79 protein-coding genes (2 of these 79 running past the window's edge) are annotated in these 115,343 nt (G+C 61.4%); 24 read left to right on the forward strand and 55 right to left on the reverse strand.

Going from position 1 to position 115,343, the window contains the following annotated elements; translation table 11 throughout:
- The 4 genes in view from ACS0VV_RS09025 to ACS0VV_RS09040 are tightly spaced (each overlapping or abutting the next) and all read left to right on the forward strand, a layout consistent with a single transcriptional unit that may run on beyond the window.
- A protein-coding gene (locus ACS0VV_RS09025; RefSeq protein WP_483532379.1) for an MBL fold metallo-hydrolase crosses the window boundary here: on the forward strand, positions 1–584 show its 3' portion. Its footprint begins 265 nt before the window's first position; only the last 584 of its 849 coding nucleotides appear in the window; its start codon lies off the left edge, out of view; it ends in the stop codon at positions 582–584.
- The gene (locus ACS0VV_RS09030) at positions 574–1,818 is read left to right on the forward strand and encodes a hypothetical protein (protein WP_483532380.1); all 1,245 of its coding nucleotides are present in this window, start codon (positions 574–576) and stop codon (positions 1,816–1,818) included. Before ACS0VV_RS09025 ends, ACS0VV_RS09030 begins: the two co-directional genes overlap by 11 nt.
- Complete coding sequence (locus ACS0VV_RS09035; RefSeq protein WP_483532381.1) at positions 1,811–2,971, forward strand: ATP-grasp domain-containing protein; 1,161 nt, start codon at positions 1,811–1,813, stop codon at positions 2,969–2,971. Before ACS0VV_RS09030 ends, ACS0VV_RS09035 begins: the two co-directional genes overlap by 8 nt.
- Entirely contained in the window at positions 2,968–3,981 is a 1,014-nt protein-coding gene (locus tag ACS0VV_RS09040) for a Rieske 2Fe-2S domain-containing protein (RefSeq protein WP_483532382.1), read from the forward strand. Before ACS0VV_RS09035 ends, ACS0VV_RS09040 begins: the two co-directional genes overlap by 4 nt.
- Before the next feature lie 129 nt (positions 3,982–4,110).
- Here ACS0VV_RS09040 and ACS0VV_RS09045 read toward each other — a convergent pair whose 3' ends face one another.
- The 7 genes from ACS0VV_RS09045 to ACS0VV_RS09075 form a co-directional block, all read right to left on the reverse strand.
- Positions 4,111–5,604 (reverse strand): tryptophan halogenase family protein, encoded by a 1,494-nt coding sequence (locus ACS0VV_RS09045; protein WP_483532383.1) that lies wholly within the window; start codon positions 5,602–5,604, stop codon positions 4,111–4,113.
- A complete protein-coding gene (locus tag ACS0VV_RS09050; RefSeq protein WP_483532384.1) occupies positions 5,601–6,515 on the reverse strand; it encodes an alpha/beta hydrolase in 915 nt (304 codons plus the stop codon). Before ACS0VV_RS09050 ends, ACS0VV_RS09045 begins: the two co-directional genes overlap by 4 nt.
- Positions 6,512–8,545, reverse strand: coding sequence for a glycoside hydrolase family 97 protein (locus ACS0VV_RS09055; protein ID WP_483532385.1), 2,034 nt, complete (start codon positions 8,543–8,545; stop codon positions 6,512–6,514). Before ACS0VV_RS09055 ends, ACS0VV_RS09050 begins: the two co-directional genes overlap by 4 nt.
- On the reverse strand, positions 8,542–10,164 hold the full coding sequence (locus ACS0VV_RS09060; protein WP_483532386.1) for an alpha-amylase family glycosyl hydrolase: 1,623 nt from the start codon (positions 10,162–10,164) through the stop codon (positions 8,542–8,544). Before ACS0VV_RS09060 ends, ACS0VV_RS09055 begins: the two co-directional genes overlap by 4 nt.
- The gene (locus ACS0VV_RS09065) at positions 10,161–12,050 is read right to left on the reverse strand and encodes an alpha-amylase family glycosyl hydrolase (protein WP_483532387.1); all 1,890 of its coding nucleotides are present in this window, start codon (positions 12,048–12,050) and stop codon (positions 10,161–10,163) included. Before ACS0VV_RS09065 ends, ACS0VV_RS09060 begins: the two co-directional genes overlap by 4 nt.
- A complete protein-coding gene (locus ACS0VV_RS09070) occupies positions 12,047–13,555 on the reverse strand; it encodes a tryptophan halogenase family protein (protein ID WP_483532388.1) in 1,509 nt (502 codons plus the stop codon). Before ACS0VV_RS09070 ends, ACS0VV_RS09065 begins: the two co-directional genes overlap by 4 nt.
- A 113-nt stretch (positions 13,556–13,668) precedes the next feature.
- The gene (locus ACS0VV_RS09075; protein WP_483532389.1) at positions 13,669–16,407 is read right to left on the reverse strand and encodes a TonB-dependent receptor; all 2,739 of its coding nucleotides are present in this window, start codon (positions 16,405–16,407) and stop codon (positions 13,669–13,671) included.
- 345 nt (positions 16,408–16,752) lie between these two features.
- Here ACS0VV_RS09075 and ACS0VV_RS09080 point away from each other — a divergent pair, with 345 nt between their 5' ends.
- From ACS0VV_RS09080 to ACS0VV_RS09090, 3 genes are all read left to right on the forward strand, one after another.
- Positions 16,753–17,841 (forward strand): LacI family DNA-binding transcriptional regulator, encoded by a 1,089-nt coding sequence (locus ACS0VV_RS09080; protein ID WP_483532390.1) that lies wholly within the window; start codon positions 16,753–16,755, stop codon positions 17,839–17,841.
- 125 nt (positions 17,842–17,966) lie between these two features.
- Positions 17,967–19,511: an MFS transporter gene (locus tag ACS0VV_RS09085; RefSeq protein WP_483532391.1), complete on the forward strand. Its 1,545-nt coding sequence runs from the start codon at positions 17,967–17,969 to the stop codon at positions 19,509–19,511.
- Positions 19,512–19,522: 11 nt separating this feature from the next.
- Positions 19,523–20,959, forward strand: coding sequence for an alpha-amylase family glycosyl hydrolase (locus ACS0VV_RS09090; RefSeq protein ID WP_483532392.1), 1,437 nt, complete (start codon positions 19,523–19,525; stop codon positions 20,957–20,959).
- On the opposite strand, the gene ACS0VV_RS09095 is transcribed toward ACS0VV_RS09090, so the two are convergent.
- The 5 genes from ACS0VV_RS09095 to ACS0VV_RS09115 all read right to left on the reverse strand — a co-directional run bounded on the left by ACS0VV_RS09095 (position 20,953) and on the right by ACS0VV_RS09115 (position 29,214).
- Entirely contained in the window at positions 20,953–24,216 is a 3,264-nt protein-coding gene (locus ACS0VV_RS09095) for an efflux RND transporter permease subunit (protein WP_483532393.1), read from the reverse strand. The two genes, ACS0VV_RS09090 and ACS0VV_RS09095, sit on opposite strands and share 7 nt — an antisense overlap.
- A complete protein-coding gene (locus ACS0VV_RS09100) occupies positions 24,216–25,505 on the reverse strand; it encodes an efflux RND transporter periplasmic adaptor subunit (RefSeq protein ID WP_483532394.1) in 1,290 nt (429 codons plus the stop codon). The genes ACS0VV_RS09095 and ACS0VV_RS09100 overlap by 1 nt, the downstream gene beginning before the upstream one ends.
- Positions 25,502–26,995 (reverse strand): TolC family protein, encoded by a 1,494-nt coding sequence (locus tag ACS0VV_RS09105; RefSeq protein ID WP_483532395.1) that lies wholly within the window; start codon positions 26,993–26,995, stop codon positions 25,502–25,504. The genes ACS0VV_RS09100 and ACS0VV_RS09105 overlap by 4 nt, the downstream gene beginning before the upstream one ends.
- The gene (locus tag ACS0VV_RS09110) at positions 26,992–27,588 is read right to left on the reverse strand and encodes a TetR family transcriptional regulator (protein ID WP_483532396.1); all 597 of its coding nucleotides are present in this window, start codon (positions 27,586–27,588) and stop codon (positions 26,992–26,994) included. Before ACS0VV_RS09110 ends, ACS0VV_RS09105 begins: the two co-directional genes overlap by 4 nt.
- Positions 27,589–27,822: 234 nt before the next feature.
- Positions 27,823–29,214 carry a DcaP family trimeric outer membrane transporter gene (locus ACS0VV_RS09115; RefSeq protein WP_483532397.1) on the reverse strand — a complete coding sequence of 464 codons (1,392 nt, stop codon included), beginning with the start codon at positions 29,212–29,214 and terminating at the stop codon, positions 27,823–27,825.
- A 148-nt stretch (positions 29,215–29,362) separates the two neighbouring features.
- Between ACS0VV_RS09115 and acs the strand changes: the two genes are divergently transcribed.
- Positions 29,363–31,288: an acetate--CoA ligase gene (acs, locus tag ACS0VV_RS09120; RefSeq protein WP_483532398.1), complete on the forward strand. Its 1,926-nt coding sequence runs from the start codon at positions 29,363–29,365 to the stop codon at positions 31,286–31,288.
- A gap of 4 nt (positions 31,289–31,292) precedes the next feature.
- Complete coding sequence (locus ACS0VV_RS09125; RefSeq protein ID WP_483532399.1) at positions 31,293–31,928, forward strand: response regulator; 636 nt, start codon at positions 31,293–31,295, stop codon at positions 31,926–31,928.
- Here ACS0VV_RS09125 and ACS0VV_RS09130 read toward each other — a convergent pair.
- The 3 genes from ACS0VV_RS09130 to ACS0VV_RS09140 all read right to left on the reverse strand — a co-directional run bounded on the left by ACS0VV_RS09130 (position 31,898) and on the right by ACS0VV_RS09140 (position 37,460).
- The gene (locus ACS0VV_RS09130) at positions 31,898–35,272 is read right to left on the reverse strand and encodes a hybrid sensor histidine kinase/response regulator (RefSeq protein ID WP_483532400.1); all 3,375 of its coding nucleotides are present in this window, start codon (positions 35,270–35,272) and stop codon (positions 31,898–31,900) included. The two genes, ACS0VV_RS09125 and ACS0VV_RS09130, sit on opposite strands and share 31 nt — an antisense overlap.
- A gap of 113 nt (positions 35,273–35,385) precedes the next feature.
- Positions 35,386–37,161: a sodium:solute symporter family protein gene (locus ACS0VV_RS09135; protein WP_483532401.1), complete on the reverse strand. Its 1,776-nt coding sequence runs from the start codon at positions 37,159–37,161 to the stop codon at positions 35,386–35,388.
- Between the two features lie 11 nt (positions 37,162–37,172).
- Entirely contained in the window at positions 37,173–37,460 is a 288-nt protein-coding gene (locus ACS0VV_RS09140) for a DUF4212 domain-containing protein (protein WP_483532402.1), read from the reverse strand.
- A gap of 149 nt (positions 37,461–37,609) precedes the next feature.
- Between ACS0VV_RS09140 and ACS0VV_RS09145 the strand changes: the two genes are divergently transcribed.
- Complete coding sequence (locus tag ACS0VV_RS09145) at positions 37,610–38,071, forward strand: lasso peptide biosynthesis B2 protein (RefSeq protein ID WP_483532403.1); 462 nt, start codon at positions 37,610–37,612, stop codon at positions 38,069–38,071.
- Here the strand turns inward: ACS0VV_RS09145 and hemN are convergent.
- The 11 genes from hemN to ACS0VV_RS09200 all read right to left on the reverse strand — a co-directional run bounded on the left by hemN (position 38,055) and on the right by ACS0VV_RS09200 (position 48,180).
- The gene (gene hemN, locus ACS0VV_RS09150) at positions 38,055–39,365 is read right to left on the reverse strand and encodes an oxygen-independent coproporphyrinogen III oxidase (RefSeq protein ID WP_483532404.1); all 1,311 of its coding nucleotides are present in this window, start codon (positions 39,363–39,365) and stop codon (positions 38,055–38,057) included. The two genes, ACS0VV_RS09145 and hemN, sit on opposite strands and share 17 nt — an antisense overlap.
- Positions 39,366–39,372: 7 nt before the next feature.
- Positions 39,373–39,600, reverse strand: coding sequence for a hypothetical protein (locus ACS0VV_RS09155; protein ID WP_483532405.1), 228 nt, complete (start codon positions 39,598–39,600; stop codon positions 39,373–39,375).
- Positions 39,597–39,752 (reverse strand): cbb3-type cytochrome oxidase assembly protein CcoS, encoded by a 156-nt coding sequence (gene ccoS / locus ACS0VV_RS09160; protein WP_483532406.1) that lies wholly within the window; start codon positions 39,750–39,752, stop codon positions 39,597–39,599. Before ccoS ends, ACS0VV_RS09155 begins: the two co-directional genes overlap by 4 nt.
- The gene (locus ACS0VV_RS09165) at positions 39,749–41,866 is read right to left on the reverse strand and encodes a heavy metal translocating P-type ATPase (RefSeq protein WP_483532407.1); all 2,118 of its coding nucleotides are present in this window, start codon (positions 41,864–41,866) and stop codon (positions 39,749–39,751) included. Before ACS0VV_RS09165 ends, ccoS begins: the two co-directional genes overlap by 4 nt.
- The gene (locus ACS0VV_RS09170) at positions 41,863–42,324 is read right to left on the reverse strand and encodes a FixH family protein (RefSeq protein ID WP_483532408.1); all 462 of its coding nucleotides are present in this window, start codon (positions 42,322–42,324) and stop codon (positions 41,863–41,865) included. Before ACS0VV_RS09170 ends, ACS0VV_RS09165 begins: the two co-directional genes overlap by 4 nt.
- The gene (gene ccoG / locus ACS0VV_RS09175; protein ID WP_483532409.1) at positions 42,324–43,808 is read right to left on the reverse strand and encodes a cytochrome c oxidase accessory protein CcoG; all 1,485 of its coding nucleotides are present in this window, start codon (positions 43,806–43,808) and stop codon (positions 42,324–42,326) included. The genes ACS0VV_RS09170 and ccoG overlap by 1 nt, the downstream gene beginning before the upstream one ends.
- Positions 43,801–44,745 carry a cytochrome-c oxidase, cbb3-type subunit III gene (gene ccoP / locus ACS0VV_RS09180; protein ID WP_483532410.1) on the reverse strand — a complete coding sequence of 315 codons (945 nt, stop codon included), beginning with the start codon at positions 44,743–44,745 and terminating at the stop codon, positions 43,801–43,803. Before ccoP ends, ccoG begins: the two co-directional genes overlap by 8 nt.
- Positions 44,729–44,899, reverse strand: coding sequence for a cbb3-type cytochrome oxidase subunit 3 (locus tag ACS0VV_RS09185; RefSeq protein ID WP_483532411.1), 171 nt, complete (start codon positions 44,897–44,899; stop codon positions 44,729–44,731). The genes ccoP and ACS0VV_RS09185 overlap by 17 nt, the downstream gene beginning before the upstream one ends.
- Positions 44,896–45,678, reverse strand: coding sequence for a cytochrome-c oxidase, cbb3-type subunit II (gene ccoO / locus ACS0VV_RS09190; protein WP_483532412.1), 783 nt, complete (start codon positions 45,676–45,678; stop codon positions 44,896–44,898). Before ccoO ends, ACS0VV_RS09185 begins: the two co-directional genes overlap by 4 nt.
- Before the next feature lie 12 nt (positions 45,679–45,690).
- The gene (gene ccoN, locus ACS0VV_RS09195) at positions 45,691–47,352 is read right to left on the reverse strand and encodes a cytochrome-c oxidase, cbb3-type subunit I (RefSeq protein WP_483532413.1); all 1,662 of its coding nucleotides are present in this window, start codon (positions 47,350–47,352) and stop codon (positions 45,691–45,693) included.
- A 114-nt stretch (positions 47,353–47,466) separates the two neighbouring features.
- Positions 47,467–48,180, reverse strand: coding sequence for a Crp/Fnr family transcriptional regulator (locus ACS0VV_RS09200; protein ID WP_483532414.1), 714 nt, complete (start codon positions 48,178–48,180; stop codon positions 47,467–47,469).
- Positions 48,181–48,350: 170 nt separating this feature from the next.
- On the opposite strand from ACS0VV_RS09200, the gene ACS0VV_RS09205 reads away from it, so the two are divergent.
- Genes ACS0VV_RS09205 through ACS0VV_RS09220 form a run of 4 tightly spaced genes read left to right on the forward strand, consistent with a single transcriptional unit; the run spans position 48,351 to position 52,400 of the window.
- Complete coding sequence (locus ACS0VV_RS09205; protein ID WP_483532415.1) at positions 48,351–49,022, forward strand: OmpW/AlkL family protein; 672 nt, start codon at positions 48,351–48,353, stop codon at positions 49,020–49,022.
- Between the two features lie 9 nt (positions 49,023–49,031).
- Positions 49,032–49,832, forward strand: a complete 801-nt coding sequence (locus ACS0VV_RS09210) for a DUF2189 domain-containing protein (protein ID WP_483532416.1) — start codon at positions 49,032–49,034, stop codon at positions 49,830–49,832.
- 35 nt (positions 49,833–49,867) lie between these two features.
- Positions 49,868–51,730, forward strand: coding sequence for a DUF294 nucleotidyltransferase-like domain-containing protein (locus ACS0VV_RS09215; RefSeq protein WP_483532417.1), 1,863 nt, complete (start codon positions 49,868–49,870; stop codon positions 51,728–51,730).
- Between the two features lies 1 nt (position 51,731).
- Positions 51,732–52,400: an exonuclease domain-containing protein gene (locus ACS0VV_RS09220; RefSeq protein WP_483532418.1), complete on the forward strand. Its 669-nt coding sequence runs from the start codon at positions 51,732–51,734 to the stop codon at positions 52,398–52,400.
- Between the two features lie 9 nt (positions 52,401–52,409).
- On the opposite strand, the gene ACS0VV_RS09225 is transcribed toward ACS0VV_RS09220, so the two are convergent.
- The 15 genes from ACS0VV_RS09225 to ACS0VV_RS09295 form a co-directional block, all read right to left on the reverse strand.
- Positions 52,410–53,630 carry a saccharopine dehydrogenase family protein gene (locus ACS0VV_RS09225; protein ID WP_483532419.1) on the reverse strand — a complete coding sequence of 407 codons (1,221 nt, stop codon included), beginning with the start codon at positions 53,628–53,630 and terminating at the stop codon, positions 52,410–52,412.
- An 85-nt stretch (positions 53,631–53,715) separates the two neighbouring features.
- Positions 53,716–54,747 (reverse strand): PfkB family carbohydrate kinase, encoded by a 1,032-nt coding sequence (locus tag ACS0VV_RS09230; RefSeq protein WP_483532420.1) that lies wholly within the window; start codon positions 54,745–54,747, stop codon positions 53,716–53,718.
- A 34-nt stretch (positions 54,748–54,781) separates the two neighbouring features.
- Positions 54,782–55,537: an SDR family NAD(P)-dependent oxidoreductase gene (locus ACS0VV_RS09235; protein ID WP_483532421.1), complete on the reverse strand. Its 756-nt coding sequence runs from the start codon at positions 55,535–55,537 to the stop codon at positions 54,782–54,784.
- A gap of 39 nt (positions 55,538–55,576) precedes the next feature.
- Positions 55,577–57,742, reverse strand: coding sequence for a heparinase II/III domain-containing protein (locus ACS0VV_RS09240; protein WP_483532422.1), 2,166 nt, complete (start codon positions 57,740–57,742; stop codon positions 55,577–55,579).
- The gene (locus tag ACS0VV_RS09245; protein WP_483532423.1) at positions 57,739–59,985 is read right to left on the reverse strand and encodes a chondroitinase-B domain-containing protein; all 2,247 of its coding nucleotides are present in this window, start codon (positions 59,983–59,985) and stop codon (positions 57,739–57,741) included. Before ACS0VV_RS09245 ends, ACS0VV_RS09240 begins: the two co-directional genes overlap by 4 nt.
- A 113-nt stretch (positions 59,986–60,098) precedes the next feature.
- On the reverse strand, positions 60,099–60,839 hold the full coding sequence (locus ACS0VV_RS09250) for a FadR/GntR family transcriptional regulator (protein ID WP_483532424.1): 741 nt from the start codon (positions 60,837–60,839) through the stop codon (positions 60,099–60,101).
- A 129-nt stretch (positions 60,840–60,968) separates the two neighbouring features.
- Complete coding sequence (locus ACS0VV_RS09255) at positions 60,969–64,097, reverse strand: TonB-dependent receptor (protein WP_483532425.1); 3,129 nt, start codon at positions 64,095–64,097, stop codon at positions 60,969–60,971.
- Positions 64,098–64,252: 155 nt separating this feature from the next.
- On the reverse strand, positions 64,253–67,294 hold the full coding sequence (locus tag ACS0VV_RS09260) for a TonB-dependent receptor (protein WP_483532426.1): 3,042 nt from the start codon (positions 67,292–67,294) through the stop codon (positions 64,253–64,255).
- Between the two features lie 207 nt (positions 67,295–67,501).
- On the reverse strand, positions 67,502–68,269 hold the full coding sequence (gene kduD / locus ACS0VV_RS09265) for a 2-dehydro-3-deoxy-D-gluconate 5-dehydrogenase KduD (protein ID WP_483532427.1): 768 nt from the start codon (positions 68,267–68,269) through the stop codon (positions 67,502–67,504).
- A 19-nt stretch (positions 68,270–68,288) separates the two neighbouring features.
- A complete protein-coding gene (locus tag ACS0VV_RS09270) occupies positions 68,289–68,921 on the reverse strand; it encodes an RpiB/LacA/LacB family sugar-phosphate isomerase (protein ID WP_483532428.1) in 633 nt (210 codons plus the stop codon).
- Positions 68,922–69,042: 121 nt separating this feature from the next.
- Positions 69,043–70,059: a LacI family DNA-binding transcriptional regulator gene (locus ACS0VV_RS09275; RefSeq protein ID WP_483532429.1), complete on the reverse strand. Its 1,017-nt coding sequence runs from the start codon at positions 70,057–70,059 to the stop codon at positions 69,043–69,045.
- Between the two features lie 44 nt (positions 70,060–70,103).
- Positions 70,104–71,381, reverse strand: coding sequence for a TRAP transporter large permease (locus ACS0VV_RS09280; protein WP_483532430.1), 1,278 nt, complete (start codon positions 71,379–71,381; stop codon positions 70,104–70,106).
- Entirely contained in the window at positions 71,381–71,857 is a 477-nt protein-coding gene (locus ACS0VV_RS09285; protein WP_483532431.1) for a TRAP transporter small permease, read from the reverse strand. The genes ACS0VV_RS09280 and ACS0VV_RS09285 overlap by 1 nt, the downstream gene beginning before the upstream one ends.
- Positions 71,854–72,777, reverse strand: coding sequence for a TRAP transporter substrate-binding protein (locus ACS0VV_RS09290; RefSeq protein WP_483532432.1), 924 nt, complete (start codon positions 72,775–72,777; stop codon positions 71,854–71,856). Before ACS0VV_RS09290 ends, ACS0VV_RS09285 begins: the two co-directional genes overlap by 4 nt.
- Before the next feature lie 74 nt (positions 72,778–72,851).
- Entirely contained in the window at positions 72,852–73,622 is a 771-nt protein-coding gene (locus ACS0VV_RS09295; RefSeq protein WP_483532433.1) for a 2-keto-4-pentenoate hydratase, read from the reverse strand.
- A 203-nt stretch (positions 73,623–73,825) separates the two neighbouring features.
- On the opposite strand from ACS0VV_RS09295, the gene ACS0VV_RS09300 reads away from it, so the two are divergent.
- On the forward strand, positions 73,826–75,508 hold the full coding sequence (locus tag ACS0VV_RS09300; RefSeq protein WP_483532434.1) for a hypothetical protein: 1,683 nt from the start codon (positions 73,826–73,828) through the stop codon (positions 75,506–75,508).
- A gap of 15 nt (positions 75,509–75,523) precedes the next feature.
- On the opposite strand, the gene ACS0VV_RS09305 is transcribed toward ACS0VV_RS09300, so the two are convergent.
- The 8 genes from ACS0VV_RS09305 to ACS0VV_RS09340 all read right to left on the reverse strand — a co-directional run bounded on the left by ACS0VV_RS09305 (position 75,524) and on the right by ACS0VV_RS09340 (position 87,896).
- Positions 75,524–79,354: a GMC family oxidoreductase N-terminal domain-containing protein gene (locus ACS0VV_RS09305; RefSeq protein ID WP_483532435.1), complete on the reverse strand. Its 3,831-nt coding sequence runs from the start codon at positions 79,352–79,354 to the stop codon at positions 75,524–75,526.
- The gene (locus ACS0VV_RS09310) at positions 79,351–80,784 is read right to left on the reverse strand and encodes a metallophosphoesterase (protein WP_483532436.1); all 1,434 of its coding nucleotides are present in this window, start codon (positions 80,782–80,784) and stop codon (positions 79,351–79,353) included. The genes ACS0VV_RS09305 and ACS0VV_RS09310 overlap by 4 nt, the downstream gene beginning before the upstream one ends.
- 205 nt (positions 80,785–80,989) lie before the next feature.
- Positions 80,990–82,120 (reverse strand): cobalamin-independent methionine synthase II family protein, encoded by a 1,131-nt coding sequence (locus ACS0VV_RS09315; RefSeq protein WP_483532437.1) that lies wholly within the window; start codon positions 82,118–82,120, stop codon positions 80,990–80,992.
- A gap of 25 nt (positions 82,121–82,145) precedes the next feature.
- The gene (locus ACS0VV_RS09320) at positions 82,146–82,958 is read right to left on the reverse strand and encodes an alpha/beta fold hydrolase (protein WP_483532438.1); all 813 of its coding nucleotides are present in this window, start codon (positions 82,956–82,958) and stop codon (positions 82,146–82,148) included.
- Positions 82,959–82,976: 18 nt separating this feature from the next.
- Positions 82,977–83,525 (reverse strand): VOC family protein, encoded by a 549-nt coding sequence (locus ACS0VV_RS09325; RefSeq protein ID WP_483532439.1) that lies wholly within the window; start codon positions 83,523–83,525, stop codon positions 82,977–82,979.
- A gap of 95 nt (positions 83,526–83,620) precedes the next feature.
- On the reverse strand, positions 83,621–85,807 hold the full coding sequence (locus tag ACS0VV_RS09330; protein WP_483532440.1) for a TonB-dependent receptor: 2,187 nt from the start codon (positions 85,805–85,807) through the stop codon (positions 83,621–83,623).
- A 134-nt stretch (positions 85,808–85,941) separates the two neighbouring features.
- The gene (locus ACS0VV_RS09335) at positions 85,942–86,757 is read right to left on the reverse strand and encodes an IclR family transcriptional regulator domain-containing protein (RefSeq protein ID WP_483532441.1); all 816 of its coding nucleotides are present in this window, start codon (positions 86,755–86,757) and stop codon (positions 85,942–85,944) included.
- Positions 86,758–86,759: 2 nt separating this feature from the next.
- Positions 86,760–87,896: a CaiB/BaiF CoA transferase family protein gene (locus ACS0VV_RS09340; RefSeq protein ID WP_483532442.1), complete on the reverse strand. Its 1,137-nt coding sequence runs from the start codon at positions 87,894–87,896 to the stop codon at positions 86,760–86,762.
- A gap of 91 nt (positions 87,897–87,987) precedes the next feature.
- Between ACS0VV_RS09340 and ACS0VV_RS09345 the strand changes: the two genes are divergently transcribed.
- The 5 genes from ACS0VV_RS09345 to ACS0VV_RS09365 all read left to right on the forward strand — a co-directional run bounded on the left by ACS0VV_RS09345 (position 87,988) and on the right by ACS0VV_RS09365 (position 94,188).
- A complete protein-coding gene (locus tag ACS0VV_RS09345; protein WP_483532443.1) occupies positions 87,988–88,770 on the forward strand; it encodes a citryl-CoA lyase in 783 nt (260 codons plus the stop codon).
- 290 nt (positions 88,771–89,060) lie between these two features.
- Positions 89,061–90,317, forward strand: coding sequence for a sugar MFS transporter (locus tag ACS0VV_RS09350; RefSeq protein WP_483532444.1), 1,257 nt, complete (start codon positions 89,061–89,063; stop codon positions 90,315–90,317).
- On the forward strand, positions 90,317–91,150 hold the full coding sequence (locus ACS0VV_RS09355; protein ID WP_483532445.1) for a class I mannose-6-phosphate isomerase: 834 nt from the start codon (positions 90,317–90,319) through the stop codon (positions 91,148–91,150). The genes ACS0VV_RS09350 and ACS0VV_RS09355 overlap by 1 nt, the downstream gene beginning before the upstream one ends.
- A 32-nt stretch (positions 91,151–91,182) precedes the next feature.
- Entirely contained in the window at positions 91,183–92,790 is a 1,608-nt protein-coding gene (locus tag ACS0VV_RS09360) for a sulfatase family protein (protein ID WP_483532446.1), read from the forward strand.
- Between the two features lie 72 nt (positions 92,791–92,862).
- Positions 92,863–94,188, forward strand: coding sequence for an ROK family transcriptional regulator (locus ACS0VV_RS09365; protein WP_483532447.1), 1,326 nt, complete (start codon positions 92,863–92,865; stop codon positions 94,186–94,188).
- A 36-nt stretch (positions 94,189–94,224) separates the two neighbouring features.
- Here the strand turns inward: ACS0VV_RS09365 and ACS0VV_RS09370 are convergent, their stop codons facing one another.
- Positions 94,225–95,160 (reverse strand): ROK family protein, encoded by a 936-nt coding sequence (locus ACS0VV_RS09370; RefSeq protein WP_483532448.1) that lies wholly within the window; start codon positions 95,158–95,160, stop codon positions 94,225–94,227.
- A 22-nt stretch (positions 95,161–95,182) separates the two neighbouring features.
- Positions 95,183–98,578, reverse strand: a complete 3,396-nt coding sequence (locus ACS0VV_RS09375; protein WP_483532449.1) for a glycosyl hydrolase 2 galactose-binding domain-containing protein — start codon at positions 98,576–98,578, stop codon at positions 95,183–95,185.
- Positions 98,579–99,145: 567 nt separating this feature from the next.
- Between ACS0VV_RS09375 and ACS0VV_RS09380 the strand changes: the two genes are divergently transcribed.
- From ACS0VV_RS09380 to ACS0VV_RS09395, 4 genes are all read left to right on the forward strand, one after another.
- Positions 99,146–102,250 carry a TonB-dependent receptor gene (locus tag ACS0VV_RS09380; protein WP_483532450.1) on the forward strand — a complete coding sequence of 1,035 codons (3,105 nt, stop codon included), beginning with the start codon at positions 99,146–99,148 and terminating at the stop codon, positions 102,248–102,250.
- A gap of 125 nt (positions 102,251–102,375) precedes the next feature.
- Positions 102,376–103,929: a sulfatase family protein gene (locus ACS0VV_RS09385; protein WP_483532451.1), complete on the forward strand. Its 1,554-nt coding sequence runs from the start codon at positions 102,376–102,378 to the stop codon at positions 103,927–103,929.
- 18 nt (positions 103,930–103,947) lie between these two features.
- Positions 103,948–105,267 (forward strand): hypothetical protein, encoded by a 1,320-nt coding sequence (locus tag ACS0VV_RS09390; protein ID WP_483532452.1) that lies wholly within the window; start codon positions 103,948–103,950, stop codon positions 105,265–105,267.
- A gap of 154 nt (positions 105,268–105,421) precedes the next feature.
- A complete protein-coding gene (locus ACS0VV_RS09395) occupies positions 105,422–106,300 on the forward strand; it encodes a formylglycine-generating enzyme family protein (RefSeq protein ID WP_483532453.1) in 879 nt (292 codons plus the stop codon).
- Between the two features lie 169 nt (positions 106,301–106,469).
- Here the strand turns inward: ACS0VV_RS09395 and ACS0VV_RS09400 are convergent, their stop codons facing one another.
- The 4 genes from ACS0VV_RS09400 to ACS0VV_RS09415 form a co-directional block, all read right to left on the reverse strand.
- Entirely contained in the window at positions 106,470–110,810 is a 4,341-nt protein-coding gene (locus ACS0VV_RS09400) for a PKD domain-containing protein (protein WP_483532454.1), read from the reverse strand.
- A 90-nt stretch (positions 110,811–110,900) separates the two neighbouring features.
- Positions 110,901–111,566 (reverse strand): response regulator, encoded by a 666-nt coding sequence (locus ACS0VV_RS09405; RefSeq protein ID WP_483532455.1) that lies wholly within the window; start codon positions 111,564–111,566, stop codon positions 110,901–110,903.
- A gap of 90 nt (positions 111,567–111,656) precedes the next feature.
- Positions 111,657–113,588, reverse strand: coding sequence for a sensor histidine kinase (locus tag ACS0VV_RS09410; RefSeq protein WP_483532456.1), 1,932 nt, complete (start codon positions 113,586–113,588; stop codon positions 111,657–111,659).
- Between the two features lie 153 nt (positions 113,589–113,741).
- Positions 113,742–115,343 carry the 3' portion of an ATP-binding protein gene (locus ACS0VV_RS09415; RefSeq protein WP_483532457.1) on the reverse strand. 297 nt of this gene lie beyond the right edge of the window, so 1,602 of the gene's 1,899 nt are visible here — the last part of the coding sequence; its start codon lies off the right edge, out of view; it ends in the stop codon at positions 113,742–113,744.

Raw genomic sequence — 115,343 nt, forward strand, 5'->3', positions numbered from 1 at the left:
CGCATGATATTGCCGAAGATGATCTGGCGGGCCTAATCGTCTCGCATTTCCACGGCGACCATGTCGCGGGCGCGCGCAATATGGCAGGATTGCCGATGTATTGCGCGCGCGCCGGTTTGCAGGCTTTGCGCAGTGGGGGGCGGCTTGCGCGGGTACGAAAGGGCTTGCTCTCCGCTCTGGTGCCGCAGGCGATGGACGGGCAGGCGCGCTTTTTCGAGGACGCGCCCGAAGTCGCCCTGCCCTCGGCCTTTGCGCCTTTCACGCGGGGGCGCGATATTCTGGGTGATGGCTCGCTGCTCGCGGTGGAATTGCCGGGCCATTGTGCGGGGCACTGGGGACTCGCTTTCATGACCGAGGCTGGACAGTCTGTCTTGCTGGCGGGCGATGCGCTCTACACATCGCGCGCGCTGGATGGCGGCATCCCGCCGCCGCGCTATGTGACCGGCTCCTTGGGCCACACGCCGACTTATCGCGCAACACTGGCGCAGCTGTCGGCGGCGCGGGCGGGGAATGCCGAACTCGCAATCCTCCCCTCGCACTGCCCCATCGCCGCCGCCGCATTCAGAGGCGAGGATGCGGACTAGCGCGATCCTCGCCAGCTGGTGGCGGACGAAGCGGGCGATGCGGCTGGACGCAAAGGCGCTGGCGGATTTGCGGACGAAGAAATGGGAGGCGCTCCAGCCTGCGCTCGCAGCAACCCCTGCTTTGGCGGAATATGCGGGAAGGCCATTGAGCGCGTTTCCGGTCGTCGAACCTGCGCAAATGCGCGCCGATTACGGTAGGTGGAATGCGCTGGGACTGTCGCATGACGATTTGATCGCGATGGCCGATGCTGCCGAACGGGGCGAGATTGCGGACGGCCTCACCGCAGGCTGGTCGACCGGCACCGGCGGAGGGGCACGCGGCCTGTTCGTCGCCTCGCCGGAGGAACGCGCCGACTATATCGGCCAGTCGCTCGCCCGGCTGCTTCCCGCGAGCGCTCTGCTGCAACGCCAGCGCATCGCGCTGCATTTGCGGGCGAACAGCGCGCTTTATGAGGATGTCGTCAGCAGGAGGATCGCCTTCCGGCATTTCCCGCTGGAGGCCGATATGGCGGAAACCAAGGCGGCGCTGGAGGACTTTGCCCCCACAATCCTTATCGCCCCTCCCCACCGGCTGCTGGCGCTTGCCAAAGCGGGAGCGGCCATTCCGCGTCTGCGGCACCTGTTCTACGGCAGCGAGCCGATGAGCGCCAAGGAACAGGCCTTTCTGGCCAAGCATTTCGAATTCGGCATCACGCCGCGCGCGATCTATCAGGCGACAGAGGGCTTTCTCGGCGCGGAATGCGCGCATGGCCGGCTGCACCCCAATCACCATGCGATCGAATGCGAACTGGTGAATATCGAAGGCACCGCCAGTCACCGCCTGATCGTCACCGATCTGCACCGTCGCAGCCAGCCCATCGTGCGGGTGCTGCTCGACGACGTGGTGGAGATCGACCCCCGCCGGACACGCTGCCGCTGCGGGATAAACGGCCTCGCTATCAAGCCGCCGCAGGGGCGCGTGCAGGATATCTGGCACTATCCGCGCAACTCGCCGATTGTGCCTGCCCAAGTGGTCAAGGCGGTCGAGGGTCCGCTGGGTGGCAAGCACGCTTGGCGCGCCATTGGCAGCCCGCAAGGCGTTGTGCTGACTATCGATCCCGCCGCGCCGGACAAGGCTGCGGCCAAAGCCCGGGCGAAGCTGGCGGAGCTGGTGCCGGTTGATGTCGAGCTGCTGCGCGAGCCCGTCATGCAAGACGGCCCCAAGCGCCACAAGGTCGCCTGGCACGATGGCTAGGCGCGTGCTCATCACCGGCGCGCGCGCGGCGGCGGCGCTTGATCTGGTGCGCGATTTTCTTGCGGCGGGGTGGGAGGTGCATTGCGCTGACTGCCGCAAGGTGCGGATGGTGGAGTGGTCAAACCTGCCGCTGACCATGCATTGCTATCCCTCGCCAGTGGATGATCCGGCAAGTTTTCAGCGCGCGGTCAAAGTACTTGTGCATCGCCTCGACCCCGAACTGGTGGTGCCTACCTGCGAGGAGGTGTTCCACCTTGCTGCGCCAGGTCTGGAGGAGGCGCTGGCGGGCCGCCTGTTTGCCCCGCCGCTAGCTACTCTTCGACAGCTGCACGACAAGCACGCTTTCGCCTCTGCCTGCGCGGATTGGGGCATCCCCGCGCCGGAGAGTTTTCTGCTGACATCACCTGAGGATTGCGCACGCTTCGCCAATGAGCCGGAGCAATGGGTTTTCAAGCCCACCTACAGCCGTTTTGGAGAAAGCACCCTTATTGACCTGACTGCAAACGAAATTCTAAACCTAAACCTTGATAGAGGTTTGCCGATGATGGCGCAAAGGCGCATCTTCGGGAGCGAAGCCTGCTTCTACGCCGTCGCGCAAAATGGCGACGTGAAAGCGTTCAGCGCATACCAATCGCAATGGCGGCTGGGCGGCGGGGCGAGTTTCGCTTTTTCATCGGTTTCCAGTGGGTTGTGGACGCAATTGAAAGCTATTGCCGAAAAACTCGCCCAAAGCACCGGACTAACCGGACAATTCGCCTGCGACGCCATCGTCGACGACACCGGCACACCTTGGCTGATCGAGTGCAATCCGCGCGCCACCAGCGGTGTGCATATGCTCGCCGGAACGGGCGCACTCGCCCGCGTTATGGCTGATGGACAGCCCATGCCCGCCGCTCCACCCGAAGAGACCTATCTCGCCCCTGCCATGGCCGTGTTCGGCCTGCCTCTGGCCTTGCGTTCGGGTCGTGTGGCAGAGTGGCGCGAGACGATGCGAAACGGACGCGATGCCATTTCCCGCCCGGGGGACCGGATGCCGATCATAGGCGCGCTTGCCGATGCTGCGGGCTTTGCGCTGAGCGGCCTGAGGCACGGCATATCAACGACCTCTGCCACCACAAGGGACATCGAATGGAACGGCGAGGAACTGCCGTGAGCGCTTTCCCCGACGCCGTCCGCAATGCTTGGCATATGGTGGCACTCTCGCGCGATCTTCGCCCCGGTTTCGTGCGACAGGTGCACGTCTGCGGTACACCCCTCGTGCTGTTCGCCACCGCCAATGGCCCCGCCGCGCTGATCGACCGCTGCCCGCATCGCAACTATCCCTTGTCCGAAGGCCGCATGGTCGATGGTGCGATCGAGTGCGGCTATCACGGCTGGCGGTTTGACGGCGCGGGACGCTGCGTCGCGGTGCCGGGTTGCGTATTGGACGAGCCGGACAAGCGCCTCGACGCCCAACCGGTCAGGCTTGCCGAGCGGCATGGCGCGATCTTTGTCACGCTATCGGACGACGCGCCTGATGAGCCGCCCCTCCCCCCCGATTTCGGCAATCCCGATCTCGACCATTTCTGGTGGCAGCAGGGCACTTGGGACGGGCGCGCTTATGATGCCATCGAGAATGTGATGGATCCGTTCCACACCAATCATCTGCATCACGGTTTTATCCGGCGGCGGGACAAGCGGCTTCCGGTCGATCTGGTCGTCACCACGCATGATGACGGGATCGACATGGCGATCAAGCAGACGCAGCCCGATCTGGGCCTGATGTCGCGCTTTCTGGAGAAAGACCGCGAGCGCAGCGTCACCCGCTATTACCCGCCCACCACGGTACAGGCGCGGTGGGAGGGGCCGGAGAAGCTGACCCTGTGCGTCACCGCGATATTCACGCCCGCGACCGAGGGGACGTTCACCCCCTTCGCGCGCTTCTCGACACCCAAGGGCCTCGCCCCCGGCTGGCTCAAGCAAGCGGCGATCCGTCTCTTCCTGCGGCCCGTCGTGGCGCAGGACCGGCGGGCTTTGGCCAAGCAATATGCGGTGATGGAGGCGTTCGGGAACCCGCAATTCGTTTCGGGGCCGGGGGATATTCTGGGCAATCGCCTGCACCGCTTATGGAAGGGCGAGCGGCTGGAGCCGGGGCGGGATGCGGTTGTGCGGGCGGAATTGTGAGGGAAGTCGAAAAGTAACTCCCCTCCCCTTGGGGAGGGGTCGGGGGTGGGGGTTCGACATCACTGGCGTGGAACCCCCATCCCAACCCTTCCCCAAGGGGAAGGGCTTTTGCGGTCTAAGAACGGAAATCTAGTTCCAATCCACTGCCGCAAAATTCCCGACAGACTTGCCGAGCAATTCGCGCACCCCGTCCAGATCAGCCGCTTTCACGCCCTGCGGCAAAGCCTGCAACCGGTCCGCCGGAGGGAAAGTCCCGTAGCCTGCAAAAAGCACGTGCCAGCTCATCGGTGCATAGGCCTGGATGCGGTATTGCTGGGCGTTCGCTTGCGCCAAATCCTGATGCGTGAACCACGCGGTCATCATCGCCTTGAGCCCGTCTGACAGGTTCTGGTTCGCAGCATTGTCGCGCCAATATTGCGTGTCCGACCGCTGGTTCATCCGGTAATGCGCGACGATGTAATCGCGGATCGCATCATAGCGCGCACCGATATTGGCGTTGAAGGCATCACGGTGCTGCGGCGTGAAACCGCCCGCTTCGTAGGCTTCGGCAAATTCCAGCGCGGTGGCGATGACGATGTGCAGCGCGGTCGCTTCGAGCGGCTCGATAAAGCCTTGACTGAGGCCCGCCGCGAGGCAATTGCCGCGCCAGCTCTCGTGCATCCGCCCGACTTTCATGCGCAGGAAACGCGGCTCCGCCTCGCCTTCGCTGAGGCCAACCGAGGCGAGCAATTCCGCCGCCGCATCCTCGTCCGAAATGTATTTGGACGAATAGACATAGCCATTGCCTGTGCGCGTGGTGAGCGGGATGTGCCAGCGCCAGCCCGCCTTCATCGCCACCGCCTCGGTCTGCGGTTTGAACGCGCTCACGCGCCCGGTCGGCACCACCACGGCGCGGTCGTTGAAAAGGTTGTCGGCGAAGGGCAGGAACTCGCCGCCCATTGCATCGCCCGCGATCACCGCGCGGAAACCCGAGCAGTCGACGAACAGGTCGCCGGTAACGCGCTCCCCGCCCTCGCACAGCAGCGCGGCGACATCGCCGGTCTCGCCCAACTCGACCTGTTCGACCGTCAGCGGGCGATGCATCACCCCGCGCGCCACCGCCCAGTCACGCAGGAACGCGCCAAGTTTGTAGGCATCGAAATGGTAGCCATAGGACGGGCCGAAGGGGAACATTTCCGAAGGCCGCGCGCCCTTCCCCGCTTCGGCGAGTACGCTCGCCAGAAACCACTCGTCGGGATGCGCGGGCACGTCCGCCCCGCGCCGCGCCAGCATCACATTGTGGGTGAAGGCCGGTTCGGTGTGCAGATCGATGGGGCCGGGAAACGGGTGGAAATAGCTTTCGAAGCCCTCCCGCTCGCTCCAGCCGGTAAAGCGAATGCCCAGCTTGTAGGTCGCATCGCAGGCGGTCATCCATTCGGCCTCGGCAATGCCGAGATGGTCGAACATGGCTTTCAATTGCGGGGTAGAGCCCTCCCCCACGCCGATAATGCCGATATCGGGGCTTTCGACGACGGTAACTCTCCCGCCGCGTTCCGCCCAGCGGTGGTGGAGCAGGCAAGCGGTGATCCAGCCCGCGCTGCCGCCGCCAAGGACAACAATGTGAGGTGGCTTTGGCGCGCTCATTCGCTCGCTAATAGCCAAAGGAAGATTTCGGGCAAGCGTGCGGCCCAGGCGTTTTCCTCATGCTCGGCCCCTTCATAGGCTTCGGAGCGGAAGTGCTCGCCTTCCACCCAGCTAGCGGCGCGGAAGTCGGCATCGACGCTTGCTTGGTAGGGCGCGTAATATTGGTCGAGCGTGGCGGTGCCGTGGTCCATCCATATCCGGCGACCGGCGGGCGCGCCGAGATTGGCAGCGAAATAGGCGCTCCAGAGCGCGCGAGCTTGGTCGCCTTCGACCGGCGGCAGCGTCGGATCAGCCAGCGGCCAGTGCGAGGAGACACAGGCGGCGCGGCCATAGACATCAGGCCGCTCGGCAATCGCCCAGCACGAATTGATGCCGCCCATGCTCGATCCGGCGATGGCGGTGTTGGCAGGGCCGGTCAGCGTGCGGAATTCGGCGTCGATTTGGGCGCGCAATTCGTCTGCCATCCATTCGAGATAGCGCTGCGAGAGCACCTCCCCATTGGCGTAACCGGTGATGCTTTGCGCGAGCGCGCCCTCGGCCTCTTCGCCAGCAAATGCCGGGAGATATTGCCGGTAACGATCCGCGCCCGGTGCCCAGATGCCGACGATGATATGCGGTTCCACCGTGCCGGTGGCGACCGCTTCCAGCATCGCCGCATCCGCCGCCCAGATCTTGTTGAAGTTGGAATTCGCCAGATCGAACAGATTGTGCCCGTCATGCATATACAGCACCGGATATCGGCGCGCCGAGCTGTCATAGCCGGGCGGTAGCCAGATCGAGAGGCGCTGGTCGGGCAGGCCCTGCACCGCGAACGGCCCGCGCTCGATCAGCCGCGCTTCGCTGGCGGGCTGCACCGTGGCGCAGGCCGCCAGCAGAAGCGCTCCTAGCGCGGCGAGGAGCCGTCCGATCATTCGCCCGAAAGCGCGATCTCGACCGCGAAGCCGCCCGCACGCGCCATATGCAGGTCGAGCGTATCGCCCTGCCGCACGGTGACGGTGCTGACGGCCATATCGTGGCGGTTGTCACCCAGCCCGTCGGCATCGGGGCCGTCCTGCCAGATCGTGGCGACATATTCGGTGTCGGCGTGGAGGAAATCGAGCGCCAGTGTGATGTCGCGCGGCTGGTCGTCGGTAACGCCGCCCACGAACCACGTCTCACCCTCGCGTACCTGCCGGGCGATCACCGCATATTCGCCGACCGCGCCTTCAATCAGCATGGATTCGTGCCAGTCGACGCCAACGCGCCGAACAAAGTCGAGTGCTTCGGGATATGCCTCAAGATTCTCCGGCAGATCGGCGACCATCTGTATCGGCGAGTAGATCGCGATGTAGAAAGCGAGCTGGCGGGCGAGCGTGGAGGGAATATCCGGCTCTGTCGCACCGCGTCCTTCGAGCGAAAACACGCCGGAGGTGTAGTCCATCGGGCCGGACAGCATCCGCGTGAAGATCAGTTCGGGCACATGATCCGGCCCGTTTTTCGGCACGGCCCATGCATCATATTCCGCCCCGCGCGCGCCTTCGCGGCTCACCCAGTTGGGATAGGTGCGGCGGAGGCCGGTATCCTTGATCGGCTCGTGCGGGTTGACCGCGATCCGGTGTTCGGCAGCTTCCTGCACCACGCGCAGGTGATGGTTCACCTGCTCCTGCCCGTCATGCCAGACGAAAATCTCGCCGCCCTCGCCATCGGGAGCAATCACGCCGCCCGCATCGGCGACATAGCCGGTTTTGACCGCATCGATGCCCAGCCGCTCGTAAAACGCCATCGCGTCTTCGAGTTGGCGTTCATAGACGTCAATATTGCCGCCGGTTTCGTGGTGGCCGATGATCCGCACGCCGCGCTCCCGCGCATAGGCGGCGACCGCTTCGATATCGAAATCGGGATAGGCCTCGGTGAAGCTGTAATCGCGGCCATTGCCAAACCAGTTGCCGTCCCAGCCCACATTCCAGCCTTCGATCAGCACGCCGCGAAAGCCGTGTTCGGCAGCGAAATCGATGTAGCGATAGGCGTTTTCGGTGGTCGCGCCGTGGTTGGGGCCGCTTGCCCAGCTGCTCTCGTCGAGATGCATTTCCCACCAGATGCCGATATAGGTGTGCGGTTCGAACCAGCTGACATCGCCCAGCACATTGGGCTCGTTCAGATTGAGGATCAGGCTGGAATTGAACAGATCATCCGGCCCGTCACCGATCTGGATCGTGCGCCACGGCGTGTGGAACGCGCCTTCGCGCACAACCTTGGGCCCGCGCGGGCTGGGCGAAAGCTGCGCGCGCAGTCGCGTGCCTTCCATCCGCCGCAACCACATACCCGAATAATCGACCAGAGCCGCCTCGTGGAACGACAAATGCGTGCCGTTTTCCAGCACCATCGTCACCGGCGTGTGCACGGTGGAAAGCGCGCTGATCGGCGTGCGTTCGTAAAGATATTCGTAGCGGTTCCAGTCGCCTGCGGGAATCGACCAAGCCTCGCCATCGCTGGCAATGCGGAATTCGGTCAGCTCCTCGGCGATATTGGCGACCGGCAGGCTCGCCTGTTCGGGGAATTCCATGCGGAAGCCAACGCCGTCATCAAATACGCGCATCCGCACGGTCAGCTCGCGCGCTTCGGCGTCATTCTGGCGGAAGGTCACGGCGAGTTCGTTGTGCCGGTCGACGACATAGCGCCGCTCGCCCCAAGGCTGCTCCCACGTCGTGTCGCTGGAGCTGGTGACTTCGCTCACGACTTCGAAGCCGCGCCGCATCGGATTGGCGTCGGTGAAAGTGAAACCGATCGTCGATTCCTCGATCACCGGCTGCCCGTCGAAGCTGACCGAATAGCTCGGCACGCCTTCGCCATTGGCGGTGAGCGTGGCGACGATCCGGCCATCGGGCGAAGTGACTTCCTGCGCCAGCGCGCTGGTCGAGAGCAAAGCAGCGGTGAGAGTGAGGGCAAAGCGGGCAAGTTTCATAATTTCACCACCAGGGCTGCAAAGGGAGGAAGGGTTTGTGCGGTCGCGCCATTGACGGCGGCAAGCTGCGTTCCGTCGGTTTGCGCGGGGTCGAGCGGTTGCCCGGAGCGCCCAAGATTGGCGAAGATACGCACGCTCTCGCCATCGGCATGGCGTTCCATAACCAGCAGATCGCCCACTGCGTCGCAGCGCGTCACCGCCCCGTGATGCAGCGCGGGATGCGCATTGCGGAGCGTGAGCATGGCGCGGGTATGGTGCAGCAGCGAGTTTGTATCGCGTTCCTGCAAGGCGACCGCACGCGCGCGGTTTTCCTCGCCCAAAGGCAGCCACGGATCGGCCGAGCCGAACCCGCCGCACGCGCTATGTTCCCACGGCATCGGCGTGCGCGCGCCATCGCGGCTGAGCGTGAGCGGCCAGTTCGCAATCGCTTCGGGATCGTGCAGCTGCTCGAAGGGAATATCCACCTGCGTCAGGCCAAGCTCTTCGCCCTGATAAAGGATGATATTGCCGCGCAGGCAGGCCAGCAGCAGCATCTTCATCCGGGCGAATGCGTCGCGCTCTTCAGGCGCGCACCAGCGGCCTAGCGCGCGCGGGGCATCGTGGTTCTCGAACGCCCAGCTCGGCCAGCCCACGCCATCGGCATCGGGCCACTGCGCCAGCGCGCCGCATACGAGGCCCGGCGTCAGTTTCTCGGCATAAAGGAAGTCGAACCCATAGGCCGAATTGAGATGCGTATCGCCTTTGGTGAAAGCCTTCATCTCCACATCGGCATCGTCCCCGCCCACTTCGGCAACGGTGAACACCGCGTCGAATTCATCGGTCAGCGCACGAATGCGCTCGATGAATTTGGGGATATCCGGGTGCGACTGGTTGTTGACCTTCAGCTGGAAATCGAACGGCCGCGTGCGCGGCTTATCGGTTGCAGGCGCCGGCGGATTGTCGGTCAGCGCCGGATCGTGCATCGCAAAGTTCAACGCATCGATGCGGAAGCCGTCCACGCCGCGTTCCAGCCAGAAGCGCATCGTGCCCAGCGCCGCATCCTGCACCTGCGGGTTGTGCATATTGAGCTGCGGCTGCGAGCTCAAAAAGTTGTGCAGATAATATTGCCCGCGCCGCGCATCCCACGTCCATGCGGGGCCGCCGAACACGCTCTGCCAGTTCGATGGCGGCGAGCCATCGGGCTTGGCATCGGCCCACACATACCAGTCGGCCTTGCGGTTATCGCGGCTGGCGCGGCTTTCGGTGAACCATTCGTGCTCATCCGAACTGTGCGAATAGACCTGATCGATCAGGACTTTGAGGCCAAGCGCGTGCGCCCGCGCGACCAGCGCGTCGAAATCCGCCAGCGTGCCAAAAATCGGGTCGACATCGCGGTAATCCGACACGTCATAGCCGAAATCTTTCATCGGACTGGTGAAGAACGGGCTGATCCAGATCGCATCGACGCCGAGGCTAGACACGTGCTCCAGACGCGACGTGATACCCGGTAAATCGCCGATCCCGTCGCCATTCGAATCCATGAAGCTGCGCGGATAGATCTGGTAGATCGTCGCGCCCTTCCACCACGGCAAAGCGGCAGCGGTTTCCGGCCGCGTATCAAGAGCTGCTTCGGCGATCATTCGGCATCCTCGTGCAGGCGGCACACGGCCCAGCCAAAGGCCGGAACGGTGAAGGCAGCGGTGCCCGGCGCGGAAACCTCGGCGGGGCAAGCGCCCGCCAGCGTTTCCAGCCGCGTGGCATCGTAATTGACCCAGATATTCACGCTGCGCGCTTCCCCGCTGGTGTTGAAAACCGAGAGATACTCCTGCCCGGTGTCCGGATCAAAGCGCGAAGCGGCAAAAATGCCCGGTTCCTGCTCGTAATGGCGCACCTGCTGGCGGCCACGAGTGAACGCCGGATGCGCGAGGCGGATGGCGGAAAATTCCGCGATCAACTGATACAGCGGATGCGCGGTGTCGAAATTCGCCTCTGCCGTTGTGGCATCGGTGCCGATCAGATCATTGTCGTTATATTCCGCCGTGCGGCTGGGGAACATCGGCTCGCGCGCGCGCTGGTCGTTCCCGTCACCCACAAAGCCCTGCTCGTCTCCGTAATAGATCGTGGGCGAACCGCGCAGGGTCAGCATCATGGCATGGCCGAGCATCACACGCTGCAACAGCTCTTCGGACGAAATATCCGGCCGGCGTTCGCGGATCAGCGTGCTGAAGCGCCCCATATCGTGATTGCCGAGGAAGGTCGGCAGGTTGAGCGCGGCTTCCTCCCCGCCTTCATACAGCGCATCGCCATCGAACAGCCGGTTGAGCACATAGGTGCCTTCCCCGCTGCCCAGCACTTCGCGCATGGCGGCGGCAAAGGCGAAATCGAGCACGGCGGGCAATTGGTCGCGGCGGGTGTATTCGGCGATATATCCGGCGGTGGCATCATCCGAGTAGACCTCGCCAAACATATGGAAATTGGGAATGCCCGCCGCTTCGGAGCATTCCTCGACTGCGGGCACAAACACCTGCCAGAAGCCGGGATCGACATGGCGCGCGGTATCGATGCGGAAGCCGTCGATGCGGGTGTTGACCACCCAGTCGCAATAGATGTCGATCATCCCCTGCCGGACAAAGGGGTGTTCGGTGAACAGATCGTCCAGTCCGACGAAATCGCCCTGGCGGCTGCTTTCGCCGGTAAAGGTCGTGTCGCCGCGATTGTGGTAATAGATCGGATCGTTGAGCCAGGCGGGGACCTTCACGTCGCGCTCGGCCTCTGGCACATAAGGCGTGTAGGCGTAGCTGGGATCGGTCAGGCGGGCGAAATTCTCCTCGCTCGAATCCTCGTGACCGCGGAAGCCTTCATTGATCGGCTCGCCATCCACACCGCCGCGGCGCGAATAGGGGAAGTCGGCGACACTGCGATAGACATAGCCGGTGTCGTCACCTTCCTCGTAACGGATTACATCCGCCGTGTGGTTGGTGATGATGTCCATATAGACCTTCATGCCGCGCGCATGGGCCGCCTCGACGAAAGCGGCGAATTCCTCGCGCGTGCCGAAATGGCTGTCCGGGCGGGTGAAATCTGTGACCCAATAGCCGTGATAGCCCGCGCTCTCGTCTCCCGGAGGGCCCTGTACCGGCTTGTTCTGGAAGATTGGCGCAAACCAAATCGCGGTAATGCCCAGCCCTTCGAGATAGTCGAGGCGGCTGGTCAGACCGGCGAGATCCCCGCCTTGGAAAAAGCCGCGATGCGTCGGGTCGAAACCGTGCTCAAGCCGGGTGCCTGCAAAACCGCCGGTATCATTGCTGGTGTCACCATTCTCGAACCGGTCGGGCAGCACGAAGTAGATAACTTCATCGGACGGCAGTCGGTCGAGATAGTCGGGCGTTTGCGCAGCGTGGTCGGTGTGCTCGGCGTGATCGCCATGAGCCATATGGTCATGCTGCTGCGCAGTCGCACAGGCGGGGAGTGCCAGCGCGGCGAGCGCCAGAGCGAGCGCGGTTTGCGGGCGTTTGCGGTGTGTCATGCTGGTACCTCCACGCGGGGATTGGGCCCGCTCGCATAGTTTTGCAGAAACTGGATATGGCCGGGCATTTGCCGGACCTGGCCGATGATGGCGGCTTCGTGTTGGTCGAGCATCTGGCGCAGCTCGGCCTCGGGCAGACTGTCCGCCATCGGGTTGTAACTCTCCGCCTCGACACCCTGCCCGGCGAGCACCTGGAACCACCCGACTTCGGTGAACAGCTCCTCATGCTCGCGGTGGATAAAGCCGGTGGCGCGCCACAGATCGAGTTTGGCGGCGAGCGTGTCGGGCAGTGCCATATTTCGCACCTCGTCCCAAAACGGCTCGCCCTCGCGTTGGTTGGCGGTGTAGTGCAGCACCAGAAAATCGCGGATGCGCTGCCATTCGAATTCGGCTTGGCTGTTGAACCAATTATGCGCCGCTTGCGTGTCGGTTGTGCCGGGCAGAACCTGCAGGAAACGGCTGACCGCGCTTTGCACCAGATGGATGCTGGTAGACTCGAGCGGCTCCATAAAACCGGCAGCAAGGCCGAGTGCCAAGCAGTTGTTTTTCCAGTGTTCCTTGCGCTTGCCCGTGGTGAAGCGGATCGGGCGCGGGTCGCCTTGTGGGGCACCGTCAAGATTGGCGAGCAAGGTCGCCGCCGCCTCGTCCTCCGACATATGCGCGGAGGAAAAAACCATCCCGTTGCCGATGCGATGCTGCAAGGGAATGCGCCACTGCCACCCTGCCTTGCGGGCAATCGAACGGGTGTAGGAGGTGAACTCCCCGCCGCTCTCGCAAGCCACCGCCATGGCGCGATCGCAGGGGAGGTAATGCGACCAGTCGTCAAAGCCAGCACCCAGCGCGCCTTCGATCAGCAGCGCGCGGAAACCCGTGCAATCAATGAAGAATTTGCCCTCGACCACCACGCCGCAATCGAGCGTCAACGCGGTGATATCGCCGCTGTCGGCATCGCGCGCGACATCGCCGATCATGCCTTCGATCCGCTTCACACCGCGCACTTCGGAATATTCGCGGAGGTGCTGCGCATAAAGCCCGGCGTCGAAATGATAGGCATAGGGCAGAGTGCCCGGCTGTCCTTTCGCCATCCGCAAATTGCGCGCCGCCACTTCGTTCAGCGAATAGGCGGAAAGCGGCTTGGCAAAACCCGCCGCCTTGGCGCGCAGCCAGTAATGCTGGAACGGCAGCAGTCCGTGTGCGCGGCCGACCTGGCCGAAGGCGTGCATATAGGAATGGCCTTCGCGCAGCCAGCCGTCGAAGGCGATGCCGAGCTTGAAACTGGCCCTGGTTTTGATGAGAAATTCGCGCTCGTCGAGGCCCAGCGCATTGAGCCATAAATGGATTTGCGGGATCGTCGCTTCGCCCACACCGACGGTGCCAATGGCGTCGCTTTCGACCAGAGCAATACGTGTTCCGGGAGCAGCAAAGCGGGCGAGGCCTGCTGCGGCCATCCAACCGGCAGTCCCGCCTCCGGCGATTACGTAGTCGTATGGTGCCGCATTGCTCATGTCACTCGCTCGTCATCGCGCCTCATGTCACCCACGCGCCATGGTGCCACAGCGCGTGGGGACAAGGAACCGGCGGGTCGCGGGGAGAAACGCTCCCCGCCGGAGTGCGACCCTTAGAAGCGGAAGGTGGCGCCGACCTGGAAGCGGCGGCCATATTCCTGATAGTCGAGCACGAGGAACTCGTTCTCGGCATTGGCCTGCGCCACGAAGGGCGCGTTGGTCAGGTTCGATCCGTTGAGGAAGACCGACAGGCCATCGAGCGAACCGCCTTCGAAGGTATAGCCGATCTGCGCGTCGACGATCGTCTCCGAACGGGCCAGACGGCGGGTCGGCGAACCACCGAAGCCGGTGAAGTCGCCCAGGAAGCCGCTGCGGTAACGCACGCTCGTACGGGCGTTGAAGCCACCGAGATCGTAATACACCGTGCCGTTGGCAACCCATTCCGAATAGCCCGGGATCACATCGATATCGCCATTGGCGTTCTCGATACGGGTTTCGGTGTAGCCCGCACCACCGGTGAAGCCGAAGCCTTCCAGCGCATCGGTGAAGATGTCGAAGGGCAGCGTCAGCGACACTTCACCGCCGAAGAAGTCACCACCGCCGGTGTTCACTTCCGAATCGAGCGTACCGATCAGTGTGGCCGGAGCCTGACCCGCAGGCAGCGGGAAGGCGCTGTAGTCGAACACCGTGCGCGAACCGTCGATATAGCTGACGATGTCCTTGTAGAAGAACTGCGCAGCGATCACGCCCGAGCCGCCAGCGAAGTAGCGCTCGATATTGAAGTCCATTGCGTTCGCACGATACGGACGCAGCAGCGGGTTGCCGCCGCCACCGCTGATGAACGGCGCGAGGCCGGTCGGGCTGTCCTGCACGTTGTTGTTGATGCCGTAACCGATAGCCGAACGCATCGCGTCAAGCCGCGCACGCTGGATCTGGCGCGAGGCCGAGAGACGCACAACCCAGTCGCTGTCGAAGCGGAAGGCGAGGTTCATGCTCGGCAGCACATCCCAATATTCGTCGCCCAGCGAGATATTGACCTGCTGGCCGGCAGCAAAGGCGATACCGGTCGAGTTCTGGTCGGTCCGGATCGCCTGCACGCCGATGTTCCCGGTCAGCACGCCATTGGGCAGATCCTGATCGATATCGAGCTGTACAAAGCCGGTCAGCAGTTCTTCGCTGATATTGTAGGCCTTGGCCGGAATATCGTTCGAAGTGTTGGGCGTCAGGATCAAAACACCATCTTCAATCAACTGGCGCGCGTCATAGCTGACAATCGGGCCGAGGCCGAGATAGCCGAGATCGGTCGGTTCGAGCAGGGCGCTGGTGGGGATGTCAACTTCGGTCACACCGGTCGGCGGGGTGATGAAGAATTCATCCGGCGTCAGCGTTTTGGTGCGGTCGGTGTAACCGGCGCCGACATTGATTGCCGAGAAGAAGCCGCCGAGTTCGCGCGAAATACCAACGCGATACTGGAACAGCTCGTCTTCGATGATGCGGTTGTTGTAATAACCGGCCTGCACGCGGCTGCCACCCCAACCCAGCGGGTCGGTCAGCACGATCAGGTTCGGGTCGGAGTAGTTGAGGCTCGGCGAGAAGCTGGTGCCGTTCGGACCCGAAGTGAAGCCGATGGAATCGGTTGCGCCAACGCCGGCATTGTAACCCGTGCCCGAATAGCTTTCGAGGCTCAGCTCGTTGCGGTCGGTGCGCGAATAACCGAAGTCAACGAAAGCGCTCCAGCCGTTATTGCCTTCCCACGCCAGATTGATGCCGCCCGAATAGAGGTCAGCTTCGCGCTGGAAAATGTCGTTGCGAACAACGCCTTCGACGTTGTTGAACGTGCCCGCCGAAGCGAACGAGCCGGTCGGCGTGTCAATGATCGTCGCCGTGGCCGGATTGAACGTGGTGCCGAACGCGCCGAAGCCGAGCGGCAGTTCGATGCCGCGCTTGATGCTTTCGTCGTTGAAGTTCGAATAGAACCCGTCGACGGTCAGCATCAGTTCGGGCGAAAGCTCGGCCTGGAAGGTGCCGTTGAAGCCGATGCGCTCAAGGCTGGTCGAGGTGACGAAGCTCTTGTTGCCGCCGATCACGAACGGGCTGGCAGGCGTGCCGGCCCCAGCGTAACCCCAGGCGTTGAATTCCTGCAGCTGGTACGGCTCGTTGGTGTAGGCCACTGCCAGCGCGAGGCCGATACGGTCATCGGCGAACTGGTCAACATAGGTGGCGTTGGCGCGGTAGCCGAATTCGTCCGAACCCGCGTTGAGCGCGCCGAGATCGGCATACGAACCGCGAACGCCGACAGCGAGGATCTGCTCCGACACTTCGAGCGGGCGGATCGTCTGGATGTCGATCGTGCCAACCAGACCCTGTCCGATCATGCTCGCCGAGGGCGATTTGAACACATTGACGCGGCTGACGATTTCGGAAGGATACTGGTCGAACTCAACAGCGCGGCTGTCACTGGTCGAAGTCTGCTCGCGGCCGTTCAGCGTGGTCTGCGAGAAGTCTGGGCCAAAACCACGGATCGAGATGACGTTGGCGCGGCCATTCAGGCGCTGCGAGGTCACACCCGGCAGGCGGGCAATCGATTCACCGATCGAGGCGTCGGGCAGACGTCCGATGTCTTCCGCCGTCACCGATTCGACGATCAGATCGGTGTCGCGCTTTTCGCCAACAGCCGAATCGAGCGCTGCGCGGAAGCCGGTGACGATGATCATCTCATCGTCTTCGGGATCAGCCTCAGCCGTGGTTTCGGGATCGGTCTGCTGCGCCATGGCAACGCCGGGAAGGGCCACGGCGGCGATTGCGAAGGCAGTCGTGCTGGCACCAATGCGAAGGGTATTGCGGAAGTTCATATCTGTCCCCGATCAAGCGCCGGCAGACCGATAGATCGGCCCTTCCCGGCAAAGTCCTCGTCCAAAACACGCACGGTCGAAATGAGATTTCCGCCGTGCTTGTGATCGCCGTATCAAGCGAACGGGGCGCTTGCGGAAGACAGCATACGTATACGCAGACTATGAGCAGGCAGCGATTGTGGCGCGATTGTCACAACAGGTATTCTCGCGCTGCACCGCAGCATTTCTATCGTTTTCTCGGACTTTTGCGCCCTCGCCCTACGGGCGTATTTGCAAAAGGGTCTCAGGCGGCCTAGGCTCATGCTTCGCCGGGTGAATTGGGAGAAGTCACCCGCAGGAGGTTCCATGGGCCGTCCGCCAACCGGTCGACCGACCAGTTTCGATATCGCTTATGCGGCAGGGGTCTCGCAACCCACCGTAAGCCGTGCGCTGCGCGGGGACAAATCGGTGAGCGAGGCGACGCGCGAGAAGATCAAGGCGATTGCCCGCGATCTCAATTACACCGTCGATAAGAACGCGTCTTCGCTGCGCTCGCAGCGGTCGAACACAATTGCCCTGCTATTCTTCGAGGACCCGACGCCCGACGAGAGCATGATCAATCCGTTCTTCCTCGCCATGCTGGGCTCGATCACCCGCGCGTGTGCCAATCGCGGGCTGGATCTGCTGATTTCCTTCCAGCGGATGGAGGATGACTGGCACACGCAGTACCAAGACAGCCACCGCGCCGACGGGCTGATCCTGCTCGGCTATGGCGATTTCACGCTCTACAAACAGCGGCTGGAACAACTGGAGGAACAAGGGACACATTTTGCCCGCTGGGGCTCGGTATCGAGCGACCTCAACGGCACCACTGTGGGATCAGACAATTTTGGCGCAGGCAAGCTGGCGGGCGAGCATCTGATCGCGCGCGGGCGCAAGCGCATCGCCTTTCTCGGCCATGCGGACGAACATTATCCCGAATTCGAAAGCCGCTATCAGGGGCTCTACGCCGCCATGCTGCAAGCCGGGCTCGAGCCCGATCCCGATCTGCAATTCGATGCCATCACCACCGAAGAGGCAGGCTATGCCGCCGCGCGGCTGCTGATCGATACCGGCGCGGATTTCGATGCAATTTTTGCGGCGAGCGATCTCATCGCCATCGGCGCTTTGCGCGCACTGGCAGAGGCCGGACGCAGTGTGCCGGGAGATGTGGCGGTGATCGGGTTTGACGATATCCCCGCCGCCAGCCTCACCAACCCGCCGCTCACCACCGTGATGCAGGACATCAAGGGCGCGGGCGAGCGGCTGGTCGAAACGCTCATCGCGCAAGTCGAAGGGCGCGAGAAGCCCGATAACCGCCTGCCCGCCCGCCTGATCGAACGCGCCAGCACCGCGCCACTTGCGCCCGCAGCGCCCGCTGCACCACGCGCGCCCGCGCCGCACCCCATCTCATGACATAATCGCTGCTGACGTATTCGTATGCGTATTGTCGGCACCGGATAAACGTGCCAGCCCTGTTGCCCTAAGCGAGACAGCGCAAAGACTGTCCGCACCGGAATTGACGGGTAGAGGGACATTTCATGGCAATAGTCGGGGGCACTGCGCCCGTTACAACATCCGCGCGCAAGCCGCATATGGGCTGGGGCAAGCTCGCCAATATGAGCTTCGGCTTTTTCGGCATCCAGATTGGCTTCGTGCTGCAAAACGGCAATATGAGCCGCATCTTCCAGACGCTGGGCGCCAGTATGGAAGAGCTTCCCGCCCTGTGGGTGGCCGCGCCGCTTACCGGACTGATCGTGCAGCCGATTGTCGGCCATTTGTCGGACAAGACCTGGAACAGCTTCGGCCGCCGCCGCCCCTATTTCGTCACCGGCGCGCTGCTCGCTGCAATTGCTCTTTTCCTGATGCCACTCGCGCCAACCTTTGCTGCGCCGCTGATCTTTGCCGCAGCGTTGCTGTGGATTCTCGATGCAAGCCTGAATATCTCGATGGAGCCGTTCCGCGCCTTCGTGGGCGACATGCTCGACAAATCGCAGCACGCCACCGGCTATGCGGTGCAAACCGCCTTTATCGGCGCGGGCGCGGTGGCCGCAGCGATTTTCCCCTGGCTGCTCGACCAGTTCGGCGTCAGCAATGTCGCGCCGGACGGACAAATCCCCGACACCGTGCGCTGGAGCTTCTGGGCGGGCGGCATCGCCCTGTTCAGCGCGATCATGTGGACGGTGTTCACTACAAAGGAATATTCGCCTGAACAGATGGCGGCGTTCGAAGCCGAACGTGAAGTCGAACTGGGCGAAACGGTCAGCGCACTGGCCGCCAAAAGCTACACCGCGCCGCTGATCTGGATCGTGGCCGGTATTGCCGTCGCTCTGTCGGTCAACCCGCTAGGGCTGCAAAAAGAGATTTACCTGCTCGGCGGGCTGCTGGCGACCTATGGCGTGCTCTCCGCCATCGGCATTTCGATGGCCAAACAAGGCAAATCCGCCAATATGCTCGCCAGTATTGTCGGCGACTTTTCGGGTATGCCCGACACGATGAAGCGGTTGGCCGTCGTGCAATTTTTCAGCTGGTCGGCGCTCTTCATCATGTGGATTTATTCCGGCCCCATCGTCTCGCAATATTTCTTCGGCAGCGCCGATCCGACCACCGCCGCCTATAACGAAGGCGCGAACTGGTGGAACCTGATTTACACGGTGCAGAACGGCGTCGCGGCAGTGGCCGCATTGCTGGTGTTGCCCGCCCTCGCCCGCAGGCTCGGCAAGGCACGTACACACATGACCTGCTTGCTGCTCGGCGCGCTGGGTTTCCTTGGCTTCTTCGTGCTGCGTGATCCAAAGCTGCTGATCATTTGCGAAGTGCTCAAAGGCATCGCCTGGGCCAGCATTCTCGCCATGCCCTACGCCATCTTGGCAAGCAGCCTGCCGCAGAAAAAGCTCGGCATATATATGGGCCTGTTCAACGTCTTTATCGTGATCCCGCAACTGCTGGTCGCGACCGTGATGGGCAGCGTCATGCTCGCCTTCTTCCCCGGTGAGCCGGTCTGGACGATGCTGTTCGCCGCCGCCAGCTGGGCCATTGCCGCCTTCGCCATGCTGCGTGTGCGCGTGCCCGGCGAAACCGCCTAAGGAGACACTTCATGCGTAAACTGCTTGCCACCGCCGCCGCCACTGCGCTCATCGCAGGCGGCGCCTACGCCATGAACAGCGGCCCGGAAGAGCCCGCCAGCGATCCGGCGGTTGCCGAAGCCGCCGCGAATGATCCGTGGACGCCGCGCCCCTTTGTGCAGATCGAAAATCCGGAATGGAGCCGCGATGCGGTCCTCTATCAGATCAACACCCGCCATTTCACCAAGGAAGGCACGTTTGCCGCAGCCGAGGAGCAGCTTCCGCGGCTTGCCGAAATGGGTGTCGATATCCTCTGGCTGATGCCGATCCACCCGATTGGCGAGGAAAACCGCAAGGGCACGCTCGGCAGCCCCTATTCGGTGCAGGATTATTATGCGGTGAACCCCGAATTCGGCACCGAGGAGGATTTCCGCAGCTTCGTCGATGCCGCGCATGAGCAGGGCTTCCACGTGATCCTCGATCTCGTCGCCAATCATACGGCTTGGGACAACGAACTCGCCACCGAACATCCCGACTGGTACGAAAAGACCTGGGACGGCGATTTCCGTCCGACCCCGTGGTGGGACTGGTCGGACATTATAGACCTCGACTGGTCGCAGCCCGGCGTGCGCGAACACGTGGGCGGCGCGATGGAATATTGGGTGCGCGAATTCAGCGTCGACGGTTACCGCGCCGATGTCGCGGGATATGTGCCGGTGGACTTCTGGGAAGTGATGCGCGCGCGGCTCGACGCCATCCGTCCCGTCTTCATGCTCGGCGAAGTGCAGCAGGTGACGCACCACCGCGCCGCTTTCGACGCGACCTATGCGTGGGACTGGCACAACACGTCGAAAAACGTCGCGCAGGGGCGTGGCAATGCCACCAGCTTCTTCGGCTATTATGCGGAGAATGAGAGCCTGTGGCCGCGCGAAGCGATGCGCATGACCTATATCGAAAACCACGACAGCAACGCGTGGGAAGGCACGATTTACGAGAATTACGGTGACGCGCTGGAAGCGATGACTGCGCTCAGCTTCACCGGTGAAGGGCTTGCGCTGATTCACAATGGTCAGGAAGCGTGCAACGCCAAGCGGCTCGAATTTTTCGAGCGTGATCCGATCGACTGGAGCCAAGGCGAAGACTGCGCTTACGGCCAGCTGCTGACCGACCTGATCGCTTTCCGCACCGCCAATCCGGCGCTCGACAATGGCCGTTGGGGCGCGCGCATGGCGCAGGTGGTCAACTCCGCACCGGAACAGCTGTTCGCATGGGTGCGCGAGCAGGAGGGGAACAAGGTCGTCGGCCTGTTCAACTTCTCCGCGCAGCCGGTGGAAGCGACGCTGTCGGACGGGTTGGCAGCGGGCAACTACACCGAATTCCGCACGGGCGAAGCGGTCACACTGGCAGAGGGCGACACCGTCACCCTCCCCGCTTGGGGTTTCCGCCTGCTTTCCAGCGGCGGTCAGTAGGTCAGCGCAAGGTCGGGATAGGGGTCGTCGCGCCCCATCCACCCGGCCACGCGCTTCTTTGCCCGCATATGGATGATTGCGAGGCTGGGGATCACCAGCATCAGCAGCGCCGTGCCGAACAGCACGCCAAAGCCGAGGCTGGCGGACATCGGGATAAGGAACTGCGCCTGGACGCTCGTTTCAAACGTGATCGGCGCGACGCCAAGGAAGGTCGTGACCGCCGTCAGCATGATCGGGCGGAAGCGGGTCTTCGCCGCATCGACCATCGCCTCTTCGGGCGGCATTCCGCGCTCGATATTCTCGTTGAGGAAGTCGATCAGCACCAGCGATCCGTTGATGATAACGCCCGATAGCGCGACGATCCCGAACATCGAGAGAATGCCCAGCGGAATGCCCAGCAACAGGTGCCCGATCAGCGCACCGAGGAGACCGAAGGGGATCGCCGCCATGATGACGAGCGGCTGGGTATAGGATTTGAACGGGATCGCCAGCAGTGCATAGATCACGATCAAGGCGATGCCGAAAGCCGCCCCCAGATCGCCGAAACTCTCCTGCTGTTCCTCCTGCTCTCCGCCAATCGAATAGCGCATACCGGGATAGTCGGCGAGGATCGGCGGTAAGATCGTTTCCTCCAGCACCAAACTCGCTTCTTGGCTGGTGATGACATCGTCATCGACATCGCCGGTGATCGTCACAATGCGCCGCCCTTCCTCGCGGCGGATGACCGATGGCGCTTCGGTAAAGCTCGCATCGGCAATCGCGCCAACCGAGGTAAAGCCACCCGGAACACGCACGCGGAAGCGTTCGATATCGGCGATGGAGTCGCGCTCGCTTTCGGGCAGGCGGATATAGACGCGCACATCCTCCCGCCCGCGCTGCACACGCACCGCCTCGGCCCCGAAGAAGGCTGCGCGCACCTGCGCCGCCACGTCTTGCAACGTCACACCCAGAGTACGCGCTTCGGGCTTTAGTTGTAGCTCGATCTCGCGCATCCCTGCATCCTGATCGCTTTCAACCGCGAACACACCCGAGATCGTCTGCAACTCGCCAATGATGCGTTCGCTCGCTTCTTGTAGGACGGCGTTGTCAGGATGCGAGATATGCACATTCACCGGATCGCCGACATTGAGCAGCGAGGATTCGATGGTCAGCGAACGCGCTTCGGGCACTTCGCCCAGTTCCTCGCGCCATGCCTCTTCCAGTTCGGCCGCGGACAGGTCGCGCTCGGTGGAGGAGACCAGACCGATCTCGACATCGGCCAGTGCCGGACTAAAAGTCGAACGCAACCCGTCCGGCCCGCCCTGCTGCTGTTGCAGCCCGACCGAGGTGAATATGCCTTCGAGGAACGGCGCTTCGGTAGGCTCGCCATCGTAGAAGCGCGCAAGCGCGCGGTCGCCCGCCGCCTCGATCCGTTCGACCACCTCCGCCGTGCGTTGAATGGTGGTGCCCGCAGGCATTTCCAGCCGCGCGGTAACGCGGTCGGCTTCGATGTCGGGGAAGAAAGATGCCTTGATGATCCCTCCCGGGATCATTGCGAAAAAGACGATCAGCAGCGCCACTGCGCCGGACAGGACAAGGAACGGCATTTTCACGCTGAACCGCAGGGCGCGGTCGAGCGGGCCGTTGATAAAGGCTTTCAGCCGCACATCCACCGCATTCTGCACCCGCTCGAAAAATCGCGTGACGGCGTTCTTCGCTTGCGTCCCGGCGGCGGGGAGATCGGACAAGTGGTTCGGCAATACAAGCATCGCCTCGACCAGTGAGAGCGTGAGCACGGCAACCACAACTAGCGGGATATCGGCAAGGATTTTGCCGATCGTGCCGCCCACAGCCCAAAGCGGCGCGAAGGCGGTGATCGTGGTCAGCACCGCGAAAATCACCGGCAAGCGCACACGCTGCGCCCCGGCAATCGCCGCCCCCAACCCGCTTCGTCCGCGTTCGCGCTCGGCATAGACATTCTCGCCCACCACCACCGCGTCGTCCACGACCAGACCCAACGCCAGGATAAAGCCGAACAGCGAGAACATATTGATGCTCGAACCGGCAAGCTGGAGGATGGCAATCGCCCCGATAAAGGTGGCTCCAATCCCCACCGCCGTCCAGAATGCGAGCCGCAGATCAAGAAACAGGGTCAGCGCCGTCAGCACGAGGATCAGGCCGATAATGGCATTGTCGATCAGCAGCGAAAGCCGGTCTTCCAGCAGCAGCGACTGATCGTCCCAGATGGCGTAAGACAAGCCTTCGGGGAGGTCGTGCTCTTCTGCCAGCAGCGTCTTGACTGCATCGGCCACGTCCAGCACCCGCTCGTCACTGGTACGATAAACATCGACAAAAGCCATCGGCGCATCGTTGAAGGTGGTAACAACGTCCGAATCCTCGAACGCATCTTTCACCGTGGCCACATCGCCCAGCCGCAGGATCGCGCCATCACCTGCGCTCAGCAGCACGATATCCTCAAAATCCTGCTGGTTGTAATTCTGCCCTACGGTACGCACGCGCACCTCTTCCTGCGCGGTATCGATCGAACCGGCCGGACTGTCGAGACTGCTCGCGCCGACAATGCGCGCCACATCGGTCAGCGACAGGTTGAGCGCGCGCAGCTGGTCTTGCGGGATATCGGCGATGATCTGGTAATCGCGGATCGCGCTGGTTTCGACATAGCTGACCTCGTCGAGCCCGGCGATGGCATCTTCCAGCGCATAGGCGCTTTCCTTGAGCGAACGCTCGGAAACGTCGCCATACAGCGCGATGCGCATGACGATCTGGCGCGTCGTCAATTCGCGGACATTGGGCTCTTCCGCCTCGGCGGGGAAGGTCTGGATCTGGTCGACTTCGGACTTCACCTCGTCCAGCGCGTCAGACATATCGGTGCCCAGTTGCAGCTCTACATTGACGGTGCCGCGGCCTTCTTGCGCGGTGGAGGTGATTTCCTTTACGCCTTCGATCGCGCTGACCGCCTCTTCAACCCGCTGGACAATCGATTCCTCGATCTCTTCGGGCGTCGCACCCGGATAATCGACGCTTACCGAAATGGTATCGAGGCTGCTCTCGGCGAAGACTTCCTGCGGTATAGAGCTATAAGCAACGATCCCCGCGACCACCATGAAGATCAGTAGAAGGTTCGCCGCTACGCCGTTCTTCGCCATGAAGGCGATAACGCCGCCGCGATCGCGCGCGCGTTCCTCGGCAATATTCCCGAACCGGTCGATCGCGCCGCCTTCTTCAGGCGGATTGGCAGGAGGCGCCGTCTCGCTCATCAGCCGGCATCCCCGCGCAGGCGCACGGCCATGCCATCGGTAGGCGCGTTCAGGCTGCTGGTGATGATCCGGCCACCCTCGGCCAGCGAGGGCGTGCTGATATAGGCGAATTCGTCGTCGCGCTGGATCACCCGCACGGGCAGGATGCGCAGCACGCCGTCGCGCACCACCCACACCTCATTGCCCGGACGCAGCGCCTGTGCCGGTATGGCGGCATAGCTGTCGATCACCGCGCCGTTGATCTGCGCGCGGACAAAGGCACCGAGGAGCAAGGGTGGCGCGGGACTGGCGGAGGCCACCTCGCCCTCTTCAGCCACCAATTGCCCGCCGCCCATCGGATCGGGGACTTGCAGGAAAATCTCGACATTGCGGGTTTCGGGATCGAGGCTGGCATCCGCCCGGTCAATCCGCGCAGGCCAGCGATAGGTCAGCCCGCCATAATTGTAGAATACATCCGCCGGAATGCGCGCGCCGCTGCCGTCCATCAGGCCGGGGATCAGCGCCGCCTCATCGGCTGTCAGCGACAGGCGGACTTCGAACACACGGGTATCGACAATCGTCCCAAGCGCCTGCCCCGGCTGCACCAGCGTGCCGACCGCGATGCTTTCTTCCTGCACCAGTCCACGGAATGGCGCGGCAACACGGGTGCGCGCCAAGGACAATTGCGCGACTGCCAGATTTGCCGAAGCCCGATCCCGCGCGGCGCGGGCGGAGCGCAATTGCGGCTCGCGGCTGGCCAGCACGCTGCTCCCCGCTTGTTGACCGCCTGGGGGTGTATTGCTGCGCGCCAGCCGCTCAGGGGGCAATATCCGAGCGGCGTAATCATTATCGTCGATGCTCGACAATCCCGCCACCGCCGCCTCGCGCTCGGCAAACCGCGCGAGTTCTTCCTGCGCAATCGCAACTTCTTCTTGCGCTTGCAGGACAGCAACGTTCTGCGCAGCAACATCAGCCTCGGCAATGCGCACCTGATTCTGGAAATCGGTGGGTTCGATCCGCAGCACGGTGGCACCAGCGGGCACCACACCGCCTTCGCGGAACTGGGGATGGACATAGGCGAGCCTGCCGCCGACCTGCGCGCCGATCACCACCACGTCGCGTGGCTGGACAGTGCCCGAAGCAATAACGGGGATCGGGCCGGACGCCGCCTCAAACGCCGCCGTCTCCACCAGCGGCACCGCCTCAATGCGCTCCTGCGCCTCGGGCTCGGGCCGTAGCCACACCATCAGCGCACCAATCGCAATGGCGCCGACCAGCAGCAGAAGCGAGTATTTCAGTTGCTTGCTCATGGCATTTCTTCTCCGGCAGGCCCTTCGGTGAGGGGCCGCATTTCGAGCGGGAGGGGTTGGCTGTCAGGTGCCCAATCGCCGCCAAGCGCGCGGTGGACATTGAGGCGCGACAAAGCCGTGGCGCGCGCCGCGCCCGACAGGCTGCTTTCGACCTGATAGACATTGCGCAGCGCGTCGAGATAGGCGGTGTAGCTACCCACGCCCGCCGCAAACCGTCGGCGCTGCAAATCGAGCGAACCCTGCGCCTCTGTGAGCTGCGCGGCGATCAGCAGGTAACGCTGGCGCTGCTCTTCATAATCGGAAAGCGCGGTATCGACTTCGGCAAAGGCGGTGATGACAGATCGGGTATAGGCCGCCGCGTTCTGCGCATAGGCGGCCCGCGCCGCCTCGATATTGGCGGAAATCCGCCCGCCATCGAATATCGGCGCGACCATGCTGAGCGCGAAGGAGGCGGCCCAATTGTCGAAAATGTTGAGCGCACTGCCCACCCCGCCTCCCTGTGAGCCGAGCGAGGCCGCAAGGCTGGGTTGCGGATAGCGCTCCGCCCGCCGCGCACCGATACGCAGCCGCGCCGCCTCCAGACGCGCCCAAGCCGCTGCGACATCGGGGCGCTGGTACAACAGATCCGAGGGTAGGCCTGTCGGCACCGCGTCGAATACCAGCGTAGGGGTCAGCGGTGCGGCAAGGATGCTTTCCACCTCGGGGCGATAGGTGCCAAGCAGAATAGCCAGCCGCCCTTCATGCGCAGACAGCGCGCTTTCCAGCTGCGGCAAGGCCGACTGCGCCGCGCGCAATTCCTGCTCGATCTGGTAGAGCTCGAAACTTTGCGCCAGCCCTCGGGCAAAACGTTCCTGCGTGCGCGCGGCGCGGTCTTGCAGCACATCCAGCGTCGCCACGGTCAGCTCGATCTGCCGCCTTGTATCAACCACGTCGAAGTAGGCGGAGATCGTCTCGGCCGCGACGGCCAGTTGCACCGACCGGAAGTTCTGCTCCACCGCCAGCGCATCGGCGCGGGTTGCGGCGAGATCATTGCGCGCACGGCCAAAAAGATCGAGCTCATAGGCAGCGCCAAGGCCGAAGGAGAAGGTGTCATTCTCGATCCGGTCGGGGCCAGCACCGCCCGCGATTCCGCCAAAAGGGCTTCCGGCAATCGGCGTGCTGCTCGATGTGGTGTCGCGGTTGAAAACGACGGTGGGAAGCAGCGCCGAACGGGCCAGCCGCGCCTGCGCGCTCGCCTGCTCCACCCGCGCCGCCGCTTCGGCAATGTCGAGATTGCTTTCAAGCGCGCGCGCCATCAACGTATCAAGCACCGGGTCCTCAAACGCCGTCCACCAGGCTTCGGGGCGGTATTCACCCGCGTTCTCGACATAAAGGAATTGCTCGGGCAATTCTGCCGCCACCACCGGCACCTCGGGTTCTGGTGCGAGCGAGATGCAGCCGGACAGCGCAGCGAGCGAGGCGGTAGCGGCAAGAATGCGCTTGCGGATCATGATTTCGCCTCCAGCACCGTGCGGGCAATAGCTTCGAGCCGGTCGAGCAACAGCTCTTTCAGCGGCTCGTCGACGTCATCAACCTCCATAACCGCGCAAAGTGACAATCTTGAGCTGCGCAGCGAGATTGCCATTGAGACGAGGTAGAAGAAGGTTGCGACCGCCTGCTGCTCGGTCAAATCGGGGTGAAGCGCGCGGATGTTCCCCGCGTGTGAATGGCTCAGCGGGTGGAAGTCACGCATGAAGAATTCGCGCATGGGGGATGCGGGGTTTTGCTGCTCGCGCGAGACGAAACACGCGGCGGGCGCGGCTTCGTCGCCCAGCATGAAACTGCCAATCGCGCGCAAGACCGTGCAGATCGCGCCGACCGGATCTTCCTGCGGCGCATTGGCCTGCGCTGCCCCTGCCACTTCCCGGAAACGCATCACAATCGCCTCGGCAGCAGCGCGGTATAGCCCGTCCTTGCCGCCGAAATGATAGGTGATGTTGCTCATCGTGGTGTCAGCAGCCGAAGCGATATCGCGCGTGCTGGCCCCGTCAAAGCCATGCTCGCCAAATTGCTGGATCGCCACACTGATGAGTCGTTCGCGCATTTCGCTTGGCTATCGTTCGATCGAACGAATTGCAACCATGGGCGAACGACTGTGGTCGCTCGCGAACCTCTAGCTTGGACTTTCGAGGCGGTCCTTGGTTCCCGCTCTGCGCAGAAAACTTTGTCGCTATTGCACAAATGAAAACGGCGGGGGCGCGGCTGGGTCTTGCAGGTCCCGGTTGCCGTGCCCCCCGCCGTCGGGGAAGGTGCAGTGTTTGCTCAGGGGAGAGCAGCTTCAGAAGCTGAAGCGTGTGGAGACCTGCACCTTTTGGAGATTGCCCGAGCGCCCGTCTTCCAGCGCGCGTTCGGCATACATATATTCCAGCCCGACATCGAAGCGGTTGAACGGTGACCACACGATATTGGCGAGCGCGTTCCAGCTTTCGTCGGTCGTCTGGTTGCCGGTCAACAGCACCGGATTGTCAGCGCGGAAGTAGGATGCTGCGACGGTAGAACGGATTTGCGGCGTCCAGAAATGGCGGAACGCGGCAAAGCCCGAATAGGTGAAAATCGGATCGAGATCCCCGGTCAGATCAAGCGCCGCATCGTTGACGATATTCACGCCGATATAGCGCCCGATGCCGTCACCTGCCGTAGCCATGAAGCGCAAGTCATCGCGTTCGCCGATGTTCAACCGGCCGGCAAGGCTTACACCGTAACCGATCGCCGAATCCGCGCCGGTGCCGAAATCGTCGTCGGCGATGTTCAGACTGCGGAAAATACCTGCTGCCGAGACCGACCCCCAATCGCCACCGAAATTGTAGCGGGCCACCAGATCGGGGATGGTGTCATCGCCCGGCAGTACGCGGCCTCCCGTGCGCGTTGTCACGGTTGTTTCGGGCTGTTCGGCAGCAATCTGGAACCCGCCCGAAGAATAGCGGATCATCGGCTGGCGATCGAACACCGTGCCGGGCGTGGTGCCGATGAAATCCATCGATTCGGGCAGTGCGCCGACATTCTGGAAGGTCGACCAGGTCTGTCCGAACAACCAGTCGCCATAGCTGATATAGGCCTGGCGGATGCGCGGCGTGTAGCTGTTGGAGACCCGCTCGTCGCCACCCGCGGTCACCATGAAATCGACTTCCACCAGCGTGTTGACCGGCGTTCCGGTGCCCACGTCGCTGGCAGTTTGCAAGATCACGCGGGTTTGCCGGGCGGAGAAGTCGGTATCCCAGCCTGACGCCTGCCCGCCGACAGGAATGGTGCCGGGAAGCAGGAAATCGCGGGTAATGTCGCCATCGGCATACTGCCCGCCGCTGGTGCGCATCGTCAGCGCATCGAGCTTAACATAGCCGCCAATGGTGAAGCGGGTATTGCCGATTTCGAACCCGTCCTGTTCCTGCGCTTCGACGACATTGCCGACCTGCGCCGAGAGTTCGGCCTGCTGGTTCCGCATGGCCTGCGCTTCCGCCATCACCATTTCGGCAGTCGCGGCGATTTCAGCCTGCTGCTCTTCATTCATGGCATCTTGCGCATCCAGCCGCCCGAGCAGCTGCGCCATCATGCCTTCCAACCGGTCGAGCCGTTGCTCGACGCTGAGTTCCTGCGCCGCCGCTGCGGTCGGCACCAGCGCGCTCGACGCCAGCAGCCCCAATGCGACCGCGCGCAATGACAGTTTTGCCAACATTTTTCCCTCCCAAGGTGTTTTTTGTGACCTCAGGAATGGCGCGCGCATCGGCCACCGTGCAATTAGCCCATCGTCTTACGACCTTTGTCTTGCTGCCCCCGCTTGATAGGAGGAATACAAAGCGGAAAAAGTTTTGGAGGACCTGAACATGAGCGACCGCGTAGCCCGCCCTTCTGCCCCGCACGAAACGCATTGCACGGCTGAGCAATATGACGCGCTTTACGCGCGCTCGATCTCGGACCCGGATGGTTTCTGGCTCGATCAGGCAAAGCGGCTCGATTGGGAGAGCTTCCCCACCAAAGCGGGCGAGTGGACGTTCGATCCGCCGCAGATCAGCTGGTACGCCGATGGCTCGCTCAACCTCTGTTACAACGCGGTGGACCGCCATCTGGCCGAACGCGGCGATGCGACCGCTTTCATTTTCGAGCCCGACGATCCGGCGAGCCCGTCGCGCAGTCTGACCTATTCCCAGCTACACACCGAAGTGGTGCAGATGGCCAATGCGCTGAAAGCCATGGGCGTCAAAAAGGGCGACCGCGTTACGCTCTATATGCCGATGATCGTCGAAGGCGCGGTGGCCATGCTTGCCTGCGCACGGCTTGGCGCGATCCACTCGGTGGTGTTCGGCGGTTTCTCGCCCGAAGCGCTGGCCGGCCGTATCGAAGCGTGCGAGAGCCGCTTTGTTGTGACAGCCGATGAAGGCCTTCGTGGCACCAAGCGTGTGCCGTTGAAAGCCAATGTCGATGCCGCGCTGGCGGATCATAACGTCAGCGTCGATGGCGTTCTCGTCATCAAGCACACTGGCGGCGATATTGCGATGGTCGAGGGCCGCGACCACTGGTTCGACGACGTAAAGAGCGATGCGAATTGTCCGTGCGAAGTGATGGGCGCGGAAGACCCGCTCTTCATCCTCTACACCTCCGGTTCCACCGGCAAGCCCAAGGGCGTGCTGCACACCACCGGCGGTTACGGCGTGTGGGTGGCGACGACGTTCCACTACACGTTCGATTACCAGCCGGGCGAAGTCTTCTGGTGCAGCGCCGATATCGGCTGGGTGACCGGGCACAGCTATGTCACCTACGGCCCGCTCATCAATGGTGGCACCAGCCTGATTTTCGAAGGCGTGCCCAACTATCCCGATCACGGCCGCTTCTGGGACGTGATCGACAAGCATCAGGTCAACATATTCTACACCGCCCCCACCGCCATCCGTGCGCTGATGCGCGAAGGCGATGACTGGGTGAACAGCCATGATCTCTCTAGCCTGCGGATGCTGGGCACGGTGGGTGAACCAATCAATCCCGAAGCATGGCGCTGGTATCACGAAACCGTCGGCAAGGGCCGGCTGCCGATTGTCGATACTTGGTGGCAGACCGAGACGGGCGGCCAGATGCTGACGACCTTCCCCTATGCGCATGACATGAAGCCGGGCAGCGCAGGCTTGCCATTCTTCGGAGTGCAATTGCTGCTGGTCGATAATGAAGGCAATACGCTTGAGGGTGCGACCGAGGGCAATCTCTGCATCAGCCATAGCTGGCCGGGTCAGGCACGCACCGTCTATGGCGATCACGACCGCTTTAACGAGGCCTATTTCAGCACTTTCAAGGGCCTCTATTTCACTGGTGACGGCTGCAAGCGCGATGAGGACGGATATTACCGCATCACCGGCCGCGTGGATGATGTGATCAACGTCTCCGGCCACCGCATGGGCACCGCCGAAGTCGAGAGCGCGCTGGTGCTGCACGATACCGTCGCAGAGGCCGCAGTGGTCGGCTATCCGCACGACATCAAGGGACAGGGCATTTACTGCTACGTCACGCTGATGGAAGGCGCGGAAGCATCGGACGAACTCTACGCCGAACTGCGCCAGCACGTGCGCAAGGAAATCGGTCCGATTGCCACGCCAGACCATCTGCAATTTACCGATGGCCTGCCCAAAACGCGTTCGGGCAAGATCATGCGCCGGATCCTGCGCAAGATCGCGGAGAATGACTACGGCTCGCTGGGGGATACCTCCACACTGGCCGATCCCTCGCTGGTCGAGCGGTTGATCGACGGACGGCAGAACCGCTGAGCCGATGCCCGCCCGTATCATCATCGCCGACGATCACCCGCTCTTCCGCACTGCACTGGGCCACGCGGTCGCTGCCGCCTGGCCCGATGCGGATACGGTCGAAGCCTCCAGCGCAGCCGCCGCGCGTGCGGCATTAGAGCATCCGGCGGATTGCCTGCTACTCGATCTGCATATGGAGGACTCGCAAGGGCTGAGCGCACTGATGGATTTCCGGCAGGACTTTCCTGCCCTGCCCATCGTGATCGTTTCAGCGAGCGAGGAGCCGCGGGTCTATGCTGCCGCGGCGCAGCTTGGCGCGTCGGCCTTCATCCCCAAATCAGCGAGCTTGCAGGAAATGCGCGAGGCGCTCGTCGCGGTGCGCGACGGTGACCAATGGTTCCCCGATGCCGAGGCGGAGCCAGACGAGGACTTGGCCAAGATCGCCTCGCTCACCCCGGCACAGCGGCGCATCCTCGACAGGATGCGGGAAGGCCTGCTGAACAAGCAAATCGCCTATGAACTCGATATCAGCGAAGCGACGGTGAAAGCCCATATCACCGCGATTTTCCGCAAGCTGGGGGTTATCAGCCGCACGCAGGCGGCAATGCTGTCGGCCAAGCTGGATGTCGATCAGCCTTCGGCCAGTACATCGCCCGACTGATCGCTTTCCTTATCCTCGCCCGAGGCACGCCTCGCAATCAGGCTCGCCAGTAGTGAGCGCAGGCTGGCGGGGGCCGCTGGTTTGAGCAGGCGGTGCGCGCCAATCGACCGCGCGGCCTCCTCGGTTTCGCTGCCTGCTTCGGCTGTGTGCAGGATGACGGGCGGGCGTTCCCCCCAATGCGCGCACAACGCCTCGTACACCGCATCACCGCGCGCACCATCATCGAGCTGATAGTCCATCAACACCAGATCAGGCGCGTCGGGCGTGGCGAGCCGCGCTGACATTTCGTCCGCCGCATCGACAACTTCGAGCTTCCAGCGTTCGAGCAAGGCCCGCGCGCCCTCGCGCGCTGCTGCATCATTGTCCACCACCAGCACCCGCGCCGCGCCCAGTTCGGTACTGCGATGGCCGGTGCGCTTGGAAGTCTGGCCTGTGCTCCATTCCACCGGCTCCAAATGCAGCGAGAAACAGCTGCCCTGTCCCACGACCGAGCGAGTTTCGACATGAACGTCGAGCAGAGCCGTGATCCGCCGGACAATCGCCAGCCCCAGCCCCAACCCTTCGCTGTCGGTCGACTTGCCGCGCTGGAATTCGTCGAAAATGCGCTGCACATCGTCTTCGGCAATTCCGCGTCCGGTGTCGTAGACACCCAGCCTGATGCCGCCTTGATGCCGCCGCACGCCGATCAGCACGCCGCCCTTTTCGGTATAGCGCACGGCATTGCTGACGAGATTGCGCAACACGCTGCCCATCAGCGCGCGGTCGGTCTGGATCACCGCCCGCGTCGGCACATGGCGCAACCGCAGCCCCTTGGCCCGCGCCTGCACTTCGAACTGGCGCACTGTTTCTTCAAGCAGGTCGTTGAGCGCGACCCTCTCCAGCTTGGCTTCTATCCCGCCGCCATCGAGCTTCGAGATATCGAGCAGCGCGCGGATCAGCCGGTCCGCCGAGCTGATCGAGCCATCCAGATCGCGCACCAGCTTGCGCGCCGGATGTGAAGCCTCGAATTCCTCGTCCAATGCCGAGGCGAACAGCCGCGCGGCATTGAGCGGCTGGATAAGATCGTGACTGGCCGCCGCGAGGAAGCGCGTCTTCGAACGCGTCGCACGTTCAAGCGCCGCATTGGCCTCGCTCAATTGCTTGGTGCGTTCGGCGACCTTCTCTTCCAGCGCCTGTTCGGCGCGGCGATCTGCGGTGATATCGAGATAGGAGGTCACATATCCGCCACCGGGTGCAGGATTGCCGATGATCCGCATGATCGTGCCATCGGGCTGCTCGCGCTCCATCCGGTGCTGCGTGCCCGCGCGCATATGTTCCAGCCGCCGTTCGACCTGCCGCTCCACTTCTTTGCGCGGTACATCGCTGCGCATCAGGTTCCAGCGGATGAGTTGCGCTATCGGTGTGCCTACCGTCACCAGCGCGTCGGGCAGGCCGAACATGGCGGTGTAGCGGCTGTTCCACGCGACGAGGTTCATATCGGCATCGACCACCGCCACGCCCTGGTCGATATTCTCGATGGCAAGCTGCAACAGATCGGCGCTGAAGGCGAGGCGCTTGCTCGTTTCATCGAACATCGCGACCACATCGGCGAGCGGCACCGGTTCGCCGCCCGACCATGATCCGACGAGCAGCCGCGAAGAGGACGAACCGACGACGCCCGCAATCGTGCGCTCGGCCATCGCCATGACCGCCTCATCCGCCTGATCGCCGTCGCGGTAATTGCCCGGCAGCGCGGCGAGCGCGGCGTTGGCGCGATCCTTGCCCACCACTTGCGCCAACAGCAGGCGAATATCCGCAATGCGCTTGCGCGTGGTGTAAGCCATAACCTCGCCTGACGACGCGCGGCCAACGAAAGCAGCAGCCTGTGCTGCATCGAGCAAGGAAGGGACGAACAGGCCCGATGCCAGCCAGTAAATCAACACATTTGCGCCAAGGCTGAGGATTACGCCGGACACCAGCGTGTCTTCGTGCATCTGCATCGGCGGCGATGCGCCGGTGGCAGCGGGGATGGCGAGCAACACCAGCCACAGGCCGAACCCGGTGGCGAGCCCGCTTAGCATTCCGATACGGTTCCCATGACGTGTGAGCACGCCGAGCACCAGACCCGGCGCAAATTGCGCGGCCGCCGCGAACGCAAGGATGCCCAGCCCTGCAAGGCTCTCGCTCGCACCAAACTGGCGGTAGACCAGATAGGACAGCGTGAGTAACGCGCCGATAACAATGCGGCGCACCAGTAGCAAACGGCTGGCGAGCCGCGTCCGGTCGCCCTGCCCGCTCAGGGCCCGTCGGAAAATGACCGGAGCGAGCAGATCGTTGGTAATCATCGTCGAAAGCGCAACGCTGGCAACCATGATCATGCCGGTCGAAGCGGAGAGTCCGCCAATAAACATCACCAGCGCCAGCGCATCATTCCCCATCGCCAGCGGCAGCGCCATCACGATGGAATCGCGCGGCGTTTCCTCTGGCAGCACCGCCAGTCCAGCCAGCACAATCGGCACGATCACTAGCGACGTGAGCACCAGATAGGCAGGGAATATCCATTGTTTCGACGCGTCCGTCCGGTCATCGGGCGCTTCGACAAAGGTCATGTGGAACTGGCGCGGCAGGCACAGCGCAGCACAGGCGGCGAGCAGTGTCAGCACCAGAAAGCGCAGGTCGAGCTGGCTTTCGTTGAAGACGCTCGCAACCGGCGGTGCTTCGATGTCGGCGAGCGTCACCATGGCCGCCACCGCCAGCGCGATAAGTGCAAACAGCTTCACCACCGCCTCAATAGCGATGGTCAGCACCAGACCCGAATTGTCACCCGCCTGGTCCGCCCGGCGCGATCCGAACAGGATCGCGAACAATGCCATCGCCATCGCCACCACCAGCACGATTTCTTCCATCGCCAGGCTCTGCGGCAGCGATGCGTCAAGCGCGACGAGCGACGCGCCCACCGATTGCAATTGCAACGCCATGTAAGGCAGCGAACCCACACTGGCGATGATCGTGACTAGCGCCGCAATGGCAGCGCTCTTGCCGTAGCGGGCGGAGAGAAAGTCGGCGATCGAAGTCGAATGCTGCGCCTTCGCCTGCACCAGAATGCGGCCCATCAGCCCGTAGCCTAGCGTGAACAGCAGGATCGGCCCGAGGTAGATCGGCAGATATTGCATGCCGGAAGTGGCCGCAGTTCCAACCCCGCCAAAAAATGTCCAGCTGGTGCAATACACCGCCAGCGATAGCCCGTAGATCCAGCTGCGGCGGCGCGGCGAGAATTGTTCCCCGTCGCGGTCTGCCCGCGCGGCGATCCAGAACAGCGCGCCAAGATAGATCGCGCTGGCGATAATGGCGATTGCAAAAAGCATACGCCGGACCTCTCCCCTTGTGCGGGAAAGCTAGCGCAAAGATCGGGTGCTGGCAAAAAAGAAAGGGCGACGCCAATGGCGCCGCCCCTCCTTGCGACCCGATCTTCTTGCGTTCAGTGCGCGTGCGCCTCGCCCGCACCGCGAGGCACGCGGATCGAGTCGACCAGACGGCGCACTTCGAGCGGAGTCCCAGCAGTCATTTTCGCGACGCTCACAGCGACACCGAAGTTGATCAGCATCCCGATCACGCCGATGCCTTCGGGCGAGATGCCCAGCAGCCAGTTATCCGCCACGTTCATCGCCGGGTTCCACAGCTTGAAGTAGAAGATGTAGGCGAAGGTGAACACCAGTCCGCTGACCATCCCGGCAATCGCGCCTTCGCGGTTCATGAACTTCGTGAAGATGCCCATGAAGATCACCGGGAACAGGCTGGCTGCGGCCAAGCCGAAGGCAAAGGCGACCACTTCGGCCACCCATCCGGGCGGATAGATGCCCAGATAGCCTGCCACGACAATCGCCGCTGTCGCCGCCAACCGTGCCGCGAGCAGCTCTCCCTTCTCCGAAATATCCGGACGGAAGGTCGATTTGAGCAGATCGTGGCTGACCGAGCTCGAAATCACCAGCAGCAAGCCTGCCGCGGTGGAGAGCGCCGCGGCAAGGCCGCCCGCCGCCACCAGCGCAATCACCCAGCCCGGCAGATTGCCGATTTCGGGATTGGCCAGCACCATGATGTCGCGGTCGACATATACCTCGTTCTCGCTGTCCGCGACGGGCGCATTGCTCACCAGACGCTCACCCGAAGGCCCGGTTCCCTCGACAAAGGTCGGAGCACCTTCGAAGGCGTTGCCCGAACGCAATTGCATGACCCCGTCGCCATTCTTGTCCTGGAAGGCAATCAGATCGTTGCGTTCCCAATTGGTGAACCATTCGGGCGCTTCGGCATAGGCGGTCTCGTTCACCGTATCGATGAAGTTGAGGCGGGCAAATGCACCCACCGCCGGAGCCGTGGTGTAGAGCAGAGCGATGAAGAGAAGCGCCCAGCCAGCCGATTTGCGCGCGTCCGAAGCCTTGGGCACGGTGAAGAAGCGCACGATCACGTGCGGCAGACCCGCCGTGCCAACCATCAGCGCCATGGTGATGCAGAACACATCGATCATCGATTTGCTGCCATCGGTGTAGGCACTGAAGCCCAGATCGGTCAGCACCATGTCCATCTTTTGCAGAACATACAGGCCCGACCCGTCATTCACCTGCGAACCCAGTCCCAGCTGCGGGATCGGATTGCCGGTGATCATGAAGCTGAGGAAGAAGGCCGGCACCATGTAAGCCGTGATGAGCACACAATATTGCGCCACCTGCGTGTAGGTGATGCCCTTCATTCCGCCGAGCACGGCATAGATGAAGACGATGCCCATGCCGAGGATAACGCCCATCGTGATGTCGACATCGAGGAAGCGCGAAAACACGATCCCGACGCCGCGCATCTGCCCGGCGATATAGGTGAAGCTGATGAAAATCAGACAGATCACCGCCACCACTCGCGCAGTCTTGGAGTAATAGCGCGTGCCGATGAAATCGGGCACGGTGAACTGGCCGAATTTCCGCAGATAGGGCGCCAGCAGCAGCGCCAGCAGCACATAGCCGCCGGTCCAGCCCATCAGGTAAACCGATGCGTCGTAACCAAGGAAGGCGATAAGACCCGCCATCGAGATAAAGCTGGCCGCAGACATCCAGTCCGCTGCCGTCGCCATACCGTTCACGACCGGGCTAACCCCGCCGCCGGCAACGTAGAATTCCTTGGTGGAACCTGCCCGCGACCAGATGGCAATGCCGATATAAAGCGCGAAGCTAAGCCCGACGAAGATGTAAATGAGAACCTGTGTCGACATGATCCCCTCCTTCAATCGTCAAGGTCGTATTTGCGTTCGAGCGAACGCATTTTGACGACATAGATGACGATCAGCAGCATGAAGGCGTAGATCGAGCCTTGCTGCGCGAACCAGAATCCCAGCGGGTATCCGCCGAGCATGAATTGATCCAGCCACTCGCGAAACAGGATACCTGCTCCGAAAGACACCGCAAACCACACCACCATCAGGGTGATGAGCAAGCGGACATTTTCCCGCCAATAGGCGGTTTCATTGGCATTCGTGGTTTCGCCCGGATCAGGCGGTGTTTCCTCGACCATCGGTCCCCTCCTTTTTCTTTTTTCCGCAACCAGATTTGGCAGCTTGCCCTGAAGGCTATATCGGGCAGGGGCCGCCGACGAGCGCGACTTTAGTATGACTGGGGCTGACGGGAGCTGACGCGGTGGCAAAAAGCGGGTTCAGGTTGGGCATGAAAGACGTGGCGCTCTCGCTGCGCGCCCTCCCTTTGCTGGTCCGCGCGAGCTGGGTGCTGCGCCGCGATCCCACCTTCAGGGCGTTGCAGTGGTTGGGCGTTGCAACGGATGATTCAAGAGTAAATTCAGCCACCTGTTCTCCGGCTGACCTTGCACTTGCGAGACAGATAGGTCGCGCTGTCCAGCGCGCCGCGCGTGTGATGCCGTGGCAATGCGACTGTATGCCACAAGCGATGGCGGCGTGCCGTCTCTTGCGCCAAGAGCGCATCAATCACGTAGCCACGATCGGCGGTCGAATGGCTGGCGAAGGCGAGACCGTTCCTGCCAGCACATTCTACGCCCACGCATGGGTCAGCGTCGGCGGAGAAACCATAATCGGGCAGGCGACCAGTGCATTGCACACGCCGCTGGCGCATTTCGCGCCGGAACCTGGCTCGTCCGCTAGATCGCCGAGCTGAAACGGTGTGCGGTTTGCGCACGGTAGCTGTCGAAGATGGAGGCCATCACACGGGCATAGGGCAATCCCTCGGGTGTAATCCTCAGGCGCAGCCCGTCCAGCTCTGCCAACCCACGTTCGATAAAGGGCGCAAAGGCTTCGGCGTGGCGCGATGCGAGGCACGGGGTCAGTTCGGTCTCGGCTCGGCAGAGCAGGTCGTTGATCACTCCGCCGCGAAGCTGGTCGTCTGCGCTGCGTTCGATCCCGACCGAAGCGGTCAGCAGACCCTCCGACGCCATCATGCGGTAGCGGCCATTATTCTTTTCGTTCTGCGCTATAAGTTGGGGGAAGCCGCTAATGGCGCTCGCGCCCATACCGATCAAGACGGGTGAGCTATCGTCTGTAAAACCCTGAAAATTCCTGTGTAATGTGCCTGCCCGCATCGCCTGCGCCAGCGGATCAGCAGGCAAAGCAAAGTGGTCAAAGCCCACCGCGTCATAGCCGCTTGCGGTGAGGAAGTCATACGCCTGCGCCGCCATTGCAAAGCGCGCATCGCGCCCCGGCAATTCGCTCGCGTCGATCAATGTCTGGCGCGGCACCATGTGCGGGACATGGGCATAGCCGAACACCGCGATCCGGTCGGCGCCGAGCACGCGGGCCTGGTTTAGACTTTCGGCCAAGTCCTCGGCGGTCTGGAACGGCAAGCCGTACATCAGATCGAAATTGAGCGAGGTCACTCCCGCCCGGCGCAGCCAGTCAATGCTCTGGCAAATCAGCGCATCATCCTGCTCGCGCCCGATGGCCTGCTGGCAATGTTTGGCGAAGGTCTGCACACCCATGCTGGCGCGGGTAATGCCCGCCTCGCCAATCGCCTTGCCCCATTCGGCCGTCATCGAACGCGGGTCGGTCTCGATTGACCAGCAGGTGTCGGCAAGCGGGAAATGCCGGTGCAAGGCATCGACCAGCAGGCCGAAATCCTCTGGCGTAATCGCATTGGGGCTCCCGCCCCCAAATGCGATCCGGCGGACGCGCGCATCTGCCGGGAGCAGTGAAGCAACCGTCGCGATTTCCGCGTGCAATGCTGCCAGATAGCTCGCCACACGCTGCTTGCGCCCCGCCGCGCCGGTATTGCAGCCGCAATAATAGCAAATCTTCTCGCAAAACGGGATGTGCAGGTAGAGCGAGATATCGCCGCTGGCCTGCGCAATCGCTTGCGGCAAGGCGTTGCTGGGAAGCGCGCCGAAATCGGCGGCGGTGGGATAGCTCGTATAGCGCGGCACCGGCACATCGAGCAGTTCGGGATGATATGGCCACATTGTGCCTCTATGGGCGCGGCTGCGGGCCCTTTCCTTGATCTCGATCAACTCGCTCACGATTGTTCGCCGCGTGACAGGCGGTGAGCTTGCAATCGCGTCCGGGCAATGGGTCGCCATTACCCAGCGGGATGGTCACTTCGCCGCCGAGGCACAGGCTCGCGGTCAGCACGCGCTCCTCCTCCGGCAAGGGACCGGTGGCGAGTGGCAGCAGCGCGGCAAGGGCGATCAGTTTCATGGCTCTTCGCGCTCGTCATCGTCGATCAGGATGCGCGCGGCGGCGCCGTCCATATCCTCGTACTGCCCGTTGCGCATGGCCCAGAAGAACGCACCCAGTCCGGCGAGCCCCATGAACAATGCGATGGGGATGAGGAAGGCAAGACCGGTCATTTTGCGCTCCTTGCCAGGCGCAGCGAATTGGCGACGACAATCAGGCTGCTCATCGACATGGCAATCGCGGCGATAAGCGGTGTAACGTAGCCGAACAGGGCCAGCGGAACGGCCAGAGCGTTGTAACCGATCGCGAGCGTGAAGTTCTGGCGGACAATCGCCATCGTGCGCCGCGCGACCTTCACTGCGAGCGCGACGGGCATCAGCTGCGCGCCGATAAACACAGCGTCCGCCGCCTGCTGGCTCGCATCGCTGGCGGTGCCGGGGGCGATGCTCGCATGGGCAGCGGCAAGCGCGGGGCCGTCGTTCAATCCATCTCCGACCATCAGCGGCTTGTGCCCGGCATCACGCAAAGCTTCCAACGTGGCGAGCTTGTCCTGCGGGCTGGCTGCCGCCGTCGCTGCGATACCGAGTATCTCGGCCACCGCGCTGACAGGGGCTTGGCGGTCGCCCGAAATAATGCTCGCATCGATGCCGCTTGCTCGCAGGCTACCCAAAGCCTCCTCCGCATCGGCGCGCAGCGGATCGCGGAATGTGAGGAGATGCGAGTCCTCGCCAATCACCAGCTTGGTGGCGAGCTGTGCATTGTCCGCATCGGGACGGGTGAGTGCGACCAGTTGGCCGTTCCAGCGGCCAGAGACGCCCTGCCCGCTTTCCTCGCTCACACCTTCGATGACGGCAGCCTCAATTCCCTCTGCGCGCAGAGCGGCAGCAAGCCCTTGGCTGAGCGGATGGCGGCTTGCCTGGGCGAGGCCCAGCGCAACCCGCTTCGCTTCTTCGCCCAGCCCATCAAGATCAGGGCGCGGTTCACCCAGCGTCAGCGTGCCCGTCTTATCAAACAAGGCGATATCCACCTCGGCCAGTCGCTCCAGCGCGCTGCCGTCCTTCACCAACAGTCCGCGTTTGAGCAGCGCGCCCGAGGCAACCACTTGCGCGGTCGGCACGGCGAGACCCATGGCGCAAGGGCAGGTGATAATCAGCACGGCAATCGCAATCACCAGCGACTGGTGCCAGCCTGCGCCCGCAATCATCCAGCCGACAAAGGCCAGCGCCGCCAGCGTATGCACCACCGGCGCGTAAATGCGCGAGGCGCGGTCGGCGATGCGGACATAGTGGCTGCGCGATTGGCCCGCCTCGTCCATCAGCCGCGCGATTTCGGCGATGGCGGTGTCTTCTGCCGTGCGGGTGAGCCTGACGCGCAAGGCCGCGCCCAGATTGATCGCTCCGGCGTGCGCCACGCTGCCCATGCCCACCGCTTGGGGTGTGCTTTCGCCGGTGAGCATCGCATTGTCGATCTGGCTGGTGCCTTCGACAACTTCACCATCGGCGGCGAGCGCTTCTCCGGCGGCGACCAGCACCAGCATTCCCGGCACCAGCGCGTCGGCGGCAACGCGCCGCGTCGTGCCGTCGGGACCGATCACGCTCGCGCTCTTGCCCATCCGCCCAAGCAGCGCGCCGATCCCCGCCCGCGTGCGCGTGCGCATTGCCGCATCAAGCGCGCGGCCTGCCAACAGAAAGAACAGTAGCATTACCGCGCTTTCGAAATAGGCGTGCCCGCCGCCTTCGATGGTCTCGTAAAGGCTGAGCGCGGTGGCCAGGATCACGCCAATCGAGATCGGCACATCCATATTGGTGCGTTTGTGCCTCAGCGCCATCCACGCGGAGGCGAAGAACGGCCTCCCTGCATAAGCGATCACCGGCATGGCGATGATGGCAGACAGCCAGTGGAACAACTCGCGCGTCGCCCCTTCCGCGCCCGACCATACGCTGACCGAGAGCAGCATGATGTTCATCATGCCAAAGCCCGAAACGCCAAGCGCGCGCATCAGCAGTTTGCGATCCCCGCTATCCTCGGCCAGCGGGTTTTCCGCGACCGGCTGCGCTTCGAAGCCGATTTTCTGCAAGGCTTCGGTAAGATCGGTTTCGTCGAGGCTTCCCCAATGTGTGATCGCCACCCGCTTGGCGGAGAAATTCACCCGTGCGCCGGTAATGCCAGCCACTTTCGGCAGCTCGCGCTCGATCTTGCCGATGCACCCGGCGCAGCGCATCCCGGGCACGGTGAAGCGCGTGACGTGGCTGCTCTCGGCCTCAGCGATGGCGAGCGGCGCGTTCACCGGAGTGCGCTTTCCTCAGCCCAGACGTTGTCGCCCGATATGATGTGCAGGCGAACCGTCCAGCGGCCCGCATCAACCGGCGCGGTCGAGCGGTAGCTGTAGGGGCCGGTCGACTGGAAAGTCAGCTCCAGCCGCTCGTCCACTCCAATCGGGCGGCGCAGTTCAGCGGAGACCAACGCACCCTGCGGAACGCCACTGGTGCGAATGGTGACAAAGCCGTCCTCTCCGCGCTCTGCCGTGCCTTCCCAGCCCAAAGCGCGCGAGGCCTCCGCCTCCTCCAGCCAGTCGTTGAAATTCTGGCTGGCGACGTAGGAATTCTCCACCACCACGCCGTGAAAGCCGCTGGTGGCGAGGCTCGCCATGTAGAAATTCACCGCCACCACGACGGCAAATCCGCCGACCAGAATGGCGGCCATGGTGCGCCCGGTGAAAGGTTTGCGGCTGGCAGGTGTCGTCATCATTCGCCTCCCGGCATGGTGAAACTGGTTTCGGCGCTGTCCTGCTCGCGCTGTTCGTCGAGCGAGGTGACGTCGAAAGTGAATCCGCCCGCGTCAGAGCCTTCGGGCACCATCACATAGGCGCGGACAATGGCGGTTTCGTCAGCGGGAACCGGCACGGTGATCGTATCCGCCGCATCCTCCATCGCCACCCGTTCGGTCCACATGACCGCGCCTTGCGGCAGGCCCGCCAGCGCAATTTCCATATCGCGCGGGCGCGCTTCCATATTGCGCAGGCGTAGAGTGTAGGAATTGCGCACCGAACCATCGCTCATCAGCATGAAAGGCGGGTTGCGGTCGGGCGAAACAGTAATGTCCAAGTGGCTGCGGGTGCCCAGCGCGAACAGCATCGCAAGCCCGATCCCGCCCCAGATGGTGAAGTAGATCGCCGTGCGCGGGCGCAGCAGCGCCTTCCATGGCGGGGTCGCGGGAGCGCCTTTCGCCTCAGCTTCGCACTGCTCAAGGGTAGCATAATCGATTAAACCACGCGGACGGCCAATGTCCTTCATCACCCGGTCGCAAGCATCGATGCACAGCCCGCAGGTGATGCAGCCGATCTGCTGGCCTTCGCGGATATCGACGCCGGTCGGGCACACGGCGACGCATTGCAGGCAATCGATACAGTCGCCGTATTTCTCCGGCTCTTTCTCCGCCTTCTTCAGGCTGCCGCGCTTTTCGCCGCGCCAGTCCTTGTAGGTGACGATCAGTGATTTCTCGTCGAGCATCGCGGTTTGGATGCGCGGCCAGGGGCACATATAGATGCACACCTGTTCGCGCATGAAGCCACCGAGCCAGAAGGTGGTGAAGGTGAGGATGCCGACCGTAGCATAAGCCACGGTGGCCGCCTCACCAGCGAAGAAGTCCCTGAACAATGTCGGCGCGTCGGCGAAGTAGAGAATCCATGCCCCGCCCGTCACCAGGCTGATGAGCAGGTAAACCGCATATTTGAACCCGCGCCGCGCGATTTTGCTCGCGGTCCACGGTGCCTTGTCGAGCCGCAGCCGCGCATTGCGGTCGCCATCGATGAAGCGGTCGACGTGCTGGAACACATCCGTCCACACGGTCTGCGGGCAGGAATAGCCGCACCATGCGCGGCCCACCGCGCTCGTCACCAGAAACAGGCCGATGCCCGCCATGATGAGCATTCCGGCGACGAAATAGAATTCGTGCGGCCAGATTTCGATATCGAACATATAGAAGCGGCGATTGGCCAGATCGACCAGCACCGCCTGATCGGGCGCATACGGCCCGCGATCCCAGCGGATCCACGGGGTGACGTAGTAAATGCTCAGGGTAACGAGCATCACCAGCCACTTGAAACGCCGGAACGGGCCGTCGATCCGCTTGTTGTGGACCGCTTCCCGCTTGGCGTAGAGCTGGGGCGGCGGCTCACTGGGTGCAGGCCGGTCAGCCGCCGGAGCCTTTTTGGCGAGAGTCTCAGGCATCGCCCCCGCTCTCGGCCGGTGCTGTCGCATCGGTTTCCTCGGCGGTTTCAACAACCGCCTCGGCCTCGCCGCCACCACGCGAGTGGATGTAAGCCGCCAGCATCCGGATCGTCACGGCATCCAGCTTGTCGCTCCAGCCCGGCATGACGCCGTGGCGCGGCACCGCAATCTGGCTGCGGATGTTCGCTGCCGAGTTGCCGTAAAGCCAGATCGCGTCATTGAGCACGGGTGCGCCCAGAGCGCGATTGCCCGAACCGTCCGAGCCGTGACACACCGCACAATTGGTCTCGAACAAGGCTGCACCAGCCGCATTGCCTTCGCCCTGCCCGCTCAGCGAGAGGACGTGCGCCACCACCTGATCGATCTGCGCCGGTTGCAGCACGTCGCCGAAAGCAGGCATCATCGATTGCCGCGTCTGGGTCGAGCCTTCCCAACGGATACCGTGGGTCAGCGTGTATTCGATTTCGCTCAAGCTGCCGCCCCAAAGCCAGTCGTCATCGTTGAGATTGGGGTAGCCATATTGCTCGTAACCCGCCGCGCCCGCGCCGTGGCACTGCACGCAGTGCTGGCGGAAGGCCGCTGCGCCGCCGGAAATGGCCTGCGCCATGAGGTCAGGATCAGCCGGAAGATCGGTAACATCCGTGGCGGCGATGCGGGCGAAAATATCCGCGCGCGCATTGTCGGCAGCTGTCATCTCTGCGGCAAGGTCACCGCGGCTAGACCAGCCGAGCGTCCCTTCGGTCGCGCGCTCCACCATCGGCCATGCCGGATAGAGGACGACGTAAACCGCCGCCCAGGCGATGCAGGCATAGAATGTCCACAGCCACCAGCGCGGCAGTGGCGTATTCAGCTCCTCGATGCCATCCCATTCATGGCCGACAAATTCGGTGCCAGTGGGCGCGTCGATACGGGTATTGTCATTATTGGACGGAGCCATGGTCGTCTCCTTCGAAAATGGAATGCTTGGCGCGCTCTACGCCGTCGCGGGAACCGGGCAGGAAGTGCCAGCCGCACAGCAGCAGATAGAGCCCGAAGATCACCACCAGCCCGTAACTGTCGGCAAGATGGCGCAGGGTTTCGTAAAAGCTCATCGCCCGCGCTCCTCTGCCAGTTCGGCCTGCGCAGCGGCGCTCTCGACATCGACCAGCGTGCCGAGCATTTGCAGATAGGCGACCAGCGCATCCATCTCGGTCACCTGATCGGGATTGCCGTCAAAATCGCGAACCTGCGCCTTGGGATACCGCTCCTCCAGATCGCCCGCATCGCCAAACGGATTGGCCTGCGCGAACATATCGATCTCCGCCTGCGCGATGTCGGTATCGGTGTAAGGCACGCCCACCCGCCGCAGGGCGACAAGATTGGCGGAGATATCCGCAATCTTCAGCGGCGTATCCGCGAGGAAGCTGTAGGAAGGCATGATGCTTTGCGGCACCACCGATTGCGGGTGGATCAGGTGCTGGACGTGCCATTCATCCGAATAGCGGCCGCCAACGCGCGCCAGATCGGGGCCGGTGCGCTTCGATCCCCATTGGAACGGGTGATCGAACATACTTTCTGCCGCTAGCGAGTAGTGCCCATAACGCTCCACCTCGTCGCGGAACGGACGGATCATCTGGCTGTGGCAGGTGTAGCACCCTTCACGGATATAAATGTCGCGTCCGGCCTGCTCCAGCGGAGTATAGGGCCGCATCCCCTCCACTTCCTCGATCGTGTTGTCGAGGTAGAAGAGCGGAGTGATCTGCACCAACCCGCCAATCGCCACCGTTGCAAAGGCGGCTACGGCCAGGAGGGTGACGTTCTTTTCGAGTGTCTTGTGACCCTCGAACACGCGCTTCGGAGGAGCGCCGGTTGTGGTATTGTCGCTGCTCATCGGTCAGCCTCCTTATTCTGCGGGAACAGCTTGCGGCACGATGGGCCGGTCAGCGGCTTCGTCATACGGGGTGTCACCCATCGGCGCTTCGTCACGCAGACGGCCAGCGATGGTCATCCAGATGTTGTAGGCCATCAGGATCGCGCCCGAGAGATAGAGCAGGCCACCAAAGGCACGCATCAGATACATCGGGTGCAGCGCGGCGACGGTGTCAATGAAGCTGTTCACCAGATAGCCGTCAGAGCCGTATTCACGCCACATCAGACCCTGGGTAATCCCGGCCACCCACATACTGGCGGCGTAGAAAACGATGCCCAGAGTGGCGAGCCAGAAGTGCCAGTTGATCATCCGCAGCGAATACATCCGCTCGCGCTTCCACAGACGCGGGGCGAGGAAGTAGACGCAGGCGAAAGTGATCATGCCGTTCCAGCCGAGCGCGCCCGAGTGCACGTGGCCGATGGTCCAGTCGGTGTAGTGCGACAGGCTGTTCACCGCCTTCACCGACAGCATCGGGCCTTCGAACGTGCTCATGCCGTAGAAAGCCAGCGCCATCACCATCATGCGGATGATCGGATCGGTGCGAACCTTGTCCCATGCGCCGTTCAGCGTCATCAGACCGTTGATCATCCCGCCCCAGCTGGGCATCCACAGCATGATCGAGAAGACCATGCCCAGCGTCTGCGCCCAGTCGGGCAGCGCGGTGTAGTGCAGATGGTGCGGGCCTGCCCAGATGTAGAGGAAGATCAGCGACCAGAAGTGGATGATCGACAGGCGATAGGAATAGACCGGACGGTTCGCCTGCTTCGGCACGAAGTAATACATCATGGCGAGGAACCCTGCGGTGAGGAAGAAGCCCACCGCATTGTGGCCGTACCACCACTGCGTCAGCGCGTCCTGCACCCCGGCAAAGGCGGAGTAGCTGCGCGAGCCGAGCAGATCGACCGGCATCGACAAATTGTTCACCACGTGCAGCATCGCCACGGTGAGGATGAAGGCGAGGTAGAACCAGTTCGCCACATAGATATGCGGCTCGTTACGCTTCAGCAGCGTTCCGACGAACACGGCGAGGTAAGCGACCCAGACAATCGTCAGCCACAGATCGACATACCATTCGGGCTCGGCATATTCCTTCGACTGGGTGATCCCCAGCAGATAGCCGGTTGCCGCCAGCACGATGAAGAGCTGGTAACCCCAGAACACGAAACGCGCCGTGCCCGGCAACGCCAGCGTCGTGCGGCAGGTGCGCTGCACGACGTAGAAGCTCGTCGCCAGCAGCGCGTTGCCGCCAAACGCGAAAATGACTGCGCTGGTATGCAGCGGGCGGACGCGCCCGAAATTGAGATAGGGTTCGAAATTGAGCTCGGGGAAAGCCAGCTGCAAGGCGATAAACACGCCTGCGAGCAGGCCTGCCAACCCCCAGAACATCGTCGCGATAACGCCCCAGCGCACGACATCATCATCATACACCGTGTCGCCGGGGGGCAGTTTGAAGATGCTCTGCGCTTTCGACAGCGGGTTGTAACGCCCCACCGTCATCAGCAGCAAAAGCACCGCGACCGCAGCGATAATGCCCATGTGAATAGCGAAGCCGGTGTCTTGCGCACCGGCTATTGCGGCAATGGCAAGGAGCAGGACTACCGCCCAGATCCCAGCACGTCCCAATGTTGCTTCCATGATAATGATCCCTTTCACGCCCGCCATATGACGGGGGCAAAATCGTGTATTTGATCTCGATCAAATTCTGTTCGGATAGGAAAAAAGTCTGAGTTCGCTCGCAGGTTTGGCGGCTCAACCGGCGAGCAAACGCACCAGCGAGCGGCCTTCGGTTTCGATGACGCCTGCGTCGCGCAAGGCTGCGAACTGGCGGCTGACGGTTTCGATGGTGAGGCCAAGGTGATCGGCGATTTCGCGGCGGCTCATCGGCAGATTGAACTCGCACGGCCCCTTGCTCCAGCCGGTAATCTTGACCGCCATTGCGCACAGGAACTCCTCCAGCCGTTCGCTGGCAGAGGCACTGGCGAGCTGGATCATGCCCGACCGCCCGGCATCCACCGCCTCGAACGCGCGCGCCAGCACGATGCGCAACATGGCCGAATCGGTCGCGGCGATGTTGAGGAGCCGATGCGTCGGGAAAATCAGGCATTCCAGCGGCGTAAGCGCCGCCAGATGCGCCTGCGCATCAGGCCGACGAAGCACCGGTACGAAATCGCCGGGGAAGTGGAACGACAGCACTTGACCGTGCGTGCCTTCTTTCTTCTTGCTGCCCGAACAGCTGCACGCGCACGGCTTCACCTGCACTTCCAGCTTGGCCGCGCCTTTCAGGATGAAGACCATGCGATCCTGATCGGGATCGGTCGGCAGATACTGCTTCGCCTCCAGCGAAACCCGCTCGGCTATCGCCAGAACCTGCGCGAACGAATCGGCACTCGCGCCGCCCTGCGCCAGCGTGCTGCGCAGCAATTCCTCGTCAGGCGAGACAGGTGATGGCGAAAGCGTGGCCATGATCGAAAGCGCCAATGCCTCTTATTGGGAGGCCTGTCTTTGACACCGATCAAAGCGCAAATGCTTTGATCAAGATCAATGAAATCAGTTTCGCACCGCGCAATAGCGGCGCGTGGCAGCAAAAACCCTTGGCCGCACAGGGCGGCCACTGTTGCCATCAGGAATTTGCAATGAAGTATCTCATTCTCTCCGCTTTCACCGCGCTGGCTGCTTTGTCAGCACCTGCCGCTGCGCAGGATCGCGCGGGTGAATTCCAGGTCAAGCTGCTGGGCACCGCTGTGCTGCCCGATGGTTCGATCGATGCCGTCAACCGCGACGATGTCGGCCTGCCCGTGGGCACCGATACCGAAGCCAATGACAATTACGTGCCCACGCTGGCCATCGAGTATTTTGTCACGAACAATTTCTCGATCGAGACGATTGCCGGCACCACGCAGCACGATGTCGATGCCGTTTCGGGCTTCCCCGCCGGAACCGAGCTCGTGTCGGACGCGCTGCTGCTGCCTGCTACCGTCACGGCCAAGCTGCATTTCGATGTCGGCGGCGTGAAGCCCTATGTCGGTGCGGGTGCGGCCTATTTCATCTGGCTGAGCGATGATCCGGGCGCGGCGACCATCCCGCTGGGGATCACCGAAACCAATCTGTCGGACGAATTCGGCTTAGCGCTGCAAGCCGGTATCGACGTGCCGCTCGGCGATAACGGCTTCGGCTTCTCGATCGATGCCAAGCGCTATTTCATCGGCACCACCGCCGAATGGCTGGTTGGCGGCACGCAGGTTATCGAAACCGAGCATACGCTTGACCCGTGGGTGGTCAGCGCAGGCGTCAGCTTCCGCTTCTGAGGCCGGCCCTTGACGTCATCCCCCTCCCCGCCGCCAGCGACCTATACCGTCGCGGACGATCTCTCCCCTGAAGATCTGCGCATGGCACTGGTGGCGGGGTGGCGGGATTTCGTCGCCCATCCGAAATTCGGCCTCTTCTTCGGCGCGATCTTTGCCTTTGGCGGGATCGCGCTTTTTTTCATTCTGACCAATCGCAGCGAGATCACCTGGCTGATCCCCGCGATTGCAGGCTTCCCGCTGATCGCTCCCTTCGTCGCCGTCGGCCTTTACGAAGTCAGTCGCCGCCGCGAGCTTGGCCTGCCGATGGGCTGGGGCAAAATCCTTGGCGCCTTGCGCGGGCACGGGGACGAACAGATCATCAGCATGGGCGTGATTATCTTCGTCGCCTTTTCCTTCTGGGTCATCATCGCGCATCTGGTGTTCTCGGTCTTCGCCGCGCAATACGGGACGGGCGCGGAATCGATCGCGTTCTTCTTCACCCCCACCGGCCTTACGATGCTGGCTGTGGGTAGCGTGATCGGCGGGATCATCGCTTTCGTGTTCTACGCGATCACAGTGATGAGCCTGCCCATGCTGATCGACCGTGAAGTGGACTTCCTCACCGCGATTTTCGTCAGCCTGCGCGCGATCAAGCACAACACATTCGTCCTGTGCCTCTGGGCTTTCGTGATCGCCGTGCTGCTGGCGATAGCCATGCTGCCGGGGTTTCTCGGCCTGTTCGTCGCACTCCCCGTGCTCGGTCACGCCACATGGCACTTATACCGCCGCACCGTCACGCCGGATGAAACAGGCTCTCACCCATTAGTCTGAATGCAGTGGGACACTGGCAGGAGTATAGGGCTATCATGGGACAGGAATTTGCCGAAATCGCCCGCTTCCTCGGCAGCGCCGCGCCGTTCAACCTGCTCGGCGAGGATGTGCTGGCGCGCATCGCGCGGCAAGTCACCATCACCTATTTTCCCGCTGGCGAGATAGTGCTGACCGCTGGCGAGACCAACAACCGCCTGATGATCGTGCGTTCGGGCGCGGTCGAATTGCGGCTGGCGGGCGAGGAGCTGACCGCGCGCATCGAACCCGGCAGTGCCTTTGCCTACCCCTCCATCCTGCGCGGCGGCGAAGTGCGCAACACCGCCATCGCGATGGAAGACACGCTGCTGTACCAGCTGCCCGGCGCGCTGTTCCTCAAGCTGCGCGAGGATCACAAGCGCTTCCGCGAATACTTCGTCGAGGACGAGGCAGACCGCATCCGCCACGCGCTGCGCCGCCGCGAAAGCGCGACATCGGGAATGTTCGACACGACGCAGGTCGACAGTCTGCTCCGCCGCACCGGCCCCGTCGTCTGCGCGCCGCAACAGACGATATGCGAAGCGGCGCAGATCATGCGCGAGTGCGATGTCAGCACGTTGGCGGTGTGCGACGATACGGGACTGGTGGGCATTCTCAGCGACAAGGATTTGCGCAACCGCGTCGTCGCGGCAGGCGTGCCGGGCGACAGGCTGGTGAGCGAGGTGATGACGCCGCGCCCCAAGACGCTCCCCACCGATGCCAGCGTTGCCGAAGCCATGGCGCTGATGGCCGCAGGCGGCTTCCGCCATGTGCCGCTGATCGCCAGCGATGGCTCGCTGGCGGGGATGATAAGCTCGAGCGACATCCTCGCTTTCCTCGGCAGTAATGCGATTGATGCAGGGCTGGCGATTGCCCGCGCAGACAGTCCCGCCGCGCTGATCGCCGCTGCACAGCGTATCCCTGAAAGTTTCGTGCGGATGGAGCATCAAGGGCTTGGCCCTGCGCATATCATGCGTTTCGTCTCCGCATTGGGCGAAGCGGCGCACCGTCGCGCAGCGCAGTTGGCTGAGGCCGAACTGGGCAAGCCGCCCGTGCCCTATGCGCTTGTCGTCTTCGGCTCGCTCGCCCGCGAAGAGCAGCTGGTCGGTTCGGATCAGGACAATGGGCTGGTGATCGACGATGCTATGGCAGAAGGCGATGCGGACTATTTTGCACAGCTTGGGGGACGCATTTCCGACCTGCTCAATGATTGCGGCTTCGTCTATTGCAAGGGCGGGATCATGGCCAAGGAAGCCGCCCAGCGCCTGACTGCCAGCGAATGGCAAAGCCGCTACACCGACTGGATCGAGCGGCCCGATGAAGACAAGATCCTGCGCGCCACCATCTTCTTCGATATGCGCTGCGTGCATGGCGAGGCGTCGCTGGTCGATAGTCTGCGCGAAAAGGTGATCGAACGCGCCGCCGCCTCTTCGATTTTCGCCAGCTATCTCGCGCGCGATGCACAGCGCAGCAAAGTGCCGCTGGGCTTCTTCCGCAATCTGGTGCTGGAAAGCACGGCGGACGGGGAGAAGGTTTTCGACGTGAAGGCGCAGGCGGTTATGCCGGTGATCGACATTGCCCGCACCAACGCGCTCGCCCACGGTATCCACGCGGTCGGGACAGCCGACCGGCTCGACGCCATCGCCCGCGCGGGCAAGATGGCGAGCGGCGATGCGCAAAGCCTGAAGGATGCGATGGTGCTGGTGAACGAATTGCGCATCCGCCATCAGGCCGAGCTGCTGGCAGCGGGAAAAGCGCCCGACAATGCGATTGCGCCTGCCAGTCTCTCCCCGCTCGAACGCGATCACCTGAAAGATGCTTTCGCGGTCATTCGCGGCGCACTCGATTCGCTGCGGCGCAACCTAGCCGGAGGGATTGTGTGAGATGTTCGCCCGGCTGCGCTTCGCGCATGATCTGCGCCGGCTAAGCACCTCCTCAGCCCCTGTTCTGGGCCGTTATGCCGCCGCTGAATGGCCCGATCCGGCATTGCCCGCGCGCGACGCCCCGCTGCTCGCGCTCGATTTCGAGCTCGATGGCCTCAAGCGCGGCGCACATCTGCTGCAAGCGGGTTGGACGCGCTTCACGCCGCGCGCGGTCGTGCTGGAACACGCACAGGTGCACGATATCCGCAGCAATGCCGATCTCGACCGGCAGGCCGTGACGATCCACGGCATAGGCGGACAGCGCGCCTCGGCAGGCACCCATTTGCGCGATGTGACCGCCGCACTGATTGACGATCTGGCAGGACGCGTGCTGGTGGCGCATGGCGCATCTATCGAGGTGGACGCGTTGCAAGGCGCGGCGAAGGCGATTTACGGCGCGCGCCTGCCGGTGCGTAGTATCTGCACACTCAGGCTCGAACGCCATCTCGCGCCGAACCTGACGGGAGTGGGGGCCTATCGCCTCGGCGCTGCGCGGGCGCGCTATGGTCTGCCCGCCTATGACGCACATGACGCGCTGGGCGATGCCATAGCGGCTGCCGAATTGCTGATGGCACAACTGACGCGGATGCCGCGCGACACTACACTGGGCAGACTTGAGGCGCTGGGCTGAGCGCGCTGCCTATTGCTCCTCGACCATGTCGAAGGTCAGTCCGGCATGGGCCTGTAATCGCGCGATAAGTGCATCGCCCATCAGTGTTGCAGGCGTCCAGAAACCGCCCGCCGCATCCGCAGGCACATCGCGCGCCAGACACAAAGCCGCCTGGCTAAGCATCTTCGCCGTCGAGCCATAGCCCGGATCGCGGTCACCCGTAACGCGGCAACGCGCGGTCTTGCCGCTCGCCGTGCTGCCGAGGAAGGCCATGTCGAACATCCCCTCGCGCTGTTCGGTCGGGCTCGGCCCCTCGCCCGGCTTGGGCAGGAATTTGCCAAGCATCCAGCGCAGCGGCGGTATCGCCAGCCCCGCCGTAAACGCGCCCAGCCCCATCGCGGCCATCTTCGCGCGGCGCTTCCCGCCGCTGCCTTTGCCCGTCACCATCGCTTCTTCGTAGAGGAAGTTTTCGCCATAGGCCTTGCCGCTCAGCGCATTGGAGCGATGCACCACCTTGGTGTTGATCGAGGCCATGATGAACGGCGCGAGCCAACGTTCGAGCCGCGCGTCGTAATCCGCCCCGACACTGCTTTGCCGCGCGGTGAAGCCGTGATCGGGCGGGCACAGGCTATAGGGGTTTTTGAGCTCGCGGCGCAGAGCCGGATCGCCCAATGCCTCCTTCACCAGATTGACCATGCTGGCGATGGTGCCGCCCGAGGCCCCGCCTTTCATGCGCATCACGCGCATATCGATCCGCTCGCACGGCTCGCCAAAGGCCTCGCGCGCGTGGCTTTGCAGGAAATGCACGCCCATGTCGGACGGGATGGAATCGAAGCCGCAGCAATGGACAATGCGCGCCCCGCTCGCCTTCGCCGCTTCCTCGTGCCGCGCCTGCATCCGGCGGATCCAGTGCGGTTCACCCGTCAGGTCGCAATAATGCGTGCCCGTTGCCGCGCAGACCTCGACCAGCAGATCGCCGTACAGCGCGTAGGGCCCGACGGTGGAGACGATCACCGTGCCTTGCGCGCACATCGCCTCCAGCGCAGCCTTGTCCGCCGCATCGGCGACGATCATCGGAATGCCCGAAAGCCCGACTTCCGCGCTCACCGCCTCCAGCTTCGCTTGCGAGCGACCAGCAATAGCCCAGCGCAACCCCTCGCCGGCAAATGTCTCGTGCATATAGCGCGTGACGATTTGCCCGACGAAGCTGGTCGCGCCGTAGACGATAATGTCGAAGGGTTTGTCGGTCATCCAGATCCCTGCCCAATGGCTGTTGTTCTGAACGCCTCCCTACAGACAGTTTCGCATATGTCGATGGCTCTACGCCCGCAGAGAGTTACCGCTGCACGCGGCCCGATCCGTCGCCCGACATCAGCTTTTCGACTTCCGGCACGGTCACGCGGTTGAAGTCGCCCATGATCGTGTGCTTGAGCGCCGATGCCGCGACCGCGAATTCGAGGCTCTGCTGCCGGTCTTCATAGGCGGTGAGGCCGTAGATTAGCGCAGAAGCAAAACTGTCCCCGCCGCCCACACGGTCAACGATATCGGTCAGTTCGTATTTGCGGCTGAGCATAAAGCCGTCCGCGCGCGTGCGCAGGCAGGCGGACCAATTGTTGCGATCCGCGCTCAGGCTTTCGCGCAAGGTGATCGCGATCGTGTGCATATCGGGATAGATATCGAGCACTTTCTGGCCGAGTGCTTCATACTTCGCCGTATCAAGCTCGCCCGATTCCACATCGACATCGACGGTGATGTCGAGCGACTTCTGGCAGTCCTCTTCATTGGCGATGCCGACATCGACATATTTCACCAGCTCGCGCATCACTTCGGGCGCGCTCTTGCCGTATTTCCACAGCTTGCCGCGGAAGTTGAAATCGCAAGAGACGGTCAGCCCTGCTTCCTTCGCGGCCTTGACACAGGCCATCGACAGATCGGCGGCAGACTGGCTGAGCGCGGGCGTGATGCCGGTGATGTGCAACCATTTGGCGCCTGCGAAAATGGTCGGCCAGTCGAATTCATCCGCGCTGGCGTTACAGATTGAGGAATTGGCGCGGTCATATACAACCTTGGACGGGCGCTGGTTCGATCCGGTTTCGAGGAAATAGATCCCCACCCGCTCGCCCGAGCGGCTGATATGCGCGGTGTCGACGCCGAACTTGCGCAGTTCCATGATGGCGTTCTCGCCAATATCGTTGTCGGGAAGCGCGCTGACAAAGCCTGCGTCGAGCCCGTAATTGCTCAGCGCGACCGCGACATTCGCCTCGCCCCCGCCAAAGGTCGCTTCAAATTGCGGTGATTGGAAAAAGCGCTCGTGTCCCGGCGTTTTCAGCCGCAGCATGATTTCGCCGAAAGAGAGAAAGTCAGTCATCGAAAATCCCGTAAAATGCGACCGCAAACCGCGATCAGGAGAAAGCCAGGCCGCCGTTTATATCCAAATTGACACCGGTAACAAAGGCGGAATTCTGGGAAATCAGATAAAACACAGCGTCGGCCACTTCCTCTGCTGCGCCCTGCCGTTTGAGCGGGGTGGCATTGGCCACATTTTCGCGCACTGCATCGGGCGTGAAGGTGTCGTGGAAGGTGGTGGCGATCATCCCCGGAGCGACCGCGTTGACGCGAATGCCCTTCGGTCCGAGTTCCTTGGCGAGGCCGCGGGTGAAGGTCATCACCGCGCCCTTGGATGTGGCATAGGCAATGGCACCGCCCCCGCCACCATCTCGACCGGCGATTGACGACAGGTTCACGATTGCCGCGCCCGCCTGCATATGCGGCACAACTGCCTTGCAGGCGAGGAAAGTGGAGGTGAGGTTCAGTTGCATGACGTGATTGAAGAAAGTCTCGTCCATTTCGCCCAGCGTCTTGCGCGCGACCAGACCGCCCGCATTGTTGACGAGCGCATGGATTTCCGCGCCGAACGCAGCCTGCGCCGCCGCAACAAGCGCATCGACATCACCTGCCTTGGTGACATCGGCCTTTTCCGCAATCGCCTTGCCGCCAGCCGCTTCAACGGCGGCAACGGTCGCTTCGGCATCGGCGGCATTGCTGTTGTAATTGACGACGACATTCGCGCCTTCGCTGCCCAGCCTGACCGAAATGGCGCGACCGATATCGCGGCTGCCACCGGTGACAATGGCGGTTTTCCCTGTCAAATTGCCCATGTTTGTTCCTTGTTCTGCTAATACAGGTGGAGGCGAGGTTTACTCGTCCAACAGGATGCGTGCGGCATAGCCTTGCCAGGCGATGCTGCGCCCATCGATCGTGATGCTGTGTGAAGCGGTAGGGTCATCAACCCAAGAGATGGCGATGGCGACCTCTTCCCCCGCAATCGTCTCGATCAGGACGATGTCGTAGTCGCCTGCTTCGACATGGCGGAGCGCGGCAATCCGGCTGTCGCCTTCGACCGTTTGTTCGGCTGCACCATCGTAAAGGCCATGCGGTTCCAGCACGCTGACGAAGGTCGCATCGCGGCTGTCTGATACGCGCTGGATAACCACGGGCTCGCGGCGCAAGTTGAAGTCGGGATCGTTCGCACCGCTCTCGCCGAGGATCACCTCAAGGCCGTCCTGCGCGACAAAGCGGTAGGTGTAGAACCGGCCATCAAGCAACCACGTCATGAAGCTATCGGCCCCGTCCGGTGTCGCGCGACCGTCTTCCCAGATATGCTGGTAGCCGTGCCCGCTGCCCAGCACCGGGCGCGCATCGACATAGCGTTCGATATCGAAGCCCAGCCGCATGATATGACCCGCATAATGCAGCGGCAGATCGAACTGCACGGGCGCCTCGCTGTGCGCCCTCAGCACATCCAGCGCCAGCGGTTGGGAAAGCCCTTCAACCGTCACCAGCGCCAGCAGCCGCTCCATTGCGACACCTTCGTTCGGGTAGGCACTGTCTATACTGGCGGCGCTGGCCTGGAAGCCGTCTGCCACATGGAACCAATCCTGCGTCGGCCACGCCGCCTCCGCCAGATCAAGATCGCCGTAGAAATGGCTCTGCTCGTTCACCACCAGCGTGTTGTGCGCGATGGTTTGCTTGGCCCAGCTCTCGTTCTCGGGCAGGTATCGCCCGCCCTCCTTCGCCTCGATGTTGAGGAAGCGCGCCGCGCCGTAATCGGTGACGACTTCCTCGCCCATATTGTAAAGCTGCCAGCTCAGCTTGTCGAAATGGCCATGGCCCATGCCTTGCGAGGCATTCTTGGCGACCAGCGCCATGTGGTTGGGCCCTGAGCCTTCACGCAGCACGGCAATCGCGCCCTGATCGCCATCAGGCCCGTCAGAAAACAGCATGGAGCGGAAGGGAAACGGCTCCGCCTCGCCCGCCGCCAAGGCCTCGGCCACGCCAAGCCCGGCTGGCGAAATCACTGTACGGTTCTGGAAGCGGGCGATATCGAGCAGCGCCGGATCGCCGCTGACTTCATATCCGATGGCGACGCCTTCATACAGTTCGGCGGTGTTCAGGCTCTTGTCGCGCATGGCATCGTTGAATGGGAAGAAGTACCCGTTGTAAGTCAGCTGGATGGTCGTATTGAGCGCCTTGAGCAGTATGCCATCGCGGTGCTCGAAAATGCGCAAGTCCGGCTGGTTGCGCTCAATCGCTCCGGCGAAGACCATAAACGGCAGCATGGCGAAGCGTTGGTAATACGGCCCCTCGGTGTAATATCCATCGGGAGAAAACAGCAGCTCGGTCTGGCGGATAAAGCCCGCCTCACCTGGCCCCACCGTGCCGTAGAGCGCGCTGCGCACCATCTCCTCGTCATTCAGCACATAGCCGGTCATCCCGACAGCAGCGGTGGCCCAAGTGGCATGGTTGTGGATCAGATTGAACGTCGCGGAGGATTCCACCGAGAGGAAATGCGCCGCGCGGCGGAACACGTCATTGTCGATCCGTTCCCGCTCGCCAGCGGGCAATTCATCGCGGATAATCTCGTAGGCCTGGATCGCGTGGACGTGCCACATTGCATCGTTGAGCACCTGCCAGAACAGCCGCCCGACATTCTGGTTCGCCCGCGCGGGATGGTCACCCAAGGTCGGGTAGAGATCGGCATATTCGAGGAGCATTTCGCGGACGAAACCGAAATAGCGCGCCTCGCCCGTCAGCTCGTAGAGCTGCGCGGCAAGGAGCATTGCACGGTAATTACGCTTGTGCTGTTCATGCGTGTAGCCGCCGCCCGGATCGGCGGGGACAGGGACTGTGACGCCCGCTGCTATCATTTCGTCGACAAAACGTTGGGCTCGCGACATTTCGGCGGCAAAAAGCGGCGGGTATGCGGCCTCTACAGCGCCTGCTGGCGGTGCCTCCTGCGCAATTGCTGGCGCAGCAAGGACGATCAGGCTTGCCCCAACCGCTAGCGAGAGAACGCGCCTCATTCGCCTTCCCCCGCTTCAACGATATTGCGCTCCATCGTCACGCGCGGCGCGCAATCGCAATTGAGTTCGACCAGTTCGGGTGCCGGTGTACCCACAAAGCGGTTGTCGACCAGCGCCGTCTCGGGAACGCCCACCGTGTGCGTGATGGCAACAGGCGCAGAGCCTGTGAACGTGTTGCCGCCGATCTGCGTCCGCTGCGTGCCGTGCAGCATAAGCGATGCGCCGGTCCCCTCTCCGACATTGTCGAAAGTCGATCCGGTCACAGTGACGTGCGGTCCGAAAGTGCTTTCATCGCGCCCGCCACGGTAAATTTCAGCTACCGGCCTACGCACATTGCGGAAGGTCGAGCCGCTGATCTCGAGATATTCGACATTGTAGCGGCCCTGATCGTCGGCTTCGGCGATCGCGGAGACAACGCTACCGCTGATATTCTCGAAGGTGCTGTCGCGGATATCAACGCGGTCGGCGAGCGTTGACGGGCCGAAGGCGATCACATCGAAATCGCGATTGATATCAAGGTTACGCACCAGCACGTTGCCGAACGAGACGCGAAGATTGCCCCGAATGGGCGCGCTCGATGTGCGGATCACCGCATTGGCCGAGGAGTCCGGTGCTTGCGATCCGTCAATGACGAGATTGTGCAATGCAAGCCCGCCATTCTCGCGCAGTTCGAAGAGCGTGGGCCGGGCAAATTCGATGATTGTCGCGCCATTGGTGCTGCCGGTGAGCGAGACCATCCGCTCAATCGGAATGGTGCGGTCGATCAGATAGGTGCCGGGGGAGAGCACCAAGGTCTCGCCCTCCTGCGCTCCGGCAATAGCGGCAATCAGTGCGACAGCGGAGGGCGGCACTTCGCGCGCTTGGGCCGAACCCTGCGCATCATCCGATGCAGGCTTGGGATACCAATCCACGCCAACATCTTCGAACGAAAGCACCCGCAGATCGCGCGGCGCGCCGACATTGCCGAGCGCCGGATCGGTCGGGTAGAGCAGCCCGTTCTCGCCGCGCTCCAGCCCGCTTTCCACCCGCGCCAGCATATCGAGCGCGCCGTGCAGACGGCCCGACAGCACCGCATTGTCCGCAAAGGTAATACCATCCACTGGCGCATCGACTTCGACAAACGTCCCGCCATCGCGCCCGGCAAGCAAGTTGCGGCTGAAGCTGCTGTCATAGGGCGCGACCGAGCGTTCCGCATCGGCGCCCGCGCCGAAGGTCACGCGGTCGCTATCGATGATCGAATTGTTGTCGATCTGCGCATTCTGCACTTCGACATAGCGGTTGGCGGGCGAATTGGGCACGCCGTTCATCACCGTCAGCGCGCTAGCAAAGCCATTGCCGCGCAGCCCCTCCATATAGTTCTGCCGCACGATCTGGTTGCGGTTTATCACCCGAATGCCGCCAGTGTGGTCAATACCGTGGCCGAGGAAGACATTGCGCTCGACCAGATTGCCATCGCCATGGCGCAGGGTCAGCGCGCCGCGCGAATCCAGAAAAAGGTTGCCGCGCACGGTGTTGCCGCCCGCCTTGATCGAAATGATCTCAACCTCGCCATTGCAGCGGTCGAAGATGTTGTTCTCGACAATGGTGTTCGAATTGAACTCGGCAAAATGGCTGGTGCCGATGCGCAGAGTCTCCCCGCCATTGGAGCCTAGATTGGGCCGCGGTCCGAAATAATTGTGGTCGATGCGGTGGTTGTTCTCGCGGCTTTCGGGCGCGTCGAGCCGCACCGCCAGCGTCACCCCGGCATTGGTCTTGCCGACCAGATGGTTGTGATCGAAGCGGTTGTTGCGGCCGTAAAGCGCCACCCAGTAATCGGAGTCGAAGCGATCGGGCTTGCTGAAGTGGTCGATGACGACCTGCGTGACCCGGGAATTGTTCGCCAGTGTTTCGCTGTCGATCCGGAAGGCGATAACCTCGCCCGTCGGGCTGTAGCCGTCGCGGAAAACGAGGCCGGAGACGATGATGTGATCGCCGCCAATGCGCAGATTCGATTGGCCGGTCAGAATGACGCCGCCCATCGTCTCTGCGGTCACGGTAATGGGGGCGTCCGCCCGCCCTCTGCCCGCAACCACCATTTCAAAGTCGCGCCACTCTCCGTTGGCGAGGACGATCGTGTCTCCCGCCTCAACCCGATCGATGGCACGTTCGAATTGGGACTGTGTCTCGACAAAAAACTCTTCGGCAAAGGCGGGCGTCGCCCACAGGCTCAACGCCAAAAGCCATACGGCCAGCTTGCGAAACATCGCCAATCCCTCTCTTGATCGCACAGGGACAATAGGCGAGCCGCGCTCTACGTCAACCAATTTTCCATGCCAAAATTCAGCAATGTGTCATGCCAATTTTGAGCGGGCAGCAATCATTGCAATTTGGCAGCAGCCATAAAACGCTCGCGACTTTCGCTGGCGCGTTGCTGGACTTCGGCCAGAGCCTGCGCTTCGGTGGCGTCGAGCATTGTTTCGATCAGGCGCTTGAAATGCTCCCGCATCGCCGCACGCGCACCGGCAGCATCCCGTGCCTTGAGCGCGTTGAATATCTCGCGGTGCTCTTCCATCCGCATCGCCGTATCGTGCAGACACACCGCATCATACGTCGCTTTGACCTGCGGAAGATCGTCCCGCATCCGCCACAATTGCCTGACCGTGTGGACCAATGCAGAATTGCTCGAGGCCGCAGCAATGGTCATGTGGAAAAGCTCGTCCGCCTCATCCGACACTCCCGAGTCAGGACTTGCCATCTGTTCGACCAGTTCTTCCAGACGGGCAATTTCCGCATCGGTGATATTGTGCGCAGCGAGTGCCGCCGCCTCCGATTCGATCAGCAGGCGCGCCTCGGTCACCTCGAATGCGCTCGCTGCGGGCAAGGCAGCAGGCGAATCAGGGCGTTGTTCGCTGACATAAACGCCCGATCCGGTCTTGATCTCCAGCCGCCCCATCGCCTGCAAGGCAATCTCCGCTTCACGGATGGTTACCCGGCTGACATCAAATTTCTCCGCCAGGTCCCGCTCTCCCGGTAAACGCGAGCCCGGCGGATAGGCGCCCTCGTCAATCAATTCAGCAATCTTGCGCGCAATATCCTGATAGAGCCTTTTGGCGGTCATACGATGCCCCGTTTATCGGTAAAACTGATCTTTCGCCGGGAGCGTTAGCGCATTTGTCATACCAATTCTACCACCCGAAATCGCAACGCGATCCGGGGCGCCTGTGGGAGAGCAGACGCCCCGGTAACGTCAGAACCGGACGCGCACACCAGCGAAGAAGCGCGGACCGTAGACCAGCGTCTGACTGAAATCGTCCGGAGTCCCGCGGTAATCGGTGCGCGGTTCGTTGAAGAGGTTCAGCCCTTCGACCGTGAAGCGGACATTGCGATTGAGCGTGTAGGAAATCCGCGCCTCGAACACGCCGGTGTCATCCACATAGCGGATGCGGCCCGGATCGCCCACGAATTGCTGGAAGTACTGGCTACGGTATTTGTAGACGCCCTGAAGATCGAACCCAGCAATCTCGTAGTAGATCTGCGCCGACAAGACGTGCCGCGAAAGGCCGAAGATGTTCGAAGGCGGGATCAGCGCCGCGCTGGTCGTCGTCGAACCATCCGGATTCACCGTCGTGATGGCACCCAACGTATCATCCTGGAACTCGAAATCGGAATCGGCGAAGTTGTATCCGAGACGGAAGCCCAGACCGTCAAGCGGGCGCGGCAGATAGGAGAAGCGGTGCGCCGCCGAAATCTCGAAGCCGTAGATCGTGCTGGTGTCCTGCGTGGTGTTGGTGGTGGTGACCAGCGTTTGCAGGTCTTCGCCATCGACGGTGAAGGTTTCCAACTGGCCGACCGTCTCGAAACCGCCATTGAAGGATTTGTAATATCCGCCGATGGCAAGGATCGTGTCTTCGTTAGGATACCATTCCAGCGCGGCGTCAAAATTCCATGACAGCAGCGGATCGGTGAACGGGTTACCGGTTGCGCTGGCAGTGCCAATCGCCTCCGCGACCGAGAAGATCGGACTGCCTTCATCAACCAGTGCATTGAAACTGCGGCCGAAGCTGAGGTTCGAGGGATCAGGACGCGAAAGCGCGCGGAACACCGCCACGCGGCCCAGTAGATCGGGGGTCAGGTCGGCGGTCAGGTTGAAGCTCGGCAGATATTCGGTGTAGGAACCGCCACCGGTCACTTCCACCAGCGACGTGGTATCCTGCACAATGCTGGTCAACTCACCCGTATTGGGGTCGAATACGGCGCTGAGTTCGCCGCGGAAACCGGTCGAGCTGACTTCCGTATTCACCACGCGCAGGCCGATATTGCCACGAACGGGCAAGCTGCCGAGGGTCGCGTCAAAATTGGCCTGAACATAGGCTGCCCACGTTCTTTCGCTGACATTGCTGTTCTGGATCGAATCGAAATCACTGTCGGGATAGATCGGCACCCCGTTGCTATCGAAGCTGATCCCTCTGGGATCATTGGCTTCCAGCGTTTGCGCAAGGCACAACGCATCGAAGGTCGCGTAGGTGTTGTAGGTTGCGATGACCTGTCCGGTTGCCGTGTCGACATTTGTAATCAACGGGTTGCCGCCGCTCACCGATTGCAGGAAGCCTTCCTCCGGGAAAGCGGTGCGGCACGCCTGGTTGGCGATTGCAAGCGCGCTGTTCGTGTAAGTGAACTCGGTCCGGCTGGGCAGTCCGTCATCAGCACCCGGAACATCGCGATAGAGCAGATCCTGGAAACGACCGCCAATTTCGACCGACGAGAAGAAACCGTCCAGTTCGTATTCCAGATCAACCCGCGTTGCCCAGATCGAATTGAACCGATCCTGTTCAAGATCATAGCGCGCCCGTGCATTATCGCTGAAAACATCGGGATTGGTCGGGTCGAAATCGCCGACAATAAAGTTGACGATTTGCGATCCGTTCTGCTGGATCTGGTAAGCGGTCTCGATCCGGTCGTCTGACGTATTGCTGTTGCTGTTAGGGTTGGAAAAATCGCTTTCGCGCGAGCGGGGATAGCCTGCAGGATTGCCGAAGATATCGCGCTGGTCACGGATACGCATACGCACCTGCACCGCCTCCTCCACGCGCTGCGTCTCAGAGTAGGACACATCGCCCGTAAGGGTCAGCCGGTCCGAAATGTTCGCCTCAAACCCGATGCCGCCACCGTAATATGTCTCCAGCCGTTCGATATACTCGCTGTTGGACTCGATGCTGGTTTCGCCGGTGAACTGGAGCAATTCGCCATTGGGACCAACAATCAGATCGTAATCGAGCCGGTTGCCGATCAGCGGATTGTCGAGAAAGCTGGGATCATTGACATCATCGACGCGCCGCCCCTCGGAAAAATTCAGATCGCTACGACGCTCGCGGAAGAGGCGCTGCGAATATTGGAAATCCGCGTTTAGCTCGAATAGGGGGGACGGTTGATATTGCAGCGCCGCAAAGAAGGCATCGCGCGTATCGTCGGTAATATTCTGGCGATAGGAGTAGCTGTTGCGGCCAATCACAAAATCTTCGGTGCCGGCAACATCAGGTCGGGTCGTGTTGCAATTGTTGTCGTCGCCAGTACCCGCTGATGTGCTCGACGGATCATTGCGGCAGTAATTCAGTGTGTTGCTGGCGGCTGCTTCCTGCTCCGGATTAGTCGCTTCGTTGCGCGAAAAGCCGAGCGAAATCCCAAGCTCGCCGTATCCGCCAAGGTCATATTGGTCGATATAGCTGACCGTTCCGCGAAAGCCGAAATCCTGGAACCGCTGGTCGGGGTCGATATCGAAGTTGCCGGGATTGTAATTGAGCTTCAGCTCGCCCTGCACCCGCGTCCGCCCGAAATCGAGCGGTCGCACCGATTCCAGCGCGATCTGGCCCGCAACGCCGCCTTCAATAAGGCTTGCCGACTGCGTCTTGTAGATGCCGACCGAGTTGAACAGCTCTGAGGGAAACTGGCTGAAATTGACCGAACGGTCCCCGCTGCCATTAGTGGCCGCGCGACCATTGATCACGGTCGAGCTCAGGAATGGACCGAGGCCGCGGATCGAGATTTCGGTCGCACCGCCCTGCTCGCGATGCGAGCTCGCACCGGTGAGCGTTTCCAGCGCCTCGCCGATCGAGAGCGCCGGCAGGTCGCCGATGTCGTCCGATGTCAGGGCATCGAAAATCAGATCATTCTCGCGCTTCTCACCGATGGACGACTGGATCGTGCCGCGAATACCCGTAACAACGATGGAATTGCCCTCGGCAACTTCCGGGTCCGCAGCTCCTGCGTCCTGCGCCAAAGCGGGCGATGCCACCAGCGCCATCGCACTTGTCGCCAGTAGCGCCCCGAGTGTGCGGATGTTGCGCACCTGCAGGCCAACACAATCGTTGAAATTCACCATTTTACTCTCCCGTGTTTTGGTGAAGAGTAAAAGGACAATCCAAAAGGTCAACCTAAAAACTACGCCAATTATGAGATTTATGTCATACCAATTTAGGCAAAAGTAACCCCGGGCCGCAACGCAGCCCGGGGTCGAGGGAGGAGGAGATTATTGCCTCAGAAGCTGAGCGATGCGCCGAAGGTTACGCGGCGATCCGGCAGCCCTTCGAAGCAGAGCAGAGCCCCGTCATTCACACAGAACTGGCGGATATTCGAACGCGTGAGGTTCACGCCTTCGACGCCAATGTTCAGGAACGGGGTCACGTCATAGCTGATGCTGGCGTTCAGCTGTCCGCGCGCTTCTGACACGACCGGGAAACCGAAGGTCGAGTTGAGCGAGGCACCGCCTGCCGTATCCAGCGTGCGGAAGGCATCGCGCCACGTATACCGCGCCCGCGCCGAAATGCCGTACTTCTCGTAGAACAGCGTCACGTTGTAGGCGTGCGGCGAGAAGTCCAGCAGACCCTGCACCGCCGATACCGGCACGAAATTGGCATCGTTGTAGATGCCGTTGATTGCGTTGAACACATCCGTCCCGCGCTGCGCCGAAAGGTTTTCCGCCTCGCCGCCGCCGAACTCCTGAAAGGTGTAGTTGGCAATCACACCGAAGCCCGATGCGAAGCCAAGCGTATCTTCGAAGGACGACAGATCATACTGGAAGGCAACTTCGATACCGGTCTGAGTCGTGGTCGCGCTGTCATTGATCGTCGTCTGGATATCGACGCAAATGCCGGTGCCCGGAATGTTCGACGAGACGTTGCGGTTGGCCACCGGATTGAAGATACCGCCGCCTTCACAGGGCGGTGTGATATCGCCGAAACCGTTGCCATCCCGCGGCGCTTCTTCCAGCTGGGCGACAAACAGATTGGTGCGTTCCTTGTGGAATACACCGACACTGAACAGGGCCGAAGGGGCGAAGTACCAATCCACCGACGCATCGAAACTTTGCACGGTTTCCGGTTGCAGATTGGGATTACCAATCGGGATCGCCGCCTGCGCACTGGTGCCAAACACCACCGATGTGGAAAGCTGGTTGAAGTCCGGCCGGTTGATATCCTCGGTATAGCTGGCGCGCAGCACCAGATCATCCGTCAGGTCGGCCGTCAGGTTCAGGCGCGGCAGCCATTCGTCATAATTGCCGGTGGTGGTAACCTGGGTCACCGCCGTGCCGCTGACCGCATTCCCCGTCGATGCGACACTCGTTCCGATATAGCGCAGACCCAGATTGCCTCGCACGGGTCCGAACTCGAAATTGGCCTGCGTGTAGAAGGCCACCGTTTCTTCTTCGATGTCGAAGAAGCCGGTGTTGCTGGCAGTCGGTTCGGCAATCGAGCGCATTCCCGGAACACTGGCCAACGCCTGATTGAGGATGGCGATCGTGCCCGCCTGATCGCTGAACGAACGGTTGGGATCGATCAGCAGGAAGTCGCGGAACGCCAACGCCCGCCCGTCTGCGGCATCGAAATTGCGCGGCCCGGGGACGAGCAATTCGGCAAAGGCGGTGCCGCGCGGGCTATCGCCGATCCGCGTCAGGTTGAGGTTGGAGGAAAACTCCTGAAACGCGCTCCGCCGCGTGTTGTAACGGAAGCCCGCGTCGAAGCTGGTCAGGAAGCCCGTCAGATCGAAGGTGTCATAGCTGAAATCGAGACGGAAGGAATCCTCGCTATTCTCCCGCTCGTCATTGCCGACGTTTACCGCTTGCAGAACCACATTGGCCGGATCGAGCAATTGCGCAACGCTAGGGGCGAACGGGGAATTTTCCGCGATTCCAAAGGTCAAGGAGCCGCCGCTCAGATCGTATGCAAACGGCACCGCGTTGTCGTTCAGCGTGCCCACCAGCGGAGTGTTGGGGTTCAGGAAGTTCAGCGTGGTGCTGAGTTCGGGATTGACAGTATCCGAGCGCGAGGTTGCCGCTTCGACAAACACCGTGACCAGCCCGATTTCCCATTCTCCGCCGAGGCGGAACAGCTGGCTATCGGTGATACGCGCGCCGGTATCACTGGAGAAGCGCAGGTTGGGATCGTCGGGATCGACTGTTAGAATCGGGTCGATCACTCCCGTAACCGCGGCCTGGATGCTGCCCAACTGGACCCCATCGAGCGAGCCAAAGTCGACGGTCTCGAACGCGGTCGGCACATTGAAGTTCAGCACCGCACTGACACCCGAACCCTGCACGCGCGAGCTGTCCTGGCGGCGCTCCTGCTCGTTCACGAACGCGTCGAAGAAGAAACGCAGATTGTCCGACGGCGCCCATTCGACCGTGCCGGCAAAGTTGATCGTCTCAAACTCGAAATTCTCGAGCTCCTGGTTGAGGAACTGGATACCGAGGAAGTCGAAGCTCTGCGCAGCAGGACGGCGCGTGGCCTGGTTTTCGAGGTTGCCATTGCGGATAACGGCTGCATTCACATTCTCGACAAGGCCGCCATCGCGGTCGACGCGCGGACGGAACGAGGTTGCCTCCTGCTCGGTGTAGCTGCCTGAAAGCACGATACCGATTTCGCCAATGCCCGTGTCCCAATTGTCACCAAAGCTGGCAGCAAAACGCGGCGTCACGCTTTCGGAAAGCTCCGAATATTCGCCCTGGACGCGGATGGTGGCCACGCGGTCGACCAGATCGAGCGGGCGGATCGTGCGAAGATTGATCGTGCCGCCGACCGAACCTTCAATAGTGCGCGCTTCGGGAGCCTTGATGACTTCCACCGACGCGATGATCGCCGCGTTGACGTCCTCGAAATTGATGCCGCCGCGACCGGCACCGGCGCCCACAGTAGACACGCCGTTGATCTCGGTGCGGTTGTCGTTGGTACCACGGATCTGCACCCCGGTGCCGACACCGGCGGTACGGGTAATCTGGATGCCGGGAATGTTCTCCAGCACTTCGGCTAGGTTCTGGTCGGGGAGCTTGCCGATATCTTCCGCCTGAATAACTTCGATCAGGCTGTCGGCATTGCGCTCTTCGTTGAGCGCGCTTTGCAGCGACGAGCGGATCCCTGTCACCACGATGCGGTTATCGGGCGCTTCTTCAGCCCCCGGATCGCCAGCGTCCTGCGCCAAAGCCGGAGCGGCCAGCGCCGCCACCGCACCACCTGCAAGCAACGTCGCCAAGACCCGTGATTTCCGTCCGGACGGAGCCGAACCTTCCCAAACGCCCTTCGTCATAATCTCTCCCTTTCACCTTGCTGGCTTTTTGCCTCTCTTAGCCCATTGGTCCTATTTGTAAACCTTTTAGGCATTCCAATTGTAGAATTTATATCATACCAATTTTATCTGCTAGCTCGACTGTCCCTTGCCCCCACCAATCGCCACTTTCATCCTTCACGCCCGGGTCGGCGTGATACCGGTGTCATTTTTCGCCACGACAAGCCGTCATCGCGCCAACCATCCTCCGTCCACTGCGAGAATATGGCCCTGTACGTAATCTGCAGCGCTGCTCGACAGAAACACCGCAGCGCCGCCGATATCCGCCGGATCGCCCCACCGTCCTTCGGGAATACGCTCAACTATCTGGCGGTTGCGCGTCGCATCGGCTTGCAGCGCGGCGGTGTTGTTGGTGGCAATGTAGCCCGGCGCAATGGCATTCACATTGATGCCCTTCGCCGCCCACTCATTCGCCATCAGTTTCGTCAGCCCGCCAACGCCGCTCTTGCTGGCGGTGTAACTCGGTACGCGGATACCTCCCTGAAAGGTCAGCATACTCGCGATATTGATGATCTTCCCGCGCGAACCATCCTGCGAAGACCAGCCGGTCATATGGCGCGCAACCGCTTGGCTGAGGAAAAACAGAACCTTCAGGTTCACGTCCATCACCGCGTCCCAGTCAGCCTCGGTAAACTCCAGCGCATCCTCGCGCCGGATAATTCCGGCATTGTTGACGAGTATGTCGATGCGGCCGAGCGTCCCGACGCATTCTGCCACCACGCGCGCGCAGGGCTCAATGGAGGACAGGTCAGCATTGATGACCTGCGCCCGCACGCCTTCGGCCTCCACCAGATCGCGCGTTTCGGCAGGATCGCGCCGCGCCACCAGCGCAACATCGGCCCCGGCCTTGGCGAGCGCGACAGCAATGCCCTGCCCGATGCCGGTATTCGCGCCGGTCACCAGTGCCACCTTGCCGGTCAGATCGAATGCGCTCACCCAGACCTTCTCCTGAACTTCAGAGACCGCGAAGATAGGCGCTGATCGCCTCGTCTTGGGAATTGGCGTAAAACAGCTCGGCAAACCGTTCACCAGCAATCGCGCTGCGAAGCAGATCCTGATCGACCGTTTGCAATACAGTCAGCATATCGTGACAGGCCTTCGACTTGAGCTCCGCCAATACGCCCCGGTTCTTCGCCATGATGGCAGCACGTTCTTTGGGGTAGCCGACCCCGCTCTCGCCCTCGAACAGCTTACGGTAGCAATCCTGCAGGTTGAGCTCGGCCGCCCAGCCGAAGCCCTTGGCATAGGGCATGGCAACCGCATTGCCATCATTGATCTGGGCGAACAGGAAAGCATCGGTCGGATCAATCACCAGACCGCAGAACACGCCCGGCATGGCATTGCTCGCCAGCATCGAACCCGTCCCCGTGCCGCATCCGGTGACCACGAAATCGGCCGCCCCGCTATTCAGCAGGATGCCCGTCAGCAAGCCGACCATGGGATAGGTCAGCTGCGCATCATCCTCCGCCGCATACATTCCGTAATTGTGCACGTCGTGGCCGATCGGCTCCACCACGGCAGTCAGTGCATCGTGGATGATGCAGTTCTTGGCCGCCTGACTGTTTTCATTGATGAGTGCGATTTTCATTCGTTCCACGTCCCGTTGCAACCGGTATCCAGCGATGTGCGCGCCCAGCCGGTTGTTGTTTGACGACTTTGGTAACCGGTGTCATTTTTGAATGCAAGAGTTTCCTTCGGGCTTGTGCACATCAGTTTGGCGGGGTGACGGATTCGCGCTTTACCAGTGCGGAAGGAAGCAGCCACGGATGCTCTGCCGCTGCTTCGGGCGACCCGATGAGCTTCAAGGCGGCGACCCTTGCCATCTCCACGATCGGCCAGCGGACGGTTGTTAGCGATGGCCACACATGGCTCGACAAAGGCGTGTCGTCGAACCCGACGATCGATATATCTTCGGGGATCCGCAGCCCGCTTCGCCGACAGGTGATCATCGCGCCGATGGCCATCTCGTCATTACAGGCAAAAATGGCGGTGGGTCGATCGGCCAGCGCGACGAGATCGCGTGCCGCCTCAACACCCGACTCGAAAGTGTAGGCGCCCGGGCGACAGAGTTCGGGATCGCGCGGAATGCCTGCTGCGGCCAGCGCCTCCTCAAATCCGCCCCGTCGTTCCTGCGGTGATGTGAACCCGACCGGCCCGTCAATCAGGCCAATCCGCCGATGTCCGCTCGCGATAAGATATTCGGTCGCCTGACGCACCGCCTCGCGGTCGTTCGAGCTGACGATATGCGCCGCGTCATCGTTCTTGATCGAGCTCATCCGGACATAGCGCGTGCCCGTTTCCCGGCACAGCGCCACCAGATTCTCATCACTGGACAGCGGCGGCAAGAGCACCACGCCATGCGGTCGCTGACGCTCCAGAAAGGCGCGGACATCCTCTTCGAAACTGGTGGAATTGCGGTCAAACGGTTGCACCATCAGGGCGAACTCGCTTCCCGCAATCGCCTCCATCACCCCTTGCTGCACATTGACCAGAAACTGCGCGTTCGGGTTGTCATGAATTGCGGCAATGATGAAATTGCGGCGCAGGGCAAGCGCGCGCGCTTGGAGATTGGGCACAAAGCCCATTTCCTTGATCACCGCCTCGACTTTTTCGCGGGTCTTTTCAGAAAGCAGAGGTGACTTGTTAATGACCCGGCTGACCGTCTTCTTGGAGACTTTCGCAGCTGCTGCCACGTCGTTGATCGTCGGTTTGCCCTCGCCCTTCATCGGGCTCTCTTAAGTCCAAGTTCCGGCAAGGCCAAGAGGCGGCGTCAAAATGCGCCCGGCAACCATAGCGAGAGCTGCGGAACATAGGTTACAAGGATCAGCGCGGCGATCAGCGTCAGGTAGAACGGCCAGATCGAACGCACCATCTGGCTGATCGGCATTTTGCTGACCGCCGATCCGACGAACAGCACCGCGCCCACCGGTGGCGTCACCAGCCCGATCCCCAGATTGAGCATCACGATAATGCCGAAATGCACCGGATCGACCCCGCTCGCCATCGCGACGGGCAGGAAAATCGGCGTGGTGATGACGATCAGCGGCGCCATATCCATGAAGGTGCCAAGCAGCAGCAGCATGATATTGATGACGAGCAGTGTCATCAGCGGGTTATCGCTTATCATTGTAATCAGGCCGCCCAAAACTGCGGGCACTTCAAGCAAGGCAAGCGCGAAGCCGAAGGCGGTGGCGGCGGCAACAATGAACAGCACCATGGCAGCTGTCCGCACCGATTGCTGCGCCGCTTCCCACGTGCCGCGCCAGCCGAGATTGCGATAGACCAGGGTGCCGACAAGGATCGTGTAAACCACCGCTATGGCGGAGCTCTCGGTCGGCGTGAATATCCCCGAAAGGATGCCACCCATGATGATAACTGCGGTCATGAGCCCGGGGATGGCGTAAAAGGCGGCGCGCAGGAAAGCTCTCCAACCCGGAAAGTGCCCCTTCGGAAGGTTGCGGCGGCGCGCCACCAGCCAGGCCATCGCCATCAACATGAAGCCGGTCAGTAGACCGGGGATCACGCCAGCCAGAAACAGGTCGCCGATAGATACGCCTATGCCCGAGGCAGCGGCGTAAATAATCATGTTGTGCGATGGCGGGATGAGCAGACCGACAATGGCCGCTGTAACCGTCACATTGGTCGAATAATCGCGGTCGTACCCCTTCTCGTCCATCAGCGGGATCATGCTCGAACCGATGGCTGAAGCGCTGGCAATGGCAGAGCCGGAAACCGCGCCAAACATCATGCTTGCGCCGACATTGACGAGGCCGAGGCCGCCCTGCACGCGGCCAAAGGCAGCATCGGCCACGCGGACCAGTCGTTCGGCAATGCCCGCACGATACATCAAATCGCCGGCAAAAATGAAGAACGGGATGGCCATCAACGTGAACACGCTGATCCCCGCTGCCATGCGCTGCACCGCGACGATCAACGGAATATCGGCCACCCAGAATGTCGCAAGCGCCGCACCGAACAATGCAAAGGCCACCGGCACACCCACGGCCAGCAGCAGGAACAGCACCCCAAACAGGACAAGGATTTCCATCAGCCCTGCTCCTTCTCGGTCATGCGGACATAGATGCGACCGAGCGAAAACAGCGACATCAACAAACCGGCAAAGGGAATAACGATGTAGGCCCAGCCCCGGCTAATCCCCAAAGACGGGATCACGTGCACGCGCACATCCCACGCCAGCATCGCCCCGTAAAAGAGAAAGATGCCGCCGAAGACGCAGATCAGCGTATGGATCCCGATCCGCAAGCGGCGGCGGCTCGCTTCGGTGAGCATCTGTTCGAGCAGTTCGATGCGGATGTGGAAGCGCTCCCACACCCCTGCTGCCGCAGCGAGGAACACATACCAAATCATCAGGACGAGCGAGAGTTGCTCAGACCATGAGGGACTGCTGCCAAGCACGTATCGGCCAAACACTTGCCACGCGATGATAGCAGTCATCATCAGCAAGCCAAACGCGCCGAGCTTCACCAGCACATCGGCTGCCCTATCGGCGATGGTGCGTTTCACAGGCTGCCTCCCCGCATAGCCAGAATTGCGTCGACCAGTTCGCGCTGCAACGGGGTTGTGAGCGACGCCTGCCACACACCGGTCATCGCCGCGACAAAGGGCGCAGGATCGACTTCATTCACCTCCACGCCAGAGGCCATGATGATCGCGCGGCTGCGCGCCTCCTGCACTTCCCACAACTCGCGCATATAGGGCACGGAATCGCGCGCCGCCTGTTTCACGATGGCCTGATCCTCGGCAGACATCGCGTCATACGTCACCTTGCTCATCACGAACATTTCGGGGGCGAGCAGATGCTGCGTCAGGCTGTAATAGGGAGCGACTTCGAAGTGGCGCCCGTTCTCGAAGCTCGGCCAGTTGTTTTCCGCGCCATCGATTACACCCTGCGCCAGACTGGTATACACCTCGTCCAGCGGCATCGGCACCGCATCGGCACCCAGCGAGCGGACCATCTCGATATACAGATCGGAGCCGGGAACCCGCAGCTTCAGCCCGCGCATATCTTCAGGTGTGTGGATCGGGCGGCGCGTGTTGTAAAAGCTCCGCGCGCCGGAATCGTAGAAGCACAGGCCTACAAGGCCGTGCGGCTCGATGGAATCGAGCACAGCCTGACCGATCGGGCCATCGGCAAATTCGTGCATATGCGCCACGTCCTCGAACAGGAATGGCAGCGCGGGAACGATGGTGGTCGGCTCGATCGAATTCAGCGGCGCAAGATTGACCCGGTTGAAATCGATGCCGCCAAAGGTCGTTATCTCCAGCGTGTCGCGCTCATTGCCCAATTGTCCGCCGGGATACAGCCGCAGGTCCAAGCGGCCCGCGGTGCGCTGGCGAAGCAAGTCGCCGAAATATCGCACCGCCTCGACCGGGGGGAAACCTTCGGGGTGGGTATCGACCGACGTCAGCAGGCCAGGCGCCATGCGACGCCCGCAGCCGGCCAGAACCAGGCTCGCCGCGCCGCTGACGAGGACCCCTCTGCGCGACATCCTCAAAGTCATCGTCTCTCCGCATTGGCGAGAATAATCTCGAACTCACCGAACTCGCCGAAGCTCAATTCGGCGTGCGCCCCTGCAACCGCTTCATGGATGCCGGTGATCGCACCACTGGATACATACAATCCGGCACCAAGTGTCAATCCTCTTTGTATTACCAAATTGCGGAGAAACTGCAGCGCCTCGAGCGCATTTACGCGAAAATCATCGAGATGGCGTTCGGCAACCATCACCCCGTTGATCGTTGCGCGGACCGCTGCTCCGCCCTCGCGGCTGCGCCAGTCGACAATCTCCGGGCCGACCACAAGTCCGTTATTGTTGCCGAAATCGCTGATGACCGCGGTTGGGCCATAGGCGTTGATATCGGGAATGGGGCTGCTGGCGATCTCCGCACCGATGAACAATCGGTCTTCCCCTGCCGTCTCTCCGAGACAGAACACGAATTCGGGCTCAATCGCGGCGAAGCCGCCTTCGAAGATTGCCATTTCCACGCAACCACCATGCCCGACTTCCAACACGCTGCGGGCGAAGATCGGGCCGGCCAGAAACTTGTCGTCATAGCGATCGGCATATGCAGCGGGCACGCCGCCGACCTTCCAGCCCGCCACCCGATCATTCCAGGATTCAAGCGAGCGATCTTGAATCCGGTAGGCATCTTCGAGACTGCCGGGCAGCCCTGCAGGAGGGCCGGGCAAAGCGCGGCCGGTTGCCCGCGCCTTCAGCAAAGTCGCCGAAATCTCGTCAAATCCGGCTGTAAGCGTGTCGTGTCCCATAGATCATGACGCCTCCCAGCGTGGCCGATCCGAAAGGATAGCATTAGGCGTTGCTCGCATTCCTCAAACTCTCCCTTGGGACGACTTCTCTGCGGGTCGTTCCGCGCTGTCAAATTTGCTTCTGACACCGGTTACCGTAGTTATTGACACCGGTGGCAAGGATCGTCAATACCTGACACAAATAGAAGACGGAGAGTGATGTTGTGCGTATCAAAGCATTGAAACTGCTTGGTTCATCTGTCTGCCTCGCCACGCTTGCCGTGACCCTCCCCGCAGCGGCGCAGGATTCTTCGGGCGATCTGCCCGCCATTCTTGCCGATGCCGATGCGCCCTATCTGCCCGACTTTTCCTATGCGGGGTACGATTACGGCAACTCGCCCCTACCGCAAATCGATACGGTAATCGACGTTGCCGACTTCGGCGCCATTCCCGACGACGGGATCGACGACAGTCGCGCCTTGCGTGCGGCCATCGCCGCTGCCGGAGAAAGCGAAGTTCCGGTGCGGGTGCAACTCGCGGCCGGGCGCTACCAGCTCACGGAAATCCTCTGGATCGAGACGAGCAATATCGTGCTCGCCGGAATGGGCAGCGGCGATGGCGGCACCGAAATCTTCATGCCCCGCCCGCTCAACCAGATGGATGATGGCGGCGCGGCAGACGAATTGCGCGAGTATCTGCTCGCCTACGACAAGCGCGAGCGCATCCCCGACCAGAATCTCGACGTGCTGTTTTCCGAATGGAGCTGGAACGGCGGCTTCCTGTGGGTGCGCACGCCGGGTGGTCGCCACGCCACCTATCTCGAAGAATTTGACGAGCCGATTGTCGAAATTGCCGATATCTCGGCGGGAGGCCGCGGCAGCATGGTGCTGACCGTGCCAGACGCCGCATCCCTCAGCGTGGGCGATGTCCTGCAAATCCACTGGCACAACCGCGCAGGCGAGGACGGCCCGCTGATAGCATCGATATATGGCGAGAACCGCGACGGTTTCCCCGTAGGAGACCGGCACTGGATGCTGCCGGACCGCCCGCTGGTTCGACAAGCCACACGGGTCGAGGCGATCAACGGCGATCAGGTGACTATCGCCGACCCGCTGCTGCACGATATCAATGCTGAACTGCCTGCCTATTTCGCCGAATGGACGCATCTGTCCGAAGTTGGCATCCAGGACATGGCGCTCGTCTTTCCGCCCAATCCCGATTTTGGTCACCATAACGAGGCAGGCTTCAACGGCATTTATTTCACCGGCGTGCACAACGGCTGGGTGAGCAATGTCCGCATTGAGAACGCCGATGCCGGATTGATGACTGACGATCTCGCCGCCGCCACACTTGCTAATGTTGTAACCGAAGGCGACCATACCGCGCATTACAGCGTGCATCTGGGCAATGTGCACAATGTGCTGGTGACCGGGAATGAGGTGTTCAACCCCACCGTCCACACATTCAGCTTCAACACGCAGGCGACCCGCTCGGTCTATCACCGCAGCACGGGATGGGAACAGCCGACCCTTGATCAGCACTCAGGGGCCAATCACCAGAACCTGTATGACGACGTCACCGTGCATATCCGGCCCACGCCTGCGACGGAGGACTCGCCTGCCATATATGACCTGTTCCGCGCTGGCGGAGCGGGTTACTGGCAGCCGGGCCACGGCCAGTTCAACACGATCTGGAACCTCAACGTGCTGGTGGCGAGCGGCGCTGCGCCGGGCGAGACTGTCGTCATCACCGAAGGCAGCGGCGGCCCCGATGCGCGGGTGGTCGGCCTACACGGCAACCGCCCGATAGAGCTGCGCTACACGCCCGAGCCCTATACCGAGATCGATGGCGAGCGGCAGACCGCCGTGCCCTCGCTCTATGATTGGCAACTGCGGCGCAGACAGTAACCGCGCGGCGAGGGATCAGGCGCTTTTACGCGCCTGATCCGCCTCGCCTTCGCCTTGCTGCTCCAGCCGCTCCAGCTCCTCAAGGATCAACGGCGTCACATCGCGGTGCGCATTGCGGCCGATGAACAGGTCCATATGGCCATAGCCGGGGATGATCCGTTGCCGGTAAAGCGCCTTGCCATTGTGCTCCGCCAGCCAGACTCGGGTGCGCTGGCCGCTTTCGGGGAAGAATATCTGGTTCGTCGCGCCCGACAGGAAGCTGATCGGCAAGGCCAGCCGCTTCGCCGCCGCATCGCTTGTATAGACCGCTTTCCCCTCGGCATTCACCGCGAGCCCTTTGCACATGATCGTCTGCAACTGTTTGAAGGGCGACAGCGAGACACGGCTGAACATCGATCCCAGCGCCAGATGCGTATCATGGCCAAGCTGGCGGTGATCCCAGCTGGGGCCGAACACGCCGAACACGCGGCGGCAGGTCGGGTTCTTGCACGCCTGCCCTTCGGGCACCGGTATCTGGTAGGCAACCGCATCGATCTCGTAATCGGCTTCGCTGCCCTGGCTGACGAAGTCGATATGTCCGTCGAGCAGCGAAATTGCGCCCAGCGCACCTGCGACGCCAAGATCGGCCTTCATGTAATTGAGCCAGTCGGTCACCGGATGCAGCGTCAGCTGTGAGCTGATGAGCGAGCGCACACCTGTCACCCAACCCGCGCCAATGCCCATCAGCAGGCTCATCGAACCCACGCAATGCGCGAGCGCCTGCACGCTGTCCGCGCCGGTCGCCTTGCGGATCGCTCCCACCGCAGCGGGCCAGTCATAGCGGGCAATATCGTCGATGGAGAATTCGGGAGGATGCTCCGTATCATTGCCCGAATCCGCGCTTGCCCGGTAATCGAACAGCCACACGTCATAGCCTTGCGCAACAAGGCTTTCGGTGAGGTTCTCCTCCACCGTAGGCGTTGCGAAGCTTGAAGCGCGCACGGAGAAGCCCGGCGCCAGCACCAGCGGCCCGCGCGCGCCGCCGCGATAGCGGGTAAGGCCGATATTCACACCGTCGCCCGTGGGCACAATATGCCGCTCGGCAGGCGGCAGATGCAGCCTGCGCAGTTGCATCGCCGCCGCATCCTTGCCCGCAAAATCATTGAGCGTCGCCAGCATCCCGCCATAGGCGCGGAACACTGTCATGGCGAAGAAACCGGCATATTTCGCAGTAAAATAGGTCTCGATGGCTTTGCGCGCCTTGGGGATCAGATTGACGATATGGCCCACCAGCGTATCCGCATCGCGCAGCGTGATGGTGGTTAACTGCCGCATGAATTCGTCAATGCCCAGCTTCAGCACGCCGCGCCCGATCAGCTCGCCCTCTCCGTCCTCGCCATGGCGCAGCGTGACGAACAAAGTGGTGAGATCGGTCCACGGATCGGACTTGGCATTGCCCTGCCCGCGCTGTTCGAGCGTCTTGAAGCCATGGAAATGGATCGGCCCGTCCGGCCCTTCCAGCACCATGTCATACAGCATTTTCCAGCTCTCGGCCTTGTCCGGATTGGCGACCAGCAGGCGGAACGTGCCTTCGCGCACCGGCAGCGGATCGGGCGAGATGCTGCTCACCAGCACTTCACCGGTAATGTGCGAGCGGTGCTGCGGCTCTTCGACCATGCGGTGGATATTGTCGGCACTGACGGTCAGCCTGAAGCCGCACGCACTGTCCTCCGCCTTCCCCCATGCCGCGCCATTGGCATAGTCGTCGCTTATCCGCTCGACATGGCCGCAAGGGTGGTGATGGGAGCCCGTGGCACTGATATGGCCCGCCATCGTCTCGGTGAAAGCGAGTCCGGGGCTCATCGCCTCGGGATGCTCTTTCACCAGCGCGCGGATGGCGGCTTTGCCTTTATCGAGAGCGCCGCTTTCGAAATGCTTGGCAGCTAGCGTAACCGCATCGGCAATCGGCCCGATGGCGTGCCCGCCAACCCATTTGGCAATGGCGAGCTTGAGATGTTCGGGATGCGGTGCCTCGACCGGCGCTTCGGGCTCTTCTGCTTGGGCCGCCGCAGGCGCAGGCAGTGCGCTTTCCTCGCCCATGGTGAAGTCGATCTGCCATCCCTCGCGCTTGGCGAGCAATTCCACTGCGCGTTCGGCCACGGCGGTGATTGTCAGCAGCGGATTGACGCCGACCGCACCTGGCAGCACGGCTCCGTCGCAGACATAAAGACCCGCGTGAACTTCAGTGCCGCTGGTGCCCGCGTAAACACGGCACGCATCATCGACCACGCCTTTGCTCGCATCGTCACCCATGCCGCAGCCACCAATCGGGTGCACGGTGATCAGCTTCTTGCCCAATTGCTTCGACCACAGCGGATCGGAGAAATATTGCGCCTGAATGGCCTCTGCCGCCTCGCGCATCAGATCATCATCGCGGCGGAACGTGTCCTGCTCGCCTGCCTGCTTCCAGTTGATCGTGATCCGGTCATCCTGCAGCGCCAGCGAGCCGCCGGAATCATCGACGCTCATCACCAGATAGATCTGCGTGCGCGCCATCGGGCCCTTATATGCCCAACCGGCAATGCTGGCGGGATCGGTCTGCACCGCCTCGCCCATCGCTTTCGCATCGAGCAGGCGCGGTTTGACCTGATCGAAGCCGAAGCGGGTGAAGCCGTCAGCCAAAGCCTCGCCAAAGAAGAAGGCAGGCCCAAGCCCTGCGGCGAGGATTCCGGGCGCAACGCCCTCCTCGATCACCAGGCCTTTGGTGGGGTTATCGGCATCGCGCATATCGATGACGCCGGTAATGCAGGGACCGGGATAGGCTTCCGCCGCGACATCATTGGTGCCCACGCCCATCGCATAGATCGGCCCGGCGGTGACATCATCGCCGTTCTTCTCAGCCTTGAAATAGCTGTCATAGGCAAAGCCCAGCGCGTCGCCATTGCCCGAAAACGCTTCACCCAGCCGGTCGGAGAGCGCGAGGCCCTTTTCCCGCGAGCGTAGCAGAATTTCGGTCGAGCCGATTGCCCCTGCCCCTAGCACGACATGATCGGCGGTGATGGTTAGCGGAGTACTAGCCGCACCTTCTGCATTATGCTCGACATGGACGCGCCAGAGGTCGCCGTCTCGCTCGATCCACAGCACTTTCGCCTGCGTAAAAATCTCCGCGCCATGATTGGCGGCGTCAGGCAGGTAATTCATCAGCGTCGTGTTCTTCGCGCCGACATTGCAGCCCGAAACACAGTCACCGCAATTGGTGCAGGCGGGTTGCGGCACCCCGAAGCGGTTGGTTTTGTCTTCGAAAGTGACGTTGATCGGCGTCTTGTAGAACCGTTCTCCCATCGCCTTAGCCGAATGTTCGAGTGCTTCCAGCTTACCCAATTTGGGATGGCTATCGGGATAGGCATTGGGCGCGAGCATTTCGCGGGCGCGCTCGTAATACGTATCAATCGCATGCGGATCATCACGGAAGGCGGCAGGCCAATGCTCAAGGCCGAGCAGGCGCTTGTCCATTTCCAGCGAGACATTGGCGTTGATTAGCGAGGTGCCGCCCAGCCCGCAGCCGACCAGCGCGTACTGGTCGTCATTCACATGGACTTCGAACAGCGCATCCGGCGCGCCGATCCGGCCTCCCTTGGCATTGAACTGCATCGCGCCCCGCGCATCGGCGAGCTTGTTCGGATACTGGCCGGGCAGCATTTCCTTGCCGCGTTCCAGAATGCAGACATCCTGGCCGGCGCGCGCCAGCCGCGATGCGGCAACGCCTGCGCCATAGCCCGAACCGACCACCAGCACGGTGTAGTGCGATTTCGCCTTATGAAGGCTGCGCGCGAGGGGCTTTTGCCCGTAAGGATTGATCGGGCTCATTCTGCAGCCTCCCGGACGGCGTCATTGGAGCGGTCGAGCATCTGGCGGACGCGCTTGTCCGCCTCCTCGACAATGCGTTTGTGGACGATGCGCGAGAAATCGGCCCAGTGGCTCGTTGCGCGGTCCACCGCCTCGCCTGCCTCTTCGGCAAGGCGCGTCACACGCCCGCTGCCTTCAACGCGAACCGGTGCCATCGTGCCATCGGTCGGATCGTTGAACAGTCGCAGCGAAGCGACTTCGAGCGTGTCGGACACCAGCATCGCCGCGCAGCCCTGCACCGGCATCAGCGTCGGCTCGTCCAGCACCCAGCCGCCGGTGTTGAAGATGGCCGCAGGCAGATCGAAACCGTTGACCATCAGCTCGTCCTGGAACGGTTTGTGCGTATGGCCGAAGACGAAGGACAGCTCGCGCGGAACATCACCCAACTCGCTTTGCATTTCGCGTTTGAGCGGGGTGCCGAGATACCAGCCGATATCCTCGATTTCCGCTTCGCCCAGCACATGGCCATAGCCATCGCGCTGCCGCTCCGCCGTGCGGCCCGCCGTCAGGTCGACACCGGCGCGGATAAGATTGTCGAGCGTGATGCCGTATTTGATCTCCATCTTGGGATTGATGCCCATTTTGGCGTGCAGCCCGCCGGTCAGACGCCGCGCAAGGCTCTCAGCAAAGTCATGGCTCGCGCCGGCGCTCAGCATGGTTTCGTAAAGCGAACCTGCCTCGCCGCCGATGTCGCCCGCACTGCCAAGGTCAGACCACAGAAAGTCGATCCACGGCCCGTTCTCTTGCTCCAGTTGCCGCACGGTTGCGGGCAAGCGGCCGCCATCGCCAAGGAAGGCGCGGAAATTGGAGAGCGCGCGGTACATCCCGTCTAGGTAATGCCCGTGATGCATCACCACTGCGCGGCCCGTGTCACGGTCGGCAATGCCCCAATTGGGATAGGCAATGCGCACCGTAGCATCGCTCAAATGCGGGCGGTGGGCGATCAGCGATTCCATCAGGCGGCAGCTATGCGATGGCGTGCCGAAAATGCGCGTCACCGCTTCCAGATCGCCCGGCACCTCGCCCGCTTCCAGCGCGGCGATAAAGCCGTGATCCTGCGCCATGCGCCACAAATGATGATCGTGATTGCCCGCGACATAGATGATCTCGCGCGCGAACAGGTCCGGCCCGCCTTCGGGGAACACCGCGTCGAGCAATTGCAGGAAACTTTTCGACACATCGCCAAAAGGCGAGAGGCCGAGATCGAGCGCGTCGCCCAGCAGCACCAGTTGCGGCCTCACATCGCCCAGCGTAGCGCGCATCGCATTGGCGAAGCTGGCGAGCACATCGGACGGCCCCTCGGCAATTGCGCCGCTGCTATCGACATGGGTCAGGATACTGTCGCGCGCCCCCAGATGGAGGTCGGACAAGACAACGTAACGAACACTCATCGGCGGTTCTCCAAACAGCAATGGAGGGCCGCGCACAGAGGCAGTTTCGTGTTTTGATCGAACTGCATTCCGCCCCCCGGATGCGCGCTTGGCAAAGAGCCTTGCAACACAAGCAAAGGGCTATCGGAGAATGGTTAACCGCTCGTTATGACGAAGGGATACGTGACGCTGGCCGATGACCGGCGCCGAGCAGTCCGTTCCGCTGCTATTTCCAGTATCTGCGGCTGGCGATTTCCGCGCCTTGCGCCAGCGCGGAGAGCTTCGCCCAGACGATTTCCGGATCAAGGCTATTGCTGCCCGCGTGCACCGAGAAACCGCAATCGACGCCCGCCAATACCCTCTCGCGGCCCAGCAGGTCGGCATAGCGGCCAATGCGCTGCGCAATCAGGTCAGGATGCTCGATATAAGGGCTTTGCGGCTCCACCATGCCGGGGCAGAGGATCTTGTTGTCGGGCAGCGGGTTGCTTTCGAAAAAGGCGAATTCATGCGCGTGGCGCGGGTTTGCGCCTTCGAGCAGAACCGTTTGCGGCTTGGCGCTCCAGACGATGTCCGCAATTTCTCCCAGCGCCACGTCGCAATGATGCGGCCCGGGATAATTGCCCCAGCACAGGTGCATCCGGCATTGCTCTGCCGGAATGTTCTGCAACGCATGGTTGAGCGCGGCGATGTTCATGCCGATACGCTTGCGAAAATCCTCCAGCGAAAGCCCGGTGAATTGCACATGGCGGCCCATCGCGAGATCGGGGCAATCAACCTGCAGGGTGATCCCCGACGCAGCAATCGTTTCGTATTCGTGCCGCAGCCCCTCGGCGAGCGCGAAGACATAGGCCTCGTCGCTCTCGTAATACTGGTTGGGGAAGAACAGCGCGGTCACGCCGGGGGATGCGGCGGACATGAAGGTGGCGTGGCCATCGGCAAGCCGGGACAGGCGTTCGGCATCCTGTCGCGGCGCGTCCATGTCAATGACTTCAATCGGCGCAGTGCAGGCGGGCGCGGAGCGTTTGGCTCGGCCTTTATTGCCGAACACCTGTGCCTTCGCGCCGGGAAAGTCTTCAAGATCCTGGAACTCGTACTGCCCCGCCTCGCCGCCAAAGCCGGACAGGCGATGCTTGATATAGGTGGCGTAGCTTGGCTTCGACATTTCGCCATCATTGACAATATCGACGCCCGCCGCCTTCTGCCGATGGACGATATCGGCCGTGGCGCGCTCTACGGCTTCGTCGAAATCGCTTTCGGCAATATCGGCGCCCTCTTCCTTCCCAAAGACGAGATCGAGGAGATATTCGGGACGCGGCAGGCTGCCGACATGGGTGGTGAGAAAACGTCCTGCGCTCATGAAAATCGCCCCTGTTATCGCGGCTCTACGCACCGCATTTGTTCAAGAAATCCCGCACGATAGCGTTAAAGGCTGAGGGATTGTCGCAATTGGCGAGGTGCCCTGAACCTTCCACTTCGCAGTGCGAACCACGCGCCACCGTTCCGGCCAGTGCCTTGGCACACGCCCGCCGCCATGGGCTGTCCCCCGCTCCGGTCATCGCTAGGCAGGGTGTGGACAGACCCGCCAGCGCCTCCCCCGGCACGCCCGGCAACGCCGATGGAGCCAGCAGATCCCGCCCCTCATATGCGGCGACAATCTGTTCCAGCAGACTGCGCATTTGCGGATCGGCGCATTGCATCAGCGGGTGCCGCATCCAGTCGCTGCGCAGGCTTTCCAAATCGCCCGCCTTGGCCCAATTCTCATATTGCGCCAGATCAAGCTCTTCGTCCCGCTCAACCAATGCGGGCAGAGGTGCACCGGAAACAATCAGACTGCTGAGCCGCGATGCATGGCGATGGGCATAAACGAGCGCAATGGCCGCGCCTTGCGAGAGGCCAAGCAGCGCGAACCGATCGAACCCGAGAAAACCTGCAATCGCCTCGATATCATCGGCCTCACGCGCCAGATCGGGCGGCGCGGTGGAGCGCCCGAAGCCGCGCCGGTCGGGCATTACCAACAGATGGCTGCGCGACAGTTCGGCCACTTGCGGCAACCACATCCGCCAATCCAGCGTCCAGCCGTGCAACAGGATGAGCGGTGGCCCTTCTCCCGCCATGGATATCGGCACGATGCCGTCGCCGACAGCAACTTCAGCGTGCCAGACCATGTCCAGCGCGCCGGGCGCAATGGTGACCATGGCGCCCATCCGGCGGTGTCAGGCCGCTTCGGCGGCGCGGAACGGATTGTTGTTTTCGTGATTGCCCGCCAGCCAGCGCGCCAGATCACCATGCGCATTGGCACGGCGTTCCGCATCGAGCGGCTCGGCGCGCGGATCATCATGCGTGAATTCGATGATCATGCCGTTGGGATCGGTGACATAGACCGAGCGGCAGTAGCCGTGCTCCAGCGTGTAGGTCTGCGGTTCGGTAATCCCGGCATCGCGGATACGCTTCTCGATCTCGTCCTGCCCGTCCTTGTCGACATGCAGTGCGATATGGTGGAACGGGGTCGAGGGAATCTCGGGCCCGAATTCCGCCTGATCTGCAGGATCGGCGAACTGGAAAAAGGCGAGCGCGCTCCCATCGGCCAGCTCGAAGAAGCAGTGGCAGTAGGTGCGCTCCTTGCCGAACAGCTCGTCCTTTTCGCAATAGGTCGCCATCAGCGGGAAACCGAGCACGTCTTCGTAGAAAGCGCGCGTGGCTTCCAGATCCTTGGTCGTATAGGCAGTGTGGTGGAGACGGTTTGCAAGAATTTTGCCGGTCATGACAGCTTCCTTGTTAAGTTGAACACATCAATTGATGGCGGAATCGGCGGGAGGATACACCTTACTGCACCCTCCCGCCAATCCGCCCCGCTAGGTCAGAAGCGGTAGCCTACTTCGACGCCGTACCGCGCCGGGCGCGCACGGAAAACGAAGCCGCCGGGCGAAAACTCGGCGTTATACGTCTCGTCGAACAGGTTCTGCGCAAAGGCGGTGATCGAGAAATCGTCGAACCGCAGGCCCGCACGGGCATCGACGATGTTCACCGGATCGCGCACGGTGGTGTTGAACGGCTCCCACCAGGTGCGGCCTGTGCGGCGATAATCGACGCGCAGCAGCGCATCGATAGAGTCGCTGATCGGCCCGTCATACTGCACCCCCAGATTGACCGTCGAGCGCGAGATTTGCGGCGCTTCGTTGCCGATGACAGTCGGATCGGGAAACTCTTCGATATTGCTATAGGTCACGCCCCATGCGGCGTTCACGTCGAGATAGGGCAGGATTTCCGCCGTCGCTTCAAGTTCGAAACCCTGCAGGCTGACTTCGGGAATATTGCCGAGGTTCTGCGTAGAGGATGCCGCCAGAAACACGAAGAAATAGCTGTTTTCCGACGTGGTTGAATAGGCTGCGCCGTTCAGGCGGAACGGGCCGAAGTCCGATTTGAAGCCCAGCTCGAACGTATCGGCAGTTTCCGCTTCGAAAATGTCCCCGACGCCGACAATCCCGTTGGCCACCGCTTCCGCGCCCACGCCCGTCTGGTTGAAACCGCCAGAACGGAAACCGCGGCTGTAACCGCCATACAGCGTCAGTTCGTCGGTCGGTTCATAGGTGAGCGTGATCTTCGGCTGCCAGTCATCGAAGGTGCGCGTGCGCACTTCGCCGCTTTGCGCCTGCGGGACGCCGGGCACGACTGGCAGGAAGGCCTGCGGGGTCAGTGTGGTCTGCTCGCGCCGGTCACGGTCATAGCGCAGCGAGGCGTCGATGCGCAGCTGTTCGGAGATTTCATATCCGGCATTGGCAAAAAGCGCCCATGCGAAATTGCTCTGACCGTCCGACAGGAAGGTGAATTGCGGGTTGAGCGGATTGGTCGAGGGCGTGCGGAACACCGGGAACACCCCATTGCCCGTGTCGACCATATTGCCCGTAGAGATGAAGCGTTCGGTATCGATCAGGTAGCCGCCGACCATCCAGTTGAACCGGCGTCCGTCATCGGGCGAGGCAAGGCGGACTTCCTGGCTGAACGCCTCCACATCGAGGAACTGCGCCTGGTTGAGGTCGAACCCGTTGCCGGGGCCGAAGATGGTCTCGAACAGGTTGAAGAAGAACGAATCCTCGATCGGCAGGAAGTCGAACGCATCGCCAGTGAGGATCTCCTCCAGCGTGTCATACGAAGTGACCGAGGTGAAGACGACATTGTCGCCTTCATACTCGGCGCGCAACGCGACGTTGTAAATGTCGCGGTCGTTCTGGCCCGGATTGTTCACCCGCACATCGGCGATGTCGTTCACATCGGCGACGATGTTGTAGTAGAGTCCCTGCGTGCGCAGCTGGTTCATCGAGCCGCGCAAATCGATGGTGAAACGGTCGGTCGGCTCGAACAGCAGGCTGCCGCGCAGGCTCAGATCCTGCACCGGATCGGCATCTTCGCCAAGGAAGGTGTTCTCGATAAAGCCGTCGGTTTCATACCACGATCCCGCCACACGGAAGAACGCGCCTTCGCCCAGCGGGCCGCTCACCCCGCCGCGGAGGAAATAGCCAAAGCCATTGTCGATCCCGGCGGTGATATTGCCCTCAAAGCTGCTGGTCGGCTGGCGAGTGGTGATAATGATCGCCCCGCCAATGGCGTTGCGACCATAGAGGCCGCCCTGCGGCCCCTTGAGCACTTCGATCTGCTCGATATCGAACAGATCCTGGTTGAATTGCGCGGGGTTTACTTGCTGTACCCCGTCTACAATCACTGCGACCGAAGGCTCGGAATTGCGGTTCTGGGTAATCCCGCGAATGATAACGAAGGCGTTGCCCGCATTCTGCGTTTCGACGAGATTGACGTTGGGCGTGAGCGCGATGAAATCGCCCGGGCGCTGGATACCGGCGTTCTCGATCGACTCAGCGGTGAAGGCAGTCACGGCGGCGGGCGTATCCTGCAGGCTTTCGTCACGGCGCAGCGCGGTAACGACAATGGTGTTGCCGTCAGCTTCCGCCTTTTCGCCGGTTTCCGGATCAGCCTGCTGCGCAGCGGCGGGCACGGCCCACAGGGCGGCAGCGCCAAGCGCAATAAAACTCACAAAAGTAGAGTCCAACGTCTTCATTTCACTCTCTCCCGAACGGACGCGTGTGCGCGCCTCTGTGGAATCACTTCTCTGGACCGACGCAGCGAATATGAAATTCGTAATGCGAAGTCAACTTCGATATGCGAAAACTATGGTTTGAGCGACGCCTCAAGCGCGGGCCAGCGTTTGAGTGCCCCCTCAATCTCGCTCGCCGCACCGCGCAGCAACGGCAGACGGGTGCGCACAAGTTCATCCTGCGAAATGCGGGTCGTGGAGGTGGAACAGTTGATCGCGGCAACCACCTTGCGCTCGCGCCCGTAGATCGGGACAGCCACCGAGACGATGCCGTAATCCAGCTCGTCGAGTGCCGAATCATACCCCCGCTCGGCAATCAGCACGAACCGCTCCTCGATGGCAGCGCGGTCTGTCACCGTGCGTTCGGTGAACCGTTGGTAGGGCGCCTGCGCCAGCAGCTCCTCGCGCTCTTCAGCGGGCAGATTGGCTGCCATCGATTTGCCGAGCGAAGTTGCGTGGAAAGGAAATCGCGTGCCCACATTGGCCGCCAGCCGGAACCGGCGGTCGGTGGAAACGTGTGCAACATAGAGGATCTCGTTGCCCGCCAGCACCGCCAGCGAGGCGCTGTCGCCGGTCTGGTCACGCAAATGCTGGAGGGCCGGATGCACCACCTGCTCGATCTGCATGGAGGCAAGAAAGGCAGACCCGATCGTCAACACCGCCGGACGCAGCAGGAATTTGCGTTCGTGCTGCGCGACATAGCCAAGTTCGAGGAAAGTCTTGAGACAACGCCGGGCCACTGCGGGCGGCAAGCCGGTTTTTACCGCGACTTCACTGAGGGTCATTTCGGGATCGTCCTCGTCAAACGCCTTGAGCACGCGCATCCCGCGTTCCAGTGTGGACAGAAACTCCGGGTCCTTGGTGGCCGGATGTTTTCCCTCAAACCCCATGCTTAATCCCTCCTGCGTCCGCAAATTTCCTCATCACCCTCGCCCAGCACCGGCGGCGCTGTGACTGTTTGTGCCCGCTCGCCATCGAAGCTGAGCGGCGAGCGGATGGTGCGGAATTCCCCGTGTGGCCCATCCGGATCGCACACTTCGATCCCCAGATGCCGCGCCTGTTCGCTGTCGAGCACTTCCCGGGAGGTGCGCACGGGCGAATTGGGCACTTCCAGCCGCGTCAGCTCGTCGGCCCAATAGGCGCGCGGCTTCGTCGCAAAAATCGGCGCCAGGAACGCGACGACATCCTCATAATGTGCAATCCGCGACTCGCGGTTTTCAAAGGCGGGCAATTGCAGCATATCGGGCCGCCCCACCGCGCTGGCGAGATTCTCCCAGAATTTGGGCGGCGAGGACATATGCAACGCCAGCCATTGGCCGTCCGCGCATTCGAAGACATAGCTCTGCGATACGTGCGGGCGGCTGTACGGCCCCATCACTTCATCGGCGGACAGCAGGTGGGTGAAATCATCGAGATTGAAGTGGCACATCGCTTCAAACATGGATGTTTCGACCGTCCGCCCCTTCCCCGTCGTGCCGCGCTCATGCAGCGCGGCGAGGATGCCGAGCGCGGTGTAAAACCCTGTCATCGCATCAGCGACCGCCGGACCAACGACGCGCGGATGTTCCGGGTTGACGAACAGGCGCAGAAATCCCGAGGCAGCCTGCGCAACGGTGTCAAAAGCGGGCCGGTCACGATCCGGGCCGGAGCTGCCAAAGCCTGAAATGGAGGCGTAGATCAGCCGGGGATTGATCGCCTGCAAGCGTTCTGCGCCGACATTCAGCCGGTCGGCCACTCCGGGGCGGAAATTCTCGATAAACACGTCCGCATCGGCCACCAGCCGGTCAAAGATGGCGAGATCGTCTTCCTGCTTGGGATCGATAGTGATGGAACGCTTGTTGCGGTTGTAGGTCTGGAAGTGCGGGCTGTAGAGACCGCCTTTGAAATTCCGGAACGGATCGCCCATGCCGGGCTTTTCCACCTTGATGACCTTGGCACCCAGATCGGCCAACAACATCCCGGCAGCAGGCCCGGTGATGAAGGTGCCCATTTCGAGCACTGTGATATCCTGTAGAGGCTTGACCGGCATCCGCTTTTCCCGATTTGACACTTGACTTTGCGGGAGGCATATATTCTTCGCATACCGAAATCAACTTCGTTTAGCGAAAAGGAAGTCCGCTATGCGCATTGGCAAGCAGGATAACGCCGTCACCTCAATCTGCACTTCGGATGCCACCAGCATCACCGTGCGCGGCCTTGATCTGTGTAACGACGTGATCGGCAAAGTCGACTTCACCAGCTATTTCTGGCTGCTGGTAACCGGCACCATGCCCGATGCACGGCAGAAACTGCTCGCCGACGCTGTCCTGTGCGCGATTGCCGAGCATGGACTTGTGCCCAGCGTGGTTGCAACCCGCATGACCTATGCCGCCGCGCCCGAGGCCTTCCACGGCGCGGTCGCCGCCGGACTGCTCGGCTGCGGGTCCGTGGTGTTGGGCAGCGCCGAAGTCGCGGGCCGCTTCTATGCCGCCTGTATCGAACGCGCGCGGGCAGAAGATCTAAGCTTCGAGGAAGCTGCCCGTGTCGGCATCACCGAATTGCGCGCAAGTAAGCAGCCCATCCCCGGATTTGGTCATCCGCAACATTCGGGCGGGGACCCGCGCGCACATCGTCTGCTAGCGATTGCCGAAGAACAGGGCGTTGCCGCCGATTATGTGCGGATGCTGCGCGCGATTGAGACGGTATTACCCGACACAATCGGGCGCTGCCTGCCGATCAATGTGAACGGCGCGATCCCTGTTGTCATGCTCGACGCCGGTTTCCCGCTTGCAGCTCTCAAGGGCATATCCCTGCTCGCCCGGACCGCGAGCCTGATCGGCCATTTGCAGGAAGAAACCGAACGTCCCATCGGCTTCATCATGAGTGGCGCTGCGGCTGCGCGGATAGAGTATGAGGAAAGCTAGGGTTCGCCGCCCCACTCCGCTTCGAAACAAGGCCGCGCACGGATCACCCAGCGTGATCAGCAGTGTTCGATATTAAATAAAACAAATTTCTTTACTATTGAGCTCATCCCCGTTACGAATCCCCGAATGTCGCCTCTTGGAAGAGCTGTGTCTTACCGGCTGGCAGGCGAACGGGAACCGGGCCGACGTCAGATTGGCGAAGAGGGGAGAATGCGAATGCGCCAGAAGGCAGAGTATTGCATAGGTGGAGCGCGTCGATGAAGGCGGCAAACACTTCTGCCAGTACGCAAATGGCATTCGCATCGGTCACCACGCTGTTCTTTGCGTGGGGCTTTATCACCTCGCTGCTGGACCCGCTGGTCGCCGCGGTGAAAGGGATTTTCGACCTGACCGATGTCGAGGCGCAGCTGAGCGCCTTTGCGTTCTTCATCGCTTATGGCGTGATGAGTCTCCCGGCAGCAGCCCTGCTGGCGCGACGCAAATCGGTTCCCACCGTTCTGATCGCACTCTCGCTTATGATTGCAGGCTGCGCCCTGATGCTCCTCGCAGCCAATGTCGCTGTCTATTCGCTGATGCTTCTCGGTCTCTTCACGCTCGCCAGCGGGATCACGATCCTGCAAGTGGCCGCAAACCCGCTTGCAGCAGCGCTCGGTCGCCCCGAAGGAAGCCACTTCCGGCTTACCCTTAGCCAGGCCTTCAACAGCCTCGGCACCTTCATAGGCCCCTATCTTGGCGCCGCGCTGTTCCTCAAAGGGATCGAGATCAAGGAAGGCGAGGAAGTTACCGAAGCGGCGCGCGCTTCAGCCCTGATCGGGATTGACTTCGCGTTCCTTTGGATTGGCGTACTCATCCTTGCGCTCGCGACTTTCATCTGGTTCACGCGCGACCTCATCACCAAGGCCGCCCCAGCGGAACCGGAAGTTTCCGGCAAAGGTGTCTTCGCAATGCTTGGCGAGGCAGCTTCATCGCGCTGGGCGCTCCTTGGCGGCGGGGCAATCTTCCTTTACGTCGGCGCCGAAGTGGCCATCGGGACGCAGATGGCGTTCTTCCTCAACAGCGATGATGTTCTTGGGATTCCGCTGGAACAGGCAGGCAAGATGGTCAGCCTGTACTGGGGTGGCGCGATGGTAGGGCGGATCGTCGGATCGGTTCTGCTGACCCGCGTGCCGGCGACAAAACTGCTCGCGATCTTTGCCGGTATCGCTGCGATCATCTGCCTGGCCATCGCAGGCTTTGGCGGCCCCGTTGCCGGTTACGCAGCCCTGTGCATCGGCCTCTTTAATTCCATTATGTTCCCGGTGATCTTTACGCTTACCCTGGAACGATCGACTGCCAGCAAGGAGGCGACTTCGGGCTTCCTGTGCTTCAGCATTGTCGGCGGCGCGATCTTGCCACTGGTTGTTGGTCTGGTGTCCGGCGCGACGAGCTATGTCACTGCCTTTATCGTGCCCGCGGTTTGCTACCTACTGCTGCTCGGCTTTGCCTTTGCCGCCCGCCGGGCAGAGCCGATCCGCGCGGGTGGAGTTGCAGCGGTCGGGGGGCACTGATGGAAACGCTGGCAAGAGCCCGCAAGCTCTCCTCGCATGCCGTCGAGAAGGTTTGGGGTCGTCGTGATTTCCCCGCAATCTTTGGCAATCCGTCAGACTTCGCGGAGCCTGTTGGCGAGATCTGGTTTGAAGACGAGCACGCCGACGAACTGCTGATTAAATACCTTTTCACCTCGGACAAGCTTTCGGTCCAGGTACACCCTTCGGACGAGCAAGCACGCGCCGTTGGCCAGCCAAGAGGCAAGACCGAAGCCTGGTTCGTGCTCACGGCCGATCCCGGCGCGACCATTGGCGCAGGGCTTCACCGGGCTCTCACTTCGGAAGAACTGCGCGCAGCGGCGCATGATGGCAGCATCGAAGAGCTGTTGACCTGGCACCCCGTCAAGCCGGGCGATTTCTTCTTTGTACCTGCCGGCACAGTCCATGCGATCGGCGCGGGCGTCTCGCTGGTCGAAATCCAGCAGAACGTCGATCTCACCTATCGCCTGTATGATTACGGGCGGCCACGCGGCTTGCAGATTGAGGAAAGTGTCGCGGTCTCGAACGCTGAGCCATTTGTTCACACCGCCAGCCGCAAGATCAGCGATAGCCGCGAGATTCTGGTCGAAGGGCCGAAATTCGTGATCGAAAAATGGACCGGGCCGTGCGCGGAAGATTTGCGTGCTGATGCCGAGCACCCAATCTGGTTGATCCCCATCACCGATGGCTGTCAGGTGGCTGACCAAGTCATGCTGCACGGGACTGTTTGGCTTGCTGATAATACGATTGAGGTTCGCTTGGGAGAAAGCGATTGTTTGCTGGTCGCCTATGCGGGAGACTTGGCGATCGCATGAGGAATTCTGGAATGACTTGCGAGGAAAAGACCATGAAGCCCCAAAGTATCCGTAGCGAAGGGCTAGCACGGAAGCTGATCAACTTCATTTGCGCGCTTGCCATAACCCTGCCAACACCGTTGGCAGCACAGTCCAGCGTGCCGTCGACAACGCGCTCTACCCGGCCCAACATCGTCTTCATCCTCAACGACGACCAGCGCTACGATGCGATGGGTTTCCTCGATCCTTCGCTGCAGACGCCGAACATGGACATGATTGCGCGTGAAGGTGTCCACTTCCGCAACGCCTTTGTCACTACAGCCCTGTGCAGTCCCAGCCGGGCCTCGATCCTGACCGGGCAGTACATGCACAATCACGGTATAGCCGATAACAATATCGTCTTCCGCGAAGGTACCTTCTTCTTCCCGCAGGCCTTGCAGCAGGTGGGATACAACACCGCCTTTATCGGCAAATGGCACATGGGCGGGCACGGGGATGATCCGCAACCCGGCTTTGATCGGTGGATCAGCTTCCGAGGCCAAGGCAACTACCTGCCTGACGATGGCAATGGCGGCCCGCGCCATACGCTCAACATCGATGGCGAGCGTGTCGAGCAACAGGGCTACATCACCGATGAACTCAATGATTTTGCTCTCGATTGGCTGTCCGAGCAGGACGATGACACGCCCTTCTTTCTCTATCTCAGCCACAAGGCAGTGCACGCCGACTTTATTCCGGCAGAGCGGCACCAGAACCTTTACAGCCCGGACAGCATCGTCCTGCCCGACAGCATGGCGGACACGCCCGAGAATTACGAAGGGATGCCGCGCTGGGTGCGCGACCAACGCAATTCGTGGCACGGGGTTGACTTCCCTTACCATTCCGACCTGAGCATCGTCGATTTCCGGCTGCGCTATAATCGCACGCTTGCTGCGGTCGACGAGGGAATTGGCGCGATCATCGAGGAACTGCGTGACCGGGATATGCTGGACAATACCATCGTGGTGATGATGGGCGATAACGGCTTCCTGTTCGGCGAGCACGGAATGATCGACAAGCGCAGCGCTTATGAAGAATCCATGCGCGTACCACTGATCGCATTTGGCGGCGGTATGCGGGCAGGCCGCGTGGTGGATGACATGGTGGCAAATATCGACATTGCACCGACTTTCCTTGAGCTCGCCGGGGCCGCAATACCCGAAGGGACGCAGATCGACGGAATGAGCTTTATGAACCAGCTTATGGGCCGTCCCACTCCCTCCCCCTGGAGAACGTCGCTGCTTTACGAATATTACTGGGAATACAATTATCCGCAGACCCCGACTACCTTCGCACTGCGCGGCGAGCGGTACAAATATATCCAGTATCACGGGGTATGGGATACCGAAGAGCTGTATGACCTGCAGAACGATCCGCGCGAGATGAACAATCTGATAGACGATCCAAGTCTCCGGCATATCCTCAGGCAAATGCGGCGTGACCTGTTCGCGAGTCTTGATCCACAAAACGGTCGGTCCTTTGTAACCTTTACCAACCGCACCGAGGAGGGCGCCGTTCTGCGCAACCGCAATGGTTCAGGTCCGGGAGCATTCCCCGAACGCTGGATGCGCAATCCCGAAGAGATAGAGCAGATCGGTGGCGAAGGCGGCGGGGGGCACTGATCCCTCTCCGTCCATGCGAGCACCTTCGCGGAAGAATTTGGATATGTGGAGACTCCTGATCGGTTGTATCGGATGAACAAGATCGGCATATACCGGCGCGAACTTTTGCGCTCGAGGCCGAGAACCCATTCGCTTGCCTCCCAACCGGGGTCATTCAAAATTCCGAACGGTGATTCACATAATCCCAAAACAAGGATCACTTCGGATGACCGGGTGAGCCTTTTGAGTTCAGGGCTTTCGGGGACCAATCTCGAAACGGGCAGCACGCATAATCTGCGCGTGACGCTTCAGGCGATCCGGCTTAACGCGCCGGTGACCAAAGTGGAGCTTGCGGAGATTACCGGGCTCACAACGCCGTCGATCACCAATATCACGCGGAAGCTGCTTGCCGATGGCCTGATTAACGAGGGCGGTCGGCGTCGCGGAGGGCGCGGGCAGCCGGCGATGGAACTGACCACCAATCCAGACGGTGCCTATTCGGTCGGCATAAATATCGACCGCGACCATATCACCATGGTGTTGCTGGACTTTCTTGGCAGGGTGCGCTTCATCGTATCCAAAGAAGTGGCCTTCGCCATGCCCGATACAGTAGCGGCTTTCGTCGATGAGAATATGGAGGCCATCCGCGCGTCGGGCGAAATCGACATGGCACGGATAACCGGAATCGGCGTTGCCATACCGGATGATTTCGGTTCCACCGATTTGCCGGCGCGCCCTGAGGACTTTGAAGTATGGGAAACCGTTGACCTCTCGCGTTTGCTTGGCAAATACAATCTTGAAATCTTCATTGAGAACGATGCTACTGCAGCGGCTTTCGGGGAGCTCCAGTTCGGCCACGGGCGCGTGGCGCGAAACTTCTTCTACATCCTCATCAGCGCCGGCCTTGGCGGCGGACTCATCGTGGATGGCCAGGCGGTTCGTGGCGCCACCGGTCGGAGCGGTGAGATTGGCTTTCTCCCGGTGGGCAAGGCTCGACGAAAAGCGATTAGCCTCCAGGATGTGGTGTCACTTTCGGGCCTTTTCTGGCACCTTGGCGAAGCGGGTTATCCCGATACTACGGTGAGCAGCCTCGGCCAGCTGGAAGGGAAGTTCGCGGAAGAGGCCGTAGCCTGGACAGAAAAGGCCGCCGAGTTGCTTTGTGAGCCGCTGCTGGTGATCGATGCGGCGATGGATCCGGATGCAATCTTCATCGGCGGGCGGCTGCCGGCCGCGCTCGTTGATATGCTGTGTGAACGTCTGGCAATCAAAATCCGCCAACAAGGCGCTTCAATGCCTTCGAGAGCCCCTGTGCGCCGCGCAGCTTTGGCAGAAGACGCAGCCGCGATGGGCGCGGCGATCCTGCCGTTCACCAGCCGGTTCCTTCCGTCGCGTTCCGGCCTGATCAAGGCAGAAGCCTAAAGTCAAGCGACAGACTTGGCCGATCACATCTGCCGATCACATGGCCAACCGCAACTTGCCGGCTGTCTTCGCTCCTACAACTCCCACAGCAAGCGCGATCGGACCGAGCGGTCCGGCGAGTGCGCCCAGGCTGGGCGGCCCGATATATTCGTCGAGATCGTTCATCTCTTTGGATGCCATGTAGCCCCTTACGCTGCGTTCAAATTCGCGCCGGATAATCGGGAACAGTTGCGGCTGCTGGGTGATAACGCCGCCGCCCACAAAGATGCGTCGCGGTGTCGCGATCATCACGAGATTGTGCAGCATTTGTGCCACGGCATGGCCGACATAGTCCCACACCGGATCATCTTTCGCCAACTGGCCAGGATCGCCCAAGCGTGTGCGGGCTTCAATCGCAGGACCTGCGGCAAGCCCTTCGACGCAATCGCCGTGATAGGGGCATTGTCCTTCCCAAGCATCGCCCTTGACCCGGCCGATGCGCATATGGCCCGCTTCGGCATGGCCAAAGCCGCCGAGCGACTTGCCATCGCAGATCAGACCAACGCCGACCCCCGTTCCTACAGTGACATAGGCAAAGTCTTTCAATCCGGCGGCAGCGCCCCAACGCATCTCCGCTAGCGCGGCGCCGTTGACATCGGTGTTCAAGGCGCAGGGCACATCGAAGCCTTCGCTGAGCGTCCGGGCAACTTGTACCCCTGCCCAGCCAGGTTTGGGTGTCTGGCCGATTTTGCCCCAATCGGGAGATTTGGGATCGACTTCCAGCGGGCCGAATGCCGCAATCCCGAGCGCTTCAAAAGAAGCGTCGGCATCGAACCAGCGCTGCAGGATCGTCTTGATCGCGGGCAGGCATTCGTCGGGCCCGGTCGTGGGCACGCGCTCTTGCTCAAGGATCTCCCCGGATTGTGTCGCGAGGACACAGACGCACTTGGTGCCGCCGAGTTCGACGCCCGCAAAAAGAGGTTCCTGCTTCATCGTCAGTCCTTTCCCGTTGTCGTCAACGTTCAACCTCTATTGCTGTGGTCACGACGTTCCAGCCGTTCACATCGATACGGCTTGGCACGGGGCCATCTGCAGGTGAGCGAATGGAAAATTCGCGCGATTCTCCGGGAAGGAGCGAGACATAGTTATCGCTCCAATACGCCGGAAGGATCCGCGCGCCATCCGCGCCCCGCAATGTCAACTTCACCATAAGCGTCGGAAAGTCGCTGGTGTTTGTAATCACCGCACGCGTCTCGAATTCCGCATCGCCCAGAACACTTTGCGCTGTCACCGAAACGACCGCCCGCTCCATATCGGCCATGCGCCGTTCCGCTGCGGGGCTACTTGCGTGCCAGTAGAAGTTTTCGCTCAAGAGTTGGCCCTCAGGATCGAACAATTCGAGGCGGGTCAGCACAACTGGCGCTTCGTCGAACACAGTTTGCGGAAATACCTCTCCCAGCACGGTGGAGGACAAAGCCGCCGCATTCACAGCTATCGTGCGGTCACCAAGCACCTCGCCATCGAGTGCAAAATTGCGGATGCGTACACTGCCACCCACAATGGGGCCGGCAAGGCTGTTGACCACGGCCACCTGCATATCCGGCAGGTTGACCTGTACGTGGACCGGCTCGCTGCCGCTGCGGGTGCCGAAGAAAGCGGCGTGGGTGTCGTAATCGTAGCTGTAAATTTGCCACGCAGTGCTCGGCCATGCCGGATGGGTCATCCACAGCAGACGTCCACTGTTTGACGTGAACAGCCCGGCGTTCATCCCTTCGAAAATGGCACGGTGCGCCTCATACTGCATAAGCTGGGCCCGGCGCTCGAACTCCTCGAGGCTCACAGGCTCACCAAAGCGATTGTTCATCGCGTTGATAAAGGGAACGACATTGCCCGCGCGGCCCTGATGCCAATCGTGATAGGCCCAGGTATCGCTGATCGGCCAGAGGTCCTCTTCGGGCATCATCTCCCTGAAGGCCTCGATCGTGGGGAAGGACGGTGTTCCCACTTCGGTGGAGAAGCCGCGCGCAATCCGCGTGAAGTAGGCTTCCGGTCGCTGGTAGTTCCATGGTCCGCTGCCGGACATATGAACCTGTCGCGAATTGGGCAAATAACTGCGCGTGCCGTCAAGCAACCGCGTCAATTCCTCCATTCCCGTGTTGAGCACGGGCGGAGGCACGCCTTCATTGCGGCCAAGCCAGAGAACAATGGAGGCATGATGGCGATAGCGGCTGATCGTGTCGGCCACGTTGTCGAGGAACAGCGCGGTATCGCCCGGTTCGGCGTTGTGATCCTGCGTTGAAAGCCAAAAATCGTTAATCACCAGCAGGCCGTATTCATCGGCTAGTTCGAAGAATACCGGCTCGGTATTCTGTCCCATCCAGTTCCTGATGGTATTCACATTCGCCTCTCGATGCAGGCGGAAGAACGGCTCCATACGCTCACGCGGCACGCGTTTCATCCAGTCGTCCATGCCCCAATTGCCGCCGCGTACCGCGATCGGCACGCCGTTGACGCGGATGACAAGATGCGGGGCAAGTGTACTCTCGGGAGCACGCGCAAGTGCCGCGGAGGCGTCGATTGGCGTCGCAAGCGTAACAGCCCAGCCGCCTTCGACCTGGCGAATACCCTCATGCGAAATATCGAGCAGTTGTTCCCCAGAACCCCGCGCAGGAGCGACCCCGACACGCTGCAAGGCTTCATCGGCATCGACTAGCGAGAGGTCATAGGTGACCTCACGAATGCCAAAACGAATGTCACGGGTATCAGAGAGGCTGCCACCGACGCTCACCGAGAGCGCAAGCTCATGCAGCACTGCTTCGCCATAGCCGTTGGGCCACCACAGCTGCGGGTTGGCAATGGTGAGCTGCGAAAATTCGCTCGGCGCGAAGATCACCGTCTCGCTCCCGCCGGGTTGTAGCTCCACCGCCTTCTGCAATTGCACTGCGCCGAAGCTGGCGCTGACTGTCACCGTCTCAGCAGAAGTACCCTCATTGAGGACCGGCACTTCGAAAGTCAGTTCGGCAAGGTTATTGTCCGGATTGGGCAACACCGTGCGGACGTGCGGGTCGCCGATGCGAACTTCGCCTGTCGCCGATAGAATCACGTCTTGCCAGATACCGGTATTGCGATCGCGCACGCTGGGTATCCAGTCCCAGCCTTGGCTGGCACCGAAGGTCGGCCCGTCGATCATCATCATCCCGCCGTTTGCGCCCGGCCCCGCGGTCAGCGATTCCTCATGCGGCAAATCAGGATGCGGCGGAGGCGAGACACGAACTGCCAGCGCAATCGTGTCACCGGCTTGATATCCTTCGGGAAGCGCAAAGCGGCCGCGGATGAAAGCTCCGGTAATGTCGCCAAGGCGTTCACCATTCACCCAGATTTCAGACGCATAATTGATGCCTCCAAACTCAATCGAATGATTGTTGCGCGTATCGTCTGCAGGAATGGTGAATTCGGTGCGATACCAGTAATCCTGCCGGTTGAGGCGCTCAGGAATAAGCAGATTGTTCAGCCCATAGGCAGGGTCAGGATAAACCGCGTTATCGACATAGGTGGTAAGCACCGTTCCCGGCACAGTTGCGGCCATCCAAGCGGCATCATCATAGCCCGGGCGGGAGATTGCAGCGGCTTCGCTGTCGGTTTCCGGCGCGGCGATGAGACGCCAGCCACCGATGCGCCATTGACCCGTGGCTACAGCGGCGAGCGCCGGCGTCGATGCAGGCGGCTGAGCGGCGTAAACCGGAGCATCATTTGACCTGCTCACGGGCAAGGTCAGCGGATCTTGTGGCGCGTCCATTCCCATGTGCTGGCGCACCTGCATCGGCCAGTGCGGACTGCCGTTCGCGAAAACGATCAGCTCATCCACCGGTTGGTTCCACGCGATGGCGGGACCATCGGCTATTGATCCTGCCCAAAGCGTAAAACTGGCGACCGCCCCCTCGAAGCGCCCAACTCCAACGCCATCTGGCGCAAGCACAAGTGCTGTTGCAGGGCCAGTTGGCGTCATTTGCCGCGTTACCGGCGTCTGCTCTCCAAGCTGCAGGCGCATCTCATGCGAAGAATAGGTCAGAGTAACCAGTGCCCACTCGCCCGGAACGATATTGCCAGACCGAACAACTGGCGCGTTATCGGCAGTGGCATAGACCCGCCCGTCCCTGACGCCGAGCTCGACAAGCCGCCGCCCTCCTTCATCGACGAGCGCGGCAATCGACTGCGTCTGTCCAGTAGGCTGATCGATTCGCACCCAGCCCCTCATGGTCCAGGCAGCGTCCACCGAAAAAGGCGTTTCGATGTCCCTGCGAATTTCGAGAGCGATTGGCGGAAACAGGGCGTTCACCGGGCCAGCAATGGTCTGCCGGGCAGCCACTTCCTGCGCAGCCGCGCCACCTCTGCCGTCAAACAGTGCAGTCAACACAAGCAGCGTTACCGCACATATCCGAAGCCAGTGCATCCCTATCCCCTCTTTCCCGCGACACTGCCGCCTTTTTATAAATTCGTTTTTGTAAAGAAGCGCGGTGATTGGTCAAGGGCAAAGTGACCCTCATCGGTCATGCCAGCGCAAATGCAGACTAATTTGTGCTGTTTTTTAGCTATTTGCTGGATAGCCTTGCCACGGATCCGGATAACAATCGCATCGCGGGATCATCGCGAGTCCCCAAATAACTAAAACAATTTGCTTTACTCATTGGTGCGAATCGGTTTAGGACGTTGCCGAAGCTGACCAGCAAATGGCAGCTCGGGCTCCGGCGATAATCATCGCTCGCGCTACTTGGGAGGACGGTATGGGGATTCCAGAGGCAGGACTTTGCAAGCCGGCAGGCCGTGGCGACGGCACACACTGGCAACTGTCGGGATGCGGAAGCCGCGCCATAGCGGCGCGCTCAAACTGCGACGTCTAACGCGGCGCGACCGCCCGCACAGCAAGCATTTCCGACAAACCAATTTTCAAAGCAGATCAAATAATTCAGTGGAGGGGAACATGAAGCTACAGCTCATTGCATCGGGGTCGAAACTTGCACTTGCGATTGGCGTCTTGGCCGTTACGAGCCCAGCCGCCTTTGCGCAGGACGCAGGTGCACAGGACCCAGATGACGAAACGTCCGCGTCTGAAAACGCACAGACGGAAAACACCATTGTTGTTTCGGGCGTAAGGCAGTCGATCGAAAGCGCGATCGACTCCAAGCGGGAATCCGACCAGATCATGGATTCGATTACCGCCGAAGACATTGGTCAGTTGGCGAATGACAACGTATCCGAAGCGCTGCAACGCGTCACCGGCGTACAGGTGATCCGCGGCAATGACGGCGAAGGCCAGAACGTGCAGATCCGCGGCCTTTCCGAAAATAATGTCACGCTCAACGGCGCAACCGCCTCTGGCACCGGCGATATCGATCTGAGCAATGGCAATGACCGGAGCGTCAATTTCCAGGACTTGCCGGCTGAGCTTTTCGCCGGGGTTGAAATCTTCAAGGCTTTGAGCGCCGACCAGATCGAAGGCACGCTTGGCGGCACGATCAATCTGCAAACGCGCGCGCCGCTCGACAGCCGCCGCACTACGATCCTCAATGTTTCCGGCACCCAGCGCTATGCCGAAGTTGGTGACCTTTGGCGCAATGACGCCAACGTCTTCTTCCAGCAGCAATTCCGCGACACGCCGATTGGCGAAATCGGGGTGATCCTGAATTTCGGTTATAAGGAAATAGCGACGGTCGCCAATGTCTATGGCGGCGGCGAATTTGCCGATGCACCGGGTATATGGATGCGTATGACCGGGGAAGATCCTGCGCTGGCCGCAGCCAATATTTTTGCTACACCAAATATTAGCGGCGCCCCTAACCCTTACCTTTTGGCCTCGGAAGACGTTAACGGAGACAATGTCGCCAATGCCAGCGACGTTTATTATATGCCGCGCGCATTCCAGACCTCGACCCGGTTCCGCGACGATACAAGGCGGTCTTTCAACGGCACGCTGCAATGGCGACCGGCATCGAATCTGGATATCCGCTTCGATGCGGTGATCACCGATCTGGATCAGTCGCTGACCGGTGCGAACATGAACCTCATTTCCAACCCGCCGCGCGCAGGTTTCCTTATCGGCGGACCAGGCAACGTTTTCGAGGAACTGGCTAACACACCCGAATTCGGACAGACCTATGTGATGACCGCCGGCCGGCTTGGCGCCTTCACAACCCGCGTCGGCGCCGCTCCTTCAATCAACGAGCGTGAGCGCCGGTCCGAACAATATGCGTTCGAGGCGACCTGGGAGGCTACCTCCAACCTGACCCTATTCGTTCAGGGTACGACTTCCTATGGCGAGGCAACCACGCTGAACTTCGGCCAGCTCTCGGCAGCCATTGAGGATGGCGGCGGGCCGAACCCGGCGTTCAACAATGCCGACTTCCGCAATATAGTAGATTTCAACCTCGCGAGCGGCCAGATCCCGCTGGTCACATTTTACGAGAGCCCGTTCCCCTCACCGAACTTTGGCGTGACCTCGGTCGTCCAGCCGGGCAATCTGGTGGCAATTGATCCCGGCGATCTGAACTACGAACGTTATCGCTACTTCCAGTTCCAGCGCAACGCGGCCGATACAAGGAACGATGACGATTCCTTCCGTCTTGATGCGACGTGGGAAACCGACGGTGGCTTCTTTACGTCATTCCAGACAGGCTTCCGCTGGGCCGAGCGGGCCTTTGAGCGTGCCCGTTACGAGAATGCCAGCGAGACTGGCAATGGCGCTTTGTTCCCCTTTACCGAATGGGACGGGTTGCGTGATCCCACCGACAGGATTGCCATCCAGCGTATTCCGGTGAACCCGGCGAATACGACTGACCCTGGCGCACAGGCCAGCTCCGAATTCCTCAGCCAGTGCCTGACACCGGCCACAACCTCGGGCGAGCTTTCACGCTTTGGCGGCAACTTCCCGAGCACCTGGACGAGCACCGGCGGTTGCGACATCGCGGCAATCACAAGCTATTTCAACATGATCGATATTCGCGCGGTCGATCCGGTGTCTGGCGCAGGCTTCTTTGAAGTGAAGGACGAGCGCTTCTTCGTCGCCGAGGAAACCCTTGCCGGGTACCTGCGCGCCGACTTCGAATCGTCCATCGGTGATGTGCCATTCTATGGCAATATCGGCCTTCGCTATGTCGAAACCAGGATGGATTCCTCGGGCTTTATCCAGAATGTCGGCACCCCGGTGACCTATGATCTGATCACTTTCGAGCGCGAGTATTCAGACTGGTTGCCGAGCATCAATCTGAACTTCGCCCTGTCGGACGAAATCATTGCCCGCCTTGCCTATTCGCGCACGCTTGGCCGGCCGGGATTGAACCAGGTTTCGCCGGGCCTTGACCTTCAGCGAAACGATCTCGACCCCAATCTTGCAGGCAACGGTATCGCCGGCAATCCCGATCTCGATCCGGTCCACGCGAACAATTTCGATCTGTCTCTGGAATGGTATTACGACCGCGGCAGCTACATCGCGGCGGCTGCTTTCATCAAGGATATCGACAGCACGATCTTCCTCGAGCCCGATCCGCAAATCCGCGATATCAACGGGGAACTGTTCTCGGTCCGGAGCTTCCAGAATTTTGGCGGCACCACGATCCGCGGACTTGAAATCGGTATGGCCCATGCCTTCAATTATCTGCCCGGTTTGCTCAACAATTTCGGTGTCACTGGCAATCTGACGCTCATCGACGAAAGCAGCGATCTGCTGGACCAGGAAGGCGATCCGATCGGTCGTGAAGGTCTTTCGGACGTTACCTACAACCTCGGTGCCTATTACGATGATGGGGACTTCAGCGTCCGCTTTGCTTACAACTGGCGGTCGGAATTCACCCGCCGCGAGTTTGCTCCGCTCAGCTTCAACAGTGACGAGGGACTTCCCGAAATCGAAGCCGCGCGCGGACAGTTGGACTTCTCGGCTCGCTACCGGATCAATGACAATTTCCGCCTGACCTTCAACGCCATCAACCTGACCGATACGGGCACCGAACGGTACCTGAAATATCCGGTGCTGGTGAACTACTTGTCGGTTGCGGGCCGCAGGTTCGACCTCGGCGTTTCGGTCAGCTTCTGAGGAAAAGGTCTCTCTCAAGGAGAATGGAAACGCGCCATCCGTCCCGGCAGACATGGCATCTTGCCCTTGTCTGCCGGGCAAGTGGTTTCCCGAGGATTTAAAACCTTGGATCTCGAAAGTTGTTCATGAAGGCCCTTCTGACCATTGCCGCTCTTGTTGCCACCCTCGTGGGTTGTGTCCATTCGCCAAGTGAAGCTCCCGCGTCGGAACGGCCGAACATTCTGCTGGTAACGGTGGACGACATGAACTGGAATTCGGTCGGTGCTTTCGGCAACCCGATTACCGACATAACACCCAATATCGACAGGTTCATCGCAGAAGGCCGCCGGTTCGACAGAGCCTATGTCGCCGCAGCAAATTGCGCACCTTCGCGTGTGGCGCTCCAGACTGGCCTCTACCCCCAACAAACAGGAGCTGTGGGGTTCTTCTACATCGACGATGAGGACACTCCCTCGATAGCCACCGAGCTGAAAGGCAGTGGGTTCTTTACCGGCGTGATCAACAAGGCATCCGACACCAATCCGGGGCCGAACAACGCCGATTATTGGGATTTCAATTCCGGCTTTTCCGAAGCGGAAAAATACTCGCCTGCCGCCTATGGGGAGCGGAGTGCAACGTTCTTCCAGCAAGCCATCGCGAGTGACCAGCCCTTTTATCTGGTGGTCAACATCGCCGATCCGCACAAGCCGAATTACAACGATCCCGAAGCAACAGCGATGGGGGCCGATGAATATGTGCCCAGCCGTCTGGTTGCGCGTGAGGAAATTACCGTGCCGGGTTTCCTGCCCGACCTTCCGGAAGTGCGGCAGGATTTGCAGAATTACTACAATTCAGTACGGCGCGCGGACGACGCATTCGGCGCGATCATGGCTGCGCTGGAAGCAAGCGGGCTCGAAGATGACACGCTGGTGATCTTCCTGTCCGACCACGGGATGCCGTTCCCTTTCGCCAAATCCTCGGTCTATGACAACGGCCTCAGGACCCCGCTCGCCATGCGCTGGCCGGAACATATTACACCGGGAACCGTGGAAGCATCGTTGGTGTCCACAGTCGACCTCTTGCCGACGATCCTGCAGGCAGCGGGCGTCGATCTGCCTGTTGGCCGGGATTATCTGGGTAGCGACCTGGTGAATGCTTCGCTGGCCGATCGTCCGCAGCTGGCGTTCGGCAGTTTCGACGAAAATGCGCGCGGCTACCCCTCCCCCATGCGCGGCGTAATCTCGACCGAATGGGGGTACGTCTTCAACGCCTGGGCCGATGGCGAGCACGAGTTCCGGAGTGCCGATATGTACCACGCATCCTACCGGGCAATGCAACGCCATGCGCGAACCGACCCTGCCGTTCGCCAGCGTTTCGAGTTCTTCCGCGACCGCACGGTTGAGGAATTGTGTCACCTTGCTGTTGACCCAGATTGCCTTGTCAATCTCGCGGACAATCCGGCCCATGCCGGTATTCTTGCCGAGATGCAGGCTGCCATGCGCGCGCACATGGTGCGCACCGATGATTATCTGCTCGAAGCCTTCGACCTGCGCGGCGACCGTGCGCAACTGGTTGCTTTTATGGACCGGCTACATGAACTGGCGCGCGCCAGATCATCGAGATTGCAGTGGCGGCGCGGGGAAAACCTGGATGGCAACACATCCTCGAATGAAGTGCTGTTTCGTAACGGCCAGGATTGACAGGGGAAGAGAAGTATTATGGCGGGACTGGGACAGACCTTCGGGCGGATGGGCCGATCGATAGGCGCTGCTGTGGCGCTGTTTACAGTATTCACCACAGGCGCACAGGCACAGGATGGCGGGCGCTGTGCAGCTGCTCCCGAACGGGCTGCCGCTAGCTATAACTACGTTCTCGGCACGCAAGCCATTGGTTCGCAATACCACTTTGGGGATGGCAGCCCGCTGATCGAACAGGCCGAAGCGATCCGCGGGTTCGGGTCGAACCTGCTAAAGATCTCGCTCGGCGATGGCGCGGCAGAAGGGTACGGGACAGGACGGGCGATGCGCGGCGCGCGGAGCGTCCTCGAATATGTCGAGGATTCACGCGAAATCCAGCAGGCGTTCGATATGGATTTCGCCTACTTCCAGGCATGGGTGCCCACCTACACATCGGGCGAATGGCGTGACGGTGTGACCCGCCGTGAAGCAGCAGCGTATTACTATGAAATGTACAATCTCGCCGAATGGCTGCTGGAGCGATACTCGGGCAGCGGCAAAGTTTTCATGTTGGGAAACTGGGAAGGCGATTGGCTCCTCCACGGAAATGGCGGGCGCGATTCAACACCTTCCGATGAAGCCATCGAAGGCATGACCGAATGGCTCAATATCCGCCAGCTCGCCATTGACAATGCGCGGGCGAACGTCCCGCACGAGAATGTCGAGATTTACCACTATGTCGAGGTCAATCTTGTCGAGAAAGCCATGCGCGGCGAGGCCAGTATGGCGCACAGCGTGCTGCCCAATATCGATGTCGATCTGGTGTCCTACTCCAGTTACGAAGCGATCAAACGGTCGCAGGAGCCAGACCTAGAATCGATCAGAGAGCCCCTCACCGCCATCCTTGATTATCTCGAAGGGCAGCTGCGCCCGCGCCCCGGACTGCCCTTTTTCCGCCGCGTTTTCATCGGCGAATTCGGCTACCATGCCAACCGCGAACGCCCGCGAACAGTCGAGGCGCAATTTCTGAAAACGCGCTACGTGATGCAGGTCGCGCTCGAACTCGACCTGCCCTTCGCGTTGTCGTGGCAATTGTACAATAACGAGTATTCACCAGAGGGCGTTTCGCGGGAAATGTCACTTATCGACGAGTCTGGCTCGCGCCGTGCACTGTATTACTTGCACAGCGAATATCTCCGCCAGATGCACACCTTCGTCGCAGCATCGTGCCAAGAAACTGGCGTACTTCCGACAAACCTGGAATTCCGCACCCAAGCACTAGAAGTTTTGTCGACGCTCACATTCGAAGATATGCAGGCGATGGCGGATGCGTGGAATGCGGAAAGCCGGCAAGGGGCTTAGGATGCAACTCACGAGACACCGGAAGACCGTCTACTGCGTCCTGCTATTGGCAAGCGCAGGGATAGTTTCCGCCTGCAATTCTGAAGAGGCACCTCGCAGTCCGATCGTGCCTCGAACCGCGGCCGATTTCGCAACGACGCAAGAATGCGCGCAATTGGATGATACGCCAGTCCTGATCGAAGGTGGCACCTTTCTGATGGGCCAAGACAATGTCTACCCCCAAGAAGGCCCGCGACGCGAAACCACGGTAGACAGCTTCTCGATCGACCCGCACGAGGTAACGAACCGCCAATTTGCCGCCTTCGTAGCGGCAACCGGCTATATAACAATAGCCGAAAAGCCCGTTGATCCGGCGCTTTATGGTGTGCCCGCCGATCAGATTCCGCCCCACCTGCTGGAGCCGGGATCGGCGGTTTTCTCTCCGCCGGACAGCCCCAGTACTGATTATATGGCGTGGTGGAAATATGTGCCGGGTGCGAACTGGCGACTGCCTTATGGGCCCGACGGACCAACAGCACAGGACAACCAGCCCGTCGTGCATCTCGCATGGGATGATATGGTGGCCTATGCCAACTGGGCAGGTGGCCGCTTGCCGACAGAGGCCGAGTGGGAATATGCCGCCACTGCAGGTGCGGAACCCACTACCGAGCAGCCTGACGGACAAACGGCCAACAGCTGGCAGGGGCAATTCCCCGTCATCAACGAACAGAGTGACGGCTTTTTGGGTGTCGCCCCGGTGGGTTGTTACCCGGCCAATGCCTTCGGCCTGTACGACATGGTTGGCAATGTGTGGGAAGTGACGCAGGATTTTTATCGCGACGGCCACGATCCGGCAGACAATGTAAACCCGCGTGGGCCAAGCGAGAATGCTGCCTATGATCCGTTTAATCCGGGTGTGGCCTCACGGGTTGTGAAGGGTGGTTCGTATTTGTGCGCCCCCAATTACTGCCGCCGCTATCGCCCGGCATCCCGTCAGGGCCGCGATCCCGGCCTTGGAACCAGCAATGTCGGCTTCAGGCTTGCCTACGATTAGGAAAGGGTGTCGCCCCTGCCCCATACCCGCAGCAATTGGCTGCCCCTGGTCTCTTTTGCACGAATAACCTCTTCGCCATTACCATCTTGGAAAGTGTAACCCGCCGCCCAGCCAATGCGGCTGAGCGGCGGGTATGGTTACGCTGTTAAGCTTGGGAGGACTGGCCGCGCTAGAACCCGAATGAAACCGCGATATGGAAGCCGGTGGCACGGAAATTGTCCGAGCCGATGCCGTCATGGAATGCCGACAGGCTCGAGCGGAAGCTACCCGAACCGAACCCATCGATCCCGCCCTCAACCCGCGCGCGAACGCCGTTGTCGAGCACTGCGTTCAGCTCCGTGCCGAACGTGTAAATGCCTTCGACTTCGGCGAACGGTCTGATCGACCAGCCATTGTCCAGACCGACCAGATGCTGGATCCGCGGCCGGAAGCTGACATCGCCCTGGGATACGGTCTGCCCGGGAATTATGATGTCGAGGCTGTCGACATATTCGCCCGACTGTTCGCTGAGATAGCGGATGGTCATTTCAGGCCGGAACTGGGTCGCATCGCCGAGATTGAACTGCCCGATCAGCGAGCCCGAATAGAAGGCACGATTGGTGTCGAAGCTGTCCGTATAGGTGCCCAGCGGCGAGACGAGATTGTCCGAACTGCCCCACGCTCCGCGCACTTCGGCAAACAGGCCATCATCAAGCCGCGCCATCACATAAGGGCCGACCATCCAGCCATGGCCCTCCGCCTCTCCGGCCAACAGTGCACCCTTGTCGGTAAAGTCGTCGAACTGCGCGAGCACGCCCAGCAAGAGATCGCTGCCGACCCGGTAATCCGCCCCGACATGGAGGATGCGGAAATTGCCCTCCTGCGACCCCAGCCGGGTATTGGCAAAATAGGCCTCGCTCCAAAGATCGAAGGCCTGCCTGCCACGATCGGGATCTCCTGTCGCCGCTGCCGCCATCGCAAGGCTGGTCGATACGCTCGCCTGCCCTGCCCCAAGCGTCATCGCGAACGGCAACTGGCCCGATCCGGGCACCGGCACACCGAACGCCGTCGCACTTCCCCCTGTGCCCGCTGTCGGGTTCAGGCGGTCGAGGCGGCGCTGGAGATCGGGTTGCAGCGACAGAATCAGCGCATTGCGTCCGGTCAGGAAGTTGGTGATTGCGGTCACCGCCGCCTCGCGCGAATTGGCGCTGGTGAATGTGCAAACCAGGTCTTCATTGGGAGCGAGCGCAATCGCCACGCTGCGATTGCCAAGATTGACCACTGAATCGGTATCATTGCAGCTGATATCGGTCAGGGCGAGGCCTGCCGCCGAAAGATCGGCAAGGCTGACCGTGTGCGATCCCGCCGCGACGCCTGTGGCCGACAGCTGCCCGCTGCCATTGCTTGTGGCGATTGTCCCGTTGAGCGCCGCAATGCTGGAAGTGTAGGCAAAGCTGCTGTCCGAACCAATCACCCGCTGGATGATCGTTACCGTGCCGACCCCGCGTATGCCGATGGTCACGGTGTCAGCGCTCGACGTCGCTTGCCCGTCGCTCACCACCAGGCTGAAGACAATATCCTGCAGCCCCTGCACATCTGGCGCGGTAAAGCTGGGCGCGGCGCTGGAGGGATCGGACAGCGTTACCGCCGGGCCGCTCACCTGTGTCCACTGGTAGGTTAGTGGATCACCGTCCGGATCGTTCGACGCACTGCCATCCAGCGTCACCGTGCTGCCGCTATTGATCGGCCCTTGGTCGATCCCGGCATTGGCAACCGGCGGCGAATTGGCCGCCACCGTGATAGTGACGCTGTCTGCCACCGAACTGCTCAGCCCGTCGCTGACAACCAGATCGAAGCTGAGCGTTTGCGCCGTCGGCAACGCTGCCGGAGCGGTGAAGACCGGCGCGGCGGCGGTCGCGTCGTCTAATGTGACGCTCGGTCCGGCGGTTTGCACCCAGGCATAGGAAAGCGGATCGCCGTCACCATCGGTTGATGCCGTGCCATCCAGTGTGACCGGCACACCGCCGCTAACAGTGGCGTCGGCACCGGCATCGGCTTGCGGGCCGATATTGGCAGGGATGGTGACATCAACGGTGTCCGCTGCGGAGCTTGCGATACCGTCATCAACCGTCAGGCTGAATGTCAGCACCTGCGCCGCGTTGGTCTTGGCCGGAGCAATGAAATTCGGGTTCTGCGTGGTCGCATCGTTCAGCGTTACCGCCGGGCCGGAAACCTGTGTCCACAAAAGCGAGAGCGCGTCACCGTCGGGATCGGTGCCGAACCCTTCGAGGGAGACCTGCGATCCCCCGGGGAAAGTCACGTCATTGCCCGCGCTCGCCACCGGTACGGCGTTGGCCGCAACGGTGATATCGACCGTATCGGCGGTGGAAGTGGAGGTGCCGTCATTGGCGGTGAGGCTGAAAGTGAGCAGCTGGGCACTCGCGGTCTTGGTCGGGGCGACGAAACTTGGGGTTAGCGTTGTCGCCCCGCTAAGCGTGACCGCCGGGCCGACAGTCTGGGTCCACTGATATGTTAGCGGGTCACCTTCGAGATCATTGGCCGTGCCCGCTAAAGTCACATTTGTGTTGCCTGCCACGGTCGCATCCGGGCCGGCGTCAACCGTGGGTGCGGCGTTGTCGGGAATTGTAATCTCCACCGTGTCGGCAGCCGAGCTGGCAAAGCCATCGCTCACGATCAGCTGGAATATCAGCGATTGCACCGAAGTGGTGGCTGCCGGCGCGGTGAAGGTGGGGTTGGCGGTGTTGGCACCGCTCAGCGTTACCGAAGGGCCCCCGGTTTGCGTCCATTGATAGCTCAGCGCGTCGCCATCGCCATCGCTCGAGCCGCTGCCATCGAGGGTGACGGAGGTGCCACCCCCGGCGCTGGCAGCGGGCCCTGCATTGGCGGTGGGGCCGACATTGCCCGGGACCGTGATCTCGACTGTATCAGGCGCGGAGTTGGAAGTGCCGTCATTAGCCACCAGCCGGAAAGTCAGAACTTGCGGTGCGGCGGTCTTGGCCGGCGCGGTAAAACTGGGGGTGAGCGTTGTTGCCCCGTTCAGCGTCACCGCAGGGCCGCCGGTTTGCGTCCACTGATAGGTAAGCGGATCGTTTTCGAGGTCGTTTGCGCTGCCCGACAGCGTGACACTCGACCCGGGCGCGGCAGTGGCATTGTTGCCCGCATCAACGGTGGGCGGAGCGTTGGGGTAGGCAGCGATCACCAGCACATCGGGCGTTGAAGAAGTGATCCCGTCGCTCACCACAAGCTCGAACACAATCGCGGTAGGAACCGGGATCGCGGGAACGACGAAGCTGGGCGCAGCCGTATTGGCACCGTTGAGCGTAACGGCAGGCCCCGCAGTCTGCGTCCATTGATAGGTCAGTGGCTGGCCATCGACATCGCTCGACCCGGTTCCGTCGAACACCACGGTCGACCCCTGGCCGGCGTTCTGGTCCGGCCCGGCATTGGCCACCGGAGCGGTGTTGGCAGGAATATTGATCGTGACGCTGTCGGCAACCGATGCCGAGATCCCGTCATTCACTACCAGATCGAAAGTGAGTGCCTGCGCGGCGGCAGCAACTGGCGGGGCGGTGAAGGTGGGTGTCGCACTGGCAGGGTTGGAAAGGGTGACAGCAGTACCGCCGGTCTGCGTCCATTGGTAACTGATCGGATCACCATCGCCATCGGTCGAAGCCGACCCGTCGAGCGTGACGGTGCTGTTAGCCTGCACGTTCTGGTTAGGCCCCGCATTGGCCGTGGGGCCGATGTTGGCAGCGATGCTGACATTGATTGTGTCGTTGCTAGTATCGAACCCGTCATTGGCCGAGAGGTTGAAGGTCAAGAGTTGGACCGCGTTGGTCTTGCTTGGGGCGTTGAAGGAAGGCGTAAGGCTGTTTGCGCCACTCAGGGTTACACTTTGACCCCCGATCTGGGTCCAAAGCACCGAGGTCGGATCTCCTTCAAGGTCGAAAACCGACCCAGCTAATGAAACTGGACTCAGTTCTGTCGTCGACTGGTCCGCTCCTGCATCCACAACTGGCTCATTATTTGCGCGGAGATTTAGGCAGGAGCCACCGGCCATTTGGAGGATGCTATCGGGGATTATGACTTGAGTGACAGCAGTCCCCGACCCGCCGAAATCCTCGACCCTGATAAACTTGTCGAAACGCTGGGTACCGAGGGGAATTGTTACATCGATGAATTGTGAAACAGTTGAAGTTACGCCTACGGTTTGCACCTCGGTAAATCCAGTGGTTCCAGGCGTTTGCATACCAGACTGATCGGTGATCTGCAGACTGTAGAAATCGAACGATCCACTGCCGTCACCGGTCTGCCCGGTCACATTCAAATCCCATGAGATCCGGCACGTAGTGCCCACGGATGTCGCTTGAATATTGGTCAGGCTATTGAAGATTGCGGCGTGCGCTGGGCTGGCTGACAAAGTGGCTAATACACCAGCTGCTCCGGCAATCGCCGTCGAACGAAGCAATGAGTTTCTGATAATGGCCGTACGCATGGTGCCGCTCCCCATTTGAAAACTTTCACAATGGGAGCTGGGGTAGAACGGGCGTCGGCGCTTATGATGCCATGAATATGGTTCGGTGCAAAAATCTGAAATTGTTCAGATTTTAAGCTGGCCCGTCTTGAGCGCTTCATACACGGCTTCGCTCCGCGAATGCACAGCCAGCTTGGAATAGATGGTCTTCACATAATTGCCGACCGTGAGCGGTGAGATACCCATTTGCACCGCCGCCTCCTTGTAGCTCAGCCCGCGCGCGAACAGGTTGAGCAGTTCGACTTCGCGTGTCGACAGTCCGTCCTCTTCGGCAACTGCCTGTTCCACCAACGGAGGCTCCTTGCGCAGCCGTTCCAGCAGATAGACCGCCGCCGCCGCACTGATCGGGGCGCCGCCATCGAGCGTCGCGCGGATGCCGTCGAGCAATTCGGCCGGGTCGCTGTCCTTGAGCAGATAGCCATCGGCTCCCGTTTTGATCGCTGAAACTACGGTCTCGCGGTCGCCAAAGCTGGTAATGATCAGGATACGTGCAGCGGTCGCCGCATGGATCGGCGCAACCAGATCGAGCCCGCTGCCATCGGGCAGGCCGATATCGAGCAGAAACAGATCGGGCTTCAACCGGATCAGATCATGCGCCGCCGCCACCGAGCTGGCGACACCTGCCAGATCGAGATCGACCGCCCCGCTGATCACTTCGATAAAATGATCGAGCAGGTTGGGATCGTCTTCAACTACGGCAATGCGCCGTGTCTGGCGGAGATCATTGGTCACTTGCAGGCCCTGTCCTGTGAATGGTCAGAAGCGGGCATGAGCCACACATTGCAACTAGCCCCTAGCCGTGAATATGGTTGGCGGGTCATGTTATTCGGCACCCGGCGTATGATTTGCGGGAAGCGCGGGGTTGCGCTCCGGCAGATCGAGAACGACCATCGTCCCGCTATCCGCACGGACGACCTCTAACATCCCTCCAATGCTGCGCGCCCGCGCCAGCATATTGGTGAGACCCCGCCCGCGCCCGTCGGTGCGGGTCAATCCGCTGCCATTATCGGCAATGGTAATACGCAGCGCATGGGCGGCCTGCGTTCCGGGGGCGATCGTAACAGCGATCCGGTCCCCACCCGAGTGTTTCAGCGCATTGGTGACCGCTTCCTGCATAATGCGGAAAATCTGCAAAAGATCGCGCGGCCCGTAATCGGGCAGTGGGCAATCTTCGGCCAGTTCCCAGACAAAGGCGAACCCGGCCTTTTCCACCCGCGGCATTGCGCGCTTGCGGAAGATGGAGAGTGCGGAGCCGAGCGACTCGCCAACCGAATCCATCGAATCTATCATCAGCCGCATCTCGTCGATCACGCTCTGGATGCCTTCGACGTAATCTTCCTGCCGCGCCTTGCCGCGCTTGGCCATCATGAGCATCGACATCAGATTGCTGCCCAGGCCGTCATGCATATCGCGCATGATGCGCTGGCGTTCGGCACCGTGGGCTTCCAGCCGGACGAGTTCCTTTTCGCGGATGTGCGCCTTTTCCAACTCGGCGGTGCGGTCATCGAGCTCTGATTGAAGCAGCGCGTTGATCTGCGCGGTAGACTGAAAAAGGCGGAAATTGCGGGCAAAAAAGGCAATCGAGAAAGCCAGCAGCAACAGCGGCTGGGTCATTGTCAGGTAAGGCGTATTCAGGCCCCACAACATTATGTTTGCAAGGAAAATCGCAACCGTCAGCCCCAAGGAAATCAGGATTGCTGCCTCCCAGTAACGCGTTTCATCGACAGTGAAAAAATGCCACGCCATCCGCGCCAGCATTATCCCCATGAACACCAAGCCTGTCTGGTCGATGAGATCGGTTGCACGGTCCCATGCGGAGGCGTTGGGTTGCATCAGCAGCCACGATAAGATCACCGCCACCGCCGCAGCGAACATCGTCAGCATGGCGGGCACAAAGAAGCGGAGCGGCCGGTTCGACCATATGTCGATCAGGATCGGCCAACACGCCGACAGGAACAGCGTGATGACTGCATAGTAGAGCCCCCGCACATAGCCGTGCAGCGGTATATCGGCCCATAAATGGAAATGGGTGTGCAAGGCCCAGCTAACCGTCAACAACAGCAACCAAACCAGCAATGCCTTATGCTGCGCGCGCAGCAGCGCGACGAAGACAAAAAGCGCAAGCACACAGCCCACAGTCAGAGAGATCGTCCGTGCCGGACCAAGCAGAAATCCCTTCCAGCCAAAGGCACTTGCGACCTCAACATATTCACCGAAAAGCGATGCCCGATTGCCTCCCAGCCGGGGGATGTCGAATACCCGCAGCGTATCGATCCGGTTGGTGCCGGTTACCAGCATCGCGGCGGGTATCCGGATGATCTCCTTGGTTAAAGCATCATATGTTATATTGGGGAGAAGCATTCGGCCTTCACCATGCAGCAGTTGCCCGTTGACATAGATTTGGCTGTTGTCACCACCATTCTGGTCCAGCATGGCCAGGCCCGCTGGCGGGATCTGCGTCAGCTCAATCTCCGCCCGCACAACGCTGTAACCAGCTGGGAACATGACGTCTGACTGCGGCTCGATCGTGCGGAAGTCAGCACTTGCCAGCCCCTCAACATCGGGCGATGCCGGCTCTGCGACACTCAGTCGGGTAACCTCGATGAATTCAACCGGGGCAACTGGTGGCTGAATGAAGACGGGGTTGAAGACCAGCCAGAAGAGAGCTTGAACGCATAGGGTTGCGCCAATCAGCTTGATTAGTCCGGGCCAAGGCAGTCGGTGAACAAGTCGGGCGATAGACGAAATGGTCACAATCGCTCCTTCCCTGTCTGGCCTCAGCAACTCGGGCCAATCGCGGCTCCCGAAAAACCATCTTTATGGCAGCGATCATCCCGAGAAAAACCATAATCATGGTGCCGCCTTGAAGCCAACTGCAACTTTGCTCCGACTGGCGAAGCTGACCTCCTACGCAGTTTCGGGAGCGGGAAGTTTCAGCGCAAGCGTAGTACCAGCGTCGCTCCCTGCGATCTCTAGCGTACCGCCAAGCGTAGCCGCGCGGCTGCGCATACTGATGATGCCGTGGCCCCTTGTGCTATCGGCGGGGATTCCCCGGCCATTATCGCGGATCGCGATCCGGATGCCGCCATCGTCCTCCACACCGCTGGTCAGACTGATTTCACTGCCACCCGAGTGACGGATCGCATTGGTGACACCCTCCTGCAGAATTCGCAGGATTTGCAAGGTGCGTCGCGGACCGGGGCCGGGCTGTCCTTCGGGCAGAGCGTGTACGACGGTAAAGGTAAGGCCTGCAGCCTCCACCTGCGTGCGCGCGCGATGTTCGAAGGAGCAGAGCATTTCGGCCAGCCCGTCCTCGGCCGAATCCATCGAATCCACAATCAGCCGCAAATCGGCCATGCTGGCCTGCAGCCCTTCCTCGATCTGTTGCTGTTGCACGCCGCCCTGGCGCACCTGCATCATCAGGCCGAGCAATTGTCCGCCAATCCCGTCATGCATATCGCGCACGATCCGCTGGCGCTCTTCCAGCATACCCTGCCGCTGGAGCATTTGTTTTTGCGCATCATAGCTTCGTGCCAGCTCGGCGTCCTGCTGCGCCAGCCGCGCGGCCAGGATCGCGTTTGCTTCCACTACAGTGCGTCGCGCCGCGCTCGCTTCGCGCGCAATCGACGCGACCATGCCAAGGCCGAGCAGCAGCCCGACCGGATTGGCGGCGTAAAAGGTCAACGGAAGTCCGACCCCAAAGGGCAGCACCAGCTCAAAGCTCGAATCCGCCGCATCGATTGACAGCGCTAGCAGGCAGGCCATCAGCACCAGCCTTTCCAGCCAGCGCCCATCGCGACGCGCAACAATGCCCCAAGCCAGCGCGCTCAGTCCGCCGAGCGCCAGCACCAACAGCATGAGCGAAAACGCCACGGCGAGCCCTTGGAACCAATAACGGATGGCAGAGCCGACGAGAAATCCTGCTGTCGTAATAACAACTAGATACGTCACCACTGCCAGCCAGAGCCATCCCAGCCAGCGCGTCCAGTCGCGCGAGATCGCCTCACCTGCCAGCAAGTGCCGGGCAAAGGCAATGATGAGCGAGCCGGCGAGCAAATAATAGAGGAAACTGGTGATCAGGAACGGCACTTCTAACGGGGTGGGAAAGGAAATGAACCATGTTCGCAAGGCCCAGATTACCATCAGCGCCATCAGCGTGCGCACGCGGGGCCGATCTTCCTGTGGCCAGTTGGTGACAAGGCAGAGCAGCGTGGCAAATAGCAGCACCGAAATCGCCATGATCGGCAGATAGCGGTTGATCAGCTCCCCCGCCGCGACCGCGCGCGCGGCCTCACTCGCGTCGCCGATATGGAACACTGCAAGGCTGACGACCGCGCTTTGGGTTTCCACCAGCACCGCAATTTCGTTGCCGTCCTTTTGCAGGAGCCGGGGCGGGATCATGTAATACAGCGCCTTGCCATCGGTCGCACCGCGCAGTGTGTCACTGGGCAAATTGGGCTGGATCACCTGTCCGTTCAGCCGGATTTCCTGCAGGCCCGGAGTTGCACC

This window comes from Aurantiacibacter sp. KMU-128 (genome assembly GCF_056933515.1).

Bases quoted from the DNA above. Each gene is read 5' to 3' on its own strand.
- ACS0VV_RS09055 (WP_483532385.1), bottom strand. From the start codon at position 8,545: ATGAAACTTGCCCGCTTTGCCCTCACTCTCACCGCTGCTTTGCTCTCG.
- ACS0VV_RS09270 (WP_483532428.1), bottom strand. From the start codon at position 68,921: ATGAAAATCGCACTCATCAATGAAAACAGTCAGGCGGCCAAGAACTGC.
- ACS0VV_RS09185 (WP_483532411.1), bottom strand. From the start codon at position 44,899: ATGAGCTTTTACGAAACCCTGCGCCATCTTGCCGACAGTTACGGGCTG.
- ccoP (WP_483532410.1), bottom strand. From the start codon at position 44,745: ATGGCTCCGTCCAATAATGACAATACCCGTATCGACGCGCCCACTGGC.
- ACS0VV_RS09075 (WP_483532389.1), bottom strand. From the start codon at position 16,407: ATGAACTTCCGCAATACCCTTCGCATTGGTGCCAGCACGACTGCCTTC.
- ACS0VV_RS09125 (WP_483532399.1), top strand. From the start codon at position 31,293: ATGCCCGCCCGTATCATCATCGCCGACGATCACCCGCTCTTCCGCACT.
- ACS0VV_RS09135 (WP_483532401.1), bottom strand. From the start codon at position 37,161: ATGTCGACACAGGTTCTCATTTACATCTTCGTCGGGCTTAGCTTCGCG.
- ACS0VV_RS09255 (WP_483532425.1), bottom strand. From the start codon at position 64,097: ATGGTGAATTTCAACGATTGTGTTGGCCTGCAGGTGCGCAACATCCGC.
- ACS0VV_RS09105 (WP_483532395.1), bottom strand. From the start codon at position 26,995: ATGATCCGCAAGCGCATTCTTGCCGCTACCGCCTCGCTCGCTGCGCTG.
- ACS0VV_RS09130 (WP_483532400.1), bottom strand. From the start codon at position 35,272: ATGCTTTTTGCAATCGCCATTATCGCCAGCGCGATCTATCTTGGCGCG.
- ccoO (WP_483532412.1), bottom strand. From the start codon at position 45,678: ATGAGCAGCGACAATACCACAACCGGCGCTCCTCCGAAGCGCGTGTTC.
- ACS0VV_RS09250 (WP_483532424.1), bottom strand. From the start codon at position 60,839: ATGACCGCCAAAAGGCTCTATCAGGATATTGCGCGCAAGATTGCTGAA.
- ACS0VV_RS09370 (WP_483532448.1), bottom strand. From the start codon at position 95,160: ATGAAGCAGGAACCTCTTTTTGCGGGCGTCGAACTCGGCGGCACCAAG.
- ACS0VV_RS09325 (WP_483532439.1), bottom strand. From the start codon at position 83,525: ATGACCGGCAAAATTCTTGCAAACCGTCTCCACCACACTGCCTATACG.
- ACS0VV_RS09360 (WP_483532446.1), top strand. From the start codon at position 91,183: ATGAAGCCCCAAAGTATCCGTAGCGAAGGGCTAGCACGGAAGCTGATC.
- ccoN (WP_483532413.1), bottom strand. From the start codon at position 47,352: ATGGAAGCAACATTGGGACGTGCTGGGATCTGGGCGGTAGTCCTGCTC.
- ACS0VV_RS09380 (WP_483532450.1), top strand. From the start codon at position 99,146: ATGAAGCTACAGCTCATTGCATCGGGGTCGAAACTTGCACTTGCGATT.
- ACS0VV_RS09275 (WP_483532429.1), bottom strand. From the start codon at position 70,059: ATGAAGGGCGAGGGCAAACCGACGATCAACGACGTGGCAGCAGCTGCG.
- ACS0VV_RS09155 (WP_483532405.1), bottom strand. From the start codon at position 39,600: ATGAAACTGATCGCCCTTGCCGCGCTGCTGCCACTCGCCACCGGTCCC.
- ACS0VV_RS09235 (WP_483532421.1), bottom strand. From the start codon at position 55,537: ATGGGCAATTTGACAGGGAAAACCGCCATTGTCACCGGTGGCAGCCGC.
- ACS0VV_RS09070 (WP_483532388.1), bottom strand. From the start codon at position 13,555: ATGAGCAATGCGGCACCATACGACTACGTAATCGCCGGAGGCGGGACT.
- ACS0VV_RS09030 (WP_483532380.1), top strand. From the start codon at position 574: ATGCGGACTAGCGCGATCCTCGCCAGCTGGTGGCGGACGAAGCGGGCG.
- ACS0VV_RS09090 (WP_483532392.1), top strand. From the start codon at position 19,523: ATGCGTAAACTGCTTGCCACCGCCGCCGCCACTGCGCTCATCGCAGGC.
- ACS0VV_RS09140 (WP_483532402.1), bottom strand. From the start codon at position 37,460: ATGGTCGAGGAAACACCGCCTGATCCGGGCGAAACCACGAATGCCAAT.
- acs (WP_483532398.1), top strand. From the start codon at position 29,363: ATGAGCGACCGCGTAGCCCGCCCTTCTGCCCCGCACGAAACGCATTGC.
- ACS0VV_RS09315 (WP_483532437.1), bottom strand. From the start codon at position 82,120: ATGAGCGCAGGACGTTTTCTCACCACCCATGTCGGCAGCCTGCCGCGT.
- ACS0VV_RS09355 (WP_483532445.1), top strand. From the start codon at position 90,317: ATGGAAACGCTGGCAAGAGCCCGCAAGCTCTCCTCGCATGCCGTCGAG.
- ACS0VV_RS09280 (WP_483532430.1), bottom strand. From the start codon at position 71,381: ATGGAAATCCTTGTCCTGTTTGGGGTGCTGTTCCTGCTGCTGGCCGTG.
- ACS0VV_RS09060 (WP_483532386.1), bottom strand. From the start codon at position 10,164: ATGATCGCCGAAGCAGCTCTTGATACGCGGCCGGAAACCGCTGCCGCT.
- ACS0VV_RS09290 (WP_483532432.1), bottom strand. From the start codon at position 72,777: ATGGCGCCTGGCCTGCTGACGTCGGTCGATACCCACCCCGAAGGTTTC.
- ACS0VV_RS09145 (WP_483532403.1), top strand. From the start codon at position 37,610: ATGAAAGACGTGGCGCTCTCGCTGCGCGCCCTCCCTTTGCTGGTCCGC.
- ACS0VV_RS09400 (WP_483532454.1), bottom strand. From the start codon at position 110,810: ATGGGGAGCGGCACCATGCGTACGGCCATTATCAGAAACTCATTGCTT.
- hemN (WP_483532404.1), bottom strand. From the start codon at position 39,365: ATGTGGCCATATCATCCCGAACTGCTCGATGTGCCGGTGCCGCGCTAT.
- ACS0VV_RS09240 (WP_483532422.1), bottom strand. From the start codon at position 57,742: ATGAGGCGCGTTCTCTCGCTAGCGGTTGGGGCAAGCCTGATCGTCCTT.
- ACS0VV_RS09320 (WP_483532438.1), bottom strand. From the start codon at position 82,958: ATGGTCACCATTGCGCCCGGCGCGCTGGACATGGTCTGGCACGCTGAA.
- ACS0VV_RS09365 (WP_483532447.1), top strand. From the start codon at position 92,863: ATGAACAAGATCGGCATATACCGGCGCGAACTTTTGCGCTCGAGGCCG.
- ACS0VV_RS09170 (WP_483532408.1), bottom strand. From the start codon at position 42,324: ATGACGACACCTGCCAGCCGCAAACCTTTCACCGGGCGCACCATGGCC.
- ACS0VV_RS09310 (WP_483532436.1), bottom strand. From the start codon at position 80,784: ATGAGTGTTCGTTACGTTGTCTTGTCCGACCTCCATCTGGGGGCGCGC.
- ACS0VV_RS09225 (WP_483532419.1), bottom strand. From the start codon at position 53,630: ATGACCGACAAACCCTTCGACATTATCGTCTACGGCGCGACCAGCTTC.
- ACS0VV_RS09305 (WP_483532435.1), bottom strand. From the start codon at position 79,354: ATGAGCCCGATCAATCCTTACGGGCAAAAGCCCCTCGCGCGCAGCCTT.
- ACS0VV_RS09205 (WP_483532415.1), top strand. From the start codon at position 48,351: ATGAAGTATCTCATTCTCTCCGCTTTCACCGCGCTGGCTGCTTTGTCA.
- ACS0VV_RS09260 (WP_483532426.1), bottom strand. From the start codon at position 67,294: ATGACGAAGGGCGTTTGGGAAGGTTCGGCTCCGTCCGGACGGAAATCA.
- ACS0VV_RS09080 (WP_483532390.1), top strand. From the start codon at position 16,753: ATGGGCCGTCCGCCAACCGGTCGACCGACCAGTTTCGATATCGCTTAT.
- ACS0VV_RS09045 (WP_483532383.1), bottom strand. From the start codon at position 5,604: ATGAGCGCGCCAAAGCCACCTCACATTGTTGTCCTTGGCGGCGGCAGC.
- ACS0VV_RS09245 (WP_483532423.1), bottom strand. From the start codon at position 59,985: ATGTTTCGCAAGCTGGCCGTATGGCTTTTGGCGTTGAGCCTGTGGGCG.
- ACS0VV_RS09035 (WP_483532381.1), top strand. From the start codon at position 1,811: ATGGCTAGGCGCGTGCTCATCACCGGCGCGCGCGCGGCGGCGGCGCTT.
- ACS0VV_RS09215 (WP_483532417.1), top strand. From the start codon at position 49,868: ATGGGACAGGAATTTGCCGAAATCGCCCGCTTCCTCGGCAGCGCCGCG.
- ACS0VV_RS09085 (WP_483532391.1), top strand. From the start codon at position 17,967: ATGGCAATAGTCGGGGGCACTGCGCCCGTTACAACATCCGCGCGCAAG.
- ACS0VV_RS09065 (WP_483532387.1), bottom strand. From the start codon at position 12,050: ATGACACACCGCAAACGCCCGCAAACCGCGCTCGCTCTGGCGCTCGCC.
- ACS0VV_RS09390 (WP_483532452.1), top strand. From the start codon at position 103,948: ATGGCGGGACTGGGACAGACCTTCGGGCGGATGGGCCGATCGATAGGC.
- ACS0VV_RS09340 (WP_483532442.1), bottom strand. From the start codon at position 87,896: ATGCCGGTCAAGCCTCTACAGGATATCACAGTGCTCGAAATGGGCACC.
- ACS0VV_RS09345 (WP_483532443.1), top strand. From the start codon at position 87,988: ATGCGCATTGGCAAGCAGGATAACGCCGTCACCTCAATCTGCACTTCG.
- ACS0VV_RS09385 (WP_483532451.1), top strand. From the start codon at position 102,376: ATGAAGGCCCTTCTGACCATTGCCGCTCTTGTTGCCACCCTCGTGGGT.
- ACS0VV_RS09110 (WP_483532396.1), bottom strand. From the start codon at position 27,588: ATGCGCGAACGACTCATCAGTGTGGCGATCCAGCAATTTGGCGAGCAT.
- ACS0VV_RS09050 (WP_483532384.1), bottom strand. From the start codon at position 6,515: ATGATCGGACGGCTCCTCGCCGCGCTAGGAGCGCTTCTGCTGGCGGCC.
- ACS0VV_RS09115 (WP_483532397.1), bottom strand. From the start codon at position 29,214: ATGTTGGCAAAACTGTCATTGCGCGCGGTCGCATTGGGGCTGCTGGCG.
- ACS0VV_RS09220 (WP_483532418.1), top strand. From the start codon at position 51,732: ATGTTCGCCCGGCTGCGCTTCGCGCATGATCTGCGCCGGCTAAGCACC.
- ACS0VV_RS09350 (WP_483532444.1), top strand. From the start codon at position 89,061: ATGGCATTCGCATCGGTCACCACGCTGTTCTTTGCGTGGGGCTTTATC.
- ACS0VV_RS09200 (WP_483532414.1), bottom strand. From the start codon at position 48,180: ATGGCCACGCTTTCGCCATCACCTGTCTCGCCTGACGAGGAATTGCTG.
- ACS0VV_RS09100 (WP_483532394.1), bottom strand. From the start codon at position 25,505: ATGAGCAAGCAACTGAAATACTCGCTTCTGCTGCTGGTCGGCGCCATT.
- ACS0VV_RS09335 (WP_483532441.1), bottom strand. From the start codon at position 86,757: ATGGGGTTTGAGGGAAAACATCCGGCCACCAAGGACCCGGAGTTTCTG.
- ccoG (WP_483532409.1), bottom strand. From the start codon at position 43,808: ATGCCTGAGACTCTCGCCAAAAAGGCTCCGGCGGCTGACCGGCCTGCA.
- ccoS (WP_483532406.1), bottom strand. From the start codon at position 39,752: ATGACCGGTCTTGCCTTCCTCATCCCCATCGCATTGTTCATGGGGCTC.
- ACS0VV_RS09295 (WP_483532433.1), bottom strand. From the start codon at position 73,622: ATGGGACACGACACGCTTACAGCCGGATTTGACGAGATTTCGGCGACT.
- ACS0VV_RS09230 (WP_483532420.1), bottom strand. From the start codon at position 54,747: ATGACTGACTTTCTCTCTTTCGGCGAAATCATGCTGCGGCTGAAAACG.
- ACS0VV_RS09095 (WP_483532393.1), bottom strand. From the start codon at position 24,216: ATGAGCGAGACGGCGCCTCCTGCCAATCCGCCTGAAGAAGGCGGCGCG.